Source organism: Sphingomonas sp. PP-CC-1A-547, from assembly GCF_003610375.1.
Lineage (GTDB): Bacteria > Pseudomonadota > Alphaproteobacteria > Sphingomonadales > Sphingomonadaceae > Sphingomonas.
In genome coordinates, this window is record NZ_RAPZ01000010.1 from 951,659 (window position 1) to 1,066,706 (window position 115,048).

Genomic DNA, 115,048 nt, shown 5'->3' on the forward strand with positions numbered 1-115,048 from the left:
TCCCACCAACCGCGGCCGCCTGGCGAACGAGCACCGCGTCGAACCAGCCGCAGCGGCGCTTCCGCCCCGTGACCGTCCCGAACTCATGCCCGCGCACGCCTAGCCGCTCGCCCGTCTCGTTCTCGAGCTCGGTCGGGAAAGGCCCCGAACCAACGCGTGTCGTGTAAGCCTTGGCAATCCCGAGCACGAAGCCGACCGCCGATGGCCCGAGGCCGGAACCGCCGGCCGCTGCGCCCGCGATCGTGTTCGACGAGGTTACGAAAGGATACGTGCCGTGATCGACGTCGAGCAGCACGCCCTGTGCGCCCTCGAACAGGATCCGCTTGCCGGCCGAACGCGCGGCGTTGAGATCGCGCCAGACGGGCTTGGCGAACGGCAGCACGAAGCCGGCGATCTCGCGCAGCTCGGCGATCAGGCGCGCGCGGTCGATCGGCGGCTCGCCGAACCCTGCACGCAGCGCGTCGTGATGCGCGGTGAGGCGATCGAGCTGCGGCCCGAGATCGTCGAGATGCGCGAGATCGCAAACGCGGATCGCGCGACGGCCGACCTTGTCCTCATACGCAGGCCCGATCCCGCGGCGGGTCGTGCCGATCTTGCCGGCACCGCTCGCATCCTCGCGCAGACCATCGAGATCGCGGTGGAACGGCAGGATCAGCGCGCAGGTATCGGCGATCCGCAGCGTCTCCGGCGTCGCGACGACGCCCTGCGCCCCGAGCCGCGCGATCTCGTCCTTCAGTGCCCAGGGATCGAGCACCACGCCATTGCCGATGAAGGACGGCGTGCCGCGGACGATACCCGACGGCAGCAGCGACAACTTGTAAACGTTATCGCCGACGACCAGCGTGTGGCCGGCATTGTGCCCGCCCTGGAACCGCACGACCATGTCGGCACGCTCGGCGAGCCAGTCGACGATCTTGCCCTTGCCTTCGTCGCCCCATTGCGCGCCGATGACTGCTACGTTGGCCAAACTCTATCTCCTGAGGATTACGCGCAGCGCCTACAGCGCGCGGGGCTCGCCCGCCACCCATAGATGCGTGCAGACTTGTGCTTCGGGGGTATCGCCTGCGTCGAGAGCGGCGACGGTGACCCAGCCTTGCGCGCGCATTGCTGCACCTTCGCTGGCGGGCGTGCCGAACGGAAGGAAGAGGCGGCGGCGATCGACGGTAGCGACGCGCTCAACCAAGGCGTCGGCGAATAGCGAGAAGCCGGTGGCAGCTTCCTCGGCGCCGTTCTCGTGGACAATGGTGTAGGTGCCGCCCCTACCCACTTCCCGCGCGCTGCCGTCGGCGAAGAGCGAGAAGCCGAGCCAGCTCTGGTATTCGAACCCGTGCCGCTCCGTCGGGTCGAGCGTCAGCGCGACGCGACCGTCAATCGCTTCGGCAATTCGCGTGAGACCGTCGAGGCGGGAAGCCAGCGCACCGGTCGTGTCGAACGCACGGAGGCGGTCCATCGCCTGGTCGAACGGCCCGGCGGCTTCGATCAACGGAAGATAGGCGGGGGCGAGCGCGGCGACGGCACCGGCGTCCTTGGCGTCGAGGCGATCGCGCAAGGTTGCGACGAGGTCATCCGCGACCGGCAGTGGTCCAGCGGCCAGCGTTGGCACCAGGTCGGGGAGCGTGAAGTCGATCGACGCGCCGGTAACATCGGCGGCGGCGATCATGTCGACTGCGACCGCGACGAGTTCCTGCGCGGCGGCGACTGAGTCCAAGCCGATCAGCTCGCAGCCAATCTGCCGGGTCTCACGCGCGGGCGCGAGCTGTGACGCCCGCAGCTTAAGCACCGACCCCGCATAGCTCAGCCGAACCGGCCGAGGGTGGTGCCCCATCCGCGTGGCAGCGATCCGCGCGACCTGTGCGGTGATGTCAGGCCGGATCGCGAGCGTGCGCTGCGACACCGGATCGACGAAGCGCACTGCGTCATGGAGGCCACCAGCTTTGAGGCGCATTTCCAGACCGTCGGCGAATTCCGCGAGCGGCGGGTCGACACGTTCGTAACCATGAAGGCGCGCAGCTTCGAGCACGCGGGCTTCTAGTGCCGCGGCCGAATCGGCGAACGGGGGGAGGCGATCTCGGAAGCCTTCGGGGAGGAGTGCGGTCATCGTGTCAGGTCCACGCGTGTGACAAGTGCATCGCCCAACACCCGCAAAACGCCTTCGAGATTGGTCATCACATCGGTATTGGCGAAACGGATCACCCGATATCCCTGCTCTTCCAGCCACGCGGTCCTGCGGGCGTCGCGTGCTTGGTCGGTGTGCGTATCGCCGTCAAGCTCGACGACCAGCATGTGCGAACGCGCGACGAAATCGGCGATGAATGCGCCGATCACGACCTGCCGGCTGAACTTCACCCCTTGGAAGCGCTTGGCGCGAACTTCGTACCAGAACCGCATTTCCGGCCCGGTCTGCCCGGACCGCATCGCCTTCGCCCGGCCCAACATGCTGTCATCGGTTTTGGGCACTACTCCCTCTCCCCTTTGGGGAGAGGGCCGGGGAGAGGGGCGCCCCAAACGCCATCTCTTGGTACTGCCCCTCTCCCCTACCCTCTCCCCAAGGGGAGAGGGAGTCCCGTTAGAAGTTGAGGCCCATCGCGGTCTTCACGCCTGGCAGCGCACGAACCTTGGTCAACAGGTCAGGCGTCACAGCTTCGTCGACCGACAGCAGCAACACCGCCTCGCCACCCGCAGACCGGCGCCCGAGATGGAACGTCCCGATGTTCACCCTGGCCTCGCCCAACGCCGTCCCGAGACGCCCGATGAACCCCGGCGCATCCTCGTTGACGACGTACAACATCGGCCCCGCCAGATCGGCCTCGATCTTGATCCCCAGCAGTTCCACCAACCGCGGCGCCGAATCGCCGAACAGCGTGCCGGCAACAGACCGCTCTCCATCCTCGGTCTTCACCGAGACGCGCAGCAGCGTGTGGTAATCCGCCTCACGCTCGGTACGCACTTCGCGGACTTCGAGGCCACGCTCGCGCGCCAGCACCGGTGCGTTGACCATGTTGACGGTCGCGGTCTGCGTCTGGAGATAGCCGGCGAGCACCGCACTCACGATCGGCTTGGCGTTCAAATCCGCCGCCGCGCCCTCGGTATGCACCGAAATCCGCGACACCGCGCCGGTCGTCAACTGCCCGACCAGCGACCCAAGCTTCTCCGCCAGCGCCATGTACGGCTTCAACTTCGGCGCTTCCTCGGCCGACAACGACGGCATGTTGAGCGCGTTGGTAACGCCGCCCGACATCAGGAAATCGGCCATCTGTTCGGCAACCTGGATCGCGACGTTGACCTGCGCCTCGGTTGTCGATGCGCCCAGATGCGGCGTGCTGACGAAGTTCGGCGTGTTGAACAAGGACGACGCCTTGGCGGGCTCCTCGACGAACACGTCGAGCGCGGCGCCGCCGACCTGCCCCGAATCGAGCGCCGCCTTCAGCGCGACCTCGTCGATCAGGCCGCCGCGCGCGCAGTTGATGATGCGCACCCCCTTCTTGGTCTTGGCGAGCGCCTCGGCCGAGAGGATGTTGCGCGTCTGGTCGGTCAGCGGCGTGTGTAGCGTGATGAAGTCGGCACGCGCGAGCAGTTCGTCGAGCGTGACCTTCTCGACGCCGATCTCGATCGCGCGCTCGGGCGTCAGGAAAGGATCGAACGCGACGACCTTCATCTTGAGGCCGCGCGCACGGTCGGCAACGATCGAGCCGATATTGCCCGCGCCGATCAGGCCGAGCGTCTTCGACGTCAGCTCGACGCCCATGAAGCGGTTCTTCTCCCACTTGCCGGCCTGCGTCGAAGCGTCCGCCTCGGGCAGCTGGCGGGCGAGCGCGAACATCAGCGCGATCGCGTGCTCGGCGGTGGTGATCGAGTTGCCGAACGGCGTGTTCATCACGACCACGCCCTTTGCCGACGCGGCGGGGATGTCGACGTTGTCGACGCCGATCCCGGCGCGGCCGACGACCTTCAGGTTGGTCGCGTGCTCGAGAATTTCCTTGGTGACCTTGGTCGAGCTGCGAATCGCGAGCCCGTCATATTCGCCGATGATCGCGATCAATTCGGCGGGCGTCTTGCCAGTGATCTCGTCGACCTCGACGCCGCGCTCGCGGAAGATCTGCGCCGCACGGGGATCCATTTTGTCGGAAATGAGGACTTTTGGCATGGGATTGCTCCTGGGAATTTGGGGATTTGAAGGCGTCGCGTCTTGTTCCCCGCTTCCCTCACCATCCTTAGCTCCGTCATCCCGGCGGACGCCGGGACCTATGGACACGGAGCGCCCATTACGAAGCGGGCGGTATCCGTGGGTCCCGGCGTCCGCCGGGATGACGGAAAAGTGGTGGTTGTTGGAAGGAGGGCTAACGGAAGAAGCGTAGTAGCTAGTTAGGCCGCCTTGGCGGTCGCGTAGGCCCAGTCGAGCCAGGGGCCGAGCGCTTCGATATCGGCGGTGTCGACGGTCGCGCCGCACCAGATACGCAAGCCCGGAGGCGCATCGCGGTACCCGGCGACGTCATACGCAGCCCCCGCCTTCTCCAGCGCCGAGGCCATCGCCTTGATCAACGCCTCGTCCGCACCCTCGACCGTGAGGCACACGCTGGTCTTCGACCGCGTCGCCGGATCGACCGCCAGATGCCCGAGCCAATCGCGCTCCGCCACGATCTTGTCCAAAGCCGCAGCATTCGCATCCGACCGCTTGATCAGCCCGTCTTCGCCAAGCGACTTCGCCCATTCGAGGCTAAAGATCGCGTCCTCGACCGCCAGCATCGACGGCGTGTTGATCGTCTCGCCCTTGAACACGCCCTCGGTGAGCTTGCCCTTCGAGACGAGGCGGAACACCTTCGGCAGCGGCCAGGCCGGCGTGTAGCTCTCCAGCCGCTCGACAGCGCGCGGCCCGAGGATCAGCACGCCGTGCGCGCCTTCCCCACCGAGCACCTTCTGCCACGAGAAGGTCGCCACATCGATCTTGGTCCAGTCGATATCGTACGCGAACACGCCCGACGTCGCATCGGCGAACGAGAGACCCTCGCGGTCGTCCGGGATCCAGTCCGCGTTCGGCACGCGCACGCCGCTGGTGGTGCCGTTCCAGGTGAACAGCACGTCGTTCGACCAGTCGACCGCGTCCAGCTCGGGCAGCTGGCCGTAATCGGCGCGGATGACAGTGGGGTCGATCTTGAGCTGCTTCACAGCATCCGTGACCCAGCCCTCGCCGAAGCTTTCCCAGGCGAGCGCGGTGACGGGCTTGGCGCCCAGCATCGTCCACATCGCCATCTCGTACGCGCCGGTGTCGGACCCGGGGACGATGCCGATGCGGTGCGTATCGGGGAGCTTCAGCAGTTCGCGCATCAGGTCGATGCTGTACTGGAGACGGGTCTTGCCGATCTTCGAGCGATGCGAGCGACCGAGCGAATCGGTAGCGAGCTTGTCCGCGGACCAACCCGGAGGTTTCGCGCAGGGACCGGAGCTGAAAAAGGGACGCGCCGGCTTCGTAGCGGGCAGTGCAGGCGCATCTGTAGCGGGTGCGTAGGTCGTATCAGTCATGTATCTCTCCTCACAGAGAGCACGCGCGGCGTTGGGACCGCGTGGCCCGTCGCCGGCCCTAGCGGCGTTCGCAGGGGTGTCAACCGCGTTCGATTGCAAGCACGCGGCGGCGGGACTCGCCCCACCGTGCGCCAAACTCGCTCCGTCACCCCGGGCTTGTTCCGGGGCCCACCGTGCCGCACGGCCGTCGGCATGGGGGACAAGACGATGAGCGGATGCCGGAACAGGCCCGGCATGACGGAGTGGGTGGTAGTAGCGATTCTCGCACTGACTTTAGCCGGCTGCGGACGCGCCGATCGCCCCACGGCACCGACCAAGACTCGCCCCAATCTCTCCGTCCCGAGCAACCGCGAAACCGCGCAGTGCCTCGCCGACCTGCGCGAACTCCACGTCTCGTTCCAGGTCCTGCCCGACCGTGAGACCGGCCCGGGCTGCGGCCTGAACGGCACCGTCAAGCTGGTCGATATCGGCGTGCCCGTCGCCAACCTCACCGCGGTCCGCTGCGGGGCGGCACGCGCATTCATCGGCTGGACGCGCAACGCCGTCGCGCCGGCCGCGTACCAGATGCTCGGCAGCGAACTGGCGCGGATCGACAGCATGGGGAGTTACGCATGCCGCAACGTCGTCGGCTCCGCGCGCAACACCAGCCGCCGCTCGGGCCACGCGATCGCCAACGCGATCGACGTCGGCGGGTTCGTGCTGAAAGACGGGCGGCGAATCACGGTGCTCAACGACTGGAACTCGGCCGACCCGCAGGTCCGCCAATTCCTCCAGACGATCCGCGCCTCGGCATGCAAGCGCTTCGGCACGGTGCTCAGCCCCGACTACAACGCCGCGCATCGCAACCACCTCCATCTCGAAGACGATCACGCCAATTTCTGCCGCTAGCGCACCGCTCTAGCCCTCCCCTCGCGTTTCCTCTAATCGCGCCTGAATGACCGATACACGAGTACCATCGCGCGTTTTTCCGAACGCCAGCCAGGATGCCGAGTCCGCCCGCGACTCCGTTTCTACCCCCCAGACGCAGCACCCGCATTACCGGCTCGCCTTCCAGGACATGGATTTCCTGTTGCGCGAAGACCTGCGGCCGGTGCGATTCCAGCTCGAACTGCTGAAGACCGAACTCGTCCTCGACGAAGCGAAGATCGGTTCGACGTTCGTGTTCTACGGCTCCGCGCGCATCCCGGAGCCGTCGAAGGCGCAGGCGTTGCTGAAGCTTGCGACCGACGAAAAGTCGAAGAAGATCGCCGAGCGGCTGGTCGAGAAGTCGAAATATTACGACGTCGCGCGCGAACTCGCCGCAAAGGTCAGCGTTTTGCCGCGCGACGAGCGTGGCTGGCGGCAGTTCGTGGTGTGCTCAGGGGGCGGCCCGTCGATCATGGAAGCGGCCAACCGCGGGGCTGCCGACGTCGGCGCCGAGTCGATCGGGCTGAACATCGTCCTGCCGCACGAGCAGGCGCCGAACCCGTACGTGACGCCGTCCCTGTCGGTGCAGTTCCACTATTTCGCGCTGCGGAAGATGCACTTCCTGCTCCACGCCCGTGCGCTCGCCGCGTTTCCGGGTGGGTTCGGGACGTTCGACGAGCTGTTCGAGCTCCTCACGCTGATCCAGACGGGCAAGATCCAGCCGATTCCCGTGCTGCTGTTCGGGCGTCAGTTCTGGGAGCGGGTCGTGAACTTCGACGCGCTGGTCGAGGAAGGCGTCGTCAGCGAGAAGGATCTGGGGATCTTCCGCTACGTCGAGACCGCAGACGAGGCCTGGGACGCGGTGCAGTCGTTCTACCGCGAGCGGGCGGAGAAGGAAGCCGCCGAGGGCTGAGCTTTCTCGGGGGGGGCGCCCCTTCTGCTCCCTCTCCCCCTTCCGGGGAGAGGGTCGGGGTGAGGGGCAGCCAAGCAATGCTCCGCCTGGAACAGCCCCTCACCCCGACCCTCTCCCCGGAGGGGAGAGGGAGTAGGAAGATTACTTCTCCGAGCGGGCGCCCTTGCGAGCTGCTTCCGGATCCACCGACGGCGCACCCGACGCCGGCGTCCCGGTGTTCGCGATATCCGCAGTCGGCGCGCCCTTGGTAGCCGCAGCTTCCGCCGCATTCGCCGCCGCCGGCTGATCCTTAGCCGCAGCATCCTTGCCAGCCGCCGGCGCAGCGCCAGCCGCAGGTGCCGCCGGCAACGGCAGGTTCGAGCCCTGCTGGTTCAGATACAGGATCACGTTCGCCCGGTCCTGCGCATTGCCGAGCCCGGCGAACGTCATCTTCGTCCCCGGAGCGAACTTGCGCGGCGAGGTCAGCCAGGCGTTCAGCTTGTCGAAGTCCCACTTGCCGCCGATCCCGGCCAGCGCCGACGAGAAAGCATACCCGGCCTTGCCCTTGGCGATTTCCTCGCCGACCGTGCCGTACAGGTTCGGGCCGACGCCGTTCGCGCCGCCCTGGTTGATGGTATGGCAGGCGGCGCACTTCTTGAACACTTCCGCACCCTTGGCGGCGTCGGCGGTCGGCAGCAACGAAGCGATCGGCACGTCGGCGGCCGCACCCTCGCCGCCCTCGGCGACGACGCCCTCGATCGCATAGCCCATCTTCTCGGGGCGCTCGCCGTGGAACATCATCCCGCCGACGATCGACAGCCCAAGCGCCGCACCACAGCCTGCGAGCACCCAGCCGGCGATCGTATTGGTCCGATTGTCCATCTTGTGCATCCGCCCTGTTCTGTTTGGGATAGCCATAGAAAACGCGAGCGCGCACCGCAAGCCGCGCTTGTATGGCGGGCAGCGGCTCTCTAATCGGCCAGCGCATGGAAAACTTCGCCGCACCCGCCCGCCCGATCGTCGCGCGGATGACCGAGGCCGCCGCCGCCGACCCTGCGCGCGCCGTCGCGTTCCAGGGGGCACCAGGCGCGAACAGCCATGTCGCCGCGGTCGAGGCGTTCCCCGACGGCCTGCCCCTTCCCTGCTTCGATTTCTCCGACGCGATCGACGCGGTGAAGGACGGCCGCGCCGATTGCGCGATCATCCCGATCGAGAATTCACTCCACGGCCGCGTCGCCGACATCCACTTCCTGCTCCCCGAATCGGGCCTCGTCATCACCGGCGAGCATTTCCTGCCGATCCGCCATGCGCTGATGGCATGCGGCCCGCGCGACGGCATCCGCAAGGCGATGAGCCATCCGCAGGCACTCGGCCAATGCCGCCATTGGCTGAAGGCGCACGGGATCGAGCCGGTGAGCTATCCCGACACCGCAGGCGCGGCGGCAGTGGTGGCGGAGTTGGGCGACCCGGCGATCGCCGCACTCGCGCCGCCTGCCGCGGCCGCGCTATATGGTCTCGAACTGCTCGCGACCGACATCGCCGATGCGGACCACAACACGACGCGGTTCGTCGTGCTGGCGCGCGGCGACAAGCCTCCCGCGGCGCAGGAACCGGTCGGCGGCGAATGGATGACGACGCTGATCTTCGAGGTCAGGAACGTCCCCGCCGCGCTGTACAAGGCGGTCGGCGGCTTCGCGACCAACGGCGTGAACATCACCAAGCTCGAAAGCTACCAGCGCAACGGCAGCTTCTCCGCGACGGAATTCTACGCGGATGTGGTCGGCAAGCCGGGCGACGCGAACCTCGACCATGCGCTGGAGGAACTGGGGTTCCACTCGAAATGGCTCCGTGTGCTGGGGACGTATCGCCAGGCGCGCTCGCGGGGATAGTCGGAGAGCGGGCAACCTATCAAAGATACCGTTCTCCTGCGCACGCAGGAGCCCAGGATCACAAGCGCCTTCCCCCTCGACCCTGGATTCCTGCGTTCGCAGGAAAACGGCGGGACGCGTAGACTGGTGATCTAGTTCGCCGCCGGCAACCGCAACCGCACCAGCAACCCACCAAGATCCTCGCTCTCCTCAAGCGCAACCGTCCCCTCGTAAATCTCCGCCACATCACGCACGATCGCCAGCCCTAGCCCCGTCCCCGGCTTCCCCGTATCCAGCCGCACACCCCGATCGAAGATACGCACCCGCTCCTCTTCCGGAATGCCAACCCCATCGTCCTCCACCAGGAACTCGACGAAGCCAGACTGCGCCCCCACCGTCACGAACACGCTGCCGCCACCATATTTGGCCGCGTTCTCGATCAGGTTACCGAGCATTTCGTCGAGATCCTGCCGCTCGACATGCACCTGCAACCCGCGAGGCCCGGTCACGTCGATCCGGACATGCCGGTACAGCCGCCCGACCGCCCGCTCGACCGACTCCAGGCTCGGCCAAACATCCGCACGACTATGCGCAGACCCACGCCGCCCAACAGCCCGCGCCCGCGCAAGATGATGGTCGACCTGCCGCCGCATCGTCCGCGCCTCGCGGATCACCGTGTCGGCGAGGTCGTCCGACTGCGCCGTCGCCGCGTTCATGATCACCGTCAACGGCGTCTTCAGCGCATGCGCGAGGTTGCCGGCATGCCGCCGCGCCTCCTCCGCCTGCCGCTCGTTATGCTCGATCAGCGCGTTCAGTTCCTCGACCATCGGCGCGACCTCGACCGGCATCGCGCTCGACACGCGGTTCGACTGACCCGCCCGCATCCGCGCGATCTCCTCGCGCACCCGCCGCAACGGCCACAGCCCGTAGAACGTCTGCAGCGCCGCCATCACGATCAGCCCGAGCGCGAGCAGCGCGAAGCTGCGCACGAGCGTCCGCCGCAACGTCGTGATCTGCGCATCGAGCCCGTCGCGGCTCTGCGCCACCTGGAACCGCCAATGCACCTTCGACCCGGGGATCACCGCGTCCCGCTCGACGACGCGAAGCTTCTCGTCCGGAAACTGCGTACTGTCATAGAAATGTGCGTTGCGGTCGTCATGCGTCCCGCCGAACGCGAGCCGGCGGTCCCAGAGCGAACGCGACGGAAAATCCTCGCGCCCCTTGCCCGACACCTGCCAGTACAGCCCCGAATACGGCTCGACGAACCGCTGGTCGGCCGCCGCCTCGCGCGAGAAGATCACTTCGCCGTCAGGGCCTATCTCGGACGAATTGAGCAGCGACCGCAGCACATATTCCAGCTGGTCGTCGAAATTGCGCGTCACCGCCGCGGACAGCACCCGGTCGAGCGCGAACCCGCCGCCGCTGAGCAGCACGCCGATCCACACTGCCGCGATCAGGATCATCCGCCGCGACAGCGATCCCTTGACCGCGGCGGGCACCCGGATCGGCCCGTCCGCTATCGGCGTGTCTGTGACCGGCGCGCTGTCCATCGTCAGCCGATCAGGCGTCCGGATCTTCGAGGCTGTAGCCAAGCCCGCGAATCGTCGTGATCACGTCCTGGCCAAGCTTCTTGCGGATGCGCGTCACGAAGACCTCGATCGTGTTCGAGTCGCGATCGAAATCCTGGTCGTAGATATGCTCGATCAGCTCGGTGCGGCTGACGACCTTGCCCTTGTGATGCAGCAGGTAGCTCAACAGTTTATATTCCTGCGCGGTCAGCTTCACCGGCTCGCCGGCGCGCGTCACCTTGCCGCTGCGCGTGTCGAGGCGGATGTCGCCCGCGGTCAGCTCGGACGAGGCGTTGCCCGACGCACGCCGGATCAGCGCCCGTAGACGCGCGATCAGCTCCTCGCTCTGGAACGGCTTAGCGACGTAATCGTCCGCGCCCGCATCGAGCCCTGCGACCTTGTCCGACCAGCTGTCGCGCGCGGTCAGCACCAGCACGGGCATCGTCTTGCCCTCCTTGCGCCAGCGGTCGAGCACCGTCAGCCCGTCGATCTCCGGCAGGCCCAGATCGAGCACGACCGCGTCGTAATTCTCGGTCGAGCCTAGGAAATGCCCTTCCTCGCCATCAACCGCGAGATCGATCGCATAGCCGGCCCCTTCCAGGGTATTCTTCAATTGCTGGCCGAGATTCGGCTCGTCCTCGACGATCAGAACGCGCATGACAATCCTCTCGATTACAGTGTTCAGCGACCCGTGCGGCCGACGATCTGGCCGTTACGGCCATCGACGTCGACCCAGATGACGGTTCCATCGCGCAGGAATTTCAGCGTGTAAATGGCGCTGCCCGAATCATAGTCCGAGCCGAGATACTGCGCACCCCGCATCGTCGGGATCACGCGGGACTCGATCTCGCGCAAAGACGGCGCTCCGGTCTTGCGCGCCTGCAACGCCGACATCTGGTCGCTGCGGCGCTGCGGGGGCTCGCCCGCCAGCATGGGGGCGGCACCCATCAGAAACGGCGCAGCGGCCAGGGTTGCAAGGAAAAGCAGCATCTTCATGGCGGTGGCATAGGCCTCCCGCATTGAACAGCCTGTGAATGATCGCGACAGGCCGCCGACAGCACGAAGCCCGCGCGGTGTAACTTGCCTGCATCACTTCGCCCCCCTACGTGGCGCGAACATGGCAGCACCAATCTTAGCATTCGAAGGCCTCGGACTCGTCCAGGGCTCGGGATGGCTCTTTCGCAATCTCGACATCCATATCGGACCGCGCGACCGGCTCGCGCTGATCGGCCGCAACGGCGCCGGCAAGACGACCTTGCTCAAGCTGCTCGGCGGCAGCGTCCAGGCGGACGAGGGACGCAGGACGATCGTCCCCGGCACCCGCGTCGTCATCCTCGAGCAGGAGCCCGATCTGCGCGGTTTCGCGACGCTGCGCGATTACGTGATGGCGGGCGACGATGCGCCGGTGAACTACGAAGCGGATTCGATCGCCGACCAGCTCGGCATCGACCTGTCGCGCGAGGCGGCGTCCGCGTCGGGCGGCGAGCGGCGTCGCGCGGCGATCGTCCGCGCGCTGTCGCAGGACCCCGACGTGCTGCTGCTCGACGAGCCGACCAACCATCTCGACATCGGTGCGATCGAATGGATCGAGGACTGGCTCAAGCGCTTCCGCGGTGCGTTCGTCGTGATCAGCCATGACCGTACCTTCCTGACTCGCCTCACCAAGCAGACCTTGTGGCTCGATCGCGGCGCGATCCGGCGTGCCGAGATCGGCTTCGGCGGGTTCGAGGCCTGGACCGAGCAGGTCTATGCCGAGGAACAGCGCCAGGCGGAAAAGCTCGATGCGCGCCTCAAGTTGGAGGAGCATTGGCTGCTCCGCGGCGTCACCGGGCGGCGCAAGCGCAACCAGGGCCGCCTCACCAAGCTGCACGAGATGCGTGCCGAACGCGCGTCGATGATCGGGCCGCAGGGCTCGGCGAACCTCACCACCGCGAGCGACGACACCAAGTCGAAGGTCGTGATCGACGCGAAGAACGTCACCAAGGTGTATGGCGACCGCACAATCATCGGCGACCTGACGCTTCGTGTAACCAGAGGCGACCGCATCGGCATCGTCGGCCGCAACGGCGCCGGCAAGTCGACCCTGCTCAAGCTGCTGACCGGCGAGATCCAGCCCGACAGCGGCACGATCAAGCTGGCGCAGACTCTTGATGCCGTTGTGATCGATCAGCAGCGCAGCCTGATGGCGCCCGAGAAGACGGTGCGCGAAGTCGTCGTCGACGGCGGCGAATGGATCGACGTGCTCGGCGTGCGCAAGCACATCCACGGCTACCTCAAGGACTTCCTGTTCGACCCCAACATGGTCGACGCGAAGATCGGCTCGCTGTCGGGTGGCGAACGCTCGCGACTCCTGTTGGCGCGCGAGTTCGCCAAGCCGTCGAACCTGCTCGTGCTCGACGAGCCGACCAACGATCTCGATCTCGAGACGCTCGACCTGTTGCAGGAGGTGATCGGCGATTACGACGGTACCGTACTAATCGTCAGCCATGACCGCGACTTCCTCGACCGGACCGTGACGATCACGCTCGGGCTCGACGGCTCGGGCACGGTCGACGTCGTCGCGGGCGGATACGAGGATTGGGAAAAGCGTCGCGTCTCGACGACCACCGGCAAGCGCGCCTCGAAGAAGGTCTCGGCAACGGCTCCCGCTGTCGCTGCCGCCCCCCGCGCGAAACTGACCTACAAGGACCAGCGCGACTACGAGCTGTTGCCCAAGCGAATCGAGGAACTCGATGCGCAGATGGCAGCCGATGCGGTCAAGCTGGCGAAGCCCGACCTCTACATGCGCGACAATGCGACGTTCGCGAAGCTGACCAAGGCCATGGATGCTGCGCGCGCCGAAAAGGAGGCCGCGGAGCTGCGTTGGCTCGAGCTTGCAGAAATGGTTGAGGGAACTTCTTGAACTAGATTTAGCTGGACGTTTCCCTCTTCGGTCAATACGGGAACCACGGTGCGATTGCTGCGTTGCGGCAGTTCTGTTTGTTTAATGCGGAGATGTATATGAAGCTCAAGGCCCTTACCGGCGGCGCACTTGCCGTTGCAATGATGACCACCTCGGTTGCAGCGTCGGCTGCTCCTGCCAGCCTGTCGGTTGCGAACGCACGCGTTGGCTCGGCAACGTCCGGCAAGAACGAGCTCGCAGGCGGCGGCGGCATCTTCGCCCTCCTGATCGTAGCTGGCGTTGCAGCGATCGGCGTTATCGCCATCGTCAACGACAACAACGACGATTCGGACAGCAACTGATGTTGCCGGGCCGGTGCTTCGGCACCGGCCCACCGTTTTGAGATTACAACGCCTTGCCAGCGCGACCGGCTAAATCGACTATATATTGCCACGCAACGCGGCCCGATCGGCTGCCCCGACGTGTAGCCCAACCGATGGCCTCGCCCGGTTCGAACTCGAGATCATGTGTCGCCGCATAGGCCGCAACGATCGCCAGATACCCGTCCTGATCCAGCGCATGGAAGCCCAGGCTCAGGCCGAAGCGATCCGATAGCGCCAGATGATCGTCCGTCGAGTCGCGCGGATTGATCGCGCTTTCCTGTTCGGCGATGTCCCGCGGCGCCAGATGTCGGCGATTGGCGGTCACCAGCAATCGCACATTGGCAGGCCGGGGTTCCGCCCCACCCTCCAGCATCGACCGAAGCGCACGCGCCTCCGCCGGAACGTCGAACCCAAGATCGTCGATGAATACGACGAACGCGCGCCTCACCTGCACCAACGCCGCGAACAGCGTCGGCAGCCCGGCAAGCTCGGTGACCTCGACCAGAGCAATGTCGCCGCCCGAACCCTGCACGTCAGCCACCGCGCTTTTGACGAGCGCCGACTTGCCGGTTCCTCGCGCGCCCCACAGCAGGACGTCCTGCGCGGCGTGCCCCTTCGCGAGATGGCGCAGGTTGGCGACCAGCGAGGCCTTCTGACGATCGACCCCGATCAGCATATCCAGCGGTAACGGCGCAAAACCACGGGCTGGCTGGAGCACGCCGCCACGCCATACATAGGCAGGATGCGCCCGCGGATCGGCGGCCGGCGGCGGGGGTGGCGACAGGCGCTCGAGGGCGGCGGCGATGCGGTCCAGCGGATCGGTCATGCGCGGCTTCTGACGGCACGCCCCCTCGGAGGCAAGGGTTCCGACGGCAGGACCGGCAGCGTTCAGCCGAGCTGTCGGCGATGGCCCGCGATCGCAGCGGCCCCCGGCGCGAGGCGGACCGCCTTGTCGAGCAACTGGCGCGCACCATCGACATTCCCGTTCGCTGCCAGGGCAATGCCGTAGGCGTCCGCCGCCGCCGCACTCATCGGCGCGAGCATGTACGCGGCCTTGCCATAGCGGACCGCGATGACGCCGTCGTCGCTGCCGGCATAGGCGAGTGCCAAATCGATCAGCACGCCGCTATCGCGATTGCCGACCCGTCGCCGCACGCCTTCCAGCGTCTCGATCGCCTTGTCCCAATCCCCCGACGCGACCTGCCAGTGCCCCAGCAGGCGCAATCCGGTCAGGCTTTGCGGGTTCTGCGACAGATACAGCGCCAGCGAGGCCGCCGCGTCCTGCGCGCGCCCAGCCCGTCCAAGCGCATCGACCAGACGCAACATCGTCGGTTCGTCGAACGATAGATCCGCCGCCCGCGCATAGACCCCGGCCGCCTCGGGATAGCGCCCGGCAACAACCAGTGCGTCCCCAAGCGCCAGTTGCGCGGCCGGCGCACCGGGGCTCGCCGTGACGAGCGCACGCGCCCGAGCAATTGAGCCGGCAGTATCCCCACGCGCGATCTGGCCGCGGATCACCCCCAGTACATAGGTCGGGTCGTTCGACGCGGCATCGGCAACGGCCAACAACGCACCGACCGAATCGTCCGTACCGAATATCCCGGCGGGCGCAGTCCGTCCCCCCGCCGCACGATCGAGGAATTGCGCGGCGGTCTGCGTATCCCCGGCCGCCTCGAACGCCCGTGCGATCGTCGTCAACGAATAGCCGTCCGCATCGGCGCGCAGCCCGATCGGCCGCAGCACGGCCAACGCCGCCTGCGCATCCCCCGACCGGAGCAGCGCCGCACCCAGCAATCGGCGCGCCGTCACGTTGAGCGGCTGGATCGCGACCAACTGTCGCCACGTGACCGCCGCCTGTTCGAACTTGCCTTCCGCATAATCGAGACTGCCCGACAGCAGCATCGCACCCGGCAAGCCGGCAACCGCGCCCCCGGTTCGTTGCAGCAATCCGCGCGCCAGATCGATGCGTCCTGCGCGCGCGGCCAATACCGCCTGGAGGTACAGCGCCTGCGGACTGCCCGGCCGCGCCAACAGCGCGCGACGCGTCGCCGCCAGCATATCGGCATTCCGCCCCGCCTCGCCCAGCGTCGCCGCATATTCGATCAGCGCGGGGTGATAATAGGCGTCGCGCTGCAACGCCGCCTCGAACCACGGCAGCGCGGCAACGAGCCCGTAGCGGCTGCGAACGACCTCCCCCTGCAACGTCAGCGCCGCAGGTTCGCCCCGCGCCAGCGTCACCGCGCGCGCCGCCGCGACGGACGCGCCACCGACATCGCCCGCCGTCAACCGGATGCGGCCAAGATCCGTCCACGCCGCGCCATCGTTCGGCACCTGCTGGAGCAGCGCCCGAAGCACCGCCTGCGCCTCCACGGGCTTGCCTTGCGACGCCAGCGCCCGCGCCTGAATTCGCGCAGCGTACCCGGCATACTGCGGTTGCGCCTGCGCCGCCTCGTCGATCGCGCCATCAGGGTCGCCCTGCAGCAATCGTGCATGTGCCTGAAGCTGATGCAGGCGATCCGCGGGCAACCCCGCGTCGGTCGCCCGCGCCAGTTCCGCCTCCGCCGCAAGCCCGTCGCCGAGTTCGAGATACGCGCGCGCCAGTACCGCATGCGCGATCCCCAACGTCGGGGCAGCCTTGATCGCGGCCTGCGCGTTGGCCCGCGCGGCACTATAGTTCCCTGCTCCTAGCGTCGTCAGGCTGTCGACCAGCGACCGGCGCGCATCGGGTCGCGATGGCCGCGTGGCCAGCACCACCGCGACACCGACGATCAGCAGACACAGAACGCCAATCGCAATCAAGCGTGTATATCTCGCGGTAACGACGCCGCGCATTTTCAGGCGCCGACGCCGGCCCCGGCTCAGCAACGGATAACGATGCGTGTGCGTCGCCGCGGATCCGGTCTCAGGCATGGAGATCATAGCTTTTCAGGAGGTCGTACAAGGTCGGACGGCTGATCCCGAGCAACCGCGATGCGCCTGAGATATTGCCGTCGGCGCGCGCCAGCGCCTGGCGGATCGCTTTCCGGTCGGCGAGTTCGCGAGCCGCACGCAGGTTGAGCGCGGCGGCCTCCTCGCCCTTGCCGTCGAGGTCGAGATCGGCCGCCGTGACGAGCTTGCCGTCGGCCATGATGACCGCGCGCTTGATCCGGTTCTCCAGCTCGCGGACGTTGCCGGGCCAGCCCCAGCCGTCGATCGCGGCGCGCGCATCGGGGGCCAGGCCGGTGACGACGGGGTTCATCGTACGGGCATAGCGCGTGACGAAGTGCCGCGCGAGCAGCACCGCGTCGCCGGTCCGCGCGGCCAGGGCCGGTATTCGCACGACGATCTCCGCGAGCCGGTAATACAGATCCTCGCGGAACCGCCCATCCGCAACCATCGCGTCGACATTCTGGTGAGTCGCGCAGACGATACGCGTGTCGACCGGGATCGCCTTCCGCCCGCCGACCCGCTCGATCACGCGCTCCTGGAGGAACCGCAACAGCTTTACCTGGAGCGCGAGCGGCACGTCACCGATCTCGTCGAGGAACAGCGTGCCGCCCGCGGCCTGTTCGATCTTGCCCTCGGTGGTCTTCACCGCGCCGGTGAACGCGCCCTTTTCGTGACCGAACAGCTCGCTTTCGAGCAAAGTCTCGGGGATCGCCGCGCAGTTGATCGCGACGAAATTCCCCCGTGACCGCGGTGACGCATCGTGCAGCCCGCGCGCCAGCAGTTCCTTGCCGGTGCCGCTCGCGCCGAGCAGCATCACCGAGACGTTGGCCGGCGCGACCCGCTCCAGCGTGCGCGTGACCACCGCCATCTCTGGCGAAGCGCTGATCAACCCGCCGAACCCGCCCGCGTCGATACGCGCGGCAAGCCTGCGGTTCTCGGTCTCAAGCGCATGGACGTGAAACGCGCGGCTGACGATCATGCCAAGCGCGTCGATGTCGATCGGCTTGGCATAGAAGTCCCAGGCGCCATCCGCGATCGCCTGCAACGCACTTTCGCGCGCGCCGTGCCCTGAAGCGACGATCACCTTGGTATCCGGCTTCATCGCGAGAATATCGCGCAGCGTGGCAAACCCTTCGGTGACTCCGTCCGGATCGGGCGGCAGGCCGAGGTCCAGCGTGACGACCGCAGGCTCATGCGCGCGCACCGCATCTAGCGCCTGCGCCCGATCGCTCGCGACGACGATCTCATACCCCTCATACGCCCAGCGCAATTGCCGTTGCAGCCCGAGGTCGTCCTCGACGATCAGCAGGACGGGGCGATCGTTTCCGCTCACGCCGCCACCTCCAGCGCCGCGACTGCGGGCAGCAGGATGCGGAAGCGCGTACCCTCCCCCTCGCGGCTGGTGATGTCGAGCGCGCCGCCCATCGCATGCACCAGTTGCCGCGCCTCGAACGCGCCGATCCCGAAGCCAGCGGGCTTGGACGACACGAACGGCTTGAACAGCTGGTCGCGGACAAAGCCCGGCGTCATGCCACAGCCATGGTCGATCACGTCGATCGCCACCTGCTCGCCGATCGTCTCGACGACCAGCAAAACAGGCGCATCCGCAGCGCTCGCCTCGACCGCATTCTGGACCAGCTGCCCCAGCACCTGTTCGAGGCGCGCCGCGTGCCCGAGCGCCCAAACCGGACCGCCCTGCGCGACAATCGGGTGCTGCGCCTTGCGATCGGCCGCGACTCGCTCGACGATAGTGGCGACGTCGATCGGCTGGAGCGGTTCGCAGCGGACGGGCCCATGCTGCGAAAGGCGGGCAAGCAGCGCGTTCATGCGATCGGACGAGTCCTTGAGAGTAGCGACCATGTCGACACGAAAATCGGGATTGTCCGCGTGCCGCTCGGCGTTGCGCGCAACCAAGGTCAATTGGCTTACAAGATTCTTGATATCGTGGAGGATGAACGCGAACCGTCGATTGAACTCGTCGAACCGCGCCGCGTCGGCCAGCGCCGCATGCGCGCGATCCTCGGCGAGATAGCTCGCCGCCTGCCGACCCGCGACCCGAAGCAGGTCGAAATCCTCCCAGTCGAGCGCACGGTCGACCGGCGGGCGCGCGAGCACTATCGCACCAATCAGCGTGCCGCCGTGCACCAGAGGCACGATCGCCCAAGCCTCGGGGCACTCGCGGAGCCAGTCGGGAACGCTCGTCACGTCGTCGCCTGGCGCGGTACCGGCGCGGACGCGGTCCAGTTCGACGATCCGCGCGTCCTGCGCGAGATACCGCGCCAACGTCTCATCGCGTGGACCATCGGCGGCTCCCGCCCAGTTCCACGTCGCGCCTGACCCCAACGATGCCCCGTCGGGCACCAGCAACAGCCCCCCGGGCGAGTCGGTCAGGTCGGCAATCGACTTCACGACCCGACAATCGAGCGACTCCGCGCCGGAATCGGGTCGGCCCAGCGTGTCGGTGAAGCGCTGCCACTCGGCACGGTAGTCATAGCGGTGGCGAAACAGGTGCTTGGCCACTTTCACCTTGGCCCATGCCCGCAACCAGGGCGTCGACAGCAGCGCCACCACCATCGCCGTCGCACCGAACACGATCGCCGTCTGCGCCACCCGCGCATAGGGACCGACGAGGCTGGCGACGATGGCGGTCGCGAGCGCGGTGATGCCCGCGTAAAGGACCAGCGCGATCGCCGACAATGCACGCACCGCGATGGGTCGCGACAAGGCGAGCGTCCACTCGCCGCTGCGATGCACGCCGACGACGAGCAGAGCCGCGACACAGATCATCACGACACCCCGCGCGACGAACGCGATCGGCGCCGCCACCGTCGAGGCATAGCCCAAGGCCGCCACCAGCAGGTCGACGCCCCACATCGCGGCAAGCGCCAGCATCACCAGCCGGACGCCGCCCCGCGATGCCGGTGCCGCCTGATACAGATGATGCGTGAGGACTAGCGCGCTCACCGCCCCCATCATGCCAAGCATCGCGCGCGCGGACGCGACCGCGGCGAACGCCTCGTCATGTACCACGGCCATTTCCACGAACGCGAGCAGCGCCGCCGCACCGGCGAGCGTCATCACCACCAGATACACCGCGTCCAGCGCCCGGTTGCCCGTACGGTCGCGCCGCACCATTGCCAGCATGAACCCGAGCCAGGCGACATCGCGAACGCTCGCCGCGACGCGAGTCGCGATGTCCTGCGCCCCGATCCCCGCGACTGCGAGCGCCCACAGGCTCGTCGCGACCAGTGCCGCCAGCAATGCGCGATGCGGCCAATGCCCGCTCGGCCGTCGCATCTGCCCCAGCGCCACCGCGCCGAACAGCAACGCGGCAAGCGCATGGCTCCACAAGACCAGGGTCGCGATCACGCGCGGTCAGCTACAAAAATCACCGCGCGCCTGCCGGCCACAACACCACGCGCAGGGTCTGCAACAGGATCAGCATGTCGAGGAACGGCGAATAATTCTTCGCGTAATACAGGTCGTATTCGAGCTTGTGGCGCGCATCCTCGATCGACGCGCCATACGGATAATTGATCTGCGCCCAGCCGGTGATCCCAGGCTTCACCATATGCCGCTCGGCGTAGAAGGGCAGTTGCTCCTCGAGCTGCTGGACGAACTGCGGGCGTTCGGGGCGCGGGCCGACGAAGCTCATCTCGCCCTTCAGCACGGTCCAGGTCTGCGGCAGTTCGTCGATCCGCACCTTCCGGATGAAGCGACCGATGCGTGTGATCCGCGGATCGTCCTCCGCCGCCCAGACCGCCTTGCCCGCGACCTCGGCGTCCTGCCGCATCGACCGCAACTTGAGGATGTCGAAGCCCTCATTGTAGAGCCCGACGCGACGCTGGCGATAGAAAGCGGGACCCTTCGACTCGAGCTTGATCGCGATCGCAGTGAGCAGGATGATCGGCAAGGTAACGACCAGCAGCAGCCCGCTGGCGACGATGTCGAACGCGCGCTTGAACACGCTCGACAGCATTCTGCTGGAGGCGAACCCGTCGGAGAAGATCAACCAGGACGGATTGACGCTCTTCAGGTCGATGCGCCCCGTCTCGCGTTCGAGGAAGCTCGATATTTCGCTGACCTGCACGCCGGTGGTGCGGACGCGGAGCAGATCCTTCATCGGCAATGCGTTGCGGCGTTCGTCGAGCGCCAGCACGACCTCGCTCGCATTCTGGTCGACGATATGCGCAGCGAGGTTGGGGATGTCGGCGCGCGGCATCGCGCCCTGGACCACCGGGTCCGCCTCGCCCATCAGGACGAAGCCCGCGACGACGAAGTTGACGCCCGGTTGCGCAGCCAGCGTCTCGATCCGAGCGGCGCGCGTCCCGGCGCCGAGCACGACGATCCGTCGCTTGAACGTCTCGCCGCCGAGCGTCTTGCCGAGCACCGCGCGGACCGTGACGAGCAGGACGGTGGCGATCACCGTCGAGTAGAGCAGGTTCGATCGCCACAGCGCGAGCGGGGGGACGAGGAAGAAGATCAGCGACAGGAACATCACGCCCAGCGAGAGCGCCACCGCCAGCCGCGCGGCGGCAAAACGCAGCGACAGGAACGACGCGACGCCATACGCCCCGACCGCGACCAGCGAGACCTGCAGTGCGAGCGCGAACGTCAGCAACTGCGCGATCCGGGTATGGATCGGGCCGACCTCCATGCCGATCTGATGCGCGCGGACGATCCAGCCGATCTCCGCCGACGCGATCAGCAACACCGCATCGACAAGGCCGAGCAGGAGGACCGCATAAGGTACGTAATGCTTGAAGAGCCGTATCATCGTCCGCTATCCCGACGCACCAGTGTAAACGCTTCCGACACCTGAACGCCACGTTTCGCAGTAAAACACCAAAAAAGCCTGAAGACTGCATGCCAATCCGATCATTCGGCGATTGGCGCGCGAAATTGCTACGTTATAGCTCGGCGCCAGCAGGAGGCTTCATGACCGCACGTAAGATCGTTCCCGTTATTCTTTCAGGCGGTTCGGGCACGCGCCTCTGGCCGATGTCGCGCCCCGAAATGCCCAAGCAGATGCTGGCGCTGACCGCGGACGAGACGATGCTGCAGCTGACCGCGGGCCGCGCGTTCGGCGAACGCTTCGCCGCGCCGATCGTTGTCGCCAATGCGCGTCACGCGGACCTGGTCGAGCAGCAGCTTGCCGAGGCCGGCGCGACGCCGCAAGCGCTGATCCTGGAGCCGATCGGTCGCAACACCGCACCCGCCATCGCGCTCGCCGCGATTGCCGCGGGTGGCGGCGGCGACGCGCTGCTGGTGATGCCGTCGGACCACGTCATCGGCGATGTCGCGGCATTCCACGCAGCGATCGAAGCAGCGATGCCGCTCGTCACCCAAGGGTGGCTGGTCACGTTCGGCATCGCACCAGACGCGCCCGAGACCGGCTATGGCTGGATTCAGATCGGCGACGAATTGCAGCCCGGCGTCAACCGCGTCGCGCGGTTCGTCGAGAAGCCCCCGCTCGACAAGGCTCAGTCGATGCTCGCAAGTGGCGATCACGCCTGGAACGGTGGGATCTTCCTGTTCCTCGCCGACGCCTATCTCGAGGCGCTCGCACAGTTCGATCCGGGCATCCTGACAGCCACGCAGGAGGCGATGGACAAGGCACGTACCGAGGGCTCGCGGATCTACCCCGACGCGGTCGCCTTTGCCGCCTCGCCCGACGATTCGATCGATTACGCGGTCATGGAAAAGGCCGACCGGGTCGCGGTCGTGCCGGTCGCGATGGGCTGGAACGACGTCGGCAGCTGGGACGCGCTCCACGCGATCAGCGACACCGACGGCGACGGCAACGCGCATCGCAGCCACGGCGACGGCGATGTGCTGGCGATCGATACGAAGAACTGCTTCGTCCGCAGCGACGGCGTCCGCGTCTCGCTGGTCGGCGTCGAGGACCTGATCGTGGTCGCGAGCGGCAACGACGTGCTGATCATGCCACGCGGCCGCAGCCAGGAAGTGAAGAAGCTCATCGAGGCCATGAAAAACGCTGCGAAGAACACCGCGCCGACCAGCTGAGGTCAGGACATAGAATCGGTCCGGCCGCGCGCCGGACCGATCGAATTACGGTTTCTTGCGGGTCTTCGGCACCTGCGACAGGCGCGTGAGCAGCGTCGGGATGTCCTCGGTGATCATTGTGTCCGTGGGAGTCTGCCAGGACGAGCGCAATCTTTCGCCGACATCATGCAATCGTGCGCCGGCTTCACGCCTGCCGGCTTCACGCCTGGATGTCTCGTCTCGCACGTCTACCTCACCTACGCATACACCCGACGGCATCCTTCGGGGAGGTAAGGACACCGCCGGGCTCTCGGGTCAAACCGACGATATCCGCGCTTGTTCCGGCAGTTTCCCGCGGTTTCGTCATATGCGCATGTTTCGCGCCGGTTCCGGCCGCAGACGCGTCGAAATTCCAGGTTCCGAAGCGCTGGCGATCCGCGCGGAGATCGGCTTAGATGCGGCAAAGTTCACGGGAGAATTCGTCATGAATCGTCGCCAGTTCCTCGCATCGGGCGGCGTCGCCGCGCTCGCTACCACGCTGCTGCCGTCGTCGGCCTTCGCGCAGTCGAGCGGCGACACCGCGCTCAACGCCGATTTCGAGCGAATCTTCCAGGCGAGCGTCGCGCGGTCGCCCGAACTCGCGACGTCGCTTGGTCTCGACAAGGGGCCGCTAGCATCGCTGAAGGGGCAATTGTCGCCACGCACACCCGACAAGCGCGCGCGCGACGTCGCCGAGACCAAGGCCGCGCTCGCCAGCCTGGCCCGTTATGACGGCGCGGGCCTGTCGCCGGCGGCCAAGCTCAACCTCGAAGTCGTGCGTTATTCGCTCAACACGCAGATCGCCGCGCCCGAGAAGTTCGCCATGGACAGCCCGATCCGCCCCTACCGGATCTTCCAGCAGGGCGGCGCCTATTTCCAGGTGCCGGATTTCCTCAACACCGCGCACACGATCAACGCCACCCCGGATGCCGAAGCGTATTTGTCGCGGCTCGACCAGTTCGGCACGGTGCTCGATCAGGAAAGCGCGATGCAGCTGGCCGAGGCGGCCCGCGGCCTGCTCGCACCCGGCTGGTCGCTCGACCTGACGCTCGGCCAGATGCGGAAACTGCGCGGCCAGCCTGCCGCCACGTCGAGCATCGTCCAGTCGCTGGTGAAGCGCGCGGCGGCAAAGGGCCTGACCGGCGACTGGCAGGCGCGCGCCGCGAAGATCGTCGACGCGAAAGTGTATCCCGCGCTCGATCGCCAGATCGCGCTGATCGAGCGACTGAAGCCGACCACCAAGCCCGGCGACGGCATCTGGCGCGTGCCCAATGGCGATGCGATCTACGCGATGGCGTTGAACCAGGCGACCACCACGACGATGAGCCCCGACGAGGTCCACCGCATCGGCCTCGCGCAGGTGGCGGAGATCACCGCGCAGCTCGACACGATCCTGAAGTCGCAGGGCTTCACGACCGGCACGGTCGGCGAGCGGCTCGCCAAGCTGAACGTGACGCCGGACCAGCTCTACGCGAACACCCCGGAAGGCCGCACCGAACTCATCGCCGGCCTGAACGACGGCATCAAGGCGATGTACGCCAAGCTGCCCCAGGCCTTCTCCGAAGTTCCGACGCAGCCGCTCGAAATCCGCGCGGTCCCGGTCGAGATCCAGGACGGCGCATCGAACGGCTATTACAACCGCGCCTCGCTCGATGGCAGCCGTCCGGCGATCTACTTCGTCAATCTGAAGGATGTCGGCGACTGGCCGAAATACACCCTGCCGTCGCTCACCTATCACGAAGGCGTACCCGGGCATCACCTCCAGATCAGCCTCGCGCAGGAATCGAAGGACATCCCGACGCTCCGCAAGATCGGCTTCTTTTCCGCCTATTCGGAAGGCTGGGCGCTATATGCCGAGCAGCTCGCCGATGAACTCGGTGCCTATGCCTCACCGCTGGAGCGCGCGGGCTATCTCCAGTCGTTCCTGTTCCGCGCGACGCGACTGGTGGTCGATACCGGCATCCATGCGAAGCGCTGGAGCCGCGAGAAGGCGACCGACTATATGGTCGCGACGACCGGCTTTGCCCGGCCCCGCACGCAGCGCGAAGTGGAGCGCTACTGCACGCAGGCAGGCCAGGCCTGCAGCTACAAGGTCGGCCACATGGCCTGGACGCGCGCAAGGATGAAGGCAAAGGCGGCGCTCGGCGACAAGTTCGACCTGAAGCAGTTCCACGACATACTGAAGGAAGGCGCAATGCCGCTCACGATCCTGGAACGCCGCGTCGACGAGCGGATCGCGGCAATGAAGGGGAAGGGATAACCGAGCGCCCTTATCCTCCCCCGCAAGGGGGAGGTGGCGCCGAAGGTGACGGAGGGGGAGGACACGCAACCACGGTGATTCCTCACCTCCCCCTCCGTCTGGCAAGCGCCAGCCACCTCCCCCTGGCGGGGGAGGATCAGGTGAATCGCTCGGGATCGCTTCCACCCTTCCCTCTCCCAACGAGAGAGGGGGACAAATACGGGACGACGTAAGGGGGGTCTTCGCCCGGCGACGGACCTTCACCCTATGCCGCTTTCCGGCAGCGTCGCCTCGCCCGATCTGCGTCGGGTCAGGCACACCGCTCCACACCCGTTCGTGCCGAGTAGAGACCGAGTAGCCCCCTTGGGCGTATCGAGGGCTCGTATCGAGGTACAGGTTCCGCGCGACACCCCGTCCCTCGATACGCCGTCTCGATACGCTCCTACGAAGCTGTTCGCCGCCTACTCGGGACGAACGGACGAGCCCTCACTTCCCCCCACGATCCAGCGTCTGCGCCCCAACCCGCACCGTCACCGTCTGCACGACATCCGCCGCCGACGTCGCCAGCATCACCTTGTAGTCGCCGCCAGCGATCTTCCACCCCCCGCTCGCGACATCGAACGTCGCCAACAATCGCGGATCGATCGTCACCGAAACAGCCTGCTCGGAACCCGGCGCCAGATCGACCTTGCGGAAAGCCCCGAGCCGCTTAGGCGCCTCCCAGCCCGCGCCAGACACATAGACCTGCGCGACCACCTTGCCCTGCACCGCACCGGTGTTCTTCACCGAGAACCCAGCCTTGATCCCCTTGCCCTGAGGCGCGGCAGTCAAACCACCCATCGCGAAGTTCGTGTAGGACAACCCGTAACCAAACGGGAACAGCGGCTTCGCGCCGGTCTTGTCGAACCACTTATAACCGACTGCGGCGCCCTCGATGTCGTAATTGCCCATCGGATGCGAATCGCGGTCGAGCTTCGGATCGCCCTCCAGAACCGGCCGCGGGGTCTGTGCAAGCGAGGCGGGGAAGGTCGCGGGCAGATGCCCCGACGGGTTGACCTCGCCGGTCAGCACGCGCGCGATCGCCTCGCCGCCAGCCGTGCCCGGATACCACGCCTCCAGCACCGCCCCGACCTTGCCGAGCCACGGCATCACGACGGGACCGCCGGTTTCGAGCACGACCACCGTCTTCCTGTTCGCCCCCGCGACCGCGTCGATCAGCGCGTTCTGGCCAGCCGGCAGGTTCAAGTCGGGCACGTCGAACGACTCGCCGGTCCACTGCTCGCCGAACACGACGACGATGTCCGCTTTTCGCGCCGCCGGGGCCGCCGCCTTGACGTCCTTGCCGTCGAGATACGTCACGGTCGCCCCGGTCCGCGCCTGCAAGGCCTTCATCGGCGACGACGCGTGATAGGTCTTCGGCCCCGGGAACCCGCTCGGGAACTCGTCCGCCACGATCAAGCCGTTGGCCGGCGCGTTGTGCGAATAGACCTGGCTCGAACCACCACCCGACAGCACGCCGACATCGGCATGCGCGCCGATCAACAGGATCGACTTGGCCGTCTTGGCGATCGGCAACAGCCCCGCGGTGTTCTTGAGCAGGACGATGCCCTCCTCCGCATCCGCGCGCGTCACCTCGGCATGGGCAGCGTAATCGATCGTCGTCGCACGATCGCCCGCCACGACCTTGTCGAACGCTCCTACGGAAAACATTCCCCACAGTACGCGCCGCGCCATATCGGTCGCGCGCGCCTCAGTCACATGCCCGTTGTTGACCGCCTCGCGCAGCGCATCGGCAAAATACGCCGAGCGATCGAACGCCCAGCCCGATTGCTGGTCGAGCCCGGCATTGGCCGCCTCGCTGGTCGAATGCGTCGCGCCCCAGTCGGACATGACATAGCCCTTGAAGCCCCAGTTGCGCTTAAGGACTTTGTTCAAGAGCCAGTCGTTCTCGCACGCGTAATGGCCGTTTACGCGGTTGTACGAACACATCACCGAGCCGGGCTGACCGACCTCGTTGGCGATCTCGAACGCGAGCAGGTCGGACTGGCGCGCAGCCTGTTCGCCGATCTTGTGATCGATGTTGTTGCGGTTCGTCTCCTGCCCGTTGAACGCGTAATGCTTCATCGTCGAGACGACGTGCTGCGACTGGATCCCCTTGATCTCGTGCCCGGTGATGACGCCTGCCAGCAACGGATCCTCACCGCCATATTCGAAATTGCGGCCGTTGCGCGGCTCGCGCGTCAGGTTCATCCCGCCCGCAAGCTGCACGTTGAAGCCCGACAGGAATGCCTCGTTGCCAATCATCGCGCCGCCGGCCTGAGCCAGCTCGGGGTTCCAGGTCGACGCGGTAGCGATCCCGGAGGGCAGCGAGGTGCGTAAGCGAGGCGTCGGCCCACGCTGGCTAGCGACACCGACGCCAGCATCGGTCTGCCACTGGCTAGGGATACCGAGCCGCGGAATGCCGGGCACGATCCCGGCAGACGCAGCCAGCCCGTCCTTGGGATAGACCCAGTTCTTGACCGGCGTCTTCAGCCAGTCGGCATTGGTCGCAAAGTAACCGAAGGTGAGCTGCAGCTTCTCGTCGAGCGTCATCTCCTTGAGGAGCAGATCAACGCGCGCATCGGCGCCCAGCGCAGTGTTCATCCATGGCCGCGCCTTGGGAGCCTCGGTCCGCGCCGCCGCCGCACCGGGCGCATTGTTGGTCGTCTGCGCCACGGCGGGCGCGGCGATCGCCAGCACCGATCCCGCGAGCAAACGGACGAACAGGGCGCGGGAACGAAATGCGGTCATGGGCTTCACTTTCAGGCTGATCGAATGCCGTGTGTGCCGCGTTCGTCGCGTTACCGCAACCAGCCGTCGCAAGGTCTCCCCTCCCTGAAAGGGAGGGGTTGGGGGTGGGTCGGTTTCCGGATCGTGGAACGTCGGCGACCCAAGCCGGCCTACCCACCCCCGCCCCTCCCTTTCAGGGAGGGGGGCAGAAGGAGGCGCAATGCTCTACCGAACGTCGGCGATCGCCTCCGCCATCAGCCGAAAGTCCTTCCCCGCGTGGCGCGGGTGCGGTCAGGCCTGGCCGAAGCCACCCCCGCCGGGCGTCTTGATCACGAACACGTCGCCGGCGTGCATGTCGACCTTGGCGGTCGAGCCGAGCCGTTCGATGCTGTCATCCGCGCGCTCGACCGATGCCGAGCCGAGTCCGCCACTGTCACCGCCGGCCATCCCGAACGGCGGGACACGGCGGCGGTTTGCGAGGATGCAGGCGGTCATCTCCTCAAGGAACCGAACGCGGCGCGTCGCGCCGTCGCCGCCGTGATGCGCGCCTGCCCCGCCCGAGCCGCGGCGGATCGAGAATTCCTCCAGCAACACCGGGAAGCGCGTCTCAAAGATTTCCGGGTCGGTGAGGCGGCTGTTGGTCATGTGCGTCTGGATCACCGACGCGCCGTCGAAGCCGGGGCCAGCACCTGCTCCTCCCGCAATAGTCTCGTAATATTGGTGCGTGTCGTTGCCGAAGGTGAAGTTGTTCATCGTCCCCTGGCTCGCCGCCATCGCACCGAGCGCGCCGAACAGCGCGTCGGTGACGACCTGGCTGGTCTCGACGTTGCCGGCGACGACCGCCGCCGGATAGCGCGGGTTGAGCATCGAGCCTTCGGGCACGCGGATCGTCACGCCGCGCATGCAGCCGTCGTTGAGCGGCACGGCTTCGTCGATCAGTGCGCGGACGACGTAAAGCACGGCGGCACGGACGATCGAGACGGGGGCGTTGAAGTTGGTCGGACGTTGCTCGCTGGTACCGGCAAAGTCGACCTCCATCGTCGCGGCCTCGCGATCGACGCGGACCGCCACGCGGATCACGGCGCCGTCGTCCATTTCGTAGGCGAACGCGCCATCGTCTAGCGTGGCGATCAGGCGGCGAACGGCGGCGTCGGCGTTGGCCTGGACGTGCTCCATGTATGCCGCGACGACGTCCGTGCCGTACTCGTCAGCCAGCCGCGTGAGACCGGTTGCGCCGCGCGTACAGGCGGCCAACTGCGCGGCGAGATCGGCGATGTTCTGGTCGATGTTGCGGGCTGGATAGGGGCCGCTCGCGAACACCGCGCGCAGTTCGGCTTCGAGGAAGCGTCCTTCGTCGACAACCAGAACGTCGTCGAGCAGCACGCCTTCTTCCTCGACCGAGCGGCTTTCGGGCGGCATCGATCCGGGGGTGATGCCGCCGACATCTGCGTGATGGCCGCGCGCTGCGACGAAGAAGGCGGGCGCGTCGTCATCTCCTGCAAAGACCGGCATGATAACGGTGATGTCGGGCAGATGCGTGCCGCCACGATACGGCGCGTTGAGCGCGTAGGCGTCGCTGCGGCGGATACCACGGCCGTCTGCGCCGCCGCCTCGTGCGTCGATGATCGTGCGGATGCTTTCGCCCATCGAGCCGAGGTGGACCGGGATGTGTGGCGCGTTCGCGACGAGGTTGCCGTGTGCGTCGAACAGCGCGCAACTGAAGTCGAGGCGCTCGCGAATGTTGACCGAAGCGGCGGAGCGCTGGAGCGCGGCGCCCATTTCCTCGGCGATGCTCATGAACAGACCGGCGAATATCGCCAGTCGGACCGGGTCGGCTTCGGTGCCTATGCTCGCGCCGACACGGGGGGCGATCCGGTCGAGGATCAGATTGCCGATCGGATCGACGCGCGCGCGCCAGCCGGGCTCGACGATGGTGGTCGAGACGCTGTCGAGAATCAGCGCGGGGCCGTCGATGGCGTGACCGGCGGGCAGGCCTTCGCGCGCCAGGACGGGCGTGTCGTGCCAAGCGCCGGCCATATAGACAGGGGCGACGGACAGGGGCGCGGCTGGCTCTTCGGGAAACGCGACAAGCGCGGCGTCGACGGGCGGACTCTCGGCAATGGCTTCCGCGACGATTCGGTCGGCTATCAGCGGTGCTTCGCTCGCGAAACCGAACTGCGCGATGTGTGCGGCGTCGAATGCGGCGATCATCGCTGCCGGGTCGTCGAGATCGAGTTCGATCGTGTGGTCGGTCTGGCCTCGACGCAGATGCACGCGGCGTTCGATCCGCACGTCGTCCACCGTGACACCCTGCGCCACCAGGGCGTCGCGCGCTGCTTCCGCCAGACCGTCCAGCGCCTGCGTGATCGCGGCATAGTCCGCGAACGCAGCACCCGAGGTCGCCTCGCGGAGCACGCGACGATCGGCGAGCCCCATGCCGTACGCCGACAGCACCCCGGCGAGCGGGTGGATCATCACGCGGTCCATCGCCAGCGCATCGGCGACGAGGCACGCATGCTGCCCCCCGGCTCCACCGAAGCAGGCGAGCGTGTAGCGCGTGACGTCATGCCCACGCGCGACGGAGATCGTCCGGATCGCGTTTGCCATGTTCGCCACCGCGACCGCGACGAACCCTTCCGCCGCCACCTGCGGATCGAGCGGCAATTCCGCGAACCGCGCCGCTACCGCCTCGGCATCGGGCGGCTGGTCACCTTCCGATCCGAACAGCGCCGGGAAGAATTCGGGGCGAACCTTGCCGAGCATCACATTGCAGTCGGTCACCGTCAGCGGCCCGCCGCGGCGGTAACACGCCGGCCCCGGCACCGCGCCCGCGCTCTCGGGACCGACGATCAGCCGCTCGCCATCGAACCGGCAGATCGAGCCGCCGCCTGCCGCGACGGTGTGGATCCGCAGCATCGGCGCGCGAATGCGAGCGCCTGCGATCAGCGTCTCGGTGTCACGCTCGTAGGTGCCGGCATAGTGCGACACGTCGGTCGAGGTGCCGCCCATGTCGAAGCCGATGACGTGCTCGAACCCGGCCTCGCGCGCGGTCGCAGCCATGCCAACGATGCCCCCCGCCGGCCCCGACAGGATCGCATCCTTGCCGCGAAAGCCTGCGCCGTCGACCAGCCCGCCCGACGACTGCATGAACAACGCGCCCTGCCCCAGCGCGTCGCTCAGGCCCGCGACATAGCGGTCGACGACCGGCGACAAATATGCGTCGACGACGGTCGTATCGCCGCGGCCGATCAGCTTGATCAGCGGCGCGACGCGGTGGCTGACCGAAATCTGCGTGAAGCCTATCTCGGCCGCGATTGCCGCCAGCGCCTCCTCGTGCGCGGTGAAGCGGTAGCCGTGCATGAGGACAATCGCGACCGCGCGCAGACCGCTATCGAATGCCGCCTGCAATCCTGCACGGGCCGCGTCGACGTCGAGCCGACGGAGCACATCGCCCTCCGCCCCGACCCGCTCATCGATCTCCACAACCTGCGCGAATAGCGGCGGCGGACGGTTCACGTCGCGCGCGAAGATATCGGACCGCTCCTGGTGGCCGATCAGCAGCGCATCGCCGAACCCGCGCGTGATCGCGAGGGCCGTCGGCTCGCCCTTGCGCTCGAGCAACGCGTTGGTCGCGACCGTCGTCCCGATCCGCAGTTCGAGCGGCACATCCGCCCCGTCGGTCAATCGCCGGATCGCCTCGACCGCCGCGTCGTCATAGCGCTCGGGATCCTCGGAGAGCAGCTTGGCGGTGACGATCCGCCCGCCGGGCTGCCGCGCGACGACGTCGGTGAACGTGCCGCCGCGATCGATCCAGAACTGCCATGTGGTCATCGGTTACTCAGCCCAGAAATTGCGTCATCCGCGCCGCCGCCCCGGTCCACGCCACCCCGCGATCGTCGAGCCATGCGTCGTCGTAATAGGTGCAGCCATAGCGGTCGCCGCCATCGCACAACAGCGTGACGATGCTGCCCGTCTTGCCCGCCGCGGCCATCTCCTCGACGATCTGCGCGCAGGCCCAAAGGTTGGTCCCGGTCGAGCCGCCGACGCGCCGGCCGAGCCGGTCGGACAGCGCGCGCATCGCGCCGATACTGTCGGCATCCTCGACCGCGATCATCCGGTCGATGACGCTCGGCACGAAGCTGGGCTCGACGCGCGGCCGTCCGATCCCCTCGATCCGCGAGGCGCACCCTTCGGGCAACGCGACCACCGAGCGATCCTCGAAATGCCGGTGGAACACCGAGTGCACCGGGTCCGCGACGCACAATTTCGTGTCGTGCCGGCAATAGCGGATGAAGCGCCCGATCGTCGCCGACGTGCCGCCGGTCCCCGCGCCGCAGACGATCCAGGACGGGCACGGATGCTCCTCCTCGGCCATCTGCGCGAAGATGCTCTCGGCGATGTTGTTGTTGCCGCGCCAATCGGTCGCGCGCTCGGCATAAGTGAACTGGTCGAGATAAAGCCCGCCGGTCTCCGCCGCGAGCCGGTGTGACACCGCATAGACGGTGCGCGGATCGTCCACCATGTGGATCTCGCCGCCGTGAAAGCGGATCGCGTCGAGCTTCGGCTTGGCGGTCGAAGCGGGCACCGCCGCAATGAACCGCAGCCCCAGCATCCTGGCGAAATACGCCTCCGACACCGCAGTCGATCCCGACGAGGATTCGATCACCGTCGTCTCCGGCCCGATCCATTCGTTGCACAGCGCGTACAAGAACAGCGAGCGCGCAAGCCGGTGCTTGAGGCTGCCGGTCGGGTGCGAACTCTCATCCTTCAGGTACAGCACGATGCCGGGATACCGCGGCAAATCCACCCGAATCAGATGCGTGTCGGCGGACCGGTTATAGTCCGCCTCGATCCGCCGCACCGCCTCCGACAACCAGCGCCGGTCGACGCGTTTCCCCGTCATTGCAGGCGTCATTGCAGCCCGTGACGGACCAGCATCGCGGTCGGCTCGGGGTCACGCCCACGGAACGCACGGAAGCTGTCCGCCGCGGGTCGCGTGGCACCGCGCGCGAGCACTTCCTCGCGGAACCGGTCGCCGGTCTTGCGATCGACCAGCCCCGCCTCCGCGAACGCCTCGAAGCCGTCCGCCGCCAGCAATTCGGCATAGAGGTAGCTGTAATAGCCCGACGCATAGCCGCCCGCGAAAATGTGGCTGAACGCGTGCGGGAAGCGGTGCCATGCGGGCGGGCGAATCACCGCCACCTCGTCGCGCACCGCCTCGATCACCTCGATCGGATCGCTGCCCATCGTGCCGAGATGGAGGAGCAGGTCGAACAGCGCGAACTCGACCTGGCGCAGGATGAACATCCCCGCCTGGAAATGCCGCGCCTTCACCATCCGCTCGAACAGGTCGGCGGGGAGCTTCTCGCCGGTCTTGTAGTGGCCGGACATGCCGGTCAGCACGTCCTCGTCCCAGGCGAAATCCTCCATCAGCTGGCTCGGCAGCTCGATCGCGTCCCATTCGAAACCATTGGTGCCGGCGATGCTCGGCCGGTTCACCTTGGTGAAGAGCAAGTGGATGCAGTGGCCGGTCTCGTGCAGCAGCGTCGTCACGTCGTTGTGGCTCAGCAAAGACGGCGTCTCGCCGCCGTCCGGCGCGAAGTTGCAGACGAGATACGCGACCGGCACCGTCACGGTATTGCCGTCGTGCAACCGCGGCCGCGCCTGCGCCATCCACGCGCCGCCACGCTTGCCGGTGCGGGCGTGGAGGTCGAGATACAGCCCGGCGAACACCGTCCCGCTCTCGTCGACCACGTCGAAGAACCGCGCATCGTCGTGATACAGCGACACATCGTCACGCTCGACCAGCTTGATGCCGAACAGCCGCTGCATCAGCGTTTGCCAGCCTTCCATCACGCGCGCGACCGGGAAATACGCCTTCACCACCTGCGCATCGACCGCGTAGCGATCCTGCCGCAGCCAGTTCGACACGAAGCCCGCATCCCACGGCTCGAAATCGGCGATCCCGAGTTGCTCGGCGGCAAACGTCTTCAGCTCGGCAAGGTCACGCTCAGCCGCCGGCTTCGCGCGCCGCGCCAGATCGCGCAGAAACGCGATCACCTCGGCGCCATTGGGGGCCATCTTGGTCTCCAGCGACCAGGCGACCGGATCGGTGAAGCCGAGCAGCTTGGCGCCCTCATGCCGCAGTTCGAGGATACGCGCGATCCGCGCACTGTTGTCGAACTCGCCGGCATTCGGCCCCTGGTCCGACGCGCGGGTCGCGAACGCGCGGTACATGCGCGCGCGCAGGTCGCGGTTCTCGGCGAAGGTCAGCACCGCGTTGACGCTCGGCTGTTGGAGCGTGACGAGCCAGCCAGCCTGCCCCTTCGCCTCGGCGGCATCCGCGAACATCGCCTTATCCGCGTCGGAAATCCCGGCGAGGTCCGCCTCGTCCGTCACCAGCTCCGACCACGCATCGGTCGCATCGAGCACCGCGCTGCCGAACTCGTTCGACAACCCCGACAGTTCTACCGAAATCTCGCTGAACCGATCGCGTGCCTCGGGCTCCAGCGCCACGCCCGACAGCGTAAAATCGCGGATCGCCTGCTCCACCGCGACCCGGTCTTCGACGGGCAGGTCGGCAAACTCGGGCGACACGCTCAGCGCGACGAACACTTCGTACAAATCGCGGTTCTGCCCGACCTTCATATCGTTCTCGACGAGCCGCTTCTGCCCCTCCGAATACGCTGCGCGCAGCTCCGGCGTGTCCGCGACCCCGTGCAGATGCGACACCGCCGACCAGATCGCGCCAATCTCGGTATTCGCGCGCTCATACGGCAGCCACGCGCCCGCGAAATCGGTTGGTCGCTCGGTCGTCAGCGCCTCGACCATCGCCTCATGCCGCGCGATCGCCTCGTCGAGCGCAGGCGCGATCTGGTCGGGCGAGAGCTCCGCAAAACGTGGCAGCGACAGCGTATCGAGAAGCGGGTTCGTCGGGGCAGTCATTCGAAATCCTTCAGCATTCGACGACGTTGACGGCCAGGCCACCAAGCGACGTCTCCTTATATTGCGAGCGCATGTCCTCACCGGTCTGGCGCATCGTCTCGATCACCGCATCGAGGCTGACGATATGGCGACCGTCCCCCCGCAGCGCCAGATACGCCGCGTTGATCGCCTTGATCGCACCCATCGTGTTGCGCTCGATGCACGGGATCTGGACCAGCCCGCCGATCGGATCGCAGGTGAGGCCGAGGTTGTGCTCCATGCCGATCTCGGCGGCATTTTCGATCTGTTCGTTGGTCCCGCCGAGTGCCGCGACCAGCGCGCCGGCGGCCATCGAGCACGCGACGCCGACCTCGCCCTGGCACCCCATCTCCGCCGCGGAGATCGACGCGCGCTTCTTGTAGAGGAAGCCGATTGCCGCCGCGGTCAGCAGGAAATCATGCGCGCCCTTCGGCGTCGGGTCCTTGGTGAACGTCTCGTAGAACCGCAGCACCGCCGGCAGCACGCCCGCCGCACCATTGGTCGGCGCGGTCACGACGCGGCCCCCCGCCGCATTCTCCTCGTTCACGGCGAGCGCATACAGGCTCACCCACTCGAAGACCGCAGACGGATCCGCGGCGGTATCGCGCGCCTGCAACCCCTCGAACAACGCCTTCGCCCGCCGCGGCACCTTCAGCCCACCCGGCAGGATGCCCCCCTGCCGACACCCGCGATCGATCGACGCGAACATGGCGCCACGGACAGCATCCAGGAACGCATCTGTCTCGCTCTCAGGCCGCCACGCGATCTCGTTCTCGCGGACGATGTCGGCGATCGTCATCCCCGTCGCATCGCCGGTCGCGAGCAGTTCCGCGCCGGACGAGAACGGCCGCGGCAACAGGATGTTCGCCTTGACCGGCCCAGACCCCGCCTCGACGATCGCGCCGCCACCGATCGAGAAATAGGTCCGCTCGACACTGCGCCCGTCACCGAACGAGGCGGTGAACGTCACCGCATTGGGATGCCCCGGCAGAAAGGTCTTCGAATGAAACAGGAGGTGCTGGCTCTCCTCGAACCCGATCTCAACCCGCTCGCCGAGCATCAGCCGCCCGCTCGACCGGATCGCCGCCAGCCGCACCGGGATCAGGTCGGGATCGATCGTCTCAGGCTGCGCACCACTCAGGCCCAGCATCACCGCACTGTCGGTCGCATGCCCCCGCCCCGTCAGCGCCAGCGAACCATAAAGGTCGACGCGCACCGCCACCGGCTTCTCGTCCGCGACCAGATCGGCGAACAACCACGCCGCGCGCATTGGCCCGACGGTATGCGAACTCGACGGCCCGATCCCGATCGTGAACAGGTCGAGGATGCTGATCGCCTGGTGGCAATCGGGGCGAGCGCGAGTCTGCTCGTCCGGGCGATCAAAGGTCAGCGGGGTCATGCATCGCCGTTACGAGACTATACCCCGCGCCGTCCATCCGAAGCTGACGCAGCGCCTATTCTCCCGCCCATTCCTTGAGCAGCGTGTACGCGATCGCATAGGGTGGCGGCGCGACGAACGGCCCATCCTCCCCACGGAGCACCGCACGCACCATCTCGCGCGGCACCCACATCGCATCCTCGAGTTCGTTCACATCGAGCGTGATCGCATCGTCCTCGGCCTCCGCGACGCACGCCATCATCAGCGATGATGGAAACGGCCAGGGCTGGCTGGCGACGTACCGGACCTTGCCGACCCGCACGCCCGACTCCTCGAGAATCTCACGCGCGACCGCCTCCTCGATCGACTCGGCCGGCTCCACAAAGCCGGCAAGCGCGGAATACCGTCCCGGCGGCCATCCCTTGCCGCGCCCGAGCAGCGCCCGCCCGTCATGCTCGGCGATCATGATCACCACCGGATCGACCCGCGGGAAATGCTCGGTCCCGCAGTTCGGGCACTTCCGCGCCCACCCCGCCCGGAACATTTCGGTCGGCGATCCGCACTTCGCGCAGAAACCATGCCGGACATGCCAGTCGATAACACTCCGCGCACCCGCATACGTCGCTGCCTCACCCGGCGCGAGCGCGGCCAGCACCGCCATCAGCGCGGGCGAGCGCATCGCTGGCGCATTGTCGACGCGCATGCCCGCCAGCAGCGCCGCGAAATGCGGCCGTCCGGTCTCGTCGAGCCCTAGCAGAATCGGCTCGGCATCGTCCGGCATCTCCGCCATCGACGTCCAGGCCAGGTGCCCGTCGTCGGTCGTGCCCGGCAGCAACCCGTCGAGCACCAGCAACCGCGCACGCCAGTCGCGCTGCGCCGCCGCCAGCCCTTCGGGATCGTGCCGCAACGTATCCGACCGGTCGAGCATCCCGCCGGTAAACCCAGGTGCCGCCATCACGCTCATCGGCGCAACCTCGCCGCATCCTGGAGCAGCGCCGCGACCACCTGCTGGCGGAGCGGTATCCGGTCCGCCGGAAAGTAATTGACCATCACGTTGCCGCGCGAATGCTTCGACGGATCGACCCATGCGATCGTGCCCGCCGCGCCGCCCCAGGCATAGGTGCCCTTGCCCGGTCCGTTCGGCGTATCCGCGAGCACGACGGAGCCGCCCGCGCCGAAGCCCATGTTGCTCCCCTGCGTTCCCCCGGTGCCGCCACCGACTCCGCCGAACACCACGCCCGCCGGCAACAGGTTCGACGTCGCCAGCGCGATCGTCTCGGACTTCATCACGCGCACGCCGTCGAGCATGCCGCCGTCCTGGATCATGTGCAGAAACCGGTCGTAGTCACGAGCCGACATCACCAGCCCAGCGCCACCATACGGGAAGCTCGGCTTCTGCAAGAACACCGAGTTCGCCGCCGGATCGAGCGGCGTCCGCGTGTCACCGACGAACGCATAGTTGGTCGCCAGCCGCCCGACCTCGCTCTGCGGCACCTGCCAGAAGCTCGACTTCATCTTCAGCGGATCGAACAGCCGCGTCTGCACGAACCGTTCGAAGCTCATGCCGCTAGCGACCTCGATCACACGACCCATCACATCGAGCCCGATCGAATAACTCCACTTGGTCCCCGGATCGGCGATCAGCGGCAGCGTCGCGACGCGGTTGGCGAATTCCTCGAGCGACTTCGGCCGCACGGGCCGCATCTTCTCTTCCATCGCCGCGCTGACCGACAGCGGCAGAATCCCGAGCCGCTCATATTCCTTGAGCAATGGCCCCTTGGTGACGATCGTGTAGCCGAGCCCCGCGGTGTGCGTCAGCAAATTGCGGATCGTGATCGGCCGCACGGCGGGCCGCGTCGCGAGCGACGTGTCGGGGCTGGTCGCGACCTTCATGTCCTTGAACGCTGGGATGTATTTGCTGACCGGATCGTCGAGGTTGAGCTTGCCGTCCTCGACCAGCATCATCGCCGACATGCCGGTGATCGGCTTGGACATCGAATAGACGCGCCACAGCGAATCGGGGCCGGCGGCGGGTGCATTCGGGGCGTCGCTGATCTTCCCCGCCGACGGGAACAGTGTCGGACCATCGCCGGCGCCGAACGCACCGACGATACCCGGCATCTTGTCCTGCGCGACATAGCTGTCGAACAGCGCGGACGTGGCAGGCAGTAGCGCGTTGACCGGAATCGTCATCCGCGGCGTTGGTCGAGCCTGCGGGCTCACCTGCGGACGCGGTTGCGCCTGCTGGGCATAGGCCGTGGCGGCGGCCAGCGCGGCAAGTCCGCCCGTCGAAATCCAGTGCACCAGTTTCATCCAGCTCTCCGTATGGTCTTGCCGGCCTTGGCGAAAACGGTCGGGAGCCCGGCGGTATCCAGGTCGTCGATCGGCCACCATTCGCTTGCCGTTGGAACGCGCGGTTGATGCGCCTCGACCGTCGCCACCGCAAGCGTCAGTTGCAGATCGAAATGTGTAAATCCGTGTGCGACGGTGACGTCCAGCATCCGCCAGTCCGCCTGCGCCGGCGCGTCCTCGAAACCGGGGGGAACATCACCCCAAGGCCCGGTCGGAAACGCGCGCATCCCGCCAAGCAAACCCTTGTCCGGCCGCCGCACCAGCAACACCTGCCCGTCGCGTTCTAGCCAGAATATCGTCCCGTACCGCTGAGGCTTGGCCGCCTTCTTCGCCTTCACCGGCAACCGCTCCGGCGCGCCCTGCTTGAAGCCTTCGCAAAACGCGCGGATCGGACACAACAAGCACTTCGGCGCGCGCGTCGTGCAGATCCCCGACCCCAGATCCATCATCGCCTGCGCGAAATCGCCCGCGCGGGCATCCGGCGTGATCGAATCCGCCGCTACCCGAATCGCCGGTCGCGCAGCCGGCAAAGGCGTCTCGATCGCAAACAGCCGCGCGACCACCCGCTCGACATTCGCATCGACCACCACCGCGCGCTCGCCAAACGCGATCGCCGCCACCGCTGCCGCAGTATATGCGCCGAGCCCCGGCAAAGCGCGCAGCTCCACCTCGGTCCGCGGAAACTCCCCGCCATGCTCGGCCACCACAGCCTTCGCCGCCTTCACCAGATTGCGCGCCCGAGCATAATACCCAAGCCCCGCCCAAGCCGCCATCACATCGGCATCGTCCGCCGCCGCCAGACTAGCGAAATCCGGCCACCGCGCGGTCCACGCGAGGAACCGCGGCGTCACCGCGGTCACCGTCGTCTGCTGCAACATCACCTCGGACAGCCACACCCGGTACGGATCGACCGCCTCTCCCGGCTTCGCGCGCCACGGCAGGTCGCGACGATGCGCGTCATACCAGTCGAGCAGGGCCCCGGAGACCGAAGAGCGCTTGGCGTTCACACGTCGCCTATGGCATGGGTTCGCAGATGAGCAAGCCGCCCGTTTCTGTGCCTAAATCTGCGACGCCCAAGCCGGCGACGAAGCGCATAAAAGGCAGGACCGATCCCGACGCCCCGCGTGAGAACCGCTCGCGCGCGGTCGCCGAGCTGCTGCCCGCGATCGGCGGCGCGGCATTCCGGCGATTCGGCTTCGTCCAGTCGTCGATCGTCAGCCGCTGGCCCGAGATCGTCGGCGCGAAACTGGCGGGCGCGAGCATCCCCGAATCGATCCGCTTCCCGGTCGGCAAGAAGCAGGACGGCGTCCTCACGCTTACCGTCCGCGGCGCGCACGCACCAATGATGCAGCACATCGCGCCCGAGATCATCGAGCGCGTGAACCGCTTCTTCGGCTACGCCGCGATCGTGAAGGTCGCGATCCGCCAGGGCGAGGTCGCCGCGCCCGTCCCGCGCAAAGCCCCGCCTTCGATCCGCCCGGTCCCCGTCGATCTCGGTATGAGCCTGAAGGGCATCGCCGATCCGGAACTGCGCGCCGTCCTCGAATCCCTCGCCGCCGGCGTCGCCTCGACGCACGGCCTTCCCAGGATCAACTGATGCGCGTCTTGCTTGCCGTCTTCGCCCTCTTCCTGCTGACCGGTGCCGCGCCCAAGCGCGACTGGTCGCAGACCGCGCGTATCCTCCCGTCGGGCGCGTACCTGATCGGCAACCCCGCCGCGCGCGTGAAGCTGGTCGAATATGCGAGCTACACCTGCTCGCACTGCGCCGATTTCTCGGTGAAGTCCGAACCAGTGCTGAAGCGCCAGATGATCGCATCGGGCTCGACCAGCCTCGAATTCCGCCACTTCATCCGCGACCGTCTAGACCTGTCGGCAGCGATCCTCGCCCGCTGCACCGGCCCGAAAGGCTTCTCCGCCACCTCGTCCGCGATCTTCGCCGCACAGCCGCAATGGCTCGAGCGCGGGATCGAATACCAGCAGGGCAACGCCGCGCGCCTGAACATGTACCCCGCCGCGGCGCAGATCCGCGCCAACGCCGACGGCTCCGGCCTGACAGCGTTCGTCAAGGCACGCGGTCTGTCCGATGCCGCGATCAACGCATGCTTCGCCAACCAGCCCGAGATCGACCGCATCGTCAAACTGACCGCCGACGCGCCGAAGGAGATCGACTCGACGCCGACCTTCTACCTCAACGGCAAGATCGTACCCCATGTCGGCTGGGAACAGCTCGAACCCGCGCTCCGCAAGGCCGGCGCCCGCTAATTCACGTGATCCACTGGAGTAACCCGATGAAGTTCCTGACCACGCTCGCCGTCCTGCCGCTCGCGCTCGCCGCCTGCTCGAAGAACGATTCGACCGGCAACGTCGACCAGCCCACCGCCGCGCCGGTAGCAGCCGCTGTAGCCCCCGCCGGCCAGAACTGGACCGAGACCTTCGTGAAGACCCCCGAGGGTTACCTGATGGGCAACCCGAACGCAGCGATCAAGCTCGTCGAATACGGCGCACGCTCGTGCCCGACCTGCGGCGCGTTCGCCCGCGAGGCGTATCGGCCGTTGACCGAAAAGTATGTTGCGACCGGGAAAGTCAGCTTCGAATTCCGCGACTTCCTCGTCCACGGCGCGCCCGACGTCGCGCTGACTTTGCTCGGCCAGTGCGGCGGCGTCGCGCCGTTCTTCCCGATCCTCGAGCAGATGTACGGCAACCAGATCGCCTTCCTCGACAAGCTCCAGGCGATGACCCCCGACCAGCAGAAGGCGCTCGCCAACCAGCCGCCGACGGTCGTCGCGACCAAGCTCGCCGAACAGATGGGCGCGATCGATTTCGTCAAGCAGCGCGGGATCCCGGAAGCGAAGGCGCGCGCGTGCCTCGCGGATCAGAAGCAGCTCGAAGTGATGGCCAAGCCGACCGAGAATGCGATGCAGGCGGGCACCGTCACGGGCACGCCGACGTTCCTGATCAACGACAAGAAGCTCGATCAGGTCGTGTCCTGGGATCAGATGGAGAAGGCGCTGAAGGCGGCTGGGGCGTAAGCTAACCGCTCCACACGTAACTACCACCCCGGTGAAGGCCGGGGCCCAATTGGGGGACGTTGCTAACGGGGATCAGCGCTTCGCTACCGCGACCTCTCCAATTGGGCCCCGGCCTTCGCCGGGGTGGAGGCAAGGGCGATACGCTTGCCCACGGGCAGCTCCTTCTTGTTCTCCCGCGGAGGCGGGAGCCCAGACTGTGTCCCCGCCTTCGCGGGGACACCAAGCTTTACGGTTCGGCATAAAATCATAACCGTCGGGGGGCGCAAGAATGCAGATCAAGCGCCTCCGCATCACCGGCTTCAAGAGCTTCGTCGACCCAGCCGACCTCCGCATCGAACCCGGCCTGACCGGCGTCGTCGGCCCCAACGGCTGCGGTAAATCCAACCTCCTCGAAGCGCTCCGCTGGACGATGGGCGAGGCCAGCGCGAAATCCCTGCGCGGCGCCGGCATGGAAGACGTCATCTTCGCCGGCACCGCAACCCGCCCCCCACGCGACTTCGCCGAAGTCTCGATCCTCGCAGAAATAGCCGGTGACGAGCGCGAGATCGTCCGCCGGATCGAACGCGGCGCCGGCTCCGCCTACCGAATCGACGGCCGCGACGTCCGCGCGAAAGACGTCGGCCTGCTCTTCGCCGACGCCGCCACCGGCGCGCACTCCCCCGCGCTCGTCAGCCAGGGCAAGATCGGCGCAGTCATCGCCGCCAAACCCGCCGATCGCCGCGCCATGCTCGAGGAAGCCGCCGGAATCGCCGGCCTCCACGTCCGCCGCAAAGACGCCGAGGGGAAACTCCGCGCCACCGAAGCCAATCTCGCCAAGCTCGACGAGATCATCTCCGACCAGGACGCGCGCACCGCCACGCTGAAACGCCAGGCCCGCGCCGCCGAACGCTACCGCCTCATCTCCGCACAGATCCGCGTCGCCGAAGCGCGCACATTGTTCGCCCGATGGCGCGAAGCCGCTACCGCAGCCGACGACGCCAAGGCCGAAGCCACCGCCGCCGAAACCCGCGTCCGCGCACTGACCGACGCGGAACGCGCAGCCGCCGCAGACCAGCACCGCGCGATCGAAGCCGTCTCCACCGCGCGCACCGCAGCGCTCGCCGCGCGCGACCTGGTCGGCGATCTCGCCCACCGCCTCGCCGCGCTCAAAACCGAGAAGGCCAGCGTCGAGCGCAGGATCGCCGACCTCACCGACGCGCGCGCCCGGATCGCCGACGACCGCGCCCGCGAAGGATCGCTCGCCAGCGACGCCGCCGCCGCGCTCGCCCGACTTGCAGACGAGGCCAAGACGCTCGACACCGCGATCGCCGACGCCACCGCCGCGATCCCCGATCTCGACGCCGCGCTCGCCGAAACCGAACGCGGCGCCCGCGACGCCGAAGTCGCACTGGCCCAAGCGCTCGCCACGCAAGCCCGCGACGCCGCCGAAGTCCGCGTCGCCAGCGCCGCGCTCGCCGCCGCCCACACCCGCGCCGATCGCGCCGATCGCGACGCCGCCCAGATCGCCGCCGCCCTCCGCGCCCTCGGCGACCCCGCGCCGCTAGCCGCAGAGCGCGAAACCGCCGCCGAAACCCGACGCACCGCAACGGCCGCAGCAGAGTCCGCCCGCCAGGCCATAACCCAGGCAGACACCGACGAAGCTGCCGCGACCAGCGCGCGAGACGCCGCCGAAACCACCCGCGCGACCGCCCGCGCAGACCTCGCCGCGATCGACAGCGAAGTGACCGCGCTCACGAAGGCAACGCAGCGCAGCGGCCGCGACCGGCTGCTCGACCATGTCTCGGCCAGCACCGGCTACGAACGCGCGCTGGCGGCAGCACTTGGAGACGATCTCGACACCGGCCTCGATGCATGGGCAGGCGCCAAGCCCCGCGAAGACGACCCCGCCCCGCCCGCCGACGCCGAACCGCTGGCAAAGCATGTCGACGCGCCCCCCGCCCTCGCCCGCAGGCTCGCGCAGGTCTTCGTCGTCAACACCGACGGCCAGCAACACCTTGCCGTCGGCCAGCGCATCGTCACCCGAGACGGCCAACTCCGCCGCTGGGACGGCTTCACCGCAACCGGCACCGGCGCGGCCGCCGCCGAACGTCTAGTCCGCCGCAATCGCCTCGCCGCGCTCCAGGCCGCCCGCCCCGCTGCGGCCAAAGCGCTGGACGACGCCGAACGAACGCGCGCCGCGATCGACGAGCGGATCGCCCAGGCTAGAGGCCAGTCGCAAACCGCCCGCGCCGCCCTGCAACGCGCCGAAACCGCCGCGCGCGACGCCCTCCGCCAGGAGGACCGCGCCGCCGCCGCGCTCGAACGCCTCGCCACCCAGCGGGCAGACCTCGACGTCCGCGCGCACCGCATCGCCGACGACGTCGCCGACGCACACGCCGACCGCACCCGCGCCGAAGCCACGATGGCCGCCGTACCCGACGGCACCGCCAACGCGCGCCAGGTCGCCGCGCTCCAATACGATGCCGAAAATGCCCGCGCCGCCGTCGCGCAAGCCCGCGCCGATCGCATCGCGCTCGACCGCAGCATCGCCACCCACCGCGAACGCCTGTCCGCAGCTCAGGCCGACACCCGAAGCTGGCGCGCGCGCGCCGGTGAAGCCGCCAAACGCATCGCCGCCATGGACACGCGCGAAACCACGCTCGGCGCCGATCTCACCGCAATCGCCGCTCGCCCCGCCGCCCTCAACGCTGAAATCGAGACGCTCGACGCCGAACACCAAGACGCGCGCACAATCGCCGACGCGCTCCTCGCCACCGAACGCACCGCGGAAACCGCCGCCCGCACCGCCGACGACGCCCACCGCGCCGCCACCGAAGCGCTCGCCGTCGCCCGCGAAGCCCGCGCCGGCGCGATCGCCCGCGTCGAGAACCACGAAGCGCGCCGCCTCGATCTCGGCCGCCTCTCGGGCGAGCGCTTCCAATGCCCCGCCCCCGTCCTGTCCGAACGCCTCGGCTTCGCGGTCGCCGACGTACGCGCGCCAGCGGAAGAGTCCGCCATCCACGACCGTCTCGCCACCGACCGCGAGCGGATCGGCCCGGTCAACCTCGTCGCCGAAACCGAACTCGCCGAACTCGAAGCTTCCGCGCGCGACAACGCGGTCGAACGCGACGAACTCGGCCAGGCGGTCAACCGCCTGCGCGGCTCGATCGGCACGCTCAACCGCGAAGGTCGCCAGCGCCTGCTCGCTGCGTTCGAGGCGGTCAATGGCCATTTCCAGCGCCTCTTCACCACGCTCTTCGACGGCGGCGCCGCGCACCTCGAACTCATAGACTCCGACGACCCGCTAGAAGCCGGCCTCGAAATCATGGCGCAACCACCCGGCAAACGCCTCCAGTCGCTAACGCTGCTGTCGGGCGGCGAACAGGCACTCACCGCGGTCGCGCTGATCTTCGGCCTGTTCCTTACCAACCCCGCGCCGATCTGCGTCCTCGACGAGGTCGACGCGCCGCTCGACGACGCCAATATCGAGCGCTTCTGCGACCTGCTCGACCGCATGTCCCGCGACACCGACACGCGCTACCTCGTCGTCACGCACAACGCCGTCACGATGAGCCGCATGCACCGCCTGTTCGGCGTGACGATGATCGAACGCGGTGTCAGCCGCCTCGTTTCGGTCGACCTGCAAGCCGCGACCGGACTCATTGCAACCGCGTAGGGAGACAATCCCCGTTCGCGACGTTGACCCTCAATGTTCCTCGACGAATCCAGCATTTGGCCGCGCAAGGAGGACCTGCCTCCCCGCAAGCCCGTGTATCGTCACGAGAAGGCGCTGACCCGCCTGATCTTCGTCTATCTCTTCCTGTTGCTGCTCCTGCCCGTGAGCCTCGGCGGCATGGTCGACCTGATCCGCTATCTGTTCGGCTGACTTTCAGGTGTCCTACACACCGCGATCCTGCCACCGTCGTGAATCCGCAATCGTCCACGTTTGGGCCTAAGTGCAGACATCGGAAAAATGCTCCCAGCGTCTGCACTTTGTGCACTTCCAGCATCGGGGCCGACCCGAAAGGCGGCCAGTACAACGACATAGCGACAAGTTGATCTCCATCACTCGACACCCCTTTTCGCGGAACGTAAGACGAACGAATGGCCCAACTCGACACCCATAAAAAGCTCGAGATCCTCGCCGATGCGGCCAAATACGATGCGTCCTGCGCATCGTCGGGCACGACCAAGCGCAATTCGAAGGACGGCAAGGGGCTCGGCTCGACCGAAGGCATGGGCATCTGCCACGCCTATGCGCCCGACGGCCGCTGCATCTCGCTACTGAAGATCCTGCTGACCAACAGCTGCATCTTCGACTGCCATTACTGCATCAACCGCAAGAGCTCGAACGTCCGCCGCGCCCGCTTCACGGCGAAGGAAGTCGTCGATCTCACCATCGCCTTCTACAAGCGCAATTATATCGAGGGCCTGTTCCTCTCGTCCGGCATCATCGCGTCGTCGAACTACACGATGGAGCAGATGGTCGAGGTGGCGCGGAGTTTGCGCGAGGACCATCATTTCCGCGGCTACATCCACCTCAAGACGATCCCCGACGCCGATCCCGAACTCGTCCACCAGGCCGGGCTGTATGCGGATCGTGTCTCGATCAACGTCGAGCTGCCGACCGCGAACGGCTTGAAGCGTCTCGCCCCTGAAAAGGACGGCGTCCGCATCGAGACCGCGATGGCCGAGGTGAAGGCCTCGATCATCGACGGCAAGGACGCCAAGGCCAAGTACAAGTCCGCGCCCCGCTACGCCCCCGCCGGCCAGTCGACGCAGATGATCGTCGGCGCCGACGCAGCGACCGACGGCGACATCGTCCGGAAGGCGTCGACCTTGTACGACCGCTTTGGCCTGCGCCGCGTCTATTATTCGGCATTCAGCCCGATTCCGGATGCAAGCGCCGTCCTCCCGCTGCAACGCCCGCCCTTGATGCGCGAGCACCGGCTGTACCAGTCCGACTGGCTGATGCGCTTCTACGAGTTCCAGCCGCACGAGGTGGTCGCCGCCGCCGACGACGCGACCGGGATGCTGCCGCTCGACATCGACCCCAAGCTTGCCTGGGCACTCAAATTTCGCGGATCTTTCCCGGTAGATGTCAACCGCGCCCCCCGCGAAATGCTCCTCCGCGTCCCCGGACTCGGCGTAAAAGCAGTCAACGGCATCCTCACCAGCCGCCGCTGGCGCCGCCTGCATCTGGCGGACATCGGAAGGTTGACGGTATCCGTGGCCAAGCTCCGCCCCTTCATCATCGCCGAGGATTGGCGCCCGGTAGCTCTGGCGGACAAAGCCGAGCTCCGCCCCATCATCGCCCCAAAACCCAAGCAGATGGAAATGTTCGCGTGACGCCGACGCATTCCGCCCCGTGCCGGGGAAGATTATGCGCGTCGTAACCCTATCCGAACCTGACGATTTCGACGGCTGGCGCGACGCCGCGCGTGGCCTGATCGCCGAGGACGTCCCCCCCGACGACGTCGTCTGGCAAGTTGGCGACGAACCGGTCGACCTGTTCGCAACCGTAGCCGATCCGGCCCCCGCCCCGGCCCCAGGCGCGTTCTCCGTCCCCCGCGCTTTCATAGACCTAGCCCGCAGCGCCATACTCGGCAGCGATCCCGAACGCTTCGCCCTGCTCTACACCCTGCTTTTCCGCCTCCGCCGCGAACCCAAACTAATCGAGGACCGCGCCGATCCGCTCGTCCGCCGCCTCGACCGGATTGCCAAAGACGTCCGCCGCGACATCCACAAGATGCGCGCGTTCCTCCGTTTCCGCGAGGTCGAGGAAGACGGCGGAACCCGCTTCGTCGCGTGGTTCGAGCCAGATCACCACATTGTCCGCGCCAACGCAGCCTTCTTCGTCAACCGCTTCGCCAGCATGCGCTGGTCGATCCTGACGCCCGAAGTCTCGATCCACTGGGACAGCAAGGCGCTCACCGAAGGCCCTGGTGCAAGCAAGTCCGACGCCCCCGAAGGCGACCCGACCGAGGAAGTCTGGAAGACCTATTACGCCAGCATCTTCAACCCAGCCCGCGTGAAGATCGGCGCGATGCTGAAGGAGATGCCGAAGAAATACTGGAAGAACATGCCCGAGACCGCGCTGGTGCCGGGCTTGCTTGCAGCGGCACAAGCAAGGGAGAGCGGCATGATCCAGAAGGCGCGCGACAACGTCGGCGGCAACAGCCTGATCGCATGGGAAGCGCTGCGCGATGAGGCCGCCGGCTGCACCCGCTGCCCGCTATACAAGCCCGCGACGCAAACCGTGTTCGGCGAAGGCCCAGTCAACGCCTCACTGATGTTCGTCGGCGAACAACCCGGCGACCAGGAGGATATCGCCGGACGTCCATTCGTCGGCCCCGCCGGCCAGATGTTCGACAAAGCGATGGCGGAAGCCGGCGTCGACCGCTCACGCGCCTACGTCACCAACGCCGTGAAGCATTTCAAGTTCGAACAACGCGGCAAACGCCGCATCCACGCCAAGCCCGGCGCCGGCGAGATCGACGCCTGCCGCTGGTGGATCGAACAGGAGCAGATGCTAATCAAGCCTAAGGTCACTGTGGCGCTAGGCGCCACCGCGGCCCGGTCGCTGTTCGGCAAGGTAATGACGATCGGGCGCGAGCGTGGCCGGGCGCTGCAATTGCCCGACGGCGGCGAGGCGTGGATTACGGTGCATCCGAGTTATCTGCTGCGGCTGCCGGACCCAGCGCAGGCGGCAGAAGAATATGCGCGATTTGTCGAAGACTTGCGCGTCGTAGGCCGACGAATTGCTTGATCCTCGAAGGAGCAAATCGCACGCTCCTTTCTTCCGTCATCCTGACAAAAGTCAGGATGACAAGCTCGTCAGTCGAATCGCTTCCTCACCCTCATTACATGCTGTTCGGTTCTGGTCCCAACCGGCCAGCAGGGTCGTCGAGCGCTTCGATCACGGCCATGTCCTCGTCATCCAGCGTCAGATCCAACGCCGCGAAATTGTCCGCGAGATGCTCGGCATCCGACGCCTTCGGGATGACCGAAAAGCCATTCGCCAAATGCCACGTCAGAATGACCTGCGCCGCACTCCGACCATGCTTGTCCGCGATCCGGACGATCGCCGCGTCCTGCAGCAACGTCTTGCCCTGCCCCAGCGGGCTCCAGCTCTGCGTCACGATGCCATGCGCTTCATGATACGCACGCTGCTCGCGCTGCTGGAAGTTCGGGTGGAGTTCGATCTGGTTGACCGCCGGCGTCACGCCGGTCGCAGCGACAATCGCGTCGATATGCTCGGGCAGGAAGTTCGACACGCCGATCGACTTGGCCTTCCCGGCGTTGCGCAGCGCGATCATCGCCCTCCATGCTTCGACATACTTGTCCTGCTTCGGCACCGGCCAATGCATCAGGTACAGGTCGACCGACTCGACACCCAGCAGCGCGAGGCTCTCGTCCATTGCTGCCTCGGCATCGCCCTGGCGATCGTTCCAGAGCTTGGTCGTCAGGAACGCGTCCGAGCCCTTGTAGCCGTCGCCGACGCCACGCTCGTTCTCGTAGATCGCGGCGGTGTCGACCAGCGGGAAGCCGATATCGAGCCCGGAGCGGACGATCGCCGCGGCCTGGCTGTCGGGGATCTGCCACGTGCCCATGCCGAGCTGGGGCATCGTGCGGCCGTCGTTGAGTGTAAGATCTGTCATGCCGCACCAGCGAACGAAGCGCGTACCGGTTCCGATTTAGCACTTCCCTTCGCCGCCCGGTTCGCGCAATCGACCGAGCCATGTTCGAAAAGATCCTGGCCGTGCTGGCCTCCTTCACGATCGGCGTCATCTCGTCGGGTGGCTATGTCGGCATCGCGCTGCTCATGGCGATCGAAAGCGCGTGCATCCCGCTGCCGTCCGAGATCATCATGCCGTTCGCCGGCTACCTCGTCTCGACCGGGCGGTTCGACCTGTATCTCGCCGCCACCGCGGGCGCGATCGGGTGCAACCTCGGCTCGATCGTTGCGTACGAGATCGGCAAACGCGGCGGCCGACCGATGGCCGAGCGCTGGGGCAAATACCTGCTGATCGGGCCGGGCGAGCTTGATGCGGCGGACCGGTTCTTTGCCCGCTGGGGCTCGATGGCGGTGCTGATCGGACGCCTGCTTCCCGTCATCCGCTCGTTCATCGCCTTCCCCGCCGGCGTCGCGCGGATGAAGCTGGTACCGTTCCACGTCTACACGTTCATCGGGTCGTGGCCGTGGTGCTTCGGGCTGGCATGGGTCGGCATGAAGCTCGGCGACAAATGGGACAGCGATCCGCGCGTGAAGGCCGCGTTCCACAGCGCCGACCTGCTGATCGGCGTCGTCCTGATAGCCCTCGTCGGCTTCTACATCTGGCACCGGGTGCGCGGACTGAAGCGTCACCCGTAACCACGGAGCTTTGCTAACGCGCGCAGATCGTCGTCGCGCGTGGGAACGATCGACTGCATGCGGCGCTGATACGCCGCGACGATCTCGGGACCGGCCTTGGCGGGTGAACCGCTCTCGAATGGCGGCGCGGGGTCATATTCCAGACCGAGTTGCACTGCCCGAGCGTGAGCCTCGCCGCGGATCATCGCGGTCAGCGTCAGCGCGAAGTCGATCCCTGCGGTGACGCCGCCGCCTGTCACGCGGTTGCGATCGACCACGGTCCGCGCATCGACTGGAATCGCATTGAACAGAGTCAGCATCTCGCGTTGCGCCCAGTGGCAGCCGGCGCGGTAGCCGTCCAGCAACCCCGCCGCGCCGAGAATCAGCGATCCGGTGCACACGCTCGTCACCCACGTCGCCTCAGCGCCGACCGTCTGGACCCACGCCATCGCCTCGTCGTCGGCGATCACGCCGTTTATGCCGAAACCGCCGGGCACGCCTAGAATATCGGCATACGGCACGTCCGCAAAGGTCGCGGTCGGCAGGATCGAGAAACCCGCGTCGGTCGACACCGGATCGAGCGTCTTCCAGACAAGATCGAGGCGAGCGTTGCCGAGCCGCGACAGAACCTGCGCGGGGCCGGTCAGGTCAAGCTGCGTCACGTTCGGGAACAGCAGGAAGGCGATGCTCAGCGGTTTGGTCATGTGATTGCTCCTTGCGATAGGTTCTTACGATCAAGAATCGCGACATCGCTCGGAATCGCCTTAACTCGCTGAAAAACAGCGCGAGTCCGGCAACGTGCAATGACCACGCTCGCCCGAAGTGCAGAAAGTGCAGACGCTGGCGCAGCATTTTCCGCTGTGCCCGACGCACCGTAGGAGGCGGTTTGAGCGAACGCGCTTCGGATGGCTGCCGACCTCATTCGCGCATCATGCCACTCCATCCGCCTGTAGGACAGTTACGTCTAAACCAGCACGCGCGGGTGTCAGGCGAACAGCCACGTCCCGAGCATCAGCGCGGTCATGACGGCGGCAAGAAGAATCGCAGAGTAGGCGAGAAGTCTTTTTCGTAACCATCGACGCGGATCGGGCGCGGACGGTTTTCAATTTCCGGATGTTAGCCCATCCGTTTGCCCCCTTTTGTGCGCCAGGGGACGGTAAGCGGTGCGAAAAGCCGACCCACCCCTGCCCCTCCCTTTTAGGGAGGGGGGAAGTAGAGGCGCTGCCGCTTACGACCGCTTTATGGGAGGACGGGGACTTCTGCCGCGCGCGCCTTGTTCTCCAGGCGCGATTCCTTGACGCGCTGGTTGAAGCAGCCGGAGGCGCCGCCGGGGCCGACCGCGGAGCAGCTGCCGATCGTGTTGACGCCGACGCCTGCGTCGAGCGTTCCCTGTGCCTTAGTCGCCCAGCTGGCATTTTCGGGAGTCACGACAAATTCGCGGAGTTCCTTGGGGACGCGGTATTGCTCCTGCGCGCTGCGACGGACGCAGACGACGATCTCTTCGCCATTCTGGTTGGTCGGGCAGCGCTCGTTGCCGAATAGCGTCAGGACGCCGTTGACAGGCGCACTGCGCGAGACTTCGCCGGGAGCCGAAATCGGCTTCGACTTGCCGGTAGCGCCGGGCAGAGCCGGCGCCAGCGTCGGTCCCTTGGCGGGTAATTGCGCCAGCGTTGGCGGCGCTACGGGGCGAGCAGGTTGAGCCGTCTGCGCCGCAACGGGTCCGGCGACGAGCAAAGCCGTCGCAAAAAGCATTTTCATACGCATCACTCCCACAATCCGTACTTCATTCACTGGCCGTATCTCATTGTATCGGCCGCATCTCAGATCCGCTTGGCAGTCGCGATCGCAACCTTGCAGCCGAGCCGGATCACGGCACTCAATACCGGATAACCCGGCGTCTCTTCCGCCCCCGCAGCAATCGCGGTGGCCTTGTGCTCGAGTTCCTCGGCCTGAAAATCGAGAATGGCTGCCGATAGCTCGGGGTCGCTGGCGCCAAGCTGAACGAGCTGTTCCTCGTAATGCTTGTCGATCTCGGTCTCGACCGCCGCCGTGCACGCCATGGCAGCCCGCGGGCTGATTGCGGCCGTCACGGCGCCTAGCGCGAAGCCCGCGACTTTCCAGATCGGCTGCAGCACCGTCGGGCGCACGCGTCGATCGACGATCATCTTGTCGAAGAACGCGCGATGCCGCTCTTCCTGTTGCGCCATGTGATGGATCGAGCGCGACGCCGGGTGCCGGTCACCGAGTACGGCAAGCTGGCCCGCATAAATGCGGATTGCGCCGTATTCGCCGGCCTGGTCGACGCGGATCATCGTATCGGTGGCGCGCTTGGCGTCGCCTGGCTTCCAGCCGCTCATCTCGTCTTCCTCATGAGTGCGAATATGGTGAACGCACCGACGAGGGAAAAGATCGCGTTGAACCCGGCGAGCGAAATGCCGAGCAGTTTCCATTGCGGTGAATCGCAGCGCACCATCGGCGCGTTCATGATCGCGGCGAGACGCTCGGCGGCGGTCGTGCCGGCCATCGAGACGGTCGTGGTGCAGGCGGTGAAGCCGTTCCACCAATGATATTCAACGCCAGCATGCGCGACGCCGATCAGACCGCTGAGCCCGATCAGCAGCCCGGCGATGATGACCAGCGATGCGCGCAGCGAGCGGCCGGGAACGAAGAACGTCGCCCCCGCGATCAGCACGGCGGAATAATGCGGCCAGCGCTGCCAGTGGCACATTTCGCACGGATACAGCCCGCCGAGATATTGCGAGCCGAGCGCGCCGAGCAGGAGGAACGCCGGCAGCAACAACGCGATGGCGCGCGCGATCTCTTCGTTCTTGGTCATGCCAAGCCCACGACGCACGCTCACTTGGTGGGCGCCTTGGTGTCCGTGGGATCGGGCTTGATCGGGCGCGGCTTGGTCGCGGCGGCGACCTGCGTTGCCCCGCCAAGGCGCGCGACCGTCTTCAGCGCATAGTAGAGCTGGAAGTCGTCGATCCCCTGTTTTTTTAACTGGTCGGGCGCCTGCGAGAAGCGCGGATCGGTCTTGGTATCCTCCTCGAGCACCGCGTTGTCGGCCTTCACCTCATTGATCAAATGCTTGCGTAGGTCGGCCTCGCGGAACACCGGACGCGACTTGTAGTCGGGATCGGTGAGCTGCGGCACCTTGATGTCGGGCTCGATCCCGCCCTCCTGCACCGATCGGCCGGACGGCGTGAAATAACGGGCGGTGGTCAGGCGGAGCGCGGTCTGGGGCCCAAGTGGGAGCACGGTCTGGACCGAGCCCTTGCCGAAGCTGCGCTCGCCCATGATCAGCGCGCGGTGATGATCCTGGAGCGCGCCGGCGACGATCTCGGAGGCGGACGCGGTGCCGGGATCGGTGAGGACGACGACCGGCAGGCCGTGCGCGTCGTCGCCGGGCTTGGCGTAATAGCGCTCGATATCGGTCTTCTCGCGACCGCGCTGCGAGACGATCTCGCCATGATCGAGGAACGCGTCGCTTACCTCGATCGCCTGGGTGAGGAGCCCGCCGCCATTCTCGCGGAGGTCGACGACATAGCCGAGCGGGCGGTGGCCGAGTGATTTGTCGATCGCCATGATCGCCGCGCGGGTGTCGGCGCCGGTGTTCTCGCTGAACGTGTTGATGTTGATATAGCCGACGTCGCCGCGGACTTCCCACTTCACCGGCTTCTGGACGATGATCTCACGCATCATCGTCACCTCGAGCGGCTTGTCGCGGCCGGGACGGACGAGGCCGAGCGTGATCTTGCTGCCGGGCTTGCCGCGCATCTTGCCGACCGCCTCGTCGAGCGAGTCGCCGTAGATCAGCTTGCCGTCGATATGCGTGATGTAGTCGCCGGATTTCACACCCGCGCGGGCCGCGGGGGAATCCTCCTGCGGGGCGACGACCTTGATCGCGCCGTCCTCCATCTGCACGGTCAGGCCGAGACCTCCGTAATTGCCCTCGGTCATGATCCGGAGGTTTTCGTAGTCGAGCGCATCGACGTACGAGCTGTGCGGATCAAGACTGGCGAGCATGCCCTGGATCGCGCCCTTGATCAGCGTCTTGTCATCGACCTTGTCGACGTATTCCGCCTTCACGCGGTTGAAGACATCGAGGAACTGGTCGAACTCGCGGTACGTGTCGGTATCGACCGCCGCCATCGCGGAGGTGGCCAATGGGATCAGCGTCAGCGCGCCGACGATCGCAGTCGCGGCAAGGAACGGGGTACGCAGTATAGGACGAGGCATCGATGGTCCTGCAACCTGAGAAAAGACGTGTCGTACGGTCGTGAAGGCGTAGCGTAGCGGAACGCTGGCGGCAACGCGCGCGCGGAGTGAAGGCGCGTGGGGGTTAATGGGGACTGACTGGAGGCCTTTCGATCCTCCCCCGCCAGGGGGATCGAAAGGCGGCGTCCATCAGGTTTGGTTGATCAGCGCGATCCTATCAGTGAAGCGACATCGACGGGCCGCCCCCGGCGGCGGAGCTCGACGGTGATGCGGGGGTCTTCGCTGGGTGCGGTGCCGAGCAGAGTCCCCATCGCGATGCGGTCACCGGGCTTAGCGGTGGTGGCGGTCAACCCGGTGATCAGACTCGTCCAGCCGTCCGCGTGGTCGATGATGACGATAACGCCATAATCGCGGAAGCGACGCGCGTATCGGACCGTCCCCGCCGCGGGTGTGACGACGCGCGCGCGGGCGGCGGGGGCGAAAGTCAGGCCACGCGATCGGACGCCGGAGTCCGAGACTTCGTCGAAGCCGGTGACGAGCCTGCCCTCTACCGGCGTGCGGTACACCCCGCTCGGTGGCGCCGGGGGCGTCGTACCGGGCGCGATCGGGCGGGGGAGCGGACCGGCGAGCGCGATCAGACTGGCCGCGGTCGCCTTGGCGTTCGTCGTGGCAGCCATGCCGTCGACGAGATCGCGCGCGCGTTCGCCGAGCGCCAATGCGCGGTCGGACTCGCTGAGTGCGCCTCGGCCGAGCGTCTGGCTACGCTGGCGGTGACGTGCCTCGAGGCTCGCCAGCGCGACGCGGTCGTTCTCCAGACGCGCGCGGCTATCGGCGAGTACCTTGACGGCGAGCGTGGCGCTGAATTGCAGGCGATGCGTTTCAGCGAGTTCGATGCGGACGGCTTCGGTACGCTGGCGGACCACGGGAAGGGCGCTGCCCAGAACTGCGCGGACATGGACGAGGTCGTCGACCGATCCCGGCTGCGCAACCGCGACGATGGTCGGGCGGCGGGCGAGCGATTCCAGTGCCGCGAGCAACCGGGCGACGGGCGCTTGCGCACGACCGAGCTTGGCGCGTTGATCGGTCAGGAGGCGGTCGACTAGCGCCACACGGGCGCTGGCCGTCGCGAGATTAGCCTCCGCGGCAGTAACGCGCGCCGCGAGCGCCTGTTCTTCACGCCGCGCCTTGTCGGCGGCGTTGCGCTCCTGGGTAGCCGCGGCGGTGAGTTTAGCGGCACGGCGCGCGGCGATCGCGGCATCGCGCTTTGCCGCGACCAGACGCGCCTGCTCGCTCGCGACCTCGGCCGTGTCGTTGGTCTGCGCGGTCACGCCGCCCGCCACCGCGAGCAACGCCGCGACGACGAGGCCCCTCCCCATCCTCATGCATCACCCTTCGCGGTGATAGGGGTGGTTGGCAAGAATGCTGGTCGCGCGAAAGAGTTGCTCGGCAAGCATCGCGCGGGCGAGCAGATGCGGCCAAGTCGCGCGGCCGAACGAAAAGAGCAGGTCCGCCTCGTCGCGCGCCGCATCGTCGAAGCCGTCGGCGGCCCCGATCATGAACCGCGCCTCGCGCACGCCGTCGTCGCGCCACCGCTCGAGCTTTTGCGCGAACTGCGTCGAGGAGAGCGTTTCGCCCTTCTCGTCGAGCAGGATGCGCTTGGTCTGTTCCCCGACCAGCGGAATCTTGCCGCCGGTGTCGGGAAGCTCGCTGACCTTGGTCGGCCAGACGATCCGCTTCAGATAGCGGTCGACCAGTTCGGCCTCGGGCGAGCGCCCGATCCGTCCACGGGCGACGATGTGGAGCAGCATCGCCGCCTCTAAGGTCGGTTAGTCTTCGTCGGTGAAGGTCGGCACCGGCGGCGGGGCCGGCGCGTCGCCGAACGCCCACATCCGCTCCAGATTGTAGAAGCTGCGGACTTCGGGGCGGAACAGGTGGACGATGACGTCGGTCGCGTCGATCAGCACCCAGTCCGCGGTCGGCAGGCCTTCGATCTTCACCGGACGCTTGAACTCGGCCTTGATCCGCTCGGCCAGCTTCTGCGCCATCGAGGCGACCTGGCGGGTCGAACGACCGCTGGCGATCACCATGTAATCGGCGATGCTGGTCTTGCCCGCGAGCGGGATCGAGATGGTCTCGACCGCCTGGTCGTCGTCGAGCGACGCGAGGATCAGGCGATGCAGCGCCTCAACCTCTTCGGGGTCGGTCGCGCGAGGGGCAGTAGGGGAAGTGGCCAAGTCAGCTCCTGAGTAAGACTACCGAGCCAGCAACGTGCTGGGCCCAGTCGGGATTTTCGGCACGCAGGCCGGTTGCGGAGGTCGGGTCGGGTCGGAAGCGCAACAGCACGAGGGCCGGCAATCTCCACGTCGTCCAGCTCTTCGCATGGTCTGTGCGCCGTTGGAAGCGCCGCAGCCAACCCATCGCGGGGGCCGCGAGGGCGCGCCCGTCATATCCCGGACGCGCGATTACCGCAATCGGAACCTCGCGGGCGATCTGCCGCCAGTTCTTCCAGCGGTGGAAGTCGGCGAGATTGTCCGCCCCCATCAACCAGATGAACCGCATTTTGGGATAACGCCGCTTGAGCTTGCGGATCGTGTCGAGCGTGTAGCGCGTGTGGAGCCGCGTCTCGATATCGGTTGCGCGGATCGGCGCACGGCGCGCCATTTTCCGCGCGGAGGCGAGGCGCGTAGCGAGCAGAGCCATGTCGTTGGCTGCATCCTTGAGCGGGTTGCCAGGGGATACCAGCCACCACGCCTCGTCGAGCGCGAGCGCGTCGATCGCCGCCAACGTGATGCCACGATGCCCGCGGTGCGCAGGATTGAACGACCCGCCGAGGATACCGACGTGGGTCATAGGAACTGCTGTCGGTCACGCGCGACATGAATGACGCGGACGATGAACAGGTCATCGTCCGCCAACCGATAGAGCAAGATGTAAGGCGTACCTGCGACGCGCCATTTACGCAGTCGGGTATTTGGCACCGCTGGCCCCGCGCCCGGGTAATCCGCCAGAAATCTGGCTGCGTTGACCGCCGAGGTGCCAACCCGGCTCGCGGTATTCGGATCGATCTTGTCGAACTCGTCATCGATCGTCGCAACATCGGCCTGCGCGTCGCGCGACCATCTTACGCCCCTCATGCAGCGTTGGCGGTCTTATGCCGTTGCGCAAACCAGGCTTCCATTTCCTCCTGGGTCAGATAATCGCCTCGCGCGATCGAATCCTCGCCGGCCTGAATGAAGTCCAGAAATTCGAGTTCTTCGTCGACGCGACGCGCGATCGCTTCGGCAGCGATGGTACTAGCGTCGACACCGCGGCGCTGCGCCAGTGTCGCGAGTTTGTCGGCAACGCCGGGCTCGATCGCGATCATCAAGGTCGATGCGTTCGTCATGTCGCGAACATGCGCTTTCCACCTCTTACAATCAACCGCGCACCTGGCCGGTGCCGCGGCCGATCCATTTGTAGGTGGTGAGGCCTTCGAGCGCTACCGGGCCGCGGGCGTGGAGGCGGCCGGTGGCGATGCCGATCTCCGCGCCGAGGCCGAACTCGCCACCGTCGGCGAACTGGGTAGAGGCGTTCCAGAGGACGATCGCGCTGTCGACGGTGGTCAGGAAACGCTCGGCGATCGCGGCATCTTCGGCGACAATAGCGTCGGTGTGGTGCGAGCCGTGGCGGGCGATGTGCGCAATCGCACCGCCGATGCCGTCGACGATCGCGACCGAGGCAATCGCGTCGAGATATTCGGTGTCCCAGTCGACCGCTCCGGCGGGAACAATCTCGGGAACTAGGGCGCGCGCGCTTGCATCGCCGCGGACTTCGCAGCCCGTTGCAGCGAGTCTTCGGATCAGGGCGGGTGCGTCCACATAGTCACGGTCGACCAGCAGCGTTTCCATCGACCCGCAGACGCCGGTGCGGCGCATCTTCGCGTCTACGACGACTGCTTCGGCCATCGCCGGATTGGCCGACGTATGCACGAAGACGTGATTGATGCCGTCGAGATGCGCGAGGACGGGCACGCGCGCTTCGGCCTGGACGCGCGCCACGAGACTCTTGCCGCCACGGGGGATGATCAGGTCGATCACCCCGCCCGCTTTCAGCATCGCGCCGACTGCTGCGCGATCGGTGGTGGGCACGAGTTGGACCGCGCCAACTGGCACCCCGCCCGCCTTCAGCCCCGCGACCAGTGCTGCGTGGATCGCGCGATTGCTCTTTACCGCTTCGGACCCGCCGCGCAGGATCGCCGCATTGCCGGCCATCATGCATAGCGCTGCGGCGTCGGCAGTGACGTTGGGGCGGCTCTCGTAGATGATGCCGATGACGCCAATCGGCACGCGGACACGCGAGAGTTCCAAGCCGTTCGGACGCTCGCTGGAATCGATCACCTGCCCGACCGGATCGGCGAGCGCTGCCACGGCCGCGACGCCGTCAGCCATCGCCGCAACCCGCGCTTCATCAAGCCGCAACCGATCGAGCAGCGCACCCGACAGACCTGCCTCGCTCGCGCGCGTCATGTCCTCAACGTTCGCCGCAACGATCTCAGCAGAGGCCGCCCGGATCGACTCCGCCGCCAATGCAAGCGCCGTGGCCTTTAGCGTTGACGACATCGCTGCTAGAACCAGCGCGGCAGAGCGAGCGCGCGCGCCCATTTCGGCGATTATTTCGGTCGGATTTTCTGAATCGGCCATGGTCGCCGCGGTACCATGCGAAGCCTCTCGCGCCAACGTCGCGAACTCGTTACGCTGCCGATGTTGCAGGGGGACGCATGACTGGGGATATCGGGGCAGCGGCGGATATCGCCACGGGTACACTCGTCGGGCGCGCGTTCGAACCGAGCGCGGGCGAAGCGCATGGCACGCATACGGTCCATGGTCCGGACGATGCGTTGTGCCTGAATTGCGGAACGCGGCTGCTGGGTGAGCATTGCCACGCCTGCGGTCAATCGGCGCATGTCCATCGCTCGCTGGGCGGGATCGGGCATGAGATCGCGCACGGGGTTTTCCATTTCGAAGGCAAGATCTGGCGGACGTTGCCGCTACTGGTGCTGCATCCAGGGGCACTCACGCGGCGGTACGTCAATGGCGAGCGGGCGCGGTTCGTGTCACCGCTGGCGCTGTTCCTGTTCACCGTCTTCCTGATGTTCGCGACGATCGGTGCGGTCGGCGGGGAAATGACGAAGGACTTCATCCGGGACCAGCGGACCGGCAAGACATCCGACTATGCACACGAGGCCGCCAGGGCTCGTCTCGCGTTGACGAAAGTCGAGGCGCAGCAGGAGGTTGCGAAGCGTGACCCCGCCAATCTCTCGGGGGAGCAGCTTGCCACGCTCGATCGGCAGGCAGGCGCCCTTCGTACTACCGTTCGTGCACTCGGCGTGGCGGCGGATATGCAGAACGGCGCCGCTTACGGCACGGTCGTCGATCTAGGCGACTTCAAGACCGGTTGGGAACGACTCGACCACGGGATCGCCAAGGCGAACGGCAATCCGGGCCTGATGTTCTACAAGCTGCAGACCAGCGCGTACAAATACAGCTGGGGTCTGATTCCGCTATCCGTGCCGTTCATGGCGCTTCTTTTCCTCTGGCGACGCCAACATCACCTCTACGATCACGCAATCTTCGTGACTTATTCGCTGGCGTTCATGATGCTGCTGACGATCGCGCTGATCATCGCGGGCGTGATCGGCGTCGCGGAGGGATGGATCGTGATGGCTGCGATATGCGTGCCGCCAATCCACATGTTCGCGCAGCTTCGGGGCGCTTATAAGTTGCGGAAGTGGTCGGCGGCTTGGCGAACGGTGGCGCTGTTGACGTTCGCGTTTACGGTTTTGCTCGCGTTTATCGTGCTGCTGTTACTGCATGGGCTGACGGACTGATTGTTATTAAGCGGGTCCTGCCAACGCCCGTTCGTGCTGAGAGAAGTCGAAGCACCTGCGTGCGGGGCATGCCCTTCGACTTCGCTCAGGGCGAACGGATGAAAGAAGACCTCCTCAACCTCCTCCAGACGCCTCAACGGCAGGGGTAGAGGTTCGCCAGGACGCGGGCGTAGCCGTCCTTGAGGGGGCGCTTCTGGTAGCTGGCGGGGAGTTCGTTCAGGCCGTCGAGCATGTCCATGATACCGACCGACTCGCCCTCTGGAACGCAGGCGATCGGCGGCTTGCCGGCGGCGGCGCGGGCGGCGCGTTCAGCCTTCAACTGATTGGTCGCCGCCTTGGCTTCGGCCTTCAGTGCGGGGAGGTCGGGGGACATCAGCGCCATCGGGCCCTGGTCGCGCAGCGCGTTGGCGCGGGCCAGGAAGGTGCCGACGGTCATTGCCGCGCTTGCCGGCATTGCCGCGCCGACCATCAGTAGCGCTGCGACTACAGCCTTGGAACGCGAATACGACATGGGCAGCCTTTCCGAGAAAAGACCGCCCATAGAGCTACTTAAGTGACTGTCCGGTGAACCGGATCACGCCCCCAAAGGGGTTGGCGTCCCGAAAGGTCCCGACGGACGGCGGGTCTTAGGGATCGACGTGCCCGCACGCGGGACGGTCGACGCCTTAGCACCCGGATCCGGACGATCGAGATCCTCGCCCGCGATCAGCTTCTTGATCTCGTCACCGGTCAGCGTCTCGAACTCGAGCAACGCGCCGGCCACGGTGTGAAGCTGGGCGACGTGATCACTCAGCACCTGCTTGGCGCGGTCGAGACCACCTTCGACGATCCGCTTGATCTCGTCGTCGATCAACTGCGCGGTCTGGTTCGACATGCGCGACGGACGGCTCGACGAGTAGCCGAGGAACGACTCGCCCTCGGGCTCCCCGTATTCCAGCGGTCCAACCTTGTCCGACATGCCCCAACGCGTGACCATGTCGCGTGCCAGACCCGTGGCGTACTGTATGTCGCCCGACGCGCCGGACGAGACCTTGTCGTAGCCGAAGATGACTTCCTCGGCGACACGGCCGCCCATCGAGACCGCGAGGTTCGCGTACATCTTGTCGCGGTGATAGCTGTACGAGTCGCGCTCGGGCAGACGCATCACCATACCCAGCGCACGACCGCGCGGGATGATCGTCGCCTTGTGGATCGGATCCGACGCAGCCTCGTGCATCGCGACGACGGCATGGCCGGCCTCGTGATACGCGGTCATCCGCTTCTCGTCGTCGGTCATGACCATGCTGCGACGCTCTGCGCCCATCATGACCTTGTCCTTGGCCTCCTCGAACTCGGCCATTGCCACCAGACGCTTGCCCTTGCGCGCCGCGTGCAGCGCCGCCTCGTTGACGAGGTTGGCAAGATCGGCACCCGAGAACCCGGGCGTACCGCGTGCGATAACGCGAGCGTCGACGTCAGGTGCGAGCGGCACCTTCTTCATGTGGACTTCGAGAATCTTGATGCGACCCTCGATATCCGGCCGCGGCACGGTGACCTGGCGATCGAAACGGCCCGGACGCAACAGAGCGGGATCGAGCACGTCAGGACGGTTGGTGGCGGCGATGATGATGATGCCTTCGTTCGCCTCGAAGCCGTCCATTTCGACCAGCAGCTGGTTCAGCGTCTGCTCGCGCTCGTCATTGCCGTTGCCGAGCCCAGCGCCACGATGGCGACCGACTGCGTCGATCTCGTCGATAAAGACGATGCACGGTGCGGACTTCTTGGCCTGCTCGAACATGTCACGGACGCGGCTCGCGCCGACGCCGACGAACATCTCGACGAAATCGGAACCCGAGATTGTGAAGAACGGCACGCCGGCTTCGCCTGCAATTGCGCGCGCGAGCAGCGTCTTGCCGGTACCGGGGGAGCCGACCAGCAGCGCGCCCTTGGGGATCTTGCCGCCGAGGCGGGCGAACTTGGTCGGGTCCTTAAGGAACTCGACGATTTCTTCCAGCTCTTCGCGAGCCTCGTCGATGCCGGCAACGTCCTGGAAGGTGACCTTGCCTTCCTTCTGCGTCAGCATCTTGGCGCGCGACTTCCCAAAACCCATCGCGCCGGAGCCCGAGTTTTTCTGCATCTGCTTCAGAACGAAGAACGCGATGCCGAGGAACAGCAGGAACGGCAGCGACTGATACAACAACAGCGCCAGCATCGACGGGCCCTCTTCGGGCTTCGCGCTGATCGAGACGCCCTTCTCGCGCAGCTTCGGCACGAGCGTCGAATCCGGAATCGGATACGACTTGAACTTCTCGCCCGAGGACAGCGTCCCCGAGATGATATCGCGCGAGATGTTGACGTCCTTGACGGTGCCCTCGTCGACCTTGTCGAGGAACGCCGAATACGCGATCGTGTTACCACCCGACGCCGCGGTACGGCCGTCGAACATGGTCACGAACAGCGCCAGCGCGAGGAGGATGCCGACCCAGATCAGCAAGCTCTTCATCCAAGGATTGCCGCCGCCGCCGTTTTCGGGACCGCCATTGCCGGGGCCGCCGTTTCCGGGGCCCTGGGGCTTCTGACCGCGGTTGTCGTTGTCGCTCATGGGTGCACGATACCTTTCACCGCACAAGATAAGCGTGCGCGGGTTAATGGCAATGGAACAACGCGCGACTTGCGTTGATCAGTGTGAACGGACGGGCGCGCTAAACGGTTCGGCGCGGTGGTGCCTCGCGGAAGCGCCAGACGTCGCCGCGAACGCTGGCGATGATCCCGGCTTGGGTGGTGCGCTTGCCGGTCATCAGCGAGTCGAGCAGGCTTTCGATGTTGGCGGCCTCGGTCCATTCGGGCGCGACGATGCCGGCGTCGGTGCGGACCGTGCCGATCGCGCGGCGCGCGAGGCGGCGGAGGATCTCGCGGGGAAGTTTCTCGACCGCGAGCTTCACTTCGCCGCCACCGACCTTGGCGCGTTCGGTCCAGATCCAGTCGACCATCGCGCGGACATCGGTGTCGGTCTCGGCAAGCGCCGCAGCGGCGCGCGCGAGATTGGGCGTGCCGAGCCATTCGTTCTGGTCGAGCAACCGACGGAAGCGGGTACGATCGTGGCGGTCGTCGTGGTTCGAGGGGTCGTCGAAGAACGGCACTTCGGCGCGGCGGACGATCGCGCGGAGTTCGGCGCGGCGCCAGTCGAGCAAGGGGCGGACGACCGTGACGCCGTGGACTTCGGTGCGGGCGCGGACACCGGCGAGGCCGGCTAGCCCTGACCCCCGGGCGGCGCGCATGAGGAAGGTTTCGGCCTGGTCGTCGGCGTGGTGGCCGGTGACGAGCGCCCCTGCCCCGATCACGCGGGCGTAGTCGGTGAGGAGGGCGTAGCGCGTGGTGCGCGCCTGCGCCTGGATGCTGGCACCGATGATCGGTTCGCTGGGGGCAAGCGTCGCGTGGGAGATGCCGAGCGTTGCGCAATGCGCCGCGACCATCGCGGATTCCTCCACCGCTTCGGGGCGAAGGCGGTGGTCGATACTGGCGACCGTGAAGCCGGGCGGCAGGGCTTCGTGCGCGAGGGTGAGCATCGCCATGCTGTCGGGGCCGCCGGAGACGGCGAACAGCGGGTTGGCGATGTCGCTTGCCAGGCGCGCGAAGTCGGCGGCGAAGCGGCGTCCTTCTTCGGTCATGCGGAGACAGTCCTGAAGGTTGAGCGGTCACCACCCCGGCGGAGGCCGGGGCCCAATTGGGGGACGGTGATGACTGAGTTCAGTCCGCCGTTACGACCACCTTGCCAGTTGGGCCCCGGCCTCCGCCGGGGGGGTGTTAGAGTGCGACGTGAGGTCACGGACAGGCAGGTACGCGTGCGCACTGGAAGATGCCTTACTTGCACTTCGCCGCGCTGCGCCCGGCGGCAACCTGCCCCTTCATCGCCGACGCCATCTTGGCGCCGTAGACGTCGTTCAGCTCGTCATACACCTTGCACGCGTCCGCCGGCTTGTTGAGCTTGGTCAACGCCTGGCCGAGATACAGCAGGCTGTCCGGCGCGCGCTCACCCTCGGGCATCTTCTTGTAATTATCGTAGAACGCCATCGATGCGAGGCTCGGCTTGCCCTCGTCGAGATACGACCGGCCGAGCAGGTTCTGTGCATAGCTGGCGCGCTTGCTCTTGGGGTATTCGGCGACGACCTTCTTCAGTTGCGCCTCGGCCTGCGGGTATTGCTTGGCGGCCCAGAGGCGGTAGCCGTACATATACTCGTCCTCCGCCGGATCGCCGGTCGACGGCTTCTCGACCGAAACCTTGGTCGGCGTCGCCGCGCCGGGCTTGCTCGCGGCTTCGGGGCGCGTGGTCGGGCGCGAGGGTCCGCTCGACTGATCATCGGATTCGATCGGACCACCAGCCCCCGCCCCCGTCGCGATCGGCGCGGGACCGGTCTCGAGCGTCTTCAACCGCGCGTCGTTCGAGCGGCGGTAATTGTCGAACGCGTCCTGCAACTGACGCGTGCGGTTCTGGTTCTGCTCGATCTGCTCGGTGAGCGAGGTCATCTGCTGTTCGAGCGACGTGACGCGCTGGTTCACGTCGGCGAGCGCGCTGGTCGCGGGCGAGCCTGGGCCCGGGCCCTGCTCGCTCTGTGGCGCGCGGACTTCGGGCTGGAGCATCTGGCCCGCACCACCCGGGAAGACCTTCCGCTGGACCGCGCGCATTTCGCTTTCGAGCTTGCCGACGCGGCCCTCGACATTTTGTGCCTGTACGGCAGCGGGCAACAGCGCCGCGAGGCAGACGCCGACCAGAATTGACTTACGCATGGGCCACACCCCCCGGTGGATTGGTTAATCGTCCGGGTATAGCTGCACTACCCATCCTGTCGCCAGCCTTAAGACCCTGGCGATGGTCGGCTGCAATCACGGATTGGGCGTTGCCGTAGCGGCGGGTGGTGGATTGGCGGCCGCGTCGAGGTTGGCGCGCTGCGTTTCGCTCAACGGACGACGCGGCGTGCGGGGGCGGTTGGCGGTGCGCGACCGCTCGGACGACCGCGTCGGCGTCGCTTCGGTCGCGGTCGGCGTGGCCTGAGGCTCGGGGGTGCCGGCGATCCGCGCGGCAATTGCCGGCGCACCCACGGACACATCCTTGATCGCGCGCTCACCCGTGCCGAGCGCAGGGGCAGCGGCGCCGTTGAGCGTCACCGCCAGCTTGTCGGCGCGACCGATGTTGATCTTCGGATCCTTGGCATCCTTCGGCACGTCGAACTTCTCGCCGGGCTTCATCGTACCGAGATACAGCGTCTTGTTGTCGGCGTCGTAGACGCGCATCCACACCTCGTCCGAGGCGGTCAGCGTGACCTGTCCGTTGGCCGGCGTGGCCGGCGCAGGGACCGGTTGCGCGGTCTGCGCGGCGGGGTTCGGCGCGGTCTCGGCGATCGGCGTCGTGGTCGAACCATTGCTCGATCCGCGGAACATGTCGGTGCCGTACCACAGCCCGACCAGCACCAGCACCGCGATCGCGATGCCCAGCGCGACGATCGCCAGCCCGCGCGAAGGCACACGCGACGGATCGGTCATCTCGTAGGGTTCGTATTCGGGCTTCTTGCTGCCGAGCTTCGCGACGTCGCTACGGACGATGTTGGCGATCTGCACCTCGTCGATGCCCATCGCGCGCGCATAGGCGCGGCTGAAACCGACTGCGTAGGTCGAGGACGGCAGCGTCGAATAATCGGACGCCTCGATCGCTTCGAGGTGGCGCAGCGGCACGCGGGTACGCGTCGCGATATCCGCGACGGTCAGACCCTGCGCCTCGCGCGCCTTGCGGAGAATGTCGCCAGCACGCTCTGGTTGAGCGGGTGCTGCGTTCTGGCCGGTTTCGACCTCGTCCATTCTTGTCTCCGAACACGGGTGCGTAGCGTTTCCCGCCATGTCACCCGTCTTTCAGAGGGCCCCAGCCGTGTCAACGCACCGCGCGTCTTAACCGCAGCTTTCCGCCGATCAGACGATTTCGACGCCGTTCTCGGTCGCCCAATTGGTCAGCGCACCGCGCATGTCGCGCGGCGGGTTGGCCAGCAGCCCTGTCATGTATGCGGTCAGCGCGGCGCGATCGAGCGAGCGCGTCATCGCCTTGATCGGGCCGACTGCGGCGGGGGTGATCGACAACCTCTCAATGCCGAGCCCGATCAGCGCCATCGCCTCCAGCGGGCGCCCGCCCATTTCGCCGCAGACCGCCAGATCGACGGAGGCGTCGCGGACCGGTGCGACCAGCCGCGCGATGAAGCGCAGGATCGACGGGCTGAGCCAGTCGTAGCGCTCGGCGAGCTTCGGATTGGCGCGATCGGCGGCGAACAGGAACTGCGTGAGATCGTTGGTGCCGATCGACAGGAACTCGATCTTCGGCAGCAGGATGTCGAGCATCTCGGCAAGCGCCGGCACCTCCAGCATCGCGCCGTAGCGGATCGCCAGCGGCATCTTCCGCCCGCGTCCTTCGAGCCAGGTCCGCTGCGCCTCGAACAGCGCGCGTGCCTCGTCGAACTCCCACGGCTCGCTGACCATCGGGAACATCACGTTGAGCGTGCGGCCGGCGGCGGCTTCGAGAAGAGCCCGCGCCTGCACCTTCATCAACCCGTCGCGCTCCAGGCCGAGGCGCAGCGCGCGCCAGCCCATCGCCGGGTTCTCTTCGTCCGAATCCTCCTTGTTGAGATACGGCAGCGCCTTGTCGCCACCGATATCGACGGTGCGGAAGATTACAGGGCGATCGCCGGCCGCATCGAGCACTTCGCGGTACAGCCGCTGCTGGCGCTCGCGCTGCGGTAGCGTGGCGGAGACGAGGAACTGGAACTCGGTACGGAACAGGCCGATTCCGTCCGCGCCGGTCACGTCGAGCGCGGCCACGTCGTCACGCAGGCCTGCGTTCACCATCAAGGTCAGGCGATGGCCATCCTTGGTGACCGGCGGGACGTCGCGCAGCGCCGCGAACGCCGCCTTGCGCTTCTGGCGCATCGCGAGGCGCGCCTCGAACGCTTCCTCCATTGCCGCCGAGGGCCGTGCGAAGACGTTGCTCTCGGCGCTGTCGAGCAACAGCATGTCGCCCTCTGCGACCAACCGGCGGATGTCGCGAACGCGGCCGAGCACGGGCACGCCCATCGCGCGCGCGACGATCGTGACGTGTGCGGTGAGCGAGCCTTCTTCAAGGATCACGCCCTTCAGCCGACGCTTGTCGTATTCGAGCAGTTCGGCGGGGCCGAGGTTGCGCGCGATCAGGATCGTGTCCTGGCGAAGACCCATCTGCGCGGCGGTACCCATCTGGCCCGAGACGATCCGCAGTAGCCGGTTCGACAGGTCTTCGAGATCGTGCATCCGGTCGGCAAGCAACGGATCGTCGATCTGGCGCATCCGCTGGCGGGTGCGTTGCTGAACGCGCTCAATCGCCGCTTCCGCGGTGAGGCCGGAGTCGATCGCCTCGTTGATGCGCCGCGCCCAGCCCTCGTCATACGCGAACATCTTGTAGGTCTGGAGCACCTCGACATGCTCGCCGCCGACGCCGAACTCGGCCTCGCGCGTCATCCGGTCGATGCCTTCGCGCATCTTGTCGAACGCCGCGTAGACGCGGTGGCGCTCGGCGTCGGTATCCTCGGCGACGGTATGCTCGATGTGGATACGCGGCTGGTGATAGACCGCGAAGCCCGCGCCCATGCCGTCGACGAGCTTCTGGCCGGGGATGCGCATCGCCGCGGTCGACTGCGGCCGATCCGCGCCGCCGCCGGTGGTGTCGATCAGCCCTGCGTTGGCGATCAGTTCGGAGAGCACCATCGCGACCGTCTGCAACGCCTCGATCTCGACGTCCGCATATTTGCGACGATCGGTGTGCTGGACGGCCAGGACGCCGACGGAACGCTCGCGGCGGATGATCGGCACGCCGGCGAAACTGTGGAAGCGATCCTCGCCGGTCTCGGGCTTGTAGGCGAAATCGGGGTGGCTGGCGGCTTCGTCGAGGTTGAGCACTTCGACATCCTCGGCGATCGTGCCGACGAGACCTTCGCCGAGTGCAAGCTTGGTGACGTGGACCGCCGCCTGATCGAGGCCGCGGGTCGCGAACAGTTCGAGCACGCCCTCGCGCAAGAGGTAGATCGAGCAGACCTCGCTGTCGATCGCGGTGGCGATGATGCCGACGACGGCGTTCAGCTTGGCTTGCGCGGACGTGCGCGACGCCATCACGTCGTGAAGGCTGGTGAGGATTTCGCGGGCGGAGGCGGCGGCCGAAAGGGGCATTCGCGTTGGCTATCAGATGAAACGCTTGGGTGCCACGCAACAAAAGCAGTGTTGGGGTGAAGTTCGATCGATCTGAAGGTGTGGATCCTTACAAGTGTTTGTTGATTCTGGTTTCTCCCCTCCCTGGAAGGGAGGGGTTGGGGGTGGGTCGGCTCGTTTGAGCCGTCACGGTCTCGGTATGTGGAAGCCGACCCACCCCCTGCCCCTCCCTTCCAGGGAGGGGTGAGAAGTCAGGTGTCGAACAGGCCGTCCTGGCTGCCGGCTGGTGGGTTCAGACCCAGGTGTTTCCAGCCGCCTGCATTCAGGAACCGACCGCGAGCAGTGCGCGCAATCAGACCCAACTGGATCAGATATGGCTCGATCACTTCCTCGATCGTGTCGCGCGGTTCGCTGAGGCCCGCCGCCAACGTCTCCACGCCGACCGGGCCGCCGCGGTAGATGTCGGCGATCATCATCAGATACCGCCGATCCATCGCGTCGAGCCCGAGCGAATCGACTTCAAGCCGGTTGAGCGCCGCATCCGCCGCCCGCGCGTCGACCGTCTCGTGCCCTGCGACATTCGCGAAATCGCGCACCCTTCGCAGCAACCGTCCGGCAATACGTGGCGTCCCCCGCGCACGCCGCGCGATCTCCATCGCGCCGTCCTTGGCGATGCCAAGCCCAAGCAGTCCCGCCGCTCGCGTGACGACGCGCTCCAGTTCCTCGACCGTATAGAATTGCAACCGCACCGGGATGCCGAAGCGATCCCTCAACGGCGTCGTCAACAACCCCTGCCGCGTGGTCGCGCCGATCAGCGTAAACCGCGGCAGGTCGATGCGTACCGACCTCGCACTTGGCCCCTCGCCGATCATCAGGTCGAGCGCACGGTCCTCCATCGCCGGGTAGAGCACCTCCTCGACCGCGGGCTGCAACCGGTGGATCTCGTCGATGAACAGCACGTCGCCGTCCTCGAGATTGGTCAACAACGCGGCGAGATCGCCCGACTTGGCGATCACCGGGCCTGAGGTGGCGCGGAACCCGACCCCCATCTCGCGCGCGACGATCTGCGCGAGCGTCGTCTTGCCGAGCCCCGGCGGACCGAAGAACAGCACATGATCCAGGGCATCGCCACGCGATTTCGCCGCCTGGATGAAGATGCGCAGGTTCTCGCGTGCCGCCTTCTGCCCGACGAATTCGTCGAGAGTCTTCGGGCGCAGCGCGGCGTCAACGTCTTCGGGACGCTTGGCGGCAGTCAGGATGCGGTCTGTATCGGTCACACCCTGCGATAGCGCGCTCGCGGTGAAGGGGGCAAGGCGGCTATGGGTGTGGGATGACCAACGAGACCTCGCAACCCGATTTGTATCTGCTGGGCGGAGTCTCGCCCGCGTTGGAGGCTACGCTCGCCGAGCGCTTCACGTTGTACCGCAACGATCCGCCGGCGACGACGCGGGCGATCGTCGGGGGTGGGAGCAGCGTGGTCGATGCGGCACTCCTGGACCGCCTGCCTGCGCTGGAGATCGTCGCGATCCACGGCGTCGGCTATGACGGAGTCGACCTTGCCGCAGCCAAGGCGCGCGGCATCGCGGTGACGACGACGCCTGACGTGCTGACCGACGACGTCGCGGACCTTGCGATCGGGCTGATGTTGGCGGTGCAGCGGCGGATCGTCGCGAATGACCGTGCCGTGCGGGACGGCGGGTGGCAGGTCGATCTTGCGCGCCGGGCGAGCGGGCGGCGGATCGGGATCTTCGGACTGGGGCGGATCGGTAGAGCCATCGGCAAGCGTGCTGCGCCGTTTGCGAATGAACTCTATTATACGGCTCGCTCCGCCAAGCCGAATTTCGAAGGCATGTTTCATGCCGACATCGTTTCGCTTGCGGCAGCGTGCGACGTGCTGATCATCGCAGCACCTGGGGGCGAGGCGACGTCGCATATCGTGGATGCGGGTGTCCTCGGGGCGCTTGGCGAGGACGGTATCCTCGTCAATATCGCTCGGGGTAGTCTGGTGGACGAACCGGCGCTGGTGGCGGCGCTTCAGGACGGGACGATCGCCGGGGCGGGGCTCGATGTGTTCGCTGACGAACCTGCGGTTCCCGACGCGCTCAAGGCGATGGATCGGGTGGTACTGTCACCGCATCAGGGTAGCGCGACCGTCGACGGGCGGGCGGCGATGGGGGCGTTGGTGGTTGCGAACCTCGACGCGCATTTCGGGGGGAAAGCGCTGCTCACCCCGCTTTGAACCGAGCTGGATAGCAATCCTCCCCCGCCAGGGGGAGGTGGCACCGCAGGTGACGGAGGGGGAGGACACGCAACAAACGTGTCGCGTGCCTCCCCCTCCGTCTGGCAAGCGCCAGCCACCTCCCCCTTGCGGGGGAGGATCGTTAGATACGCGACCTGCAATTTGCGCCGACGCTAAGACTTCGACGCCTTGCGCAACGCCAGCCGAACCAGCGCATCGAGCGAGGCCCCCGGTCCCAGTTCCTCGTCCGCCGCCGCCACCGCGACGCTCGCCTCGTTCGGGCGGAACCCGAGGTTGAGTAGCGCCGACACAGCATCCGCGGACGCGCCGGGCGCAGCGTTAACCACCGCCGGCCCGAGCCCAAGCGCGATGCCGCCGACCTTGTCCTTCAGTTCCATCACGATCCGCTGGGCAAGCTTCGGCCCCACGCCGTTGGCGCGCGCGACCATCGCCTTGTCGCCACTCGCGATCGCACGGCTCAGGTCGACGGGCTCCAGCGCCGACAGGATCGCGAGCGCCACGCGGGCGCCAACTCCCTGCACGCCCGTCAGCAACCGGAACCAATCGCGCTCGTCTGCGCTGGAGAAGCCGACCAGCCGCTGAAAATCCTCGCCTACCAGCAGTTCGGTGAACACCGTACACGCCTCGCCGATCGGCCCGAGCGCCGACAGCGTGCGCGCCGATGCGCCGACCAGATAGCCGACGCCGCCGACGTCTATCACGGCATGGTCGATGCCGGTCGAGTCCAGCCGTCCTTTGAGATGCACGATCATTGGAACAGGCGGTAGAACATCGGCGGCGCGGCGTCATCCCGTCAAAATACCCGCTTCCCGGCTCGATCGCCCCGCGCGCAGGTCAGGCATTTGGTTGCGGACGACCCTGCTCGCCCGTCGGACGGTTCTGAACGGGCGCAGCGGCCTTCGCGGCTTCGTGCAGCGCCTGGGTCGGCGCGCCGATCACCATCGCGCGGGCACGCAGGCTGGCGCGCAGGAATACGGTGTCGGACGCGATGAAGCGGCGGGGGGTCGTGCCGAGGAACGTGCCGGCATCACGCAGGAAATGCGAGGCGTCGAAATAGCTGCTGTCGATCTTCGAATAGTCCGCCATGCCGTCCGTCCGGATCAGGCTGATGAACGAGCGCAGGAACCGCGCGCGCCTCAGCAACAGCTTTGGCGGCATGCCGAAATGGCGCGTCGCCATGCGACGCAGTTCATGCGTCGGGATGTCGAGGCGGTCGGCGACGTCCTTCATCTCGATCACGCCGTCGGTGACGGTCAACGCAGTGAACGCGCGGATCAAATCCTCGCGCGGATGCGGACGGGTGAAAAACGCAGCGAACACCGCATCGAGCAACGGCTTGATCATCGTGTCGTCGTCGAGCGCGTCGAGCCCTTCGACCAGCCGCGCGGAAAGGTCCGATCCCAGCGCCGAACCGAGCGGCACGACGCGGTTGTGGAATTCGCCCGCCGACCGCGCGGTGAGCCGCGACCAGCCGAGCGCGCTGAGGCCGATGCCCACGGCGATCCCTCCACGCGTCTCGGTCCGGAAGGCGCGGCTGGTCGGGCCGTAGAAACTTGCGCGGTCGAGCGGGCCGAAGCGGTGGTTGCCGACCGACACGGTCAGCGGCCCGGCGTCGACAAGCACCGAGATCATCGCCGGCGCCGGCAGATACCAGTTGAGCATCGGCGTGCGGTCGTTCGAGGCGTAGATCGCGTACCCCGTCAAATACTCGGACAGCGCGGGATCGGGCAGGTCGTACCGCATCGTCATGCCCGCGGGCATCGCGAACGCCGAGGCCGGAACATTGTTGCTGTTCGTCCCACCTCGTACGTGTTCGACAAGCATCGCGCCGCCCTTAATCTAAATTAAAAAATCACGGGCGGCGCTGCCACAGCAATGCAGGCTTGGCTATCAAAACTTGATTGAGGTGTAATTATAGCGCTCAGGCGCTGATCTCATTCAAAATGAACCAAGTTTTGTCCGAGCGGATATTGGCTAGGGTTGATATTTGTGATGCGGCTAGCCGTGGCGCACGTCTTCGGATGCTACACCGGGACGGCGTTACCTCGCGTTGGTCGGATCGCCGGAGAGATCAGGCGCCTACGCCGCTGCGTCGTGCCAGGGCGGCGGCGCTGGCAACGTGATGCGCATGCGTGATCGCGACGGCCAGCGCATCGGCCGCATCGGGTCCGGCGAGTTTCGCGCCAGGGAGCAGCACGGCCATCATCGCCTGGATCTGCTTCTTGTCCGCGCCGCCGGTGCCGACGACGCCTTTCTTGACGGTCGACGGGTGGTATTCGCCGATATGCAGCCCCGCCCCTGCCGCGGCGAGCAGGACGACGCCGCGCGCTTGGCCGAGTTTCAGCGTCGATTGCGCATTGGTATTGCCGAGCACTTCCTCGACCGCCGCGCCGTCGGGGCGCTCGGTGCGGATGACGTCGATCAGCGCGTTGTAGAGCGCGGTGAGGCGGCGGGGGAGCGCCATCGACGGGTCGGTCTTGATCTGGCCGTTGGCGATATGGCTCAGCCGGTTGCCGTCGGCGCGGATGACGCCCCAGCCGGTGGTGCCGAGGCCGGGGTCTAGTCCGAGGATAATCATGGGAAGGAAGAAGGTTGGTTCACGCGGAGACGCGGAGACGCGGAGAGGGTGCGTTCCTGGCGATCGTCTCGCGTTAGCGGGACTTTCAATTCTCCGGGCCGGCCGACAGAAATGAGGCCGCTGGCGCGGAGGACGTCGCCGCGAAGCACAACTCTCCGCGTCTCCGCGTCTCCGCGTGAACCCACCTTCTTCATCTCAGCCGAGCGATTCCATGATCTCGTCGGAGATCTCGTAATTGCCCCACACCGTCTGCACGTCGTCGTCGTCGTCGAGCGCGTCGATCAGCTTGAAGAGCGTCGCCGCATCGTCTGCACCGACTGCGACCATGACTTGCGGACGCCAGGCGAGCTTGGCGCCTTCGGCCTCGCCGAGCTTTGCTTCCAACGCCTTGGCCACCTCGTGCAGGTCGCCCTGCGCGGTCCAGACCTCATGGCCGTCCTCGCTCGACGTGACGTCCTCGGCGCCCGCTTCGAGCGCGGCTTCGAACACCGTGTCGGCATCGCCCGCGCTCGCCGGATACGAGATCAGCCCGACGCGGTCGAATGCGTGGCTGACCGAACCGCCCGCCCCGAGGTTGCCGCCGTTCTTGCCGACCGCGACGCGGACGTTGGTCGCGGTGCGGTTGCGGTTGTCGGTCAGCGCCTCGATGATCAGCGACACGCCGCCGGGGCCGAAACCCTCGTAGCGGATTTCCTCGTAGTTCTCGGCATCGCCGCGGCTCGCCTTGTCGATCGAGCGCTGGATGTTTTCCTTCGGCAGCGACGCCGCCTTGGCCGCGTTGACCGCCGCGCGAAGGCGCGGGTTCATGTCGACGTCGGGCAGGCCCATCTTGGCCGCGACCGTGATCTCTCGGCTGAGCTTGCTGAACGCGGACGAGCGCTTCTTGTCCTGCGCGCCCTTGCGGTACATGATATTCTTGTATTTGGAATGGCCTGCCATCGGTGCCTCTTTAGCTGATGGCCCCGCTCTTAGGCGTCAGGCGCGGATTTCGCCAGACCGTCGGTTCCCAAGCCCGCAAGGGCGTCGATCTTCGCTTCGATCGCGTCGAGCCGGGCGAGCACGAGATGATCGATCTTGTGATGCACGCGCAGGATGTCGAGTTCGGCGCGGAGATTGGTCTCGTAGTCGAGGCTGGCGGCTAGGCGATCCTTCGCCGATTGCCGGTTCTGGCTCATCATGATCACCGGCGCCTGGATCGCCGCGACGGTCGACAGCAGCAGGTTGAGGAAGATGTAGGGATACGGATCGAACGCGCGCCCGAAATGCGCGAGGATGTCCGAATTCAGCAGCATCCAGCCGATCAGCACTGTGCTGAACGCGATGATGAACCCCCACGACCCACCGATCGCCGCCACCCGGTCCGACAGCCGCTCGCCGAAGGTCGACCGCTCGTCCGAGACGTCGGCAGCATCGCGACTGACCGTCGTCCCGGCCTCGATGCCGGCGAGGACGCGGCGTTCCTCGTCGTCGAGGTCGCCCGGCGCCTTGCCGAGCAGTCGCTGCGAGAGATCGGCGAGCAGGGATTGTTTCGTGGCCATGAGTCGCGCCCTAGCCGGGAATGCGGATTATGCCAGCGCAAAGCCGGGCTTGCGACGGAAGCGACAAAGACTCCTTGCTCCCATGCGCCCGCACCTGCCAAACGCGCGGCATGACGGTTAGCGTGAATATGGGCACCGACGGCAATGGTACTGCCGTCGGCGTCGACCTGGAGGAACTACTCGCCACCCGCCTGTTGGTGCAGGGCAATTCGGGCTCGGGAAAATCGCATCTGCTGCGCCGGCTACTCGAGCGATCGGCGGGGCATGTCCAGCAGATCGTGATCGATCCGGAGGGCGATTTCGTGACGCTGGCCGGGCCGCATGGTCATGTCGTGATCGAAGCCGGCGACTATAGCGAACGCGAGATCGCGCGCATCGCGACGCGGTTGCGCGAACATCGGACGTCCGCGGTGCTCAGCCTCGAAGGACTCGAGGTCGAGGGCCAGATGCGGTGCGCCGCGTCGTTCCTCTCCGCGCTGTTCGATGCGCCGCGCGAGCATTGGTATCCGGTACTGGTGGTGGTCGACGAAGCGCAAATGTTCGCGCCGGTGACGGGCGGCGAGGTCTCGGAAGAGGTCCGCCGTGCCTCTTTGGCGGCGATGACGAACCTGATGTGCCGTGGGCGTAAGCGCGGCCTCGCCGGGGTGATCGCGACGCAGCGTCTGGCGAAGCTTGCGAAGAACGTCGCCGCGGAGGCGTCGAACTTCCTGATGGGCCGTACCTTCCTCGACATCGACATGGCGCGCGCCGCCGACCTGCTCGGCATGGAGCGACGCCAGGCCGAAGCGATTCGCGATCTCCAGCGCGGCACGTTCATGGCGCTCGGGCCAGCAGTGTCGCGGCGGCCGATCACCGTGAAGATCGGCGACGTCGCGACGTCCGCGCGCAGCGGCAGCCCCAAGCTCACCCCCCTCCCCAGCGCCGCGCCGATGGACCTGCAGGACCTGCTGTCCGAGCCGGTGGTCGACGCGCCCGAACTCGGCCTGATGTTCGATTCGCGCCCGCGTCGCGTGCCGGCTGAGGAACTGCTCGACGGCATCGCCCGCCCGCCCGAGCCACGCACCGCGGCTCCGCCGCCGCCCGAGAAAACTGACGACGAGGTCGAGGCGGTCTACGCCGACGTCTTCCGCGCGATCGTCGAGGATCCGGAGTCGACGCTGCGGCCGCCGTCGGTGCTGTTTCAGGATTTCCAGGTGCGCTGCCGGATGGGTGGCCTCGCCAAGCCGCCGCTCGATTTACCCGGTTTCGTCCGGCGTCTCAGTTGCGCCCGCGCCGGCATCTTCGACATGACCGACGAGGCGTGGACGGCGGCGCTCGACGTAGCGAGCGGGCTGCCCGACGACATGCTGGGCGCGTTCCTTTTGGTGGCGCGCGCGGCACGTGAAGGCGAGCCCTGCCCGTCTGACGCGCGCATCGCAGCGACGTATGGTACGAGTTCGCTTGGCCGTGTGAAGCGCCTGATCGGCTATATAGAGAGCCGCGAACTGATCGTGTGCCGCACCGATCTTGCCGGCAAACGCTCGATCACGATCCCAGGGCTGGGCTGGACGACGCTGCCGGCGGAGGCGGCTTAGGTCGTCATCCGCGGATCGGGGTGAACTGCAACGATACGAACTGCCAGTCGCCCTTGATCCGTCGCGCGACGAAACCGGCCCGCAGCGCGCGCGTCTGCATCTGGCCGTCCTTGCCGGGCATGGTGTAGGCGATCCGCATCGTGACAACACCGATCGTGCCGGCGGGCCGCGCGACGGTTTCGGTAATCGTCATCGGCGGTGCGGCTGATTTTTTGTCGGCTGCGTAGAACCCGATCACGCGCTCGCGGGAATCGACCTCACCGACGGGCGATACTTCCTGGTATTCGGGCGCCATCATCGCGATCATCGCCGCCTGATCGAACTGGTTGCGGACCCGGACGAACGCCTCGGCACGCTGACCGAGTTTTTGGATGTCGACCTCAACCGATTGCGCCGCGGCAGGAACACTAACCAATGATGCCGCCGCAATCCCCAGAAATACCCGCATTCTTGCCCCCCCGATGCAATGTTGCATAACGGCAATACACCTAAGCTTCAGGTGCAGCAATGACGCTGCCGGTTGCCGAACCTAGAATGCGGACGCGATGGCGAGAGCTGCGATGACGCCGACTTGTACCATCGCGATGAGCTGGAGCCGACCGACGAATGGTTGCTTCCGTGTCTTGTGCCGGTAGCGATTACGCGCCCAGAACGCGCCCGGGCTGCCGCCAAGTGCCGCGAACCAGAGCAAGCGGGATTCAGGAATGCGCCACGCGCCAGTCGATGATCGCCGCTTGTCGAGCGCGAACGCGGCGACCGTGATGACGTTGACCAGCACCAGCAAGAAGACGCCCGTGACGACAGCAAGCGCAATATTCGGCGCGGTCAACGGTCCTCGCAACGGATCCGCATTTTAACCATGCGGACCTCTGCACGCTCGCCCGCATTCGCGCGCATCTTGACCATGTGATCTTTCACACCAATCTGGAATTCCGCCGGCCCGGTGACAGTGCATACCATCCCGTTGGCGACGCTGGCACACGCATCGACATATTGGCGTGCGTTAGTGATGACCGAGTCTTCAGCCGGACCGAGCCCCATCGAAACATAGCTCGATCCACCGAACAGCGCGGTACCCAGGCCACCGAGCGTCTTCAGCTCCCATGCGGCGTGGCCGTCGGACGGTTTCGCCGTCTTCATACCGAGCTCGGTCGCGATCCGCTGGCAGAAGCTGGCGTTGGCCGCCCCCTCATCCGACTGGGCGGGGGCGGCCATAGTGGCCAGCGCAAGGGCGGCGAGAAAAGGGATGGTCATAGCCGGACACTAATCCGCAACCGATGACAGTTCTGTTAAACACGTCACAACCGACGCGTTTGGCCGTCTCACCGCCCTGGCGAAACTCAGATCATCCCCAACGCCTGGAGATACACTTCGAGGATCGCTTCCTCCTCCTGATATTCTTCCTTCTTCTTCTTCCGGATCGACAGGATCTTACGGATCGCCTTTGGGTCGTAACCGCGGCCCTTGGCTTCCGCCATCACGTCCTTGATGTCGTCCGAGATACCCTTCTTCTCTTCTTCGAGACGCTCGGCGCGCTCGATCAGCAGGCGCAGTTCGTCCGCTGCGACCGCGCCGCCGCCCATGCCGTGTTGCCGTTCGTCAGACATCGAAAATTCCCCACTCGCCAGCGCCCACGCGCCGGTCAAAAGCCAATCAAGATACAAGCCCGCACCGGTGATCGCCGTCCGGAGACGTCCTGAATCATGCCGAATTGGGTGCGGGCCTGCGTCTAGGCGTTTACCGTGTTCGGCTCAAGCGACCCTGCGGGGGATCGTCGCGAATCAATTGCAGCCGTTCTCAAATCACCGCGTTCTTCGCGACGCTCGCCTTCATCCGTTCGAGCTGCTCGGGCGTCGCGTCGCCCTGATGGTGCGCCTTCCACTCCGCATACGGCATCCCGTACACAGTCTCGCGTGCGGCATCCTTCGTCATGCCGCTTGCTTCCTCGACCCAGTCCGACAGGCAGTTGCGGCAGAAACCGGCGAGCCCCATCAGGTCGACGTTCTGCGCGTCCTCGCGGTGGCGGAGATGACGGATCAGGCGGCGAAAGGCCTGTGCCGCTACGGCATCGTCCAAAGTATCGAGGCGATCGGGGTTCATTACTATGCTCCGTGGTTGATCCCGCGGAGATAGGGTTTAAGGCCCGTCGCGGCAAAGACCTCCCCCAGGAAACGCCGAGGAAGACGCACCGCATGACCAAGGCCATCGCACCCCGTTCGCGCAAAGTCCGCATTCTAGCGACGCTCGGCCCTGCCAGCAGCACGCCCGAGATGATCGCGACCCTCTTCCGTACCGGCGCGGACGCATTCCGCATTAACATGAGTCACGGCGACCAGCAGTCGAAGATCGCCGTGATCCAGGCGATTCGCGCGCTGGAGAAGGAATATGGTCGTCCGTCGACCATCCTCGCCGATCTTCAGGGACCGAAGCTGCGCGTCGGCAAGTTCGACGGCGGCCGCACGGTGCTCGAAACCGGCTCGACCTTCGTGCTCGATCGCGACCCGACGCCGGGCGATGCGACGCGCGTCGAACTGCCGCACGACGAGATCTTCGCGGCGATCGAGCCGGGCGCGCGCCTGCTTCTCGACGACGGTAAGCTCGTGCTGCGCGTCGTGTCGCACAGCCCGCGCGAGATCACGACTCGCGTCGAGGTCGGCGGCGCGTTGTCGAACAGCAAGGGTCTCAACGTCCCCGACGTCGTGCTGCCGATGGCGGCGCTGACCGAGAAGGACCGCAGCGATCTCGACTTCGCGGTCGACCAGGGCGTCGACTGGATCGCACTGTCGTTCGTCCAGCGCCCGGAAGATCTTTGGGAAGCGCGCAAACTGATCGGCGGCAAGGCGGCGCTGATGGCGAAGATCGAGAAGCCCGCGGCGATCGAGCGGCTGGAGGAGATCGTCGAGGCCTGCGACGGGGTGATGGTCGCGCGCGGCGATCTGGGCGTCGAGCTGCCGCCGCAGCAAGTGCCGCCACTGCAGAAGCGCATCGTCGAAGTGTCGCGCCGGATGGGCCGCCCGGTGGTGGTCGCGACGCAGATGCTCGAATCGATGATTACGTCGCCTTCGCCGACGCGCGCGGAAGTGTCCGACGTCGCGACCGCGGTGTATGACGGCGCGGATGCGATCATGCTGTCGGCGGAGAGCGCGGCGGGCGCGTGGCCGGTCGAATCGGTGGCGATGATGGACGCGATCGGCGTGTCGGTCGAGGGAGATCCCGAGCACGGCGACCGGATGCACTTCACTGTGATGAAGCCCGATCCGACCACCGCGGATGCGCTCGCCGAGGCGGCGAAGAACATCGCCGCGACGGTGTCCGCGGTGGCGATCATCTGCTTCACCACCTCGGGCTCGACCGCGCGTCGCATTGCGCGCGAGCGGCCTTCGGTGCCGTTGCTGGTGCTGACGCCCAGCCACGAGACCGCGCGGCGGCTTGGGCTGCTGTGGGGGACGCATGCTGTCCATACGCGCGACGTGGAGTCGTTCGAGGACATGGTGGCGAAGTCGAAGCGGATGGCTTTGCGGCACGGGATGGCCAAGGCTGGGGATCGGGTGATCGTGCTGGCGGGCGTGCCGTTCCGGACGCCTGGGTCGACCAACGTGCTGCATGTGGTGCGGATCGTCGGGGATGAGCTGAAGGGGCATCATTCGCAGGTTTGAGTTTTTTGGGGGGGGGAGCTGGCGAAGGGCGCTTGCTCGTCGCTGCCGCGCACTACGTCTGCCCTCAAGGCTGGGGAGAGCCCACCCAAGTTGTTCCCCGCGAAGGCTGGGGGCCAGGATACCAAGCGCCACGGTATTCAACTGTTGCCCCGCGTCCGCGGGGGAACGGCCTCGTTGGAATGCGCGCTACGGCCGCGAGAATGTCCCGCGCAAACCGGAACAGCAACCAGCCCCCTTCCCCGTCATGCCGGGCTCGTTCCGGCATCCACCGTTCCGCATACTCGCAGCCCGTGGAGTATGCGGGCCGGTGGGCCCCGGCCTCCGCCGGGGTGACGAGATGGGGTTGAACTGCGTTTTGCATACCGCCTGCTCAGATCGAGCCCCGTTGACCGGGGAGCGCCACCTTTATCCAACCAAGCCACCACCCCGGCGAAGGCCGGGGCCCAATTGGGGAACGGTAACGGTGAAGCTCTCACTGCGTTACGACGACCTTTCCAATTGGGCCCCGGCCTTCGCCGGGGTGGAGCTGTGGGGCGGGTGTACGAGCTAATCTAGGCTAGCGCTCCGCGCCTGAATACGCGATGCCGCGCAGACGGACCGCGCGGGAGGGCGAACGCAATGACATTACGCGAGAAGATCGGTTGGGGCGCACTCGCCTTGCTCGCAGCCTGCGCGCTGGCGGTCGTCGCGTTCGAGCGTGGCGAGCATGTCAACGCGCTGTGGATCGTGACCGCCGCCGTGTCGGTGCAGCTGATCGCGTACCGGTTCTACGCGCGGTACATTGCACGACATGTGATGCAGCTCGATCCGTCGCGGCCTACCCCGGCGCTGCGCCGAGCCGACGGCCTCGATTACGTCGCGACGGATCGCAATGTCCTGTTCGGCCACCATTTCGCCGCGATCGCTGGTGCCGGACCGCTGGTCGGGCCGGTGCTCGCTGCGCAGATGGGCTATCTTCCCGGCACGCTATGGATCCTCGCCGGCGTCGTCCTCGCGGGCGCGGTGCAGGACTTCATGATCCTGTTCATCTCGATGCGGCGCGACGGGCGCTCGCTCGGCGAGCTGATCCGCATGGAGATGGGTGCGGTTCCCGGCGTGATCGCGCTGATCGGTGCGTTCGCGATCATGGTCATCATCCTGGCCGTGCTCGCGCTGATCGTGGTGCGCGCGCTCGCGGGCAGCCCGTGGGGGCTGTTCACCGTCGCCGCGACGATCCCGCTCGCGTTCCTGATGGGCATCTACACCCGCTGGATCCGCCCCGGGAAGGTCGGCGAAGTCTCCGTTCTCGGCGTGATCGGGCTGCTCGCTGCGATCGTCTATGGCGGCACGGTTGCCGCCTCGCCGACGCTCGCGCCGCTGTTCACGCTGACGCCGGTGCAGCTCTGCGTGCTGATGGTCGGCTACGGCGCGGTCGCCTCCGTCCTGCCCGTATGGCTGCTGCTCGCGCCGCGCGATTATTTGTCGACCTTCCTCAAGATCGGCGCGATCGTCGCGCTCGCGATCGGCATCGCGGTCGTCGCGCCGCCGCTGCGGATGCCTGCGCTCACGCCGTTCATCGACGGCTCCGGCCCGGTCTGGTCGGGCGGGCTCTTCCCGTTCCTGTTCATCACGATCGCGTGCGGCGCGGTGTCGGGCTTCCACGCGCTCATCGCCAGCGGCACGACGCCGAAGCTGATCGCCAGCGAAGGCGACGCGCAGTTCATCGGTTATGGCGCGATGCTGATGGAGAGCTTCGTCGCGATCATGGCGCTGGTCGGCGCGTCGATCCTCGATCCCGGCGTGTATTTCGCGATGAACAGCCCGGCGGCGGTGGTCGGGACCGACTTCGCCTCCGCGGCGACCGCAGTGACGGCGATGGGCTTCCCGATCACGCCGGAGCTGCTCGCCCAGACCGCGAAGGACGTCGGCGAGACCACGATCGTCTCGCGCACGGGCGGCGCGCCGACGCTGGCGGTGGCGATGTCGGAGATCTTCAGCCACCTCGTCGGTGGGCAGGCGATGAAGGCGTTCTGGTATCACTTCGCGATCCTGTTCGAGGCGCTGTTCATCCTCACTGCGGTCGATGCGGGGACGCGCGCCGGGCGGTTCATGCTGCAGGATCTGATCGGGCTCGCGGTGCCGTCATTCCGTAATGCCTCGGCGATCGTGCCCGGGCTGATTGCGACCGCGCTCTGCGTGATCGCCTGGGGGTTCTTCCTGTACCAAGGCGTTACCGACCCCTTGGGCGGGGTGAACACGCTGTGGCCGCTGTTCGGCATCTCGAACCAGATGCTCGCGGCAGTCGCACTGGTGCTGGCGACGGTCGTGCTGTTCCGGATGAAGCGCCAGCGTTACGCGTGGGTGACGATTCTGCCCGCCGCGTGGCTGTGCCTGTGCACGATCACCGCCGGACTAATGAAGCTGTTCGCGAGCGACCCCAAGGTCGGCTTCCTCGCGCATGCGTCGAAGTTCGCGGACGCGGCGACGCGCGGGGAACTGCTCGCGCCGGCCAAGACGATGGCGGAAATGCAGCGGATCGTGCTCAACGACCGGATCGACGCCGGGCTATGCGCGCTGTTCCTGGCGGTGGTGCTGTCGATCGTGTTCTTTGGCATCCGCACGTGTCTGGCGGCGCTGAGGATCGACCGGCCGACTGTCACCGAAGTCCCGCCGCAGCTGGTGGCCGCGGAATGATCCGCGCGCTGTATGCGAAGGCCCGCGAGACCGCGCTGCTGATGGTCGGCGTGCCGTCCTACGCGGCCTATCTCCAGCACATGGCCGAGCGGCATCCCGATCACGCGCCGATGGACGAACGCGCGTTCTTCCGCGATCGGCAAGAGGCGCGGTACGGCAGCAAGGGCGGAGGGCGGTGCTGTTGACCAAGACGAATACTACGGTCGCGCGATTGCGGGCCGCGACGGCGGCCGATCATGATGCGGTCGATGCGGGGTTCGGGCGCTACGACCTGACCAATGCGGGCGATTACCACGCGTTTCTGATCGCACATGCCAAGGCGTTGCCCGCGGTGGAAGCGTGGCTGCGTGATATCCCCGGCTTGCCTGCGTTTCGCGATCGGTTGGACCTGCTCGCTGCCGATCTCAAGGCGCTGGGCGAGCCGATGCCGGCGCCGATGACGTTCGAGGCAATAGCAAGCGTGGCAGCCGGATGGGGTGCGATGTACGTGGTCGAGGGCTCGAGACTCGGCGGCATCATGCTGTCGCGGTCGGTGCCCGAGGGTATGCCATCGGCGTATCTCGGCGCGAAGCACCTGCCCGGCGAGTGGCGCGAACTGCTCGCGGCGATCGATGCGCAGCCCGCCGACGAAGCGTGGATTGCCGATGCGATCGCCGGTGCGAAGGCCGCGTTCGATCTGTACGGACGCGCGCCGGAGGCTTGATCCGTCCCCGGCGCGGTTCTGTCAGCGCAAGAGCTTCGGCGCTTCCTTGCGGATCATGTCCTGTACCTTGCTCGCGAACAGGCCGAGGATGCCGGGCAGGTCGACGACCGCGTGGACGTTCGTCTCGAACACGGTGACCGCGCTCGCGATCGTCTGGCCCATTGCCTGGACGGTGAAATGCAACGTGTCGCCATCCCAGCGCTGCTCAGTCACCGACCCGCCGGGGATCTTGTCGCTGATCTTGCCGATCCCCCCGTCGAGCCGCGCGCGGACCGCAGTCTTGCCGAGCTGGTGAGGGACGTCGACGGTGATGGGAGTGCCCATGTCTATTCCTTAAGTCGCGAAAATCATGTCGTCGTTGGCGAACGCCTTGAACTCGAGTGCGTTGCCGCTGGGATCGAGAAAGAACATCGTCGCCTGCTCGCCGGGCTCGCCCTTGAAGCGGATGTAAGGCGCTATCCCGAACTTAACGCCGGCGGCGGTGACGCGTTCGGACAGCGCGGTCCAGTCGTCCATCGTCAGGACGACGCCGAAATGGGGGACCGGGACGGCATGGCCATCGACCGCGTTCTCGACCGCGACGGGTTTGGCGGCGGGGTCGAGGTGCGCGACGATTTGGTGGCCGAACAGGTCGAAGTCGATCCAGTGGTCGCTGGAGCGCCCTTCGCGGCAGCCGAGGGTGGCGCCGTAGAAGGTGCGGGCTGCGTCGAGGTCGTGGACCGGGAAGGCCAGGTGGAAGGGGCGTAGGATCATTGGAAGAAGATAGGTTGGGCAATCCGGTTCGTCACCCTTGGGTTTTTTGCGCTTCGCCTGCGGTACGTGGGACAGCCCTTCCTTGTTCTCCCGCGAAGGCGGGAGCCCAGTCTGGGCTCCCGCCTTCGCGGGAGAACAAGCTTTGGGCGGGCGCCCTCCCCCTCACACTGCACCACCCCGGCGAAGGCCGGGGCCCAATTGGGGGACGTTGCTAACGGAGGGTAGCGCTTCGTTACGACCACCTTTCCAATTGGGCCCCGGCCTTCGCCGGGGTGGTTCTAGATGCCGTGAGGCGCTCCTCATCCCCCCGCCCCATCACACCGAAAACATTGCCCACCCCCTTCCGCCACGCCATAGCGCGAGCGTGAACCGTTACCCTGCCCTCGCCTGCCTCGTCCTCGGCGCGCTTGCCGCGACCGGGTTCGCTCCGCTCGATCTCTGGCCGCTGACGCTCGTCGCGTTCGCGCTGTGGATGAAGCTCGTCCATGACGCGCCGACCCTGCGCGGGGCGCTGTGGCGCGGGTGGGTGTTCGGGGTTGGGCATTTTACCGTGAACAACAACTGGTTCCAGCATGCGTTCGACTTCCAGGACGCGATGCCGCCGGTGCTCGGGTACTTCGCGGCGGTCGGTCTCGCGCTGTATCTGGCGGTGTTCCCGATGCTTGCAGGAGGCTTGGCTTGGCGGATCGCACGACAGCCCGGCACCCCCGATGCGACGTTCGTGTTCGTCTTCGCCGCGGCCTGGATCGCGACCGAGTGGCTGCGCGCGACGCTGTTCACCGGCTATGCGTGGGATCCGCTGAGCGTCGTCTGGCTCCCCGCGATCGGCGTCGCGCGGCTATCCGCGTGGATCGGGACCTACGCCCTTTCGGGGGTGACGATCCTCGCCGCGGGCGCGCTGCTGATGCTCGCGGTACGCCGTTGGACACTGCCAGCCGTCGCGCTTCCAGCGCTCGGTCTCGCAGCACTGTCCGCACTCTGGACGAATGTACCGCCGCCCGCTCCCGGCACGCCTCTGGTCCGCGTGGTCCAACCCGACATCGGCCAGGAAGACCGCAGCGAGACTGACGGCGAGCGCGTTCTGTCCGCGCTGGAGAAGCTGTCCGGCCATGGCGGCTCAACCCCGCGCCTGGTCGTCTGGCCAGAGGGCGTCGTTCGTGACTATGTCGAGGATGGCTACCCCTTCTACGCCTATGGCTGGTCGAGCCCGCTCTACCTCCGCCGCCGCATGGCGCGTCTGCTGGGCCCCGAGGACATTCTGCTGATCGGCGGCACCGCGCTCGAGTTCAACGCCAGGGATCAGATCTCAGGCGCGGCCAATTCGGTATTCGCGCTCGATGCGCAGGCTCGGTTGCGCGGCCGTTACGACAAGGCGCACCTCGTGCCGTACGGCGAATATCTGCCGATGCCGTGGCTGCTGAAGCCGCTCGGGCTCGCGCGGCTCGTGCCCGGCGATATCGACTTCACCTCGGGCAAGGGCCCTGCGAACCTTACGCTGCCGGGCTTCGGTTCGATCGGGATGCAGATCTGCTACGAGATCATCTTCTCGGGCGAGGTCGTGGATCGCGCGCATCGTCCGCGCATCCTGTTCAATCCGTCCAACGATGCGTGGTTCGGCAGATGGGGTCCGCCGCAGCATCTGGCTCAGGCCCGGATGCGCGCGATCGAGGAAGGGTTGCCGATCCTTCGCGCCACGCCGACCGGTATTTCGGCGATCATCGCTGCCGATGGTCGCCTCGTCGCGACCGTCCCGCACGAGACCGCCGGTGCCATTGAACAACCGATGCCGTCCGCGCTGCCTCCCACGCTGTTCTCGCGCGTCGGCAACGCGATGGCGGCGATCGTTGCCGCGCTGATGCTCGCAAGCGCGGTTGCCCTGCGCCGTCGCCAGCGCTAGGGTCATATAAAGCTTTCCTTATATGACGCTCGCTCCAGAGCATGGCAAAGAGGCCCGCATGCGCAAGTCTTTCCTCTTCACTTCCGAATCGGTCTCCGAAGGCCATCCCGACAAGGTCGCCGACCAGATCAGCGACACGATCGTCGACCTGTTCCTCGCCAAGGATCCCCAGGCACGCATCGCCTGCGAGACGCTGACCACCACGCAGCTCGTCGTCCTCGCCGGTGAAATCCGCGGCAAGGGCATCTACGAGAACGACCAGTGGGCCGATGGCGTGCTCGAAGAGATCGAGGCGGCGGTTCGCAACACGGTCAGGGAAATCGGCTACGCGCAGTCAGGCTTCCACTGGGAGACGTTCCGCTTCGAGAACAACCTCCACGGCCAGTCCGCGCACATCGCGATGGGCGTCGACGAGAGCGGCAACAAGGACGAGGGCGCCGGCGACCAGGGCATCATGTTCGGTTACGCGACCGACGAAACCCCCGGCCTGATGCCCGCGACGCTGTATTACAGCCACAAGATCCTCGCCAAGATGGCCGAGGACCGTCACTCGGGCGCCGCGCCGTTCCTCGAGCCCGACGCCAAGAGCCAGGTCACGCTGTCGTATGAGAACGAAGTGCCGGTCGGCGCAACCGCTCTCGTTGTCTCGACGCAGCACGCACCGGGCTATTGCGAGAAGGGCGACAACGCCGATCCCGCCAAGTACGCCGTGCTGCGCGACTACGTCATGGGCGTGTTCCAGGACGTGCTGCCCGACGGCTTCATCACCGACGAGACCGCGATCTACATCAACCCGACCGGCCAGTTCGAGATCGGCGGCCCGGACGGCGACGCCGGCGTGACGGGTCGCAAGATCATCGTCGACACGTACGGCGGCGCGGCCCCGCATGGCGGCGGTGCGTTCTCGGGCAAGGATCCGACGAAGGTGGATCGCTCGGCCGCGTATGTCGCGCGCTATCTGGCGAAGAACGTCGTTGCCGCGGGGCTTGCGCGTCGCTGCACGATCCAGTTGAGCTATGCGATCGGCATCGCCGAGCCGCTGTCGGTGTATGTCGACACGCATGGCACGGGCACCGTCGAGGAAGCCAAGCTCGAGGCGGTCCTGCCGAAACTCGTTCGCCTGACGCCGAAGGGCATCCGCGAGCACCTCAAGCTCAACGCGCCGATCTACAAGAAGACGGCGGCGTATGGTCACTTTGGTCGCGAGCCTGAGGGTGACATGTTCACCTGGGAGAAGACCGATCTGGTCGATGCGCTGAAGGCTGCCGTCGCCTGGTAGCGACGCCTCTTGAGATTACGAAAAAGCCTCCCGCGGACTGGTCCGCGGGAGGCTTTTTTGTTGTTGTGAACTGAGCTTCCAGTCCCTCTCCCCGCCGGGGAGAGGGAGGGAGGAGCCGCTTGGCGACGGAAGGGTGAGGGGCTTTGGAGGAGAGAGTCCGAGCCTCACTCCCCCTCACCTTCCCACCCGGCTTCGCCGTGCGGGCCCCTCCCTCTCCCCGAGGGGAGAGGGTTAAAAAAGCACAACGAGCGCTCCGCTTGCCAAGCTGTCCTTCGATACGCCGCTTCGACAGGCTCAGCAGCTACTCAGGACGAACGGGGGAAATCTCGGCATGCCGCTGCTCGGTCAGGATCTGCCACGCCGTCAGGAACAGCGCAGCCACCAGTGGCCCGACGACGATACCGCTCAGCCCGACCACCTCGATCCCGCCAAGCGTGGTGACCAGCACGATGTAATCCGGAATCCCCGTGTCACGCCCGACCAGGATAGGCCGGAGGATATTGTCGGCCAGACCGATCACTACCACGCCCGAGACGATTACGACCACGCCCTGCCAGATCGCGCCCGTCGCGAGTAGATACACCGCGACCGGCACCCAAACGATCGCCGGCCCGAGCGCCGGCAATAGCGATGTCAGTGCCATCAGCAGGCCCCAGAGCAACGCCGCCGGCACGCCGACGATCCAGAAAGTCAGGCCGCCGAGCGCACCCTGGACGAGCCCGACGATGACCGATCCCTTGATCGTCGCACGCACCACCGCGACGAACTTGTCGACCAGCTTCACCGCCACCGAATGCTCGAACGGCAGCGCGCGGCGGATTGCGGGACCGACCTTGTCGCCGTCGCGGAGCAGGAAGAACGTCACGTACAGCCCGACGCCGAACGACAGCAGGAACGCGGCCGCGTTACGGCCGATCGACAGTGCCTGCCCCGCGATCGAGCGGACGCTGTTGCCGAGGATGTTGGACACCCGCGACTGCGCCTGTTCGAAGCTGTTAAGCCCGGCCTTGTCCAGCGCACCCTGGATCCGGTTCGGCATCGCGTCGTGGATCTGCTGGAAATACGCGCCAAAGTTGATCTGGCCGCTCTGCAGTTTGGCGTAGACCGAGGCGGACTGGTCGATCATCAGGCTGCCGATGAACAGCGTCGGGATGATCACCGCGACGAAGATGATCAACAACGTCAACGCGGCGGCGAGATTGCGGCGGTCGGGCCAGCGCTTGAGCAGCCATTGATACAGCGACTGGAACAGGATCGCCGCCAGCGCGCTCCACAACAGCGCCGCCGCGAACGACGATACGACCACGCACAACGCGATCGTGATCGCCACCAGGAAGGTTATGAAGCCCCCCGTTTCCAGTCGACGCCTGTCGATCATTGCCGTGTCCCCCGTCATATTAACGACCGATCGAGCCGGTCCTTTCAAAACGTCAAAGCCGCCCTCCGGTGTATACCGAAGAGCGGCCAGGACGCCGGCGCTGGTGTGCGCCTAGAAGATCAGCGGAGCTTTTCGCTGCCGTTGACCAGTGCGTCCTTCTGCGCCTGCGGCATCGCCTGCGCGTTGACGTCGGCATCGTCGATCGCGTCCGACTGGCGGTCGCCGTCCTTGCGGACTGCCTTGGCCTGCTCTTCGAGATTGTCGGCGGTCGCTTCGAGCGCGTCGGCGCGGTTGTCCGCGGCCTTCTCGACCTGGCTGCCGAGCTTGTCATCGCCCTTGCCGCCGCATGCTGCGAGCGAGACGGCCATGGCGGCGAGCGTGACGGCGATGGAAAGCTTCTTCATGGGGATAGTCCGTTCTGGTTACGATGCGGTGGCAACCGTCACGCGGGCGTAACGGTTCCGCTATCCCGTTGCGCGTCCTCACAAATATCGATTTCGCCGCAATCTGTGGTCAACGGGTAACACTCGGCCGCATCGAACCGCTCAGGCCGCGGCGTGCTCGATCAGCAAGGGTGCCTTGGTCGCCACCGCCGTCTCGACCGCGGGCGCGACTCGGTCGAACACCGCGCTGACGAGCGCTTCGGCGATCCAGCCCACTGCGGCGCCGACGACGAGATCGGAGAGGTAGTGCTTCCCGTTCACGGGTTGCGCCGCCGCGACCGCGCCGGAGATCAACGCAGCCGGACCACCGGCGCCCGTGATGTCGCGCGACGCAGCACGTGCGACCGCAACCGCACCCGCGGTGTGGCCAGACGGGAACGACGTCTGGTCGTGATCGTCGGTCTTGCCCGGCTCGAACCGGGCCTTGCCGTCCTCGATCGCCTTTTCGGGGCGGGTGCGGTCGACCGACGCCTTGATCGCCGACTTGACGAAGGTCGCCGCCGCGTGCGCCGCCAGCATCCGTACACCGCCACGGATCACGTCCGGCCTGCGCGCGATCAGGCCGATCACGACCGTACCGATCGACGTCGCCACGAGCTGCGGCTGGTCGCCGATCTCGGCAAGGAACCCGGTCGCCTTGACCAGCGGCTGGTCGCGGTGCTCGGCGGCCTTGTGCGTCGCCTTGCGGTCCGCCTTCTCGACGGCCTTCGCGGCGTCCTTGGTCTTGCCCATCAGTTTTCGCCCTGTCCGTCCATTTCACCGCGCACCTGTGCATGCGCGAGCAAGGCGAACAACCCCGCACCGCCCAGCAAGTTGCCGAGGATCGCCGGCACCATGAGGCCTCCGAGCGCCTCGGCGACCCCGACCTTACCCGAAAACACCAGCAGCCAGGCCTCCACCGATCCGACGATCGAATGGCTGAACGCGGCGATCGCGACGACATAGGTGATCGCGACGATCACGAGGAAAGACTGTTCGCGCGCATTCGGCAGCGACCAGGCGAGGATCGCGATCATGAACCCGGCCGGGACCGCGTTGACGAACGTCGCGCCGGGCGAGAGTTCGGTAATCGCCATCGACACCTCGATCATCGCGGTACGAAGCTCGCTGCCGCCGAGCAGGCCCGCGGCGATCATCCCGCCGGCGAGCGCCGTCCCGATGAGGTTGGCGACCAGCACCACGCTCCAGAGCCGCAAGGTGCGCCGCAATGCCCAGCCCGACGGCTTGGTCACCAACGGCAGCATCGCGGTGATCGTGCTCTCGGTGAACAACTGCATCCGCCCGAGGATCACGACGAGGAAGCCGATCGGATAGCCGAGCGAGACGATGATCGTCCGCCACGGCGTATCGGGCAGCGCGTGGTGCAGCGCGCCTTCCGCGATCAGCGAACTGGCGATCGCCATGCCCGCGGCAAGCCCGGAGAAGAACAGCGACGACACCGGACGATCGAGTTCTTCCTCGCCCTCCTCGCGAACCGCCTTGTGCAGGTCCTGCGCATCGGCGGCCTTGAGATCCTCGACGTCTTCGCCGGGCGGATTGGAAGCGTTGTCGACCATTACGAGAGTGCAACGGTCCGCGTCGCGCTTTGCTCCGGCGCCATCGCCCGCTAGAGCGCGCGGCGATGAACGATCCTTCTGTTATCCGCCGCCTCTATGGCCGTCGCCAGGGCCACAAGCTGCGCCTTGGCCAAGCCGCGCTCGTCGAGGAAACGCTCGCCGACTTGTCGGTGCCCGAGGAAGGGCCGATCGATGCGATGACGTTGTTCGGCGAGGACCGCCCGCTGCACGTCGAGATCGGCTTCGGTGCGGGCGAGCATCTCGCGGGACAGGCCGCGATGAACCCCGACGTCGGCTTCATCGGCTGCGAACCGTTCCTCAATGGCGTGGTCGGCGCGCTGGCGCACATCCGCGACGGCGAGCTGACCAACGTCCGGTTGCACATGGGCGATGCGCTGGAGGTGATCGAGCGCCTGCCCGACGCGAGCCTCGACCGGCTGTACCTGCTGCACCCCGATCCCTGGCGGAAGGCGCGCCACGCCAAGCGCCGCATGGTCAACCACGGCCCGCTCGACACGATCGCCGCCAAGCTGAAGCCCGGCGCGGAATTCCGGCTCGGCACCGACGATCCGACCTATTGCCGCTGGTCGATGATGATCATGAACGCGCGCCGCGATTTCGAGTGGCAGGCGAAGACGCCGCATGACTTCCTCACCCGCCCCGACGACTGGCCCGAGACGCGGTACGAGCGGAAAGCGCGGCGGCAGGGGCATGAGGTCTGGTACTACCGCTACCTGCGGGTCTGACCCGGCGGCGGCGGTTCGGCAGTCAGGTTGCGATGCCGCCGCCGATCGCGCGGACGGTGTCGACCGCGATCTGTAGCCGCGTGCTCTGCACCTCCAGCAACAGGCGCTGCGCGTCGAGCGCTGCGGTCTGTGCCGTCACCACGTCGAGATAGTCGGACGCGCCGTCGCGGTAGCGGATCAGCGCGAGATCGCGCGTGCGTTCGGCCGCTCGGGTCGCGGCCAGCTGGTCGCGTTCCTGGGCCACCAGAGCACGCGAGCGGGCGAGGTCGTCCTCGACTTCGCGGAAGGCGGTGAGGACGGTCGAGCGGTAGGACGCCGCCGCCTCGTCATATTGCGCGCGGCTGATGCGCACGCGCGCGCGCCGTGCACCGCCGTCGAAGATCGCGAGCGCGGCGGATAGCGGCCCCAATGCCCAGAAGCTGTTCGAGGCGCGGAGGATGTTGCCGTTGCCCGCCTCGAACCCGCCCGACCCGCCGAGCGTGAGCGACGGGTATTGTGCTGCGCGCGCCACGCCGATCTGGGCGTTGGCGGCCGCGATCCGGCGCTCGGCCGCGACGATATCGGGGCGGCGTTGCAACAGTGTCGACGGTACGCCGACGGGTATCGCGGGCGGACGCTGCAACGTGTCCGCAACGGGAATTGCGAAGGTCGAGGGGGTCTCGCCGACCAGCGCGGCGATCGCGTGCTCGAACGCCGCACGTGCGCCGGCGACCGCCGACAGCTCCGCGCGTGCGCTCGACAGCAACGCGGCCGAGCGGCTGACGTCGATCCCCGAGGCGATGCCGCCGGTGTGGCGCGTGTCGGTCAGGTCGTAGGCGCGTTGGAATGCCGCCACCGTCTGGCGCAGCAACACGGTCCGCGCATCGAGACCGCGCATCTGGAAATAAGAATCCGCGAGCGATGCCTGGAGCCCGAGACGAACCGCGACGACGTCCTGCGCGCTGGCCTGCGCCGAGGCGGCATCCGCGCGCACCGAATTGCGGACGCGGCCGAACAGGTCGATCTCGTACGCCAGCGACGCGCCGACCGAGAGGTTGTTGTACGTCGCGGCGTTGCCCGGCGAGAGCGGTCGGCCGGCGGATACGCGCGAACGGCCGCCGTCGGCCCCCACCGATATCGACGGCAGTAGCGCGGCACGGGACTCGCCGAGCAGACCGCGCGCCTGATCGTAGCGCGCGATGGCGGCAGCGAGGTCGGGATTGCCCGCCTCGATCCGCGCTTCGAGCGCGGTCAGCGTCGGATCGTCGAACGCGGTCCACCACGCGGCGGGGAGCGACGTGTCGGTGGCGGCTGGCTGCCAGGGCCCCTGCCCTTGCGGTCCGAGTTCCTTGTACGCCGCCGCAGCCGGGTTCGGCGGAATGCTGTATGGTGGCGCGAGCGAGCACCCGGCCAGGCTCGCCGCCACGACCGCTGCCGCGCCCAGCCTAGCGCTTCGCACGGGCGGGTCCTGTCGAAGGCGCGATCCGGACAGGGTCGCCGGTCTGGAGCGAGTCCGGCGGGCTGTCGATCACGCGGTCGCCGGCGCTGAGCCCTGCGCTGATCGCGACGCTGTCGCCATCGTCGCGGCCGATCGTGATCGTCTTGAGATGCGCCTTGCCGTCGCTGCCGACGACCGCGACCTGCGTGCCCTTCGCGCCGATCACCAGCGCGCTCGACGGCAGTCGTACGCCGGTGCCCCCCGCACCGACCGGGAACTTGACCTGCGCATAGGCGCCCGGTTTCAGCGCACGATCGGTGTTCGCCGCCTGCAACTCGACCAGAACGGTGCCCGACTGCGGATCGACCGCGTCGGCGCTGCGGGTCAACGTCACGTCGAAGTCGCGTCCCGGATATTCGGGCACGGTCAGCGTCGCGTGCATGCCCTGCCGGGTCTGCCCCGAATAGGCCTGTGGCACGCGGACATAGATCCGCATCCGGTTGACGTCGGCGATCGTGAACAGCGGGGTGGACGCGGCCGTCCCTGCGGTCACCAGTGCGCCGACCTGAGTCGAGCGGCTCGTGACGACGCCCGAGAACGGCGCGGTCAGGCGGGTAAAGCCCTGCAACGCGCCGAGCCGGCGGACGTTGGCCGACGCCGCGTTGGCGATCGCGGACTTGGCGGCGAGGTCACCGATCTTCTCGTCGGTCTCCTGCTTCGACACCGCATCCTTGGCGAGCAGATCGCGCCAGCGCGTCGCGGTCGACGCGGCAAGCGAACGGTTCGCGCGCGCGGTCTGGAGATCGGCCTGCGCGGCGGCGACCTGCTGGTCGACTTCGGGCGCGTCGAGGATCGCGAGCGTCTGACCGGCGCGGACCGGATCGCCGATGTCGACGAACCATTTGCGGATATAGCCGGTGGTCCGCGCGTAGATCGCGGCGCTGTTATATGCCTGGACGTTACCCGGTAGCGTCAGCGCGTCGCTCGCGCCCTCGGCGGTCGGGCGGATCACGGTGACGATCGGGGTCGACTGTGCGGTCGTCCAGGTCGCCAGTTGCGAGTCCGAGCGGTGCCGCGTGAAGATGCCGAACGCCACCAGCGCCAGCGCGATCACCGCCGCGACGATGCCGACTTTCCTGAGCGACCCGCGCTGCGGTTCGGTGGCGACGGGATCCGGATGAACGATCTCAGACATGCGCTTCCTCTAGAATCTCGTCGCGGCGGGCTTTGGCGGCGGCGCGCTCTGCGTCCTTACGGTGCACGAGGCTGAAGATCACCGGCACGAACATCAGCGTCGCGAACGTCGCGACGATCAGCCCGCCGATCACCGCACGGCCGAGCGGCGCGTTCTGTTCGCCGCCCTCGCCGAAGCCCATCGCCATCGGCAACATGCCGATGATCATGGCGAGCGCGGTCATCAGCACCGGGCGGAAACGAGTCATCCCCGCCTCCATCGCCGCCTTGTGCGAATCCCCCAGCTCGGCGAGCCGCTCGCGCGCGAAACTCACCACCAGGATCGCGTTGGCCGTCGCGACGCCCATGCACATGATCGCGCCGGTCAGCGCCGGAACGGACAGCGGCGTGCCGGTCAGGAACAGGATCCAGACGATCCCGGCGATTGCGCCGGGCAACGCGGTGATGATGACGAACGGATCGAGCCAGCTCTGGAAGTTCACGACGATCAGCAGATAGATCAGCACAATCGCCCCGATCAGCCCGAAGAACAGGCCGGAAAACGCGCTGTTCATCGTCGCATACTGGCCGCGCAACGCAACCGTCGTGCCCTTCGGCGCGGACGCCTTGGCATCCGCCAGCACGCGCTTGATGTCGCCCGCTACCGCACCGAGATCGCGGCCGTTGGGGGTCGCGTAGATGTCGATCGCCTGCGCGATGTTGTAGTGCGAGACGACGGCTGGCGAGGTGCCGCGGACGACCGTGGACAGCCCGCCGAGCACCTGCGCCGTGCCGCCCGCATTGGTGCCGGTGACGGGGATGTTCGACAGGTCGCTCATCGATCCGACGCGATATTCGGGGGTCTGCGCGACGACGCTGTACGACACGCCGTTCTCGGGGTTGAGATAATAGACCGGCGCGGTCTGGATCGTGCCGGCCAGCGACGAGCCGACGCTGGCGGTGACGTCGCGCTCGGTCAGCCCGAGTTGGCCGATCCGGCTGCGATCGATATTAACGCGGAGTTCCGGGTAGCGCGCCGATTGCTGGATACGCGCATCGGCGACGCCGGGGATCGCCGCGATTCTGCGCAACAGCGTCCGGGCATAGGCGTAGTTGCCCGCCGCATCCTTGCCGGTGATCTGCACGTCGATCGGCGCGGGCGCACCGAAGTTCAGGATCTGGCTGGTGATGTCCGCGGGCAGGAACGAAAAGGTCGCGCCCGGGAACGCGCCGGGCAGCGTCTCGCGTAGCTTGCGCACGTAATCGGCGGTGGGTGCATGCTCGTGCGCGAGCTGGATCAGGATGTCGCCGTCCTGCGGGCCGATCGTGCCCGAGTTGTTGTAGGTCGCGTTGATCGAGCTGACCGGCAGGCCGATGTTGTCGACCACCGACACCAGTTCGTTGGCGGGAATGATCTGGCGGACGCGACGCGCGATCCGGTCGAACTGCGCCGACGTGCTCTCGATCCGGCTGCCGATCGGCGCGCGGACGTGCATCGTGATCTGGCCCGCATCGACCGCGGGGAAGAAGTTCTGGCCGAGGAACGGGATCAGCAGCATCGACAGCGCGACCACCGCCAGGAAGCCGAGCAGGAACGGCTTGCCGGTCGCCAACGCGCGCTCCAGCAGCCGGCCATAGCCGTGGCGAAAGCGCTCGAACCGAGCCTCGAACCCGCGCTGGAACCGGACGAGCGGATTGCGCGACGTCGGCGTTCCTGCGGCATGGACATCGCCCGCGTGCGGCTTGAGCAGGTACATCGCCATCGTCGGCACCAGCGTCCGCGAGAGCACGAACGATGCGATCATCGCGAACACCACCGACAGCGCGAGCGGCACGAACAGGAAGCCCGCGACGCCCGGCAGGAAGAACATCGGCACGAACACGATGCAGATGCACAGCAGCGACACGAACGCCGGGGTGACGATCTGCGCGGCACCGTCGAGGATCGCCTGGCGGACGCTCTTGCCCTGCTCCAGATGCCAGTTGATGTTCTCGATCGTCACCGTCGCGTCGTCGACCAGGATGCCGACCGCGAGGCTGAGGCCACCGAGCGTCATCACGTTCAGCGTCTGGCCGGTCGCCGACAGCGCGATGATCGCGGCGAGGATCGCCAGCGGGATCGAGATCGCGATGATCACGGTCGAGCGCCACGATCCGAGGAACAGCAGGATCATGAGGCTGGTCAGCGCGGCGGCGATCGCGCCTTCCTTGACGACGCCCTCGACCGCCGCCTTCACGAACAGCGACTGGTCGCCGATCGGCACGATCTTGAGGCTGTCGGGCAAGGTCGCCTGGATCGCGGGCAGCGCATCCTTGATCCCCTGCACGATCGCCAGTGTCGAGGTCGATCCGTTCTTGAGGATCGTCATCACCACCGACCGCGACCTGTCGACATGGACGACGTTGGTCTGTGGCGCGCTACCGTCGCGGACATGCGCCACGTCGCGCATGTAGATCGTCGCGCCGTTGACGACCTTCACCGGCAGGTTGTTCAGCTCGTCGATCGAGCCCGGCGCGTTGTTGAGGCGGACATTATACTGGAAGCCGCCGATCTTCGCGAAACCGGCCGGGTTGATCTGGTTCTGCGCGGCGATCGCGAGGCCGACGTCCTGCGCGGACAGGCCCTTCGACTGCAGCGCCTGCGGGTCGAGATCGATCTGGACCTGACGCTGACGCCCGCCGGACGGATACGGGATCGCCGCGCCCGGCACGGTGACGAGGCCGGGGCGAATCTGGTTGACCGCGGTGTCGAACAGCTTGCCCTCGGACAGCCCGACGCCCGACAGCGCGAGCTGCAGGATCGGCACGGTCGAGGCGCTGTAGTTGAGGATCAGCGGCGGGGTTACGCCCGGCGGCAACTGGCGCAGCACGGTCTGCGACACCGACGTGACCTGCGCGGTGGCGGTGCGGATGTCGGCGCCCGGCTGGAAATAGATCTTCACGACGCCGATGCCCGGCATCGACTGACTCTCGATATGGTCGATGTCGTTGACGGTGGTCGACAGCACGCGCTCGTACGGCGTGATGATCCGCCCCGCCATGTCGTCGGGTGACAGGCCCTGGTAGGTCCAGGCGGCGGCGATCACCGGCACCTTGATGTCCGGAAAGATGTCGACCGGCGTCCGCACGGCCGCCAGCACGCCGACGACCGCGACCAGGATGGCCATGACGATGAAGGTGAGCGGGCGCGATAGGGCGACCCTGACGATACCGATCACGGAGAGACTCCAATCCGAACGCGGCACGACTGGTGGCGACTCCCGGAGCCGCCAGACCTGCCCGACGATTCCCCTTTGCGGCAGCGCAGCAGGGAAATGCAAGGGTCAATGTTGCTTACGTTTCTGGTGCGATGGCCATGAACGCACGCGTGCTGGCACTATGCGCGCAGTTCGATGATTTCGGTGGGGGGTGGAGCGGGTAACGGGAATCGAACCCGTGTATTCAGCTTGGAAGGCTGCTGTACTACCATTGTACTATACCCGCATGCTATTGAAACCATTGGGTTTCCAAGCAGGCTCCCGGTAGTGTTCCAACACGGGAGCGGTGCGGCGATAGCGCGGGCGGGTGATCGGTGCAAGCCGCTAGCCATCGCGGCGCGCCACATACCGGTCGACGACGGGCGCGCGTCCTGTGCTAGATCGTCGGCTCAATCCTGAACCGGAGCGCTGCCATCGTCGGGCCAAGTGTCATCGTCGCGATCCTGACCTATGGCGCGCTGTTGTTCGGGATCGCATGGATCGTCGACCGGCGCGGGCTGTCGGTGCGGCTCCAGCGGATCGCCTATCCACTGTCGCTGGCGGTGTATTGCAGCAGCTGGACGTTCTTCGGCGGGGTCGGCACGGCGGCGACGCGGGGGTGGGATTACCTCGCCATCTATCTCGGTCCGGCGCTGGTGTTCCTGCTTGCGCCGAAGTTTCTCGCGCGTCTGGTGCGGCTGGCGCGCGAGGAAGGGTCGAGTTCGATCTCGGACTTCATCTCCGCGCGCTATGGGCGGAGCCGGGGGACGGCAGCGATCGTCGCGGGGACGGCGTTGCTCGCGTCGGTGCCGTATATCGCGCTTCAGTTGCGGTCGGTGACGCTGAGCTTCGGCGCGATCGCGGGCGTGGGGAGTTCGGCGGAGGTCGGCACGTTCGTCGCGCTGTTGCTGGCGGTGTTCGCGATCGTCTTCGGCGCGCGGCGGTATGAGGTCGCCGGGCGCAACCCCGGCGTTGTCGCGGCGATTGCGGCGGAGTCGCTGATCAAGCTGCTCTGTTTCGTCGTGCTCGGGGTGGTGACGGTAGCACTGCTCGCCGACGTGCCGGCCGAGACGCTGGCGCCGGCGATGGCGCGGCTTCGGTCCGGCTTTACCTGGGGTACGCTGACGTCCGATTTCTGGGTTCGGACGCTGCTGTCGGCGCTCGCGATCCTGTGCCTGCCGCGGCAATTCTATGTCGGGGTGATCGAAGCGCAGGGTGGGGACCCCATCGCCCGAGCGCGCGCGCCGTTCATCGCGTACATGGTCGTGATCTCGCTGCTCGTGCTGCCGCTGGCGCTCGCGGGGATGACGCTGTTGCCGGATGGTGCAGAGCCCGATCTGTATGTGCTGGCGGTGCCGTTGCAGCAGGGACATCACCTCGTCGCGTTGCTCGCGTTTTTGGGTGGCTTCTCGGCGGCGACGGCGATGGTGGTGGTCGAGACGATCGCGTTGTCGACGATGGCGACCAACGATTTGCTCGCGCCGTTGCTGCTGCGGCGGCACGGCGACGCGGGCGAAGGCGAGCTTGGGCGGCGGATGCTGCGCGTGCGGCGGGTCATCATCGCCGCGATCGTCGCGGTCGCGCTGGTGTATGGCCGGAGTCTGGGCGCGGACCTGCCGCTCGCGTCGATCGGGCTGATCGCGTTCGCCGGCGTAGCGCAGTTCGCGCCTGCGCTGATCGCGACGGTCGGGTGGAACTTCGCCAACCACACCGCCGCCCGTGCGGGGCTGGTCGGCGGCGTGATCGTCTGGATTTACTGCCTGTTGCTGCCGTCGATCGGCGAGGGTGTCGGGCCGGCGCTGGCGCAGTTCACGCGGGGGTGGCTCGATCCGGATGCGCTGCTTGGGTGGCGGATCGGCTCGCCGCTGGTCAACGGGACGGTGTGGAGCCTGGGCGTCAACATCGCGCTGATGGCCGGGCTGCACATGCGCGAGCGGCATCGGGGAAACGCTGCGCTGGATCACGTCACGACGTTGGGTGAATTGCGGATGCTGGTCGCGCGGTTCGTCGGCGATGGCGAGGCGGAGGCGATCGGGGTGACTTCGCCCGATCTCCGCGCGCCGATCGATGGGCCCGCAGCGCGCACTGCCGAGCGGTTGATCGCGGGCGTGATCGGCGCACCGTCGGCTCGGAAGATCGTCGCGTCGAGTATTGCCGGGTCGGCGATCGACGTCAGCGACGTGGTGCGGCTGCTCGACCAGCGCGGGCGCTCGCTGCGGTTTTCGCGCACGTTGCTGTCGGCGACGCTGGAGACGATCGATCCGGGGGTCAGCGTGATCGACGCGGACCTGCGGCTGGTCGCGTGGAATCCGCGCTATGTCGAGATGTTCGACTATCCCGAGGGGTATGTCGTCGTCGGGCGTTCGATCGCCGACCTGATCCGCTACAATGCCGAGCGCGAAGGCATCGCGGGGGATATCGCCGCGCATGTCGGCCGGCGGGTGGCGCACCTCGCACGCGGGACGCCGCATAGTTTCGAGCGGCAACGGCCGTCGGGGCGGTGGATAAAGATGGTCGGGCGGCCAATGCCGGGCGGCGGGTACGTCCAGAGTTTCACCGACATCACCGCGGAGAAGGAGGCGCAGGCCGATCTCGAGGCGCGGGTGGCGGCACGGACGCAGGATCTGGCGCGGTCGAACCACATGCTCGGCGAGGCGCGCGCGATTGCCGAGACCGCGACGCGCGACAAGACGCGGTTCCTGGCGGCGGCGAGCCATGACCTGTTGCAGCCGTTGCATGCGGCGCGGCTGTTCTGCGCGGCGCTGGCGGAGGACAGGGCGCCGCATCAGGCGGAACTGGTGCGCGCGATCGATGGCGCGATCGGGTCGGCGGACACGTTGCTGCGGGCTCTGCTCGATGTGTCGCGACTCGATGCAGGGGGCGTGGTGCCGAAGGTCGAGCGGTTTGCGCTGGGGGCGTTGATCGAGGAGCTGGCGGTGCAGTTCCGGCCGTTGGCGGGCGAGCGTGGGCTGGTGCTCGCGGCGCATCCGGGGGCGTTCAGCGTAGCGACCGATCGGTCGTTGCTGCGGTCGATCTTGCAGAATTTCCTGTCGAACGCGGTGCGCTATTCGGCGGATGGGCGGATCTGGATCGGGGCGCGGCGGAGGGGCGACGATGTGTTGATCGAGGTGCGCGATAACGGGCCGGGGATCGCGGCGGCGGATCGCGAGCGGATCTTCGAGGAGTTCGAGCGGCTCGAAAGCAAGGGGAGCGCGGGTGGTGGCGTTGGGCTCGGGCTGGCGATCGTCCGGCGGATCGCGCGGCTGCTTGGCGTGGCGGTGGAGTTGCGGTCGGACTTGGGGCGGGGGACGACGTTTGCGGTGCGCGTTCCGCTCGCGCCTGCCGGGCTGGACGTGGCGTTGCCGACGCCCTCCGCGACACGCGCGCTGGTGCCGGGGTTGCGGGTGCTGTGTCTCGACAACGATGCGACGATCCTCGCGGCACTCGATGCGGCGTTGCGGGCGCGGCGGTGCGTGCCGTTGCTGGCGGCGACGATCGCCGAGGCGATGGAATTGGCGGCGGACGAGGAGCCGGATGTGGCGCTAGTCGACTTCCATCTGGACGAGGCGGAGGACGGACTCGACGTTGTTGCGCGGTTGCGGGCGATGGTGCCGGCGCCGGCGATTGCGCTGGTGACGGCGGATCGCGCGGTTGCGGAGGATCCGCGGTGTGTAGGGCTTGTCGTGCTGACTAAGCCGGTGGTGCCGGCGGATTTGTGGCGGTTTATCGAGGATGCGTCTGCGGCGGCAGCGCGGGGAAGTTGAGGCTTATTGATCCTCCCTCGCAAGGGGGAGGTGGCAGGCGCTTGCCTGACGGGGGGGGAGGTAAGGGAAACGAGCGTTGCGAGGGCCGCCCCCTCCGTCGCCTTCGCCACCTCCCCCTGGCGGGGGAGGATTGAGAGGGGGCGGCATTTAGCTGGAGTGGCTGGCTCCCGGAACCAGTCAGCACTCTACCTTTCGAGCAAGGCATGTTTCCCCGCGAAGGCGGGGATCCAGACTGGGCTCCCGCCTTCGCGGGAGAACAAGGAATTATGTGCTGCCGGGGATGCGAACTGGCTCTTGTACGGGCGGCATGGCCTGCCTCAGTCGGCGAAGTGGATGTCCATCGCCCTCGCCGCGAGGACCGCCTGAGTGCGGTTCTGGACGCCGAGTTTTCGGAGGATCGCGGTCATGTGACCCTTTACCGTACCTTCGGAGATGCCGAGGTCGAAGGCGACTTGCTTGTTCAGGCGGCCGGCCAGGACGCCGAGCAGAACCTTCAGTTCGGTGGGGGTGAGGCTCGCGACGCGGGTGGACATTTCGTCGACGGAGGCACCTTCGATCGGCGCGTCGCGTTCGCCGGCGAGGGCTCGGGCTACGGCGTTTTCGAGCGTGGCGAGGTCGGCGGTCTTGGAGACGAATCCGATTGCACCGTAGGCGCGGGCTCGGGGGGCGGCCTCAGCTTCGTCGGCCGAGGAGATCACCATGATCGGCGTGTCGGGGCGTTCTGCGTGAAGCAGCGCCACGCCCGCGAAACCTTCCGAGCCCGGCATCCGCAGGTCGAGCAAAATCAGGTCGAGCCGTTCCGCCCCCCGCACCGCGTCGACCGCCTCGCAGAGCTGCCCCGCCTCGATCACCACCGCGTCGGGCGCGGCGCGGCTGACCGCCAGTTTGAGCGCCTGGCGGAACAGCGGATGGTCGTCGGCGATGAGGATCGTGCGCGTCATGCGGGTACGGCGGTGGCTTCCTCGCGGCCGGCGATCAAGGCGTCGACCACTGCGGGATCGGCGAGCGTCGAGGTGTCGCCGAGCTGGTCGAGCTGGTTCTCCGCGATCTTGCGCAGGATGCGGCGCATGATTTTCCCCGAGCGCGTCTTCGGGAGCGCGGGGGCGAACTGGAGGATGTCGGGGGTCGCGATCGGGCCGATCTCGCGACGGACCCATTGGACGAGTTCCTTGCGGAGCTCCTCGCTCGGCTCGGCGTTCGCGTTGAGCGTGACGTAGGCGTAAATGCCCTGGCCCTTCACGTCGTGCGGCATGCCGACGACCGCGGCTTCGGCGACCTTCGAATGCGCGACCAGCGCGCTCTCGACTTCGGCGGTGCCCATGCGGTGGCCGCTGACGTTGATGACGTCGTCGACGCGGCCGGTGATCCAGTAATAGCCGTCCTCGTCGCGGCGGCAGCCGTCGCCGGTGAAATACTTGCCGGGGTAGGTCGAGAAATACGTCTGGAAGAAGCGCTCGTGATCGTTCCACACGGTGCGCATCTGGCCGGGCCAGCTGTCGGCGATGACGAGATTGCCCTCGACTGCGCCCTCCAGCACCTTGCCGTCCGCATCGACCAGTTCGGGCAGCACGCCGAACAGCGGCTTGGTCGCGCTGCCGGGCTTGAGAGCGGTTGCGCCGGGCAGTGGCGAGATCATGTGCCCGCCCGTTTCGGTCTGCCACCAGGTGTCGACGATCGGGCAGCGGCCGTCGCCGACGACATTGTGGTACCAGTTCCACGCCTCCGGATTGATCGGTTCGCCGACCGAGCCGAGCAGGCGCAGCGACTTGCGGCTGGTGCGCGTCACCCAGTCGTCGCCTTCGCGCATCAGCGACCGGAGCGCGGTCGGTGCGGTGTAGAGGATGTTGACCTGATACTTATCCACGATCTGCCAGAAGCGGCTGTGATCCGGGTAGTTGGGCACGCCCTCGAACATCACGGTGGTCGCGCCGTTCGCGAGCGCGCCGTACAGCGAATAGGTGTGGCCGGTGACCCAGCCGACGTCCGCCGCACACCAGAAGATCTCGCCGGGGCGGTAGTTGAAGACGTATTCGTGCGTCATCGACGCCCATACCAGATAGCCGCCGGTCGAGTGGAGCACGCCCTTGGGCTGGCCGGTCGAGCCGCTGGTGTAGAGGATGAACAGCGGGTCCTCTGCGTTCATCGGCTCGGGGGCGCAGTCGGTCGACTGCCCCTCGACGCAGTCCGCATACCAGCAGTCGCGGCCTTCGGTCATCGTCACCTTGCCGCCGGTGCGGCGGACGACGATGACGGTCTCGACCGCGAGATCGCCGTGGTCGAGCGCGGCGTCGACGTTTGCCTTCAACGGCACGGTCTTGCCGCCACGCAGGCCTTCGTCGGCGGTGATGACGATGCGGCTGTCGCAGTCGTGAATGCGGTTGCAGAGACTCTCGGGCGAGAAGCCGCCGAACACCACCGAATGGATCGCGCCGATCCGCGCGCAGGCGAGCATCGCGAACGCCGCCTCGGGGATCATCGGCAGATAGATCGTGACGCGGTCGCCCTTCCTGACGCCCTTGGCCTTCAGCGCGTTGCCGAGCTTCGACACTTCGTCGCGCAGTTCGGCGTAGCTGATCTTGCGGTCGTCGGCGGGGTCGTCGCCTTCCCACAGGATCGCGGTCGCGTCGGGGCGCGTCTCGGCGTGGCGATCGACGCAGTTCGCGGCGACGTTCAGCTGGCCGTCCTCGAACCAGCGGATGTGGAAATCGCTCTCGTCGAACGACGTATCCTTGATCTTGGTCGGGGGCACGATCCAGTCGAGCCGCTTGGCCTCCTTCGCCCAGAACGCGTCGGGATCGGTCGCGGCCTCGGCATACATCCGGTCATAGGCGGCGGCGTCGATCAGGGCGTCCTTCGCCCATTCCGCGGGGACGGGATAGCTTGCCTCGGTCATCTGGCTCTCCTTTTGCCGCGCTGTACGCGGTCGCGTTCGGGCGATCATCCCTAACCAAAGTAAGGGATGGACGCAGGTTCGCAATGCGCCATGATGACGGCGCTGCTATCCACGCGTCAGATCAGTGGAAGAGAGCAGAGACGGGGATGACACGTATGGCGTTTACGAAACGGCTGGCCTTGACGGCCTTGTTGGCTGGTACCGCGCTGGTGCCTGGCATGGCGCAGGCGCAGACCGCGCGTGAGGTCGAACTCGAGACGCGGTTGAAGGCGTTGGAAGCGGCGGTGCAGGATCTGCGCGGCGAGCTGAACGCGGCGCGGGCGACGGCAGCGACCGCGCCCCAGCCTGCTGCTCCGGCGACATCGACCTCCGCACCTACGGCGGTTGCGTCCGCGCCGAACGATCTGCATCCGACCGCGCCGATGGGCCCGACCGCGCCGACCGCGCTCGCCGAAGCGAAGGCACCGGGCGCGGCGCCGTCCACCGACGGGTTCAAGGTCGCCGGGACGACGGTAAAGCTCAACGGCTTCATCAAGACCTGGGCATCGGTCAGTCGGTACAGCGGTGGCAACATCGCCCCCGAGTCGGTCGGTCGCGATTTCTATTTCCCGAGCATGACCCCGGTCGGTGGCCGCAACGAAGGCAACAGCGTCGAGGCACACGCCAAGCAGACGCGGATCGTGCTGGGCACCGAAACGCCGATCGCCGGGCATACGCTGAAGGGCCTGCTCGAAGTCGATTTCCAGGTCGTGCCGGGGACTCAAGGCAACCAGCGCGTCGTCAACGGTTACAACCCCGGCCTGCGCCGTGCGTTCTTCACGTTCGACAATTGGCTGTTCGGGCAGGAGTGGACCAACTTCCAGTATATCGGTGCGCTGCCCGAGACGACCGACTTCATCGGACCGTCGGAAGGCACCGTGTTCGTCCGCCAGGCGCAGATCCGCTACACGCGCAAGCTCAACGACACGCTGTCGCTGTCGGTCGCGGCCGAAAACCCGGAGACGGCATCGACCAGCCTTGCCTCGGCAACGATCGTCGAGAATGCCGACGATCGCCTGCCCGACGTCACCGCGCGCCTCAACTACAAGACCGCGTTCGGCGAGTTCTCGCTGGCCGGCCTCGCGCGCCAACTGACGATCGATACGGGTGCGCTCAAGGACAGCGCCACCGGCTGGGGCGTGTCGTTCGCGGGCAAGGTGCCGCTCGACGCCAAGGGCCGCTCGGACATCCGCTTCATGGTCACGCACGGCGACGGGATCGGCCGTTATGTCGGCCTCGATCTCGCCCCCGACGCGGTGTTCGTGCCGGTGGTCGGCGCGCGGCTGTATACGCCGAGCCTGACCGCAGGGTTCGCGGCGTTGAAGCTCGGCTGGACCGACAAGCTGCGCTCGACCTTCATCGGCAGCGTCCAGTCGATCGACTATCCGACCGGCGGCGAGCCCGTCGGCGCGAGCGACTCGGCGTGGAGCGCGTCCGCCAACCTGTTCTACTCGCCGATCAAGAACATCGATCTCGGCGTCGAATTCCGTCACGCGGAGCGCGAACTGGTCGACGGGCAGGTGGGCAAGATGGACCGCGGCGAGCTCGCCGCGCGGTACTCGTTCTAGGGCACAAATTCACGATCCTCCCCCGCAAGGGGGAGGTGTCGCCGAAGGTGACGGAGGGGGAGGACACGGAACGATGGTCATCGCCTGCCGCCCCCTCCGTCAGGCGAGTGCCTGCCACCTCCCCCTGGCGGGGGAGGATAAGTGGGCCGCTAATCGGCATTTTTTTTCGCGTTCACAAGTCGGCGGAGATCGGCTGTTCCACCCAATTTTCCTTCTGAGAGGATACCGCCATGGCGACTACAACAGGGGATGCTTCGCCCCTCGGGCATGTGAAGCAGAGCCAGCCGCTCATCATCATCGCGTCGTCACTTGGCGCAGTGTTCGAATGGTATGATTTCTACCTCTACGGCCTGCTGGCGACGATCATCACCGCGCAGTTCTTCTCGGGCGTCAACGAGACGACCGGGTTCATTTTCGCGCTTGCGGCGTTCGCGGCCGGGTTCGCGGTGCGGCCGTTCGGCGCGCTGGTGTTCGGGCGGATCGGCGATGTCGTCGGGCGCAAGAACACATTCCTCGTCACGATGGCGATCATGGGCCTGTCGACCTTCCTGGTCGGCCTGCTCCCCAGCTACGCATCGGTCGGCGTCGCCGCGCCGATCGCGCTCGTCGTGCTGCGGCTGTTGCAGGGCCTCGCGCTCGGCGGCGAATATGGCGGCGCCGCGACCTATGTCGCGGAGCACGCACCCGACAAAAAGCGCGGGCTGTTCACCAGCTTCATCCAGACCACCGCCTCGCTCGGGCTGTTCGCGGCGCTGCTGATCGTGATCGGCGTGCGGACTTTGGTCGGCGAAGAGGCGTTCGCGGCATGGGGCTGGCGCATTCCGTTCATCGTCTCGATCGCGCTGCTCGCGGTGTCGCTCTGGATCCGCATGCAGCTCGAAGAGAGCCCGGTGTTCCAGAAGATGAAGAACGAGGGCAAGACCTCGAAGGCGCCGCTGACCGAAGCGTTCGGACAGTGGAGCAATTTGAAGGTCGTGCTGATCGCATTGTTCGGTGCGGTCGTCGGCCAGGGCGTGATCTTCTACACCAGCCAGTTCTACGCGTTGTTCTTCCTCGAGAAGAACCTGCGCGTCGACGGGCCGACCACCAACATCCTGATCGCGATCGCGCTGTTGATCGCTACGCCGGCGTTCATCTTCTTCGGCTGGCTATCGGACAAGATCGGGCGGAAATACATCATCCTGACGGGCTGCGCGCTCGCTGCGCTGACGTACATGCCGCTGTTCCATGCGCTGTCGAAGGCCGCCAACCCGGCGCTCTATGCAGCACAGGCCAATTCGCCGGTGAGCGTCGTCGCCAATCCCGACGAGTGCTCGGTGCAGTTCGATCCGGTCGGCAAGAACAAGTTCGACAGCAGCTCGTGCGACATCGCCAAGGCGTATCTGGCGAAGGCCGGCATCTCCTATGCCAACGTGATCGCACCCGCGGGCACCGTCGCGCAGATCCACATCGGCGGCACGACCATCCCGGTCGTCAATCCCGCGGTCGTCTCGGGACCTGAGAAGGCAGCGGCGATCAAGGCGTTCGGCGCGGAAGTGAAGACCGCCCTGACCTCGGTCGGCTACCCTGAAAAGGCGGACCCGGCGCAGATCAACAAGCCGATGGTGATCGCGATCCTCGTCCTGCTCGTGCTGTACGTGACGATGGTCTACGGGCCGATCGCCGCGCTGCTGGTCGAGTTGTTCCCGACGCGGATCCGCTACACGTCGATGTCGTTGCCCTATCATATCGGCAATGGCTGGTTCGGCGGGTTCTTGCCGACTACCGCGTTCGCGATGGTCGCCGCGACCGGGGATATCTATTACGGCCTCTGGTATCCGATCGTCGCCTGCGCGGTGACGGTGCTGGTCGGGCTGGTGTTCCTGCCCGAGACGTTCCGTCGGTCGCTGCACGGCTGAAATCTTTGGCCTGTAGTTGAACGACGAAGGGGTCGGTTTGGGTGAACCCAAACCGACCCCTTCGCTATTCCGACGCTGTCACCTTGCCCCCCGATACGCTGGCAGCAAGGATCATAACGGCGTCGTTCAGTAGGTCGTCGAGTTCGTCGACGATACCGAACCATAGCGGCCACGCTCGGCAACGACTTCATCGCGCGTGTACGCGGGCGCTGCCTCGTCGAAGCGCGTCCAGCCGTCCTGGCGATAGGCTGCACCACGCGTAGTCGCATCGACCGAACGATGACGATCGAGAACCGCTTCGGCCTCGGTCGCGAGGCTGTCGTCGACGCGTGCGCTGAGCAACGTGCCGCCGCGACGGACGCCTTCCGAATAGACATGCGCCTCGTCATCGGTGTGACCGGCGTCCTTCAGCGCGCCGACGATCGTGCCGGTGGCGGCACCGCCCGCTGCACCGATACCGGCACCGACGACGGTCGACGCGAGCCAGCCGGCCGCGACGATCGGTCCCAGACCCGGGATGGCGAGCAAGCCGAGACCGGCGAGCAGGCCGCCGACGCCGCCGACGGCCGCACCGGTCGAGACACCACGGCTAACATCGCCACGATCGTTGACGTCGTCCAGCGACGTGTCGTGATCGCCATGCGCGCCATCGGCGTTGTTCGCGACGATGCTGATCGAGTCATGCGGCACGCCGAGACGCTCGAGATCGTTCAACGCAGACTTCGCATCCGAATAATCGTCGAACAGGCGGGTAAGGGTCTTGGTCATCGTTTCTCTCCTGGAAAAATGGATCAGCGTGCAGTCACGTTGCCCTTGTAGTCGAGCCCGACATCGACCTTCTTGCCGGCCTTGGTCGCGCTGCCGCGCCAGACGCCGTCCTTGTCCTTCGCCAGGCGCGAGACCGACTGGTAGCCGGCCTTGGTCAGGCGACCACGAGCCTGGTCCTCGGAGAAGGAATTGGCGCCCTTGGCCGGTGCCGCGACATGGGCTGCATCGTTGTTCTTGACGGCGGGGTTGTGTGCGCCGGCGTGCGTTGCGGTCTGGGCGACGGCGCTGGAGGCCAGCAGCATTGCGCCGCATGCCATGAATGCTCGAATGGTCATGATACTCTCCTGAGTTTCTGGTTTTGAAAACGGGGACGGTCGCCGGGTGGGAGGCGGCATGTCGACCACGCCGCCTTCCGGTCGGATCAGCGAACCGTACCGCGACGAAACATGTTGACGATCGCGAGCAGGATCACCGCGCCGACCAGCGAGATCAGGATCGACTGGATGTTGAGCGCGCCGTCCATGATCGATGCGCCACCGATCAGCGGCGTGATCAGGAAGCCGGCCAGCAACGCGCCGACGATGCCGACGACGATGTTGAGGAAGATGCCCTGCTGCGCATCGGTGCGCATGATCATGCTGGCGACCCAACCGATGAGCCCGCCGACGACGAGAAGAATGATGAGGTTCATGATGAGGCTCCTGGACGATGATGGTACGAATGGATGGTACAGGAGGCTCAACAGTCGGGATCGCCGATCCGTTCAGTTTCGGCGCCGCGCCAGGGTTTTCGGATTGGTGCTCACATACCGGTCGTATTGGTACAAATGTAGCGTCAGGCACGGAACCGCGGCCCCCTTTTGGTCGCTGGACAGGCATGATCAAGACCAACGGCAAGCCGCTCCACGCCCCGACCCTACATCACCTGGAACAGCTCATGACCGGGTTGCTCGAAGGGGTGATCCTGATGGATCCGACCGGCATGATCCTCAGCGCGAACCCGGCGGCGTTGAAGATGCACGGCGTCAAGGCGTTGGCCGACCTGGGCGAGACCGCGGACGATTACGCGGCGCGCTTCCGGCTGCGGTACCGCGATGGTCGCAAGCTGCCGCGCCGCGAATATCCTTTGATGCGGCTGCTCGCCGGCGAAAGCTTTCCCGACCTGATCGTCGAGGTCTCGTCGCCGGATGCGGACGAGCCACGCTGGGTGCATCAGGTCCGCGACATCGTCATGGACGAGGATGGCGGCGATCCGGACTGCCTGGGGATGGTCATCAACGACGTCTCCGAACGGTTCGATGCGGAGGACCGGTTCCAGGCGATGTTCCATGCGAACCCCGCCCCTGCCCTCATCATGCGGGTCGCCGACCAGCGCTATGTCCTGGTCAACCAGGGGTTCCTCGATCTCTCCGGCTACGACCGCGACCAGATCGTCGGCAAGACGCTGTTCGATCTCGACTTCCTCGCCGAGGTCGAGCGCAAGCCGTTCGTCAAGGAACGCGTGGCCGCCGGCAAGACCGTGCCACAACTGGAGGCGGAACTGCCGCTTGCTGGGGGCGACAAGACGCTGGTCATCCTCGCCGGCCAGCCGATCGAACTCGCCAACGAGGACTGCCTTCTCTTCACCTTCGCCGACCTCGAGCCCCGACGGCGCGCGCAACTGGCGTTGCAGGCGAGCGAACGGCACTTCGCATCGGTGTTCGAGATGGCCCCCGTCGCGATGGTCATTACCAAGGGCGACGAGAACCGCATCGTGCAGGTGAACGCGGCGTTCAAGAGCCTCACCGGCTACACCGATCACGCGGTCGTCGACCGGATCGCCGACGATCTCCAGCTATGGAACGACGCCGCACAGCGGGTGGAGCTGGAAACCGAGATCCGCGAGCGGAACGGCATTCGGGGCCGCGATGTCCGCCTGCTGCACAAGAACGGCGAAACGCTGGACTGCCTCGTCTCCGCCGAACGGATCAGCGTCGACGGCACCCCCTGCGTCCTGTGGCTGTACCAGGACATCACGGCGCGCCGCCGCGGTGAACTCGAACTCGTCGAGGCGATCGACGCGGTGATGAAGGACGCCAACTGGCTGAGCCGGTCGATCATGGACAAGCTGGCGACGCTGCGAAATCCACGCGCCGGCTCGGGTGCCACGCCCCCCACCACCGAACTCAGCAAGCGTGAGCGCGAGGTGCTCGAACTGATCTGCCAGGACCTCGACGATGCGGCGATCGCCACTCGGCTCGACCTGTCGCGCAACACGGTGCGCAACCATGTCGCGCGGCTTTATGCGAAGATCGGCGTCAACCGGCGCAGCGCCGCGATCGTGTGGGCGCACGAACGCGGCGTCGGGGCGTAACGGGTATCAGGCCTTGTGGTGCGCGTGGAACAGCTTGCCGCCTTCGACCACATACACGACCGCCAGCACGCCCAGCCCGATCGCGAGATAGCCGATCGCGAGCGGATAGGTCGTGCCGTTGTACGACTGGCCGATCAGCGACCCGACGATCACCGCGCCGACGCTGGTGATGAACCCCTGGATCGACGATGCGGTGCCGGCGATATGCCCGACCGGCTCCATCGCCATCGCCCCGAAATTGGAGCCGCACAGGCCGATGCACGTCATGCTGAGCGCCTGGAACAGCATGTAGGTCCACAGCGATTCCGATCCTGCCGCGATCACGCCGATGTGGACCACCGAGAGCGCGATCAGCCCCAGCACCGCGGCCTGCGATATGAGGCGCGTGCCGAGACGCTCGACCAGCCGACTGTTGGCGAACGACGCGCACCCCATCGAAAACGCGCAGACCGCGAACAGGATGGTGAACCGCTCGCCGGCATGGAACTCGTCGACGAAGATCTGCTGCGCGGACGAGACGAAGGCGATGATCCCACCGAACGTCATCGACGCGGCGACTGCATAGCCGGCCGAATAGCGGTTGGTCAGCGTCAGCGTGTACGCCTGGCGGAGCGACGCGAACGACAGTGGCGACCGGCGCTCGACCGGCAGCGATTCCCGCAACCGCGTCACTGACCAGGCGAGGACGAACGCCGCAAAGCCTGCCAGCGCGTAGAAGATGAACCGCCACGGACCGAACTGGAGCAGCACCTGCCCCAGGCTCGGCGCCATGATCGGCACCAGGAAGAAGATCATCTGCGCCACGGACAACGTGCGCGCCATCTGGCGACCCGAATACCGATCCCGCACGATCGCGACCGCGAGCACGCGCGTCGATGCGGACATCAGCCCTTGGAGAACGCGGGCACCGAGCAACGCGGCAAAAGTCTGCGACCCGGCTGCGAAGATACTCGCCGCGACGAAGCCCGTGAGCGTGACGAGCAGGATGATCCGGCGGCCGTAGCGATCGGCGAGCGGCCCGTAGACGAGCTGCCCCGCGCCGAAGCCGAGCATGTACGCAGTGATGATCCACTGGCGGTGGTTCGCGGTGGCGATGCCGAGTTGGTGGCCGATATCGGCGAGCGCGGGCAGCATCAGGTCGACGCCGAGTGCGTTGACCGCCATCAACGCGGCGATGAAGGCGACGAACTCGCCTGGACGCATCGATGGGGCAGCAATTTTGTCGTTCATCGAGGTCGCTTAGGACTGTCCCGGCTCGAACGCCATGCCCGAACGCGGGACTCGAATGCCATGATGCAAAGGCGATGGCGACTGACCGAACGGCGAGAATGCCGTCGATCAGTCGCCGATGCGCTTAGGGCTTCTTGAACTTGTAGACGAACTGGTCGGTCGTGCCGCGGATCGCGGGGTCGAACACCGGCTTGGTGTGGTCGTCGGCCGGATTGCGCAGTGCGGTGGACTCGCCAACGAACTTGAACCCCGCCGCCTGGACCTGCGCCTTCACCGTGGCCGGGTCGATCCGGTGCCGCGTCTCGGTCCCGCCCAAGCCGCTGCCGGGGGCATCCGCATGATCGATCACGACGTAGATGCCGCCGCGCTTGAGCATGTTGAACACCGCCTTGTCGAACGCCTTCAACGCGCCCTCGCCGCCGCCGTTATTGGCGATGTCGTGGTAGTTCTGCACGGTCCAGAACAGGTCGACCGGCTTGGGCGAGGTCGGTAGGTTGGTAGTCTGGACGACGGCGGTGACGTTGGCGAGATTGCGCGCCTGAAGTGCGGGCAGCGTCTTCTCGGCATATTTCGCGCCGGCTGCCGGCCAGACCGCGTAGACATGGCCCTTGGGTCCGACGACGCCAGTGAAGATGCGGGTCCAATAGCCCGCACCCGGCAGGTAATCGACGACAACGTTGCCCGGCCGCACGCCGGAGAAGGCGAGCACGTCGGCGGCCTTGCGGCGGGCATCGTCGCCTTGCTGATCGGCGCGCGCCGGATCGGCGAGCGCGCTGGTGACCGCGGGGCTGACCTTCTGCGCATGCGCGGCCGTTGTGCTCGCTGCGATGGTCATTGCCACCGCAACGCTCGTCCAGATCGTTTTCATCATCCGTCTCCCATCGTCCGGACGACAATGCCGGCTCGGTGGGCAGGATCGGCCGGAAGCCGGCGCTAGTCCAGATCGTTTTCGCTGATGACGACGATCTCCTGGTCGGGATCGCGCGCCAGTGCGACGACGCCGAGCTCCGCGATCTCTTCGGCATGCTGCTTGAAGATCGCCACCGCGTCGCCTTCGGGCGATACCGTGCTCAGCGCTTCGAGCACGTCGTACTGGACCGCGAACTGATAGCGTTCCTCGCTCACTTCGGCCTCAAACTCGACCTGGCGCAGGTCGCTATTGTCCTCGAGGGTCTTGGTATCGATGTTCAAACGGTCTTCGGCCATGTCTTCGCTCCTGCTATGCGCCGACAACAGTCCGGGGGCGGAATCGAGCCATTCCACCCCCGAAAAGTGCGGTTGCCTAGAGCCCGATCTGGAGGTTGGCGCGCAACGACAGCGCGACGCGGCCCTGTTGCTGCTCGGCGTTGAACTCGCCGCCCATCCGGAAGATGCCGTTGCCACCGACGCCGCGCAGCTTGCCGACCCAGCCGCTGGTGCGCTTGTCGGGGGTCAGCGTGAACGACTGGCCGCCTTCGAACGACGCGGTCGTCGCGCCCAGGCCGCCACCGACGATCTGGCGACGGCCGCCTTCGGCTTCGACGCGGAACCAGCCATTCTCGAACTTGGGTCCGCCGAAGTTCAGCCCGAGTGCGCCGCTGCCGGTGACCGCCAGCTCGTCGCTGGTCCGCGACCGAACGACGATGTCGATCGCCTTGCCGCCGCCGGTCTCGCTATAGCCGTCCTCCTTGAGCTTGTAGTAATCGATCGCGAGCACCGGCCGGAAGGTGAGCATGCCGGTGCCCGCCTCGTACGACAGGCCGCCGGATGCTGCGTACAGCGTGCCGTCCCAGTTGCCTTTAGCGGTCCGGGCAACGGCCTCGGCGCCGATCGCGCCGGCGAACTGACGGACACCGTCGAACTTCACCTTCGCCCCCGAAGCGCGGGCATTGGCCTGCAGGCCGCCCCAATGCCCGCGCCAGTATCCGGCCAGCTCATACTGGTCCGAATTCACCTCGTTGTCCGTACCGTCGTCGGCATCCTGGCCGTGCAGATAGGCTAGCGAGGTCCCAAAATTGCCCACGCCCGTCTTGTATTCCGCGCCCGCCGAGACGCCCCAGCCGCTGATGTCGTAGCCCGCAGTATCGGCGACGCTCTTCGACGTGCCCCACGCGACCTGCGTCACCCAATAGCCCCATTTGCCTTCGTCCTTGAACGGGCCGTGCGGGTCGGCGAGCAGGCGGGCGGTGGCGCGCGAGCCCATCGTCACGGTCTCGAACGTGCCGCCGGCATGGTCGGGCAGCATCTGGCGGACCGAACCGCGGAACGCGTCGGCCTCGGTGATGTTGAGGAACGCGCCGCCTACCTTCGCGTCGTTGCCGAGCGCCTTGTAGATCGCGTCATACGCCGACGCCTGCGAGCGGTTGAGCCCGAGTTCGGTCGATGATTTACGCGCGATGTCGACGGCCAGGTCGTTGCCCGTGCCGGTCGCGATACTGCCCTTGTAGAGGAACGGGAGCGTCGTCGTGGTCGCGGTCAGGTTGGCGGCGCCCGTCAGCGTGCCGGCACGCAGAACGGTGTAGCGCCCCTCCGCATCGACGACGCTGGTGAGCTTCAGGGCAAGCTTCGAATCCTTGTCGAACGATGCCGTGCCCGCGACCTGGATCATCGTGCTGGTGCCGCCCGCCTTGTCGAGCGTCACGGCGAGGATACCGCCGCCGCCGACCGATAGCGACGCGATCGATGCGGCCTTTGTGATGTCGAGCGTGCCGCCGTTGACCGCGACCGCGAGGCCGCCCGAATTGGCGAGCGTGCCGGAGAAGCGCGACGTGCCGCCGAGCGTCAGCGTGTCGGTACCGCCACCGAAGTCCGCCGCACCGCTGAACACCGAGGTCCCTGCGAGCGTAAGTGCGTCATTGCCAGCGCCGAACACTGCGCCGCCGGTGAAGTTGGCATCGCCCGCCAGCGAGAGGCGGTTGTTGCCGGTGCCGAAGCGGGCGGTGCCGGCGACCGTGCCGTCCGCGACGTCGAATACGTCGTTGCCGCTGCCGAAGCGGACGTCGCCGACGATCGCGGGCGCCGCGATGCCGGTCGCGACTGCGGTCTGACGGACGATCGCGCCGGTGGTGTTAGCCGAGAGGTCGATCGCGACGTTGCGCTCGGAGGTGGCGAGCGCACCCGATGCGCCGATGCCGCCGCTGTTCTCGACCAGCGTGACGGTGCCCGAGCGATCGAGGATGGCGATCGCGGTGCCGTCGGCGGCCTGTGCGGTCGCCTTGATCGTGCCGCTGTTGCGGATCGTGGCGACGGATGCGCCGGTGTCGACCAGGACCGCCGTCGAACGCGATGCGGCTGTGCCGCCGCCTGACGCGGCGATCGTTCCAGCGTTGCGGATCTCGGGGGTCGACGCACCTGTACCGAGCTTCAACGC

General features: G+C 66.7%; 99 protein-coding genes and 1 tRNA gene (2 of these 100 cut by a window edge). 29 read left to right on the top strand and 71 right to left on the bottom strand.

The genetic code is table 11. From position 1 onward, the window contains the following. From C8J39_RS05075 to C8J39_RS05095, 5 genes are all read right to left on the bottom strand, one after another. On the bottom strand, positions 1–967 hold the 5' portion of the coding sequence (locus C8J39_RS05075; protein WP_056061123.1) for an adenylosuccinate synthase. 323 nt of this gene lie to the left of the window's left edge; the window shows 967 of its 1,290 coding nt (coding positions 1–967); it begins with the start codon at positions 965–967; its stop codon lies off the left edge, out of view. A 30-nt stretch (positions 968–997) separates the two neighbouring features. After that, on the bottom strand, positions 998–2,098 hold the full coding sequence (locus C8J39_RS05080; RefSeq protein ID WP_056061127.1) for an ATP phosphoribosyltransferase regulatory subunit: 1,101 nt from the start codon (positions 2,096–2,098) through the stop codon (positions 998–1,000). Beyond that, on the bottom strand, positions 2,095–2,457 hold the full coding sequence (locus tag C8J39_RS05085; protein WP_259457495.1) for an endonuclease domain-containing protein: 363 nt from the start codon (positions 2,455–2,457) through the stop codon (positions 2,095–2,097). The genes C8J39_RS05080 and C8J39_RS05085 overlap by 4 nt, the downstream gene beginning before the upstream one ends. Positions 2,458–2,566: 109 nt before the next feature. Further along, positions 2,567–4,144 (bottom strand): phosphoglycerate dehydrogenase, encoded by a 1,578-nt coding sequence (gene serA, locus C8J39_RS05090; protein ID WP_120299482.1) that lies wholly within the window; start codon positions 4,142–4,144, stop codon positions 2,567–2,569. 218 nt (positions 4,145–4,362) lie between these two features. Next, on the bottom strand, positions 4,363–5,517 hold the full coding sequence (locus C8J39_RS05095) for a phosphoserine transaminase (RefSeq protein ID WP_120299483.1): 1,155 nt from the start codon (positions 5,515–5,517) through the stop codon (positions 4,363–4,365). Between the two features lie 234 nt (positions 5,518–5,751). Between C8J39_RS05095 and C8J39_RS05100 the strand changes: the two genes are divergently transcribed. Both C8J39_RS05100 and C8J39_RS05105 read left to right on the top strand, forming a co-directional pair. After that, on the top strand, positions 5,752–6,405 hold the full coding sequence (locus tag C8J39_RS05100) for an extensin family protein (RefSeq protein WP_120299744.1): 654 nt from the start codon (positions 5,752–5,754) through the stop codon (positions 6,403–6,405). 46 nt (positions 6,406–6,451) lie between these two features. Next, complete coding sequence (locus C8J39_RS05105) at positions 6,452–7,336, top strand: TIGR00730 family Rossman fold protein (protein WP_120299484.1); 885 nt, start codon at positions 6,452–6,454, stop codon at positions 7,334–7,336. A gap of 141 nt (positions 7,337–7,477) precedes the next feature. Here the strand turns inward: C8J39_RS05105 and C8J39_RS05110 are convergent, their stop codons facing one another. Further along, a complete protein-coding gene (locus C8J39_RS05110; RefSeq protein WP_120299745.1) occupies positions 7,478–8,197 on the bottom strand; it encodes a cytochrome c family protein in 720 nt (239 codons plus the stop codon). Between the two features lie 104 nt (positions 8,198–8,301). Here C8J39_RS05110 and C8J39_RS05115 point away from each other — a divergent pair, with 104 nt between their 5' ends. Further along, the gene (locus C8J39_RS05115; protein WP_120299485.1) at positions 8,302–9,204 is read left to right on the top strand and encodes a prephenate dehydratase; all 903 of its coding nucleotides are present in this window, start codon (positions 8,302–8,304) and stop codon (positions 9,202–9,204) included. Positions 9,205–9,335: 131 nt separating this feature from the next. On the opposite strand, the gene C8J39_RS05120 is transcribed toward C8J39_RS05115, so the two are convergent. The 3 genes from C8J39_RS05120 to C8J39_RS05130 form a co-directional block, all read right to left on the bottom strand. After that, a complete protein-coding gene (locus C8J39_RS05120) occupies positions 9,336–10,646 on the bottom strand; it encodes a HAMP domain-containing sensor histidine kinase (protein WP_056485281.1) in 1,311 nt (436 codons plus the stop codon). A gap of 97 nt (positions 10,647–10,743) precedes the next feature. Further along, on the bottom strand, positions 10,744–11,409 hold the full coding sequence (locus C8J39_RS05125) for a response regulator transcription factor (protein WP_056061146.1): 666 nt from the start codon (positions 11,407–11,409) through the stop codon (positions 10,744–10,746). Between the two features lie 23 nt (positions 11,410–11,432). Further along, complete coding sequence (locus tag C8J39_RS05130) at positions 11,433–11,747, bottom strand: hypothetical protein (RefSeq protein ID WP_056061812.1); 315 nt, start codon at positions 11,745–11,747, stop codon at positions 11,433–11,435. Between the two features lie 121 nt (positions 11,748–11,868). Between C8J39_RS05130 and C8J39_RS05135 the strand changes: the two genes are divergently transcribed. Both C8J39_RS05135 and C8J39_RS05140 read left to right on the top strand, forming a co-directional pair. Beyond that, positions 11,869–13,653 carry an ABC-F family ATP-binding cassette domain-containing protein gene (locus C8J39_RS05135; RefSeq protein WP_120299486.1) on the top strand — a complete coding sequence of 595 codons (1,785 nt, stop codon included), beginning with the start codon at positions 11,869–11,871 and terminating at the stop codon, positions 13,651–13,653. Positions 13,654–13,751: 98 nt separating this feature from the next. After that, a complete protein-coding gene (locus C8J39_RS05140; protein WP_082452997.1) occupies positions 13,752–13,994 on the top strand; it encodes a hypothetical protein in 243 nt (80 codons plus the stop codon). 43 nt (positions 13,995–14,037) lie between these two features. Here the strand turns inward: C8J39_RS05140 and C8J39_RS05145 are convergent, their stop codons facing one another. From C8J39_RS05145 to C8J39_RS05165, 5 genes are all read right to left on the bottom strand, one after another. Further along, positions 14,038–14,841 carry a DUF815 domain-containing protein gene (locus C8J39_RS05145; RefSeq protein ID WP_120299487.1) on the bottom strand — a complete coding sequence of 268 codons (804 nt, stop codon included), beginning with the start codon at positions 14,839–14,841 and terminating at the stop codon, positions 14,038–14,040. Positions 14,842–14,903: 62 nt separating this feature from the next. Beyond that, complete coding sequence (locus tag C8J39_RS05150) at positions 14,904–16,814, bottom strand: tetratricopeptide repeat protein (protein ID WP_243649729.1); 1,911 nt, start codon at positions 16,812–16,814, stop codon at positions 14,904–14,906. A gap of 103 nt (positions 16,815–16,917) precedes the next feature. Further along, positions 16,918–18,276 carry a PEP-CTERM-box response regulator transcription factor gene (gene prsR, locus C8J39_RS05155; RefSeq protein WP_120299489.1) on the bottom strand — a complete coding sequence of 453 codons (1,359 nt, stop codon included), beginning with the start codon at positions 18,274–18,276 and terminating at the stop codon, positions 16,918–16,920. Beyond that, positions 18,273–20,312 carry an XrtA/PEP-CTERM system histidine kinase PrsK gene (prsK, locus tag C8J39_RS05160; RefSeq protein ID WP_243649730.1) on the bottom strand — a complete coding sequence of 680 codons (2,040 nt, stop codon included), beginning with the start codon at positions 20,310–20,312 and terminating at the stop codon, positions 18,273–18,275. The genes prsR and prsK overlap by 4 nt, the downstream gene beginning before the upstream one ends. Positions 20,313–20,331: 19 nt before the next feature. Further along, positions 20,332–21,720, bottom strand: coding sequence for a TIGR03013 family XrtA/PEP-CTERM system glycosyltransferase (locus tag C8J39_RS05165; RefSeq protein ID WP_120299490.1), 1,389 nt, complete (start codon positions 21,718–21,720; stop codon positions 20,332–20,334). A gap of 161 nt (positions 21,721–21,881) precedes the next feature. On the opposite strand from C8J39_RS05165, the gene C8J39_RS05170 reads away from it, so the two are divergent. Together C8J39_RS05170 and C8J39_RS05175 are read left to right on the top strand one after the other, a co-directional pair. After that, positions 21,882–22,970, top strand: coding sequence for a mannose-1-phosphate guanylyltransferase/mannose-6-phosphate isomerase (locus tag C8J39_RS05170; RefSeq protein ID WP_120299491.1), 1,089 nt, complete (start codon positions 21,882–21,884; stop codon positions 22,968–22,970). A 463-nt stretch (positions 22,971–23,433) separates the two neighbouring features. Next, complete coding sequence (locus C8J39_RS05175) at positions 23,434–25,248, top strand: DUF885 family protein (RefSeq protein ID WP_120299747.1); 1,815 nt, start codon at positions 23,434–23,436, stop codon at positions 25,246–25,248. A gap of 465 nt (positions 25,249–25,713) precedes the next feature. On the opposite strand, the gene C8J39_RS05180 is transcribed toward C8J39_RS05175, so the two are convergent. The 8 genes from C8J39_RS05180 to mutY form a co-directional block, all read right to left on the bottom strand. After that, positions 25,714–28,017: a glycoside hydrolase family 3 C-terminal domain-containing protein gene (locus C8J39_RS05180; RefSeq protein WP_120299492.1), complete on the bottom strand. Its 2,304-nt coding sequence runs from the start codon at positions 28,015–28,017 to the stop codon at positions 25,714–25,716. A 270-nt stretch (positions 28,018–28,287) separates the two neighbouring features. Further along, the gene (locus C8J39_RS05185) at positions 28,288–31,827 is read right to left on the bottom strand and encodes a hydantoinase B/oxoprolinase family protein (protein ID WP_120299493.1); all 3,540 of its coding nucleotides are present in this window, start codon (positions 31,825–31,827) and stop codon (positions 28,288–28,290) included. Between the two features lie 7 nt (positions 31,828–31,834). After that, a complete protein-coding gene (locus C8J39_RS05190) occupies positions 31,835–32,899 on the bottom strand; it encodes a PLP-dependent cysteine synthase family protein (RefSeq protein WP_120299494.1) in 1,065 nt (354 codons plus the stop codon). Between the two features lie 8 nt (positions 32,900–32,907). Next, positions 32,908–34,941, bottom strand: a complete 2,034-nt coding sequence (locus C8J39_RS05195) for a M3 family metallopeptidase (protein ID WP_120299495.1) — start codon at positions 34,939–34,941, stop codon at positions 32,908–32,910. Positions 34,942–34,951: 10 nt separating this feature from the next. Further along, positions 34,952–36,358, bottom strand: a complete 1,407-nt coding sequence (locus C8J39_RS05200) for an L-serine ammonia-lyase (RefSeq protein WP_120299496.1) — start codon at positions 36,356–36,358, stop codon at positions 34,952–34,954. Positions 36,359–36,413: 55 nt separating this feature from the next. Continuing rightward, complete coding sequence (nudC, locus tag C8J39_RS05205) at positions 36,414–37,292, bottom strand: NAD(+) diphosphatase (RefSeq protein WP_120299748.1); 879 nt, start codon at positions 37,290–37,292, stop codon at positions 36,414–36,416. Positions 37,293–37,297: 5 nt separating this feature from the next. Continuing rightward, positions 37,298–38,650, bottom strand: coding sequence for a serine hydrolase (locus tag C8J39_RS05210; RefSeq protein WP_120299497.1), 1,353 nt, complete (start codon positions 38,648–38,650; stop codon positions 37,298–37,300). Further along, complete coding sequence (mutY, locus tag C8J39_RS05215) at positions 38,647–39,696, bottom strand: A/G-specific adenine glycosylase (RefSeq protein WP_243649731.1); 1,050 nt, start codon at positions 39,694–39,696, stop codon at positions 38,647–38,649. The genes C8J39_RS05210 and mutY overlap by 4 nt, the downstream gene beginning before the upstream one ends. 26 nt (positions 39,697–39,722) lie before the next feature. On the opposite strand from mutY, the gene C8J39_RS05220 reads away from it, so the two are divergent. The 7 genes from C8J39_RS05220 (at position 39,723) to C8J39_RS05245 (ending at position 48,466) form a co-directional block, all read left to right on the top strand. After that, complete coding sequence (locus C8J39_RS05220) at positions 39,723–40,286, top strand: DUF721 domain-containing protein (RefSeq protein ID WP_107963202.1); 564 nt, start codon at positions 39,723–39,725, stop codon at positions 40,284–40,286. Continuing rightward, positions 40,286–40,951, top strand: a complete 666-nt coding sequence (locus tag C8J39_RS05225; protein ID WP_120299498.1) for a thioredoxin domain-containing protein — start codon at positions 40,286–40,288, stop codon at positions 40,949–40,951. Before C8J39_RS05220 ends, C8J39_RS05225 begins: the two co-directional genes overlap by 1 nt. Before the next feature lie 26 nt (positions 40,952–40,977). Further along, positions 40,978–41,718 (top strand): thioredoxin domain-containing protein, encoded by a 741-nt coding sequence (locus C8J39_RS05230; RefSeq protein ID WP_120299499.1) that lies wholly within the window; start codon positions 40,978–40,980, stop codon positions 41,716–41,718. 268 nt (positions 41,719–41,986) lie between these two features. Then, entirely contained in the window at positions 41,987–45,373 is a 3,387-nt protein-coding gene (locus C8J39_RS05235; protein WP_120299500.1) for a chromosome segregation SMC family protein, read from the top strand. Positions 45,374–45,406: 33 nt separating this feature from the next. Beyond that, positions 45,407–45,583: a hypothetical protein gene (locus C8J39_RS18665; protein WP_165895133.1), complete on the top strand. Its 177-nt coding sequence runs from the start codon at positions 45,407–45,409 to the stop codon at positions 45,581–45,583. 218 nt (positions 45,584–45,801) lie between these two features. After that, positions 45,802–47,046 carry a putative DNA modification/repair radical SAM protein gene (locus C8J39_RS05240; protein WP_120299501.1) on the top strand — a complete coding sequence of 415 codons (1,245 nt, stop codon included), beginning with the start codon at positions 45,802–45,804 and terminating at the stop codon, positions 47,044–47,046. Between the two features lie 34 nt (positions 47,047–47,080). Continuing rightward, complete coding sequence (locus C8J39_RS05245; RefSeq protein WP_120299502.1) at positions 47,081–48,466, top strand: UdgX family uracil-DNA binding protein; 1,386 nt, start codon at positions 47,081–47,083, stop codon at positions 48,464–48,466. A gap of 94 nt (positions 48,467–48,560) precedes the next feature. On the opposite strand, the gene C8J39_RS05250 is transcribed toward C8J39_RS05245, so the two are convergent. Further along, the gene (locus C8J39_RS05250; RefSeq protein ID WP_120299503.1) at positions 48,561–49,358 is read right to left on the bottom strand and encodes an aldo/keto reductase; all 798 of its coding nucleotides are present in this window, start codon (positions 49,356–49,358) and stop codon (positions 48,561–48,563) included. An 80-nt stretch (positions 49,359–49,438) separates the two neighbouring features. On the opposite strand from C8J39_RS05250, the gene C8J39_RS05255 reads away from it, so the two are divergent. After that, positions 49,439–50,071, top strand: a complete 633-nt coding sequence (locus tag C8J39_RS05255) for a DedA family protein (protein WP_120299504.1) — start codon at positions 49,439–49,441, stop codon at positions 50,069–50,071. Here the strand turns inward: C8J39_RS05255 and C8J39_RS05260 are convergent. The 12 genes from C8J39_RS05260 to C8J39_RS05315 all read right to left on the bottom strand — a co-directional run bounded on the left by C8J39_RS05260 (position 50,062) and on the right by C8J39_RS05315 (position 58,950). After that, positions 50,062–50,754, bottom strand: a complete 693-nt coding sequence (locus tag C8J39_RS05260) for a DJ-1/PfpI family protein (RefSeq protein WP_120299505.1) — start codon at positions 50,752–50,754, stop codon at positions 50,062–50,064. The two genes, C8J39_RS05255 and C8J39_RS05260, sit on opposite strands and share 10 nt — an antisense overlap. 535 nt (positions 50,755–51,289) lie before the next feature. Then, positions 51,290–51,808 carry a hypothetical protein gene (locus C8J39_RS05265; protein ID WP_120299506.1) on the bottom strand — a complete coding sequence of 173 codons (519 nt, stop codon included), beginning with the start codon at positions 51,806–51,808 and terminating at the stop codon, positions 51,290–51,292. Positions 51,809–51,870: 62 nt separating this feature from the next. After that, positions 51,871–52,407: a demethoxyubiquinone hydroxylase family protein gene (locus tag C8J39_RS05270; protein WP_120299507.1), complete on the bottom strand. Its 537-nt coding sequence runs from the start codon at positions 52,405–52,407 to the stop codon at positions 51,871–51,873. Then, on the bottom strand, positions 52,404–52,886 hold the full coding sequence (locus tag C8J39_RS05275; protein WP_120299750.1) for a disulfide bond formation protein B: 483 nt from the start codon (positions 52,884–52,886) through the stop codon (positions 52,404–52,406). Before C8J39_RS05275 ends, C8J39_RS05270 begins: the two co-directional genes overlap by 4 nt. Positions 52,887–52,906: 20 nt before the next feature. Next, positions 52,907–54,292, bottom strand: coding sequence for a S41 family peptidase (locus C8J39_RS05280; protein ID WP_120299508.1), 1,386 nt, complete (start codon positions 54,290–54,292; stop codon positions 52,907–52,909). A gap of 182 nt (positions 54,293–54,474) precedes the next feature. Continuing rightward, positions 54,475–55,653 carry a murein hydrolase activator EnvC gene (locus tag C8J39_RS05285; protein ID WP_310793805.1) on the bottom strand — a complete coding sequence of 393 codons (1,179 nt, stop codon included), beginning with the start codon at positions 55,651–55,653 and terminating at the stop codon, positions 54,475–54,477. A 3-nt stretch (positions 55,654–55,656) separates the two neighbouring features. After that, positions 55,657–56,079, bottom strand: a complete 423-nt coding sequence (locus tag C8J39_RS05290) for a 23S rRNA (pseudouridine(1915)-N(3))-methyltransferase RlmH (RefSeq protein WP_056061222.1) — start codon at positions 56,077–56,079, stop codon at positions 55,657–55,659. Between the two features lie 18 nt (positions 56,080–56,097). Then, positions 56,098–56,505 (bottom strand): ribosome silencing factor, encoded by a 408-nt coding sequence (rsfS, locus tag C8J39_RS05295; protein WP_056061225.1) that lies wholly within the window; start codon positions 56,503–56,505, stop codon positions 56,098–56,100. 1 nt (position 56,506) lies between these two features. After that, positions 56,507–57,121, bottom strand: coding sequence for a nicotinate-nucleotide adenylyltransferase (locus C8J39_RS05300; protein WP_056061228.1), 615 nt, complete (start codon positions 57,119–57,121; stop codon positions 56,507–56,509). Then, positions 57,118–57,405: a type II toxin-antitoxin system RelE/ParE family toxin gene (locus tag C8J39_RS05305; RefSeq protein WP_056061230.1), complete on the bottom strand. Its 288-nt coding sequence runs from the start codon at positions 57,403–57,405 to the stop codon at positions 57,118–57,120. The genes C8J39_RS05300 and C8J39_RS05305 overlap by 4 nt, the downstream gene beginning before the upstream one ends. Continuing rightward, complete coding sequence (locus tag C8J39_RS05310) at positions 57,402–57,635, bottom strand: CopG family ribbon-helix-helix protein (RefSeq protein WP_132833367.1); 234 nt, start codon at positions 57,633–57,635, stop codon at positions 57,402–57,404. The genes C8J39_RS05305 and C8J39_RS05310 overlap by 4 nt, the downstream gene beginning before the upstream one ends. A 52-nt stretch (positions 57,636–57,687) precedes the next feature. Further along, complete coding sequence (locus tag C8J39_RS05315; RefSeq protein WP_120299510.1) at positions 57,688–58,950, bottom strand: glutamate-5-semialdehyde dehydrogenase; 1,263 nt, start codon at positions 58,948–58,950, stop codon at positions 57,688–57,690. Positions 58,951–59,027: 77 nt separating this feature from the next. Between C8J39_RS05315 and C8J39_RS05320 the strand changes: the two genes are divergently transcribed. Then, entirely contained in the window at positions 59,028–60,137 is a 1,110-nt protein-coding gene (locus C8J39_RS05320; protein WP_120299511.1) for a DUF3667 domain-containing protein, read from the top strand. 133 nt (positions 60,138–60,270) lie between these two features. On the opposite strand, the gene C8J39_RS05325 is transcribed toward C8J39_RS05320, so the two are convergent. From C8J39_RS05325 to ruvB, 7 genes are all read right to left on the bottom strand, one after another. Beyond that, positions 60,271–60,648 (bottom strand): hypothetical protein, encoded by a 378-nt coding sequence (locus C8J39_RS05325; RefSeq protein ID WP_235518258.1) that lies wholly within the window; start codon positions 60,646–60,648, stop codon positions 60,271–60,273. Between the two features lie 63 nt (positions 60,649–60,711). Beyond that, positions 60,712–62,745: an ATP-dependent zinc metalloprotease FtsH gene (ftsH, locus tag C8J39_RS05330; RefSeq protein WP_404969310.1), complete on the bottom strand. Its 2,034-nt coding sequence runs from the start codon at positions 62,743–62,745 to the stop codon at positions 60,712–60,714. Between the two features lie 73 nt (positions 62,746–62,818). Next, positions 62,819–63,784: a tRNA lysidine(34) synthetase TilS gene (tilS, locus tag C8J39_RS05335; protein WP_120299513.1), complete on the bottom strand. Its 966-nt coding sequence runs from the start codon at positions 63,782–63,784 to the stop codon at positions 62,819–62,821. Between the two features lie 193 nt (positions 63,785–63,977). After that, positions 63,978–64,901: a tetratricopeptide repeat protein gene (locus tag C8J39_RS05340; RefSeq protein WP_120299514.1), complete on the bottom strand. Its 924-nt coding sequence runs from the start codon at positions 64,899–64,901 to the stop codon at positions 63,978–63,980. 96 nt (positions 64,902–64,997) lie between these two features. Further along, a complete protein-coding gene (locus tag C8J39_RS05345) occupies positions 64,998–65,966 on the bottom strand; it encodes a helix-turn-helix domain-containing protein (protein ID WP_120299515.1) in 969 nt (322 codons plus the stop codon). A 108-nt stretch (positions 65,967–66,074) separates the two neighbouring features. Then, entirely contained in the window at positions 66,075–68,348 is a 2,274-nt protein-coding gene (gene ptsP, locus C8J39_RS05350) for a phosphoenolpyruvate--protein phosphotransferase (protein ID WP_120299516.1), read from the bottom strand. 230 nt (positions 68,349–68,578) lie between these two features. Next, positions 68,579–69,604, bottom strand: coding sequence for a Holliday junction branch migration DNA helicase RuvB (gene ruvB, locus C8J39_RS05355; protein ID WP_120299517.1), 1,026 nt, complete (start codon positions 69,602–69,604; stop codon positions 68,579–68,581). Positions 69,605–69,657: 53 nt separating this feature from the next. Here ruvB and C8J39_RS05360 point away from each other — a divergent pair, with 53 nt between their 5' ends. After that, positions 69,658–70,566 (top strand): 2-hydroxyacid dehydrogenase, encoded by a 909-nt coding sequence (locus C8J39_RS05360; protein WP_120299518.1) that lies wholly within the window; start codon positions 69,658–69,660, stop codon positions 70,564–70,566. A gap of 173 nt (positions 70,567–70,739) precedes the next feature. Here C8J39_RS05360 and ruvA read toward each other — a convergent pair whose 3' ends face one another. The 5 genes from ruvA to C8J39_RS05385 form a co-directional block, all read right to left on the bottom strand. Continuing rightward, entirely contained in the window at positions 70,740–71,339 is a 600-nt protein-coding gene (gene ruvA, locus C8J39_RS05365) for a Holliday junction branch migration protein RuvA (RefSeq protein ID WP_107963179.1), read from the bottom strand. 82 nt (positions 71,340–71,421) lie between these two features. Beyond that, a complete protein-coding gene (locus C8J39_RS05370) occupies positions 71,422–72,411 on the bottom strand; it encodes a hypothetical protein (RefSeq protein ID WP_120299519.1) in 990 nt (329 codons plus the stop codon). Between the two features lie 247 nt (positions 72,412–72,658). Beyond that, positions 72,659–73,165: a crossover junction endodeoxyribonuclease RuvC gene (ruvC, locus tag C8J39_RS05375; protein WP_056484899.1), complete on the bottom strand. Its 507-nt coding sequence runs from the start codon at positions 73,163–73,165 to the stop codon at positions 72,659–72,661. Between the two features lie 195 nt (positions 73,166–73,360). Beyond that, positions 73,361–74,104 carry a YebC/PmpR family DNA-binding transcriptional regulator gene (locus tag C8J39_RS05380; RefSeq protein ID WP_056477859.1) on the bottom strand — a complete coding sequence of 248 codons (744 nt, stop codon included), beginning with the start codon at positions 74,102–74,104 and terminating at the stop codon, positions 73,361–73,363. A gap of 29 nt (positions 74,105–74,133) precedes the next feature. Then, positions 74,134–74,703, bottom strand: a complete 570-nt coding sequence (locus C8J39_RS05385) for a DUF1003 domain-containing protein (RefSeq protein ID WP_120299520.1) — start codon at positions 74,701–74,703, stop codon at positions 74,134–74,136. 110 nt (positions 74,704–74,813) lie between these two features. Here C8J39_RS05385 and C8J39_RS05390 point away from each other — a divergent pair, with 110 nt between their 5' ends. Further along, positions 74,814–76,277 carry an ATP-binding protein gene (locus C8J39_RS05390; protein WP_056061281.1) on the top strand — a complete coding sequence of 488 codons (1,464 nt, stop codon included), beginning with the start codon at positions 74,814–74,816 and terminating at the stop codon, positions 76,275–76,277. Positions 76,278–76,281: 4 nt separating this feature from the next. On the opposite strand, the gene C8J39_RS05395 is transcribed toward C8J39_RS05390, so the two are convergent. From C8J39_RS05395 to C8J39_RS05415, 5 genes are all read right to left on the bottom strand, one after another. Then, positions 76,282–76,725, bottom strand: a complete 444-nt coding sequence (locus C8J39_RS05395) for a nuclear transport factor 2 family protein (protein WP_165895134.1) — start codon at positions 76,723–76,725, stop codon at positions 76,282–76,284. 81 nt (positions 76,726–76,806) lie between these two features. Continuing rightward, positions 76,807–77,106 carry a DUF1294 domain-containing protein gene (locus tag C8J39_RS05400; protein WP_243649732.1) on the bottom strand — a complete coding sequence of 100 codons (300 nt, stop codon included), beginning with the start codon at positions 77,104–77,106 and terminating at the stop codon, positions 76,807–76,809. After that, entirely contained in the window at positions 77,103–77,531 is a 429-nt protein-coding gene (locus C8J39_RS05405; RefSeq protein ID WP_120299522.1) for a hypothetical protein, read from the bottom strand. The genes C8J39_RS05400 and C8J39_RS05405 overlap by 4 nt, the downstream gene beginning before the upstream one ends. Before the next feature lie 86 nt (positions 77,532–77,617). After that, positions 77,618–77,860 (bottom strand): DUF2312 domain-containing protein, encoded by a 243-nt coding sequence (locus C8J39_RS05410; RefSeq protein ID WP_197942503.1) that lies wholly within the window; start codon positions 77,858–77,860, stop codon positions 77,618–77,620. A gap of 214 nt (positions 77,861–78,074) precedes the next feature. Continuing rightward, positions 78,075–78,377 (bottom strand): DUF1244 domain-containing protein, encoded by a 303-nt coding sequence (locus C8J39_RS05415; protein WP_120299523.1) that lies wholly within the window; start codon positions 78,375–78,377, stop codon positions 78,075–78,077. A 92-nt stretch (positions 78,378–78,469) separates the two neighbouring features. Here C8J39_RS05415 and pyk point away from each other — a divergent pair, with 92 nt between their 5' ends. From pyk to C8J39_RS05435, 4 genes are all read left to right on the top strand, one after another. Beyond that, on the top strand, positions 78,470–79,933 hold the full coding sequence (gene pyk, locus C8J39_RS05420; RefSeq protein WP_120299524.1) for a pyruvate kinase: 1,464 nt from the start codon (positions 78,470–78,472) through the stop codon (positions 79,931–79,933). A 618-nt stretch (positions 79,934–80,551) separates the two neighbouring features. Continuing rightward, positions 80,552–82,606, top strand: coding sequence for a carbon starvation CstA family protein (locus tag C8J39_RS05425; protein ID WP_120299525.1), 2,055 nt, complete (start codon positions 80,552–80,554; stop codon positions 82,604–82,606). Then, complete coding sequence (locus C8J39_RS05430) at positions 82,603–82,791, top strand: YbdD/YjiX family protein (RefSeq protein WP_120299526.1); 189 nt, start codon at positions 82,603–82,605, stop codon at positions 82,789–82,791. The genes C8J39_RS05425 and C8J39_RS05430 overlap by 4 nt, the downstream gene beginning before the upstream one ends. After that, on the top strand, positions 82,788–83,309 hold the full coding sequence (locus C8J39_RS05435; protein ID WP_120299752.1) for a biliverdin-producing heme oxygenase: 522 nt from the start codon (positions 82,788–82,790) through the stop codon (positions 83,307–83,309). Before C8J39_RS05430 ends, C8J39_RS05435 begins: the two co-directional genes overlap by 4 nt. Positions 83,310–83,330: 21 nt before the next feature. On the opposite strand, the gene C8J39_RS05440 is transcribed toward C8J39_RS05435, so the two are convergent. Further along, positions 83,331–83,633, bottom strand: coding sequence for a polyhydroxyalkanoic acid system family protein (locus C8J39_RS05440; protein ID WP_120299527.1), 303 nt, complete (start codon positions 83,631–83,633; stop codon positions 83,331–83,333). 9 nt (positions 83,634–83,642) lie between these two features. Then, positions 83,643–84,062, bottom strand: coding sequence for a VOC family protein (locus tag C8J39_RS05445; RefSeq protein WP_183037929.1), 420 nt, complete (start codon positions 84,060–84,062; stop codon positions 83,643–83,645). A gap of 364 nt (positions 84,063–84,426) precedes the next feature. Here C8J39_RS05445 and lnt point away from each other — a divergent pair, with 364 nt between their 5' ends. Both lnt and metK read left to right on the top strand, forming a co-directional pair. Beyond that, the gene (gene lnt, locus C8J39_RS05450; RefSeq protein ID WP_120299528.1) at positions 84,427–85,959 is read left to right on the top strand and encodes an apolipoprotein N-acyltransferase; all 1,533 of its coding nucleotides are present in this window, start codon (positions 84,427–84,429) and stop codon (positions 85,957–85,959) included. 58 nt (positions 85,960–86,017) lie between these two features. Beyond that, a complete protein-coding gene (gene metK, locus C8J39_RS05455; protein ID WP_120299529.1) occupies positions 86,018–87,238 on the top strand; it encodes a methionine adenosyltransferase in 1,221 nt (406 codons plus the stop codon). A 301-nt stretch (positions 87,239–87,539) separates the two neighbouring features. Here metK and C8J39_RS05460 read toward each other — a convergent pair whose 3' ends face one another. From C8J39_RS05460 to C8J39_RS05475, 4 genes are all read right to left on the bottom strand, one after another. Continuing rightward, positions 87,540–88,616, bottom strand: a complete 1,077-nt coding sequence (locus C8J39_RS05460; RefSeq protein WP_120299530.1) for an AI-2E family transporter — start codon at positions 88,614–88,616, stop codon at positions 87,540–87,542. A gap of 119 nt (positions 88,617–88,735) precedes the next feature. Further along, on the bottom strand, positions 88,736–89,020 hold the full coding sequence (locus tag C8J39_RS05465) for a hypothetical protein (RefSeq protein ID WP_056061318.1): 285 nt from the start codon (positions 89,018–89,020) through the stop codon (positions 88,736–88,738). A 141-nt stretch (positions 89,021–89,161) separates the two neighbouring features. Next, entirely contained in the window at positions 89,162–89,791 is a 630-nt protein-coding gene (locus C8J39_RS05470) for a phosphatase PAP2 family protein (RefSeq protein WP_120299531.1), read from the bottom strand. Next, entirely contained in the window at positions 89,791–90,615 is an 825-nt protein-coding gene (locus C8J39_RS05475; RefSeq protein ID WP_120299532.1) for a formate/nitrite transporter family protein, read from the bottom strand. The genes C8J39_RS05470 and C8J39_RS05475 overlap by 1 nt, the downstream gene beginning before the upstream one ends. A 65-nt stretch (positions 90,616–90,680) precedes the next feature. Here C8J39_RS05475 and trmB point away from each other — a divergent pair, with 65 nt between their 5' ends. Then, a complete protein-coding gene (gene trmB, locus C8J39_RS05480; protein ID WP_120299533.1) occupies positions 90,681–91,361 on the top strand; it encodes a tRNA (guanosine(46)-N7)-methyltransferase TrmB in 681 nt (226 codons plus the stop codon). Between the two features lie 22 nt (positions 91,362–91,383). Here the strand turns inward: trmB and C8J39_RS05485 are convergent, their stop codons facing one another. The 4 genes from C8J39_RS05485 to C8J39_RS05500 form a co-directional block, all read right to left on the bottom strand. Then, complete coding sequence (locus C8J39_RS05485; RefSeq protein ID WP_120299534.1) at positions 91,384–92,799, bottom strand: efflux transporter outer membrane subunit; 1,416 nt, start codon at positions 92,797–92,799, stop codon at positions 91,384–91,386. Further along, positions 92,786–93,973 carry an efflux RND transporter periplasmic adaptor subunit gene (locus C8J39_RS05490; RefSeq protein WP_120299535.1) on the bottom strand — a complete coding sequence of 396 codons (1,188 nt, stop codon included), beginning with the start codon at positions 93,971–93,973 and terminating at the stop codon, positions 92,786–92,788. Before C8J39_RS05490 ends, C8J39_RS05485 begins: the two co-directional genes overlap by 14 nt. Then, positions 93,966–97,169, bottom strand: a complete 3,204-nt coding sequence (locus C8J39_RS05495) for an efflux RND transporter permease subunit (protein ID WP_120299536.1) — start codon at positions 97,167–97,169, stop codon at positions 93,966–93,968. Before C8J39_RS05495 ends, C8J39_RS05490 begins: the two co-directional genes overlap by 8 nt. A gap of 191 nt (positions 97,170–97,360) precedes the next feature. Next, positions 97,361–97,434, bottom strand: a tRNA-Gly gene (locus tag C8J39_RS05500). A 235-nt stretch (positions 97,435–97,669) separates the two neighbouring features. Between C8J39_RS05500 and C8J39_RS05505 the strand changes: the two genes are divergently transcribed. After that, a complete protein-coding gene (locus C8J39_RS05505) occupies positions 97,670–100,951 on the top strand; it encodes a PAS domain-containing hybrid sensor histidine kinase/response regulator (RefSeq protein ID WP_243649733.1) in 3,282 nt (1,093 codons plus the stop codon). 317 nt (positions 100,952–101,268) lie between these two features. Here the strand turns inward: C8J39_RS05505 and C8J39_RS05510 are convergent, their stop codons facing one another. Beyond that, positions 101,269–101,892: a response regulator transcription factor gene (locus C8J39_RS05510; protein WP_120299538.1), complete on the bottom strand. Its 624-nt coding sequence runs from the start codon at positions 101,890–101,892 to the stop codon at positions 101,269–101,271. After that, a complete protein-coding gene (acs, locus tag C8J39_RS05515) occupies positions 101,889–103,844 on the bottom strand; it encodes an acetate--CoA ligase (RefSeq protein WP_120299754.1) in 1,956 nt (651 codons plus the stop codon). Before acs ends, C8J39_RS05510 begins: the two co-directional genes overlap by 4 nt. Positions 103,845–103,999: 155 nt before the next feature. On the opposite strand from acs, the gene C8J39_RS05520 reads away from it, so the two are divergent. Both C8J39_RS05520 and C8J39_RS05525 read left to right on the top strand, forming a co-directional pair. Beyond that, positions 104,000–105,451, top strand: a complete 1,452-nt coding sequence (locus C8J39_RS05520; protein ID WP_243649734.1) for a DcaP family trimeric outer membrane transporter — start codon at positions 104,000–104,002, stop codon at positions 105,449–105,451. Between the two features lie 230 nt (positions 105,452–105,681). Then, positions 105,682–107,349 carry an MFS transporter gene (locus C8J39_RS05525; protein WP_120299539.1) on the top strand — a complete coding sequence of 556 codons (1,668 nt, stop codon included), beginning with the start codon at positions 105,682–105,684 and terminating at the stop codon, positions 107,347–107,349. A 126-nt stretch (positions 107,350–107,475) separates the two neighbouring features. Here C8J39_RS05525 and C8J39_RS05530 read toward each other — a convergent pair whose 3' ends face one another. The 3 genes from C8J39_RS05530 to C8J39_RS05540 form a co-directional block, all read right to left on the bottom strand. After that, a complete protein-coding gene (locus C8J39_RS05530) occupies positions 107,476–108,117 on the bottom strand; it encodes a general stress protein (protein WP_120299540.1) in 642 nt (213 codons plus the stop codon). A 23-nt stretch (positions 108,118–108,140) separates the two neighbouring features. Continuing rightward, the gene (locus tag C8J39_RS05535) at positions 108,141–108,452 is read right to left on the bottom strand and encodes a hypothetical protein (RefSeq protein ID WP_120299541.1); all 312 of its coding nucleotides are present in this window, start codon (positions 108,450–108,452) and stop codon (positions 108,141–108,143) included. An 86-nt stretch (positions 108,453–108,538) separates the two neighbouring features. After that, positions 108,539–108,808 carry a GlsB/YeaQ/YmgE family stress response membrane protein gene (locus C8J39_RS05540; RefSeq protein ID WP_056061356.1) on the bottom strand — a complete coding sequence of 90 codons (270 nt, stop codon included), beginning with the start codon at positions 108,806–108,808 and terminating at the stop codon, positions 108,539–108,541. Between the two features lie 185 nt (positions 108,809–108,993). Between C8J39_RS05540 and C8J39_RS05545 the strand changes: the two genes are divergently transcribed. After that, positions 108,994–110,469, top strand: a complete 1,476-nt coding sequence (locus tag C8J39_RS05545) for a helix-turn-helix transcriptional regulator (RefSeq protein WP_120299542.1) — start codon at positions 108,994–108,996, stop codon at positions 110,467–110,469. A gap of 6 nt (positions 110,470–110,475) precedes the next feature. Here C8J39_RS05545 and C8J39_RS05550 read toward each other — a convergent pair whose 3' ends face one another. The 4 genes from C8J39_RS05550 to C8J39_RS05565 form a co-directional block, all read right to left on the bottom strand. Next, on the bottom strand, positions 110,476–111,672 hold the full coding sequence (locus C8J39_RS05550; RefSeq protein WP_107952523.1) for a multidrug effflux MFS transporter: 1,197 nt from the start codon (positions 111,670–111,672) through the stop codon (positions 110,476–110,478). Between the two features lie 151 nt (positions 111,673–111,823). Then, positions 111,824–112,570, bottom strand: a complete 747-nt coding sequence (locus C8J39_RS05555) for a class I SAM-dependent methyltransferase (RefSeq protein WP_259457499.1) — start codon at positions 112,568–112,570, stop codon at positions 111,824–111,826. Positions 112,571–112,632: 62 nt separating this feature from the next. Continuing rightward, a complete protein-coding gene (locus C8J39_RS05560; RefSeq protein ID WP_056061362.1) occupies positions 112,633–112,905 on the bottom strand; it encodes a DUF1488 family protein in 273 nt (90 codons plus the stop codon). A 76-nt stretch (positions 112,906–112,981) separates the two neighbouring features. After that, positions 112,982–115,048, bottom strand: partial view of an autotransporter domain-containing protein gene (locus C8J39_RS05565; RefSeq protein ID WP_120299543.1) — the 3' portion only. 1,140 nt of this gene lie beyond the right edge of the window; only the last 2,067 of its 3,207 coding nucleotides appear in the window; its start codon lies beyond the right edge, outside the window; the stop codon is at positions 112,982–112,984.

What these genes read in the sequence shown, in the direction of transcription:
- C8J39_RS05080 (WP_056061127.1), bottom strand. Translation starts at nt 2,098, where the DNA reads ATGACCGCACTCCTCCCCGAAGGCTTCCGAGATCGCCTCCCCCCGTTC.
- serA (WP_120299482.1), bottom strand. Translation starts at nt 4,144, where the DNA reads ATGCCAAAAGTCCTCATTTCCGACAAAATGGATCCCCGTGCGGCGCAG.
- C8J39_RS05095 (WP_120299483.1), bottom strand. Translation starts at nt 5,517, where the DNA reads ATGACTGATACGACCTACGCACCCGCTACAGATGCGCCTGCACTGCCC.
- C8J39_RS05100 (WP_120299744.1), top strand. Translation starts at nt 5,752, where the DNA reads ATGACGGAGTGGGTGGTAGTAGCGATTCTCGCACTGACTTTAGCCGGC.
- C8J39_RS05105 (WP_120299484.1), top strand. Translation starts at nt 6,452, where the DNA reads ATGACCGATACACGAGTACCATCGCGCGTTTTTCCGAACGCCAGCCAG.
- C8J39_RS05110 (WP_120299745.1), bottom strand. Translation starts at nt 8,197, where the DNA reads ATGGACAATCGGACCAATACGATCGCCGGCTGGGTGCTCGCAGGCTGT.
- C8J39_RS05115 (WP_120299485.1), top strand. Translation starts at nt 8,302, where the DNA reads ATGGAAAACTTCGCCGCACCCGCCCGCCCGATCGTCGCGCGGATGACC.
- C8J39_RS05120 (WP_056485281.1), bottom strand. Translation starts at nt 10,646, where the DNA reads ATGATCCTGATCGCGGCAGTGTGGATCGGCGTGCTGCTCAGCGGCGGC.
- C8J39_RS05125 (WP_056061146.1), bottom strand. Translation starts at nt 11,409, where the DNA reads ATGCGCGTTCTGATCGTCGAGGACGAGCCGAATCTCGGCCAGCAATTG.
- C8J39_RS05130 (WP_056061812.1), bottom strand. Translation starts at nt 11,747, where the DNA reads ATGAAGATGCTGCTTTTCCTTGCAACCCTGGCCGCTGCGCCGTTTCTG.
- C8J39_RS05135 (WP_120299486.1), top strand. Translation starts at nt 11,869, where the DNA reads ATGGCAGCACCAATCTTAGCATTCGAAGGCCTCGGACTCGTCCAGGGC.
- C8J39_RS05140 (WP_082452997.1), top strand. Translation starts at nt 13,752, where the DNA reads ATGAAGCTCAAGGCCCTTACCGGCGGCGCACTTGCCGTTGCAATGATG.
- C8J39_RS05145 (WP_120299487.1), bottom strand. Translation starts at nt 14,841, where the DNA reads ATGACCGATCCGCTGGACCGCATCGCCGCCGCCCTCGAGCGCCTGTCG.
- C8J39_RS05165 (WP_120299490.1), bottom strand. Translation starts at nt 21,720, where the DNA reads ATGATACGGCTCTTCAAGCATTACGTACCTTATGCGGTCCTCCTGCTC.
- C8J39_RS05170 (WP_120299491.1), top strand. Translation starts at nt 21,882, where the DNA reads ATGACCGCACGTAAGATCGTTCCCGTTATTCTTTCAGGCGGTTCGGGC.
- C8J39_RS05175 (WP_120299747.1), top strand. Translation starts at nt 23,434, where the DNA reads ATGAATCGTCGCCAGTTCCTCGCATCGGGCGGCGTCGCCGCGCTCGCT.
- C8J39_RS05180 (WP_120299492.1), bottom strand. Translation starts at nt 28,017, where the DNA reads ATGACCGCATTTCGTTCCCGCGCCCTGTTCGTCCGTTTGCTCGCGGGA.
- C8J39_RS05185 (WP_120299493.1), bottom strand. Translation starts at nt 31,827, where the DNA reads ATGACCACATGGCAGTTCTGGATCGATCGCGGCGGCACGTTCACCGAC.
- C8J39_RS05190 (WP_120299494.1), bottom strand. Translation starts at nt 32,899, where the DNA reads ATGACGGGGAAACGCGTCGACCGGCGCTGGTTGTCGGAGGCGGTGCGG.
- C8J39_RS05195 (WP_120299495.1), bottom strand. Translation starts at nt 34,941, where the DNA reads ATGACTGCCCCGACGAACCCGCTTCTCGATACGCTGTCGCTGCCACGT.
- C8J39_RS05200 (WP_120299496.1), bottom strand. Translation starts at nt 36,358, where the DNA reads ATGACCCCGCTGACCTTTGATCGCCCGGACGAGCAGACTCGCGCTCGC.
- nudC (WP_120299748.1), bottom strand. Translation starts at nt 37,292, where the DNA reads ATGGCGGCACCTGGGTTTACCGGCGGGATGCTCGACCGGTCGGATACG.
- C8J39_RS05210 (WP_120299497.1), bottom strand. Translation starts at nt 38,650, where the DNA reads ATGAAACTGGTGCACTGGATTTCGACGGGCGGACTTGCCGCGCTGGCC.
- C8J39_RS05220 (WP_107963202.1), top strand. Translation starts at nt 39,723, where the DNA reads ATGAGCAAGCCGCCCGTTTCTGTGCCTAAATCTGCGACGCCCAAGCCG.
- C8J39_RS05225 (WP_120299498.1), top strand. Translation starts at nt 40,286, where the DNA reads ATGCGCGTCTTGCTTGCCGTCTTCGCCCTCTTCCTGCTGACCGGTGCC.
- C8J39_RS05230 (WP_120299499.1), top strand. Translation starts at nt 40,978, where the DNA reads ATGAAGTTCCTGACCACGCTCGCCGTCCTGCCGCTCGCGCTCGCCGCC.
- C8J39_RS05235 (WP_120299500.1), top strand. Translation starts at nt 41,987, where the DNA reads ATGCAGATCAAGCGCCTCCGCATCACCGGCTTCAAGAGCTTCGTCGAC.
- C8J39_RS18665 (WP_165895133.1), top strand. Translation starts at nt 45,407, where the DNA reads ATGTTCCTCGACGAATCCAGCATTTGGCCGCGCAAGGAGGACCTGCCT.
- C8J39_RS05240 (WP_120299501.1), top strand. Translation starts at nt 45,802, where the DNA reads ATGGCCCAACTCGACACCCATAAAAAGCTCGAGATCCTCGCCGATGCG.
- C8J39_RS05245 (WP_120299502.1), top strand. Translation starts at nt 47,081, where the DNA reads ATGCGCGTCGTAACCCTATCCGAACCTGACGATTTCGACGGCTGGCGC.
- C8J39_RS05250 (WP_120299503.1), bottom strand. Translation starts at nt 49,358, where the DNA reads ATGACAGATCTTACACTCAACGACGGCCGCACGATGCCCCAGCTCGGC.
- C8J39_RS05255 (WP_120299504.1), top strand. Translation starts at nt 49,439, where the DNA reads ATGTTCGAAAAGATCCTGGCCGTGCTGGCCTCCTTCACGATCGGCGTC.
- C8J39_RS05260 (WP_120299505.1), bottom strand. Translation starts at nt 50,754, where the DNA reads ATGACCAAACCGCTGAGCATCGCCTTCCTGCTGTTCCCGAACGTGACG.
- C8J39_RS05265 (WP_120299506.1), bottom strand. Translation starts at nt 51,808, where the DNA reads ATGAAAATGCTTTTTGCGACGGCTTTGCTCGTCGCCGGACCCGTTGCG.
- C8J39_RS05270 (WP_120299507.1), bottom strand. Translation starts at nt 52,407, where the DNA reads ATGAGCGGCTGGAAGCCAGGCGACGCCAAGCGCGCCACCGATACGATG.
- C8J39_RS05275 (WP_120299750.1), bottom strand. Translation starts at nt 52,886, where the DNA reads ATGACCAAGAACGAAGAGATCGCGCGCGCCATCGCGTTGTTGCTGCCG.
- C8J39_RS05280 (WP_120299508.1), bottom strand. Translation starts at nt 54,292, where the DNA reads ATGCCTCGTCCTATACTGCGTACCCCGTTCCTTGCCGCGACTGCGATC.
- C8J39_RS05285 (WP_310793805.1), bottom strand. Translation starts at nt 55,653, where the DNA reads ATGAGGATGGGGAGGGGCCTCGTCGTCGCGGCGTTGCTCGCGGTGGCG.
- C8J39_RS05290 (WP_056061222.1), bottom strand. Translation starts at nt 56,079, where the DNA reads ATGCTGCTCCACATCGTCGCCCGTGGACGGATCGGGCGCTCGCCCGAG.
- C8J39_RS05300 (WP_056061228.1), bottom strand. Translation starts at nt 57,121, where the DNA reads ATGACCCACGTCGGTATCCTCGGCGGGTCGTTCAATCCTGCGCACCGC.
- C8J39_RS05305 (WP_056061230.1), bottom strand. Translation starts at nt 57,405, where the DNA reads ATGAGGGGCGTAAGATGGTCGCGCGACGCGCAGGCCGATGTTGCGACG.
- C8J39_RS05310 (WP_132833367.1), bottom strand. Translation starts at nt 57,635, where the DNA reads ATGATCGCGATCGAGCCCGGCGTTGCCGACAAACTCGCGACACTGGCG.
- C8J39_RS05315 (WP_120299510.1), bottom strand. Translation starts at nt 58,950, where the DNA reads ATGGCCGATTCAGAAAATCCGACCGAAATAATCGCCGAAATGGGCGCG.
- C8J39_RS05320 (WP_120299511.1), top strand. Translation starts at nt 59,028, where the DNA reads ATGACTGGGGATATCGGGGCAGCGGCGGATATCGCCACGGGTACACTC.
- C8J39_RS05325 (WP_235518258.1), bottom strand. Translation starts at nt 60,648, where the DNA reads ATGTCGTATTCGCGTTCCAAGGCTGTAGTCGCAGCGCTACTGATGGTC.
- tilS (WP_120299513.1), bottom strand. Translation starts at nt 63,784, where the DNA reads ATGACCGAAGAAGGACGCCGCTTCGCCGCCGACTTCGCGCGCCTGGCA.
- C8J39_RS05340 (WP_120299514.1), bottom strand. Translation starts at nt 64,901, where the DNA reads ATGCGTAAGTCAATTCTGGTCGGCGTCTGCCTCGCGGCGCTGTTGCCC.
- C8J39_RS05345 (WP_120299515.1), bottom strand. Translation starts at nt 65,966, where the DNA reads ATGGACGAGGTCGAAACCGGCCAGAACGCAGCACCCGCTCAACCAGAG.
- ptsP (WP_120299516.1), bottom strand. Translation starts at nt 68,348, where the DNA reads ATGCCCCTTTCGGCCGCCGCCTCCGCCCGCGAAATCCTCACCAGCCTT.
- C8J39_RS05360 (WP_120299518.1), top strand. Translation starts at nt 69,658, where the DNA reads ATGACCAACGAGACCTCGCAACCCGATTTGTATCTGCTGGGCGGAGTC.
- ruvA (WP_107963179.1), bottom strand. Translation starts at nt 71,339, where the DNA reads ATGATCGTGCATCTCAAAGGACGGCTGGACTCGACCGGCATCGACCAT.
- C8J39_RS05370 (WP_120299519.1), bottom strand. Translation starts at nt 72,411, where the DNA reads ATGCTTGTCGAACACGTACGAGGTGGGACGAACAGCAACAATGTTCCG.
- ruvC (WP_056484899.1), bottom strand. Translation starts at nt 73,165, where the DNA reads ATGATTATCCTCGGACTAGACCCCGGCCTCGGCACCACCGGCTGGGGC.
- C8J39_RS05380 (WP_056477859.1), bottom strand. Translation starts at nt 74,104, where the DNA reads ATGGCAGGCCATTCCAAATACAAGAATATCATGTACCGCAAGGGCGCG.
- C8J39_RS05385 (WP_120299520.1), bottom strand. Translation starts at nt 74,703, where the DNA reads ATGGCCACGAAACAATCCCTGCTCGCCGATCTCTCGCAGCGACTGCTC.
- C8J39_RS05390 (WP_056061281.1), top strand. Translation starts at nt 74,814, where the DNA reads ATGACGGTTAGCGTGAATATGGGCACCGACGGCAATGGTACTGCCGTC.
- C8J39_RS05395 (WP_165895134.1), bottom strand. Translation starts at nt 76,725, where the DNA reads ATGCGGGTATTTCTGGGGATTGCGGCGGCATCATTGGTTAGTGTTCCT.
- C8J39_RS05405 (WP_120299522.1), bottom strand. Translation starts at nt 77,531, where the DNA reads ATGACCATCCCTTTTCTCGCCGCCCTTGCGCTGGCCACTATGGCCGCC.
- C8J39_RS05410 (WP_197942503.1), bottom strand. Translation starts at nt 77,860, where the DNA reads ATGGGCGGCGGCGCGGTCGCAGCGGACGAACTGCGCCTGCTGATCGAG.
- C8J39_RS05415 (WP_120299523.1), bottom strand. Translation starts at nt 78,377, where the DNA reads ATGAACCCCGATCGCCTCGATACTTTGGACGATGCCGTAGCGGCACAG.
- pyk (WP_120299524.1), top strand. Translation starts at nt 78,470, where the DNA reads ATGACCAAGGCCATCGCACCCCGTTCGCGCAAAGTCCGCATTCTAGCG.
- C8J39_RS05425 (WP_120299525.1), top strand. Translation starts at nt 80,552, where the DNA reads ATGACATTACGCGAGAAGATCGGTTGGGGCGCACTCGCCTTGCTCGCA.
- C8J39_RS05430 (WP_120299526.1), top strand. Translation starts at nt 82,603, where the DNA reads ATGATCCGCGCGCTGTATGCGAAGGCCCGCGAGACCGCGCTGCTGATG.
- C8J39_RS05440 (WP_120299527.1), bottom strand. Translation starts at nt 83,633, where the DNA reads ATGGGCACTCCCATCACCGTCGACGTCCCTCACCAGCTCGGCAAGACT.
- C8J39_RS05445 (WP_183037929.1), bottom strand. Translation starts at nt 84,062, where the DNA reads ATGATCCTACGCCCCTTCCACCTGGCCTTCCCGGTCCACGACCTCGAC.
- metK (WP_120299529.1), top strand. Translation starts at nt 86,018, where the DNA reads ATGCGCAAGTCTTTCCTCTTCACTTCCGAATCGGTCTCCGAAGGCCAT.
- C8J39_RS05460 (WP_120299530.1), bottom strand. Translation starts at nt 88,616, where the DNA reads ATGATCGACAGGCGTCGACTGGAAACGGGGGGCTTCATAACCTTCCTG.
- C8J39_RS05465 (WP_056061318.1), bottom strand. Translation starts at nt 89,020, where the DNA reads ATGAAGAAGCTTTCCATCGCCGTCACGCTCGCCGCCATGGCCGTCTCG.
- C8J39_RS05470 (WP_120299531.1), bottom strand. Translation starts at nt 89,791, where the DNA reads ATGGGCAAGACCAAGGACGCCGCGAAGGCCGTCGAGAAGGCGGACCGC.
- C8J39_RS05475 (WP_120299532.1), bottom strand. Translation starts at nt 90,615, where the DNA reads ATGGTCGACAACGCTTCCAATCCGCCCGGCGAAGACGTCGAGGATCTC.
- trmB (WP_120299533.1), top strand. Translation starts at nt 90,681, where the DNA reads ATGAACGATCCTTCTGTTATCCGCCGCCTCTATGGCCGTCGCCAGGGC.
- C8J39_RS05490 (WP_120299535.1), bottom strand. Translation starts at nt 93,973, where the DNA reads ATGTCTGAGATCGTTCATCCGGATCCCGTCGCCACCGAACCGCAGCGC.
- C8J39_RS05510 (WP_120299538.1), bottom strand. Translation starts at nt 101,892, where the DNA reads ATGACGCGCACGATCCTCATCGCCGACGACCATCCGCTGTTCCGCCAG.
- acs (WP_120299754.1), bottom strand. Translation starts at nt 103,844, where the DNA reads ATGACCGAGGCAAGCTATCCCGTCCCCGCGGAATGGGCGAAGGACGCC.
- C8J39_RS05520 (WP_243649734.1), top strand. Translation starts at nt 104,000, where the DNA reads ATGGCGTTTACGAAACGGCTGGCCTTGACGGCCTTGTTGGCTGGTACC.
- C8J39_RS05525 (WP_120299539.1), top strand. Translation starts at nt 105,682, where the DNA reads ATGGCGACTACAACAGGGGATGCTTCGCCCCTCGGGCATGTGAAGCAG.
- C8J39_RS05530 (WP_120299540.1), bottom strand. Translation starts at nt 108,117, where the DNA reads ATGACCAAGACCCTTACCCGCCTGTTCGACGATTATTCGGATGCGAAG.
- C8J39_RS05535 (WP_120299541.1), bottom strand. Translation starts at nt 108,452, where the DNA reads ATGACCATTCGAGCATTCATGGCATGCGGCGCAATGCTGCTGGCCTCC.
- C8J39_RS05540 (WP_056061356.1), bottom strand. Translation starts at nt 108,808, where the DNA reads ATGAACCTCATCATTCTTCTCGTCGTCGGCGGGCTCATCGGTTGGGTC.
- C8J39_RS05545 (WP_120299542.1), top strand. Translation starts at nt 108,994, where the DNA reads ATGATCAAGACCAACGGCAAGCCGCTCCACGCCCCGACCCTACATCAC.
- C8J39_RS05550 (WP_107952523.1), bottom strand. Translation starts at nt 111,672, where the DNA reads ATGCGTCCAGGCGAGTTCGTCGCCTTCATCGCCGCGTTGATGGCGGTC.
- C8J39_RS05555 (WP_259457499.1), bottom strand. Translation starts at nt 112,570, where the DNA reads ATGATGAAAACGATCTGGACGAGCGTTGCGGTGGCAATGACCATCGCA.
- C8J39_RS05560 (WP_056061362.1), bottom strand. Translation starts at nt 112,905, where the DNA reads ATGGCCGAAGACCGTTTGAACATCGATACCAAGACCCTCGAGGACAAT.